We start from the raw sequence: 115,343 nt of genomic DNA, 5'->3' as shown, positions 1-115,343 counted from the left end.
ACCCGGTAACCCTCTTCGCGCAGCGCTTTACACGCCTGCGCACCGGAATAGTCGAACTCGCACGCCTGGCCGATAACAATGGGGCCTGCGCCGAGGATAAGAATACTTTTAAGGTCCGTACGTTTTGGCATCTGTATTAACCGGTCGTCGCTGTTTTCAGTTCAGGGCTTGTGGAGCGTTTTGCCTCAGGCACGGGCGCGCATCAGTTCGATAAAGCGATCGAACAGCGGTGCCACGTCATGAGGACCGGGGCTTGCTTCAGGGTGACCCTGGAAGCTGAACGCCGGGCAGTCAGTACGCTCGATCCCCTGCAGGGAACCATCGAACAGGGATTTATGGGTCGCACGCAGCGTGTCCGGCAGTGTTGTCTCGTCGACAGCAAAGCCGTGGTTCTGGCTGGTGATCATCACGTGAGTGCTGTCCAGATCCTGTACCGGGTGGTTAGCACCGTGGTGACCGAACTTCATCTTCGCGGTTTTTGCACCGGAAGCCAGCGCCAGCAGCTGATGACCCAGGCAGATACCGAAGACCGGCAGTTTGGTCGCCAGAATTTCCTGGATCGCTTCGATTGCGTAGTCACAGGGTTCTGGATCGCCAGGGCCGTTGGACAGGAAGACGCCATCCGGATTCAGCGCCAGCACGTCAGCAGCCGGAGTCTGTGCGGGAACGACAGTCAGGCGGCAGCCGCGCTCAACCAGCATACGCAGGATATTGCTCTTCACACCGAAGTCGTAAGCGACTACGTGGAAGTCCTGGTCAGCGCCAGCGATCTCTGCGTGGCCTTCACCCAGCTTCCAGGTGCTGGAGTTCCACTCGAAGCTCTCTTTAACGCTGACTTCGCGCGCAAGATCCATACCCTGCAGACCGGGGAAGGCGCGGGCAGCTTCCAGAGCTTTAGCTTCGTCGATCGCATCGCCGGCCATGATGCAGCCGTTCTGTGCACCTTTCTCACGCAGAATGCGGGTCAGGCGACGGGTATCGATATCGGCAATACCAAGAATGTTATTCTCGCGCAGGTATTCATCTAGCGCTTTTTCGCTACGGAAGTTGCTTGCCAGCAGCGGCAGGTCACGAATGACGAGCCCAGCAACCCAGAGGTCACGGGATTCTTCATCCTCGGCATTGACGCCGACGTTACCGATGTGCGGATAGGTGAGCGTGACGATCTGGCGGCAGTAGGAAGGATCTGTGAGGATCTCCTGGTAGCCGGTCATCGAGGTATTGAATACCACCTCACCACTGGACTCTCCATCGGCGCCAATCGCTACCCCCCGGAATACGCTGCCATCTTCAAGGGCCAGAATGGCTGGTCGCGTCAATTGAACCTCCCCGCGCGTGCGCTAAAAATTTTATGAACTGAAAGAGAGTGCCGCCTCAGGCGTGAAGCCCAAAAGCCTCTAAACACCGCCCCATACGTGCAAAAAAGCGAGGTCAGGCCCTGGGCCCACCTCGCTTTTACAAAAATTCTGCTGATTCGCCGCAGAGCTGCGGCTAAAACCGGCAATATTTTAGTGTATGCCGCCGTTCCTGTCCACGTAAGCTGACAGGATTCTGTGCACTCATTCACCGCCTGGTAAACGTTACCGATTCACAGCTGCCAATCAGCTTCCCCAGTAACGCACCCGGCCGGTATCAACATGGATAAAGTTGGACTCGCTGTAGAGCCCCACACCACCCACTTTCAGATCCACTGCCATCTTGTGCAACTGATGCAGGTCCATACCGGGCATACGAATATCCATCGCCTTGCCCTGCATATGCAGGCTTTTTTTCGCAACACCATTACTGTTGGATCGCAGCATGTTGTTGGTCTTGGGAGAGCGGTAGCCGGAGATAATATCGAAAGGCACTTTCCGCCCCGTTCTCAGCCTGAGTACGTGGAGCATGTCGATCAGTGCCGGATCCATCGGATGTACGTCACCAGTCCGAAAATCGCGCAACACATGATCGATTTCGGCCAGGCTTTCACTGAGGTAATTGCCTTTTTCCCAGTAGGTCAGCTTCACTTTCTCGCCGGTGTGCAGGTTATGCAGGGCGATGTGACGCTCGTGTTCATGGGGGATATTGGCAAAGGTTTTGGGGACATAAAGCCCTGCAGCGGTGGCTGCAAAGCCCTTGATAAAGCCGCGGCGGGAGAGAGGTGCGGCCAACCTCGTACTACGTTTGAACGGCACTCGTGTATTACCTCAGGGTGTCGATTCTTAATTTAATCCTTTGGCTATAAATCCCTTCAATAGTTCAAATACTAACCACTAAAGCAACAAATGTATATATTTTAATCACTTGTATGCCGCTACACGGGTATCCGGCAGCAGCCCGCCAGATTCAAGGCGCGCCTGGAGCTGACCGTCGAGACCATAGATATCGGGCCGAAACTGAGCCAAACCCTGGGGATCAACCCAGGCTGAAAGATAGACAAGATAGACCGGCACAGACTCCGGCAGAGTGCGGATTCTTTTCTCCCCCGCCGCCAGCGCCGATTCGTACCAACTCTGCATCGACGGTGAGCTGGCGATCAGCCGCTGCGCCAGCTGGTCGATCCCCTCGACACGCACGCAGCCAGAGCTAAACGGCCGCAGCGGCTTATCGAATAGATATTTAGACGGCGTATCGTGCAGGTAGATCGAATAGGGGTTATCCATACCGAACTTCAACTGCCCCAGCGCATTTCCCGCCCCCGGCGCCTGAATCAGACGGATATTCCCGGGCGCCTGCCAGTCGATCTCTTCTGGGTCAACGAACCCCCAGCGCCCCTCGCTGTACAACTGCACCCGCACCTGGTTTTCCGCCAGCCAGTTGATATCTTCGCGTATTTTAGGCAACAGGTCCTCACGCATGATCCGATAGGGTACGGTCCAATCGGGATTCACGGTGAGATAACTCAAATCAGACTGGAAGGAAGGGGTTGGCCGCCGTGGCCGCCCGGTGATGGTCTTGGCGTAGAGGCTTACCTGCCCCTTCTCTACCAACTCAAGAAAATAACCCGCAGGACTGACAAGAATATAGCGCTGCCCAAGCTCGCGAGGCATCCAGCGCCAACGCTCCAGGTTCGCCTCGATCTGTGTCAGCCGCTGCTCCAGGGTACGGTTCAGTTCGGCCAGGGTTTTCGGCCCAACGACGCCATCCTCAGCCAAGCCATGGCGCGACTGGAAATTTTTCACCGATTCAACAAGCAGCTGGTCGTAAAGATCCGGTGCGGTTTCCATGGCCAGAGGATCAGGCTGGGCATCACCCAACTGCACCAGCCGTTCTCGCAGCGCCGGCACCAGAGACGACTGATCTCCCGCTTCCAGCAGCCCATCCAGCTGCAGCACGCCAGGCTCTGCGGTTTTCGCCAGCGCACGATAGCGCCCGTAAAGATCGACCAGGGCACGATACTGAGGCGAAGCGGGCGCCAGCACCTCAGCCCTGTCACGCACTGAACGCTGCTGTAGCGCCAGCCAGGCCTGATCAACAGGATCTATCGACGGACGCGGCAGATACCAGAGGCGGTCCAGTTCAGCCTCATCCTGCCCGCGACCTACATCATTCAGCAGGCGTATCAGCGCGTCCGATAACAAAAGATCACGCACGCCAGGGTCGCTCTCATCGCTGAGGCGACGGTCGTGATAGCGTGAAGCTGGCAGGCCCTGGGCATAAGCAAAATCCACGGCCGTAAGCAGTGAATCGATCAACCCGGTATCAGGATTCTGTTCAGTATCGTGCCAGAGGTAGGGGGATGCGGAGCGTTCATAGAGGGCATGCAGACGGAGCCAGTCCGGTGCGACCTCCCCCTCGGTCTGGATGAACTGGCCCTTGACCGCCGGCAAAGCCGCGGCCGAGACGTTTAAAGTGCCGAATGCAGTCAGCAGCGATAGCAACAGCAACCAAGACAGGGGAAACAGACTAACGGACATGAGCACACCCCCAACATCGGGTTGTGAGCCAGCATCCGCTGCCAGCTCCATGCTCTAACTATAGACCCAGCGGCCGGTCAGATCACCTCTGCGAGGTTGCCTTTGCTCTCCAACCATTGTTTGCGGTCAGAAGAACGTTTCTTGGCCAGCAGCATATCCATAATTTCGAACGTATCGTCGCCATCGGTCAACGTTAGCTGCACCAAACGCCGGGTATCCGGCGCCATGGTGGTTTCGCGCAGCTGCATCGGGTTCATCTCGCCGAGACCCTTGAAGCGCTGCACATTGATCTTGGCGTTGCGCCGCTCCGCCTTGATCCGTTCGACGATGCCCTGCTTCTCCTCTTCATCCAGTGCGTAATAGACCTCCTTACCAGCATCTATGCGATAAAGCGGCGGCATCGCCACATAGACATGGCCGGCCGCTACCAGCGGGCGGAAGTGCTGCACGAACAAAGCACAGAGCAGCGTGGCGATATGCAGACCGTCCGAGTCCGCATCGGCAAGAATGCAGATACGGTTATAGCGCAAACCATCAAGCTTATCGGAGCCGGGATCGACACCGATCGCCACGGAGATATCGTGAATCTCCTGAGAGGCCAGTATCTCGCCGGACTCCACCTCCCAGGTGTTTAGAATTTTACCGCGCAGCGGCATGATCGCCTGGAATTCACGGGAGCGCGCCTGCTTGGCGGAACCACCTGCGGAGTCACCCTCCACCAGGAACAGCTCGGCCTGGGTCATATCCACACCAGAGCAGTCCGCCAGCTTGCCCGGCAGCGCCGGCCCCTGAGTAACCTTCTTGCGCACCACCTTCTTGTTGGAGCGCATACGGCGCTGGGCGTTGGCGATCACCAGCTCGGCGATCTTCTCCCCCTCCTCCACATGGCGGTTTAGCCAGAGGGAGAAAGCATCCTTCACGGTACCGGAGATAAACGCGGCGATCTGGCGTGAGGAGAGGCGCTCCTTGGTTTGCCCTGCAAACTGTGGATCACGCATCTTCGCGGAGAGGATGTAGCAGCAGCGTTCCCAGACATCCTCAGGGCTCAGCTTCACGCCGCGCGGCAGCAGATTGCGGATCTCGCAGAACTCACGCATCGCATCAAGCAAACCGGAACGCAGGCCGTTGACGTGGGTACCGCCCTGGGCGGTGGGAATCAGGTTCACATAGCTTTCGGCGGTCACTTCACCACCCTCGGAGAGCCACTGCACCGCCCATTCCACGGCATCTTCGGTGCCCTGGAGGTGCCCGGTAAACGGCTCGGCCGGCAGGGTTTCGTAAACCTGGGTATTGCCCTTGAGGTAAGCCACCAGGCCATCCTCGTAATACCACTCCTCTTTTTCCTTCTTGGCGCCGCTGGCATCGGTAAACACCACGCGCAGCCCCGGGCAGAGCACCGCCTTGGCGCGCAGGTTGTGCTTCAGGCGGGAGACGCTGAACTTGGGGCTGTCGAAGTACTTGGGATCGGGCAGGAAACGCAGCGTGGTACCGGTGTTGCGCTTGCCGCAGGTATCCACCACTTCAAGATCGGAGACCTTCTCGCCGTCGGCGAAGCCGATCTTGTAGACCTGACCATCGCGTTTGATCTCCAGGTTGAGCAGTTTGGACAGCGCATTAACCACGGAGACACCCACGCCGTGCAGACCGCCGGAGTAGGTGTAGTTATCATTGTTGAACTTACCGCCGGCGTGCAGCCGGGTCAGGATCAGCTCGACACCGCTGACGCCCTCTTCCGGGTGGATATCCACCGGCATGCCGCGGCCATCATCGCTGACCGACAGAGAGCCATCATCATGCAGGGTCACATCGATGCGACGGGCGTGACCGGCCAGCGCCTCATCCACGGAGTTGTCGATCACCTCCTGCGCCAGATGGTTGGGGCGGTCGGTCTCGGTGTACATACCCGGACGCCGTTTTACCGGGTCCAGTCCGCTCAGTACCTCGATCGCTTCGGCGTTATATTGCTTCGACATCCGTTTTTGTCCTGTAATCAATCTGCGCTTGCCGGCAGCGGCGTCGGCTCAGGGAGCTCGATGCGGCCGTCAGCAAAGGCGAAAATAGCGGGAATCAATTGTTCAAACCGGTCAAACCCATGGCTGCCACCGGGCTGCACGAACTGGGGTGAGCCCCGGTATTTATCCACAGCCTGGCGGTAATCCAGCGTCTCATCCGCCGTCTGAACCAGCAGCAGGTAGCGCGACGGATCAACCGGTGCCGAAGAATCCAGCGCCAGCAACTGGCGCAGATGCTCGTCGGTGAGCTCATACTCTTCGTTGGTATAAAGGTTACTGGTGCTACCCAGCCAGTCACGCAGCAGATCGTAGGGCCGCACCGCCGGGTTTATCAAAACCGCGCTCAGGGACTCACCCCGGGCCAGCGCTTTTTCCACCAGATAACTGCTGTAATAGCCACCCAGGGAACTGCCTACCAGCACAACCTGCTCTCCAGCGCACTGTTCCAGTTCCTGCCCGAGCTGTTCCATCGCCCGTTCCGGCCAATGAGACAGTGCCGGACAACGGAAGCGTTCAGCCAGCCCCAGGTTCTCCAGCGCCTGCTGAAAAACCTGTGCTTTCCAGGAAGCCGGTGAGCTGTTAAAGCCGTGCACATAGATATATACCGGATCGGCCATCAGCAACACCTGTTAAAGATCAGTTAGATGCCGGGAACGTTACCCAAGCTCCGAGCCTTGCGCAACCGGCCCCACACGCTCCAGCCCGGACTCGATACCACCATCGGCATCCAATCGGTACCAGCGATAGCCAGGCCGCGCGTCCGGTCCTTCGGTTTCCAGCAGAAAATCAGCCTGCGCCGGACGGAACTGCACGCTGGTTGAGGGTGAGCACCAAAACTGCGCCTGGCCGATACGCCGGCTCTGAGCCTGATGCAGATGACCACAGATCACCGCCTTCACCTGAGGTGCAGATTGCACCAGCTCGGTGAAGGCTGCAGTGTTAGCCAGCATAATCTGATCCTGCCAGTCACTCGCCGTGGAGAGAGGATTATGATGCAAAGCGATCAACACAGGTCGTTCAGGGGATTGAGCCAGACGCTGCTGCAGCCAACGCAGCTCTTCCTCACTCAAGGAGCCGCTACCGCGACCATCGGGATGGCTGGTGGAATCAAGCAACAACAGACGCCAATACCCCAGATCGACCTCTTCCTGCCCACAGGGCATGGAAGTCGCCGCACGCATAGCGTCGATCTCATCGTGGTTACCGGGGATCCAGTGTCGCTCCCCAGGTAGCGGCGCCAGGATGTCGAGCAGACGCAGGTACGCGTCAGCACCACCATGGTGAACAAGATCACCGGTCAGCAGCAGATGATCAATGGGCTGCCCGTTCGCCACCAGATGATCGACAACCTGGGCCAACTGCAGGTCCACATCGATATGGCGAAACAGCTGCCCCGGTTGCGGCATCAGGTGACAATCGGTGAGCTGCAGCAGGTAGATCGAATCGGAGCGAGCTTCAGCCAACGAACACCGGCTCCATCAGGTGGCCATGACTGAGGCACTGGCTCAGGCACTCACCAAGAAAGTCGTTCAACTGGGCTTTCTCGTCCGGCTGATGCATCTGCGGATTGGGATAGGGGTAACGTCCGGAGAGCTGACGACGCTGGCGGATGCAGATCACCTCGGCCATGCAGGCGTCATGATAGAGCCGCACCAGCAGCTGCGGTGCATCCAGCCAGCGGGAATCACTCTCCAGCTGCTGACTCACCATCACCGTGGTGGTGTAACGGAAACGCTCCTCGACCTGCAGACGCACGACCGCACTGCGCCCCTGCCAGCTGATCTGGTACTCACGCTGATCCTGAGCATCCAGATCCGGCAGCAGCTTCAGCAGCCGTGCATAATTTGCTTCGCAGACAGAACCCTGTCGCGACAGGTCGGGTACATACTTGCGTTTCATCGTTACTCTGCCAGTTCCTCGTTACGACTCGCTATTTCGAATAGTTTGGCGATTCAATTCAAGCCACTGTAGACCAATTATCGCCGGTCCACTATTGATGCGCCCGTTACGAACAAGTTCAAGGGCTTCATCCGTTGCCAAAACACGCACGCGAATATCCTCCCCCTCTTCCGCCAGGCCGTGCACGCCACCCGCCTCACGGGCATCGACACAGGCAAACGCCAGGTCGATCCACTCGTCGCAGGCGCCGGGGCTGGGCAGAAAGCGGGAAATTTTTTTCACGCCACTGAGTTTGATACCCGCTTCTTCATCACTTTCGCGGATCGCCACATCCTCAACACTTTCACCCTCTTCGACGATTCCGGCAACCAGCTCCAGCAGCCAGGGCCCTTCGGGGGCGTCCAACGCACCGATGCGAAATTGCTCGACCAGCACCACCGCATCCTGGCGCGGATCGTAGAGCAGCACGCAAACTGCACTGCCGCGACGGAAAATCTCGCGGGTGATGCGCACTTCGCCACCCTGATAACGTTGATGACTGAGTGTCAGGCGGTGCATCTTGAAGTAGCCGTCAAAGACGCGCTTATCTTCTTCGATACGATAGTCGTCCCTGCCAAAGTCGGCCTGCCAGGTTTTCTGCATTCGTCGCTCCCGGTTTGAGATCGACTTACTATAACGCGTTTAGCGGCGGCCTGGCGAAGCCAGAGGAAAATCGATGACTGCGCCGGAAGGGAAAAGGAAACTCAGGCGCTGCGGCGCCCGGTCGCGGAGAGCCGCGGGGCTCGTCTCGGGGAGATATAAAGCGCGTTGCCACCCATCGCCTTGGCTTCCTTCTTCGCCTCGGCGGCAAGCTCGGCTACTTCATGACAGCTGGAGCACTTGTAGGGGTCAGGATGTACTACACCGATCGCCAGGCTCAGCAGCGGAAAAAACGACTTTTCGCCATTCCGGTCCTGCGCCCAGATCCCACCCGCTTCAAGATCGGAGGCACGGCTGAGCGCCTGCACCCGCTCTTCAAAGGCGGAGAGAATCGACTCACAGGTTTTGCGCCAGTCGTGGTGACGGAACAGCACGACAAAATCATCGCCGCCCACGTGTCCCAGGTAGTTATCGTCGGCGGAAACAAAACGCACCAGCAGCTCGCCGAGCTCGCGGATCACCTCATCACCGCGGGTGTAGCCATAACAGTCGTTGAAAGGCTTGAAGTGATTGAGGTCGAAATAGGCCACATGAAAGTCACACGCCTGCTGCAGCAGCCGATCTACCTCAGAGTTGATCGGCACATTGCCGGGTAACATGGTCAGCGGATTGGCGTAGCGGGCGTTGCGGATTTTCAGCTCCGTCATCCGCTTCAGCAGATCGCGCACGTTAGCCATTCCGAGGTAACAGCCATCTTCAATAACCACCAGATCCTGCTGGATCAGCAGCGAGTCCTCCTGCTCGGTCACCATCAGCGACACCCGCTCCAGCGGCATATCGCTGGGCACGATCAGCGCATCCTTGCGCATCAGACGCGTGACCGGCTTCTGCTCGTACAGGGCGCGACCATACTGCGCCGAAAACAGCTCCAGCAGATCGGCGCGACGCACTACCCCCACCGGCTCCCCATCCACCAGTACCGGGACAGCGATAATCTGTGGGTCGTTGCGGAAGATCTCATTCACATCCTGCAGCAGATCTTCCGAGGACACTGCCGGAATCGTCCGCACCAGCACTCGGGCGGTATCCGCCTGGGCCAGCATTCGCATATCGCCCCGGTTCTGCAGGTAGCCGTGACGCACCACAAGAGGCTCCATCAACAGGTCCGGCTCCTGAGCCGGACGCCCGAGCAGAAATCCCTGACCATAGCGCACACCCATCTCCTGCAGGGTATGCAACTCTTCGAGGGTTTCTATACCCTCGGCGATAATCTTGCAGTCCAGGGTATGGCCGATATTGCAGATAGAGCGCACAAACTCGCGCTTGACCGAATCCTTGTCGATGCCGCGGACAAAATGCATATCGATCTTGACGTAATCGGGATGCAGCTCCGACCAGAGCTTAAGCCCTGAGTAGCCGCTGCCCAGATCATCGATGGCGATGTGAAAACCCATTTCACGGTAGTGCTCCACGGCGGAGCGGGTCAGGCCGTGGTGATCGAAGGGATGCTGCTCCGACAGCTCGACGACAATGTTTTCACGGGGAATCCCAAGCTCAGCCAGCAACTCGGCGGTAAAACCGTGCTGATGCTCAGGCGTGCTCAACAACGAGGCCGACACGTTCAGAAACAGCTTGCCCTGCATCCCCAGGGAGGAAAAACTTTCGATGGAGCAGCGCCGGCACAGCAGCTCGAGGCGATGCAGCAGATGATTGCGGATCGCCGCGTTGAACAGATGATAGGGAGAGTGCAGAGAAGTGCCCCTGGGGCCACGAATCAACGCCTCGTAACCAAGACACTCCCCCGTCGACAGGTCGACTATCGGCTGAAAAACCGGGTAGAGGCGCTGCTCACGAATAATATCCGCCAACAGCTCCGCCTCCGCCTGCCCAGTATCAACTTCTCCATCCTTAAAACCGCGCTGATCCATCTGCTACCACCTGCAAAACAACCGCTCAATGGTTCAGTTTATGGCGGTGCTGTGACAGCTCGGTGACAGGCGGGATGGGGCTCAGGCGACTTCCATCTCACCGATGGAGAAACGGCGCAGCTGCTGAATCTCCTCTGCCCATATATCGGGATCGATGGTCTCCAGCACCAGCGGGATCTCTTCAAAACGGGAATCCTGCATGATGTAGCGGAACACCGCCCAGCCGATCTCACCCTGCCCGAGGCTGTGGTGGCGATCGACACGACTGTCGAGCGCGGCCTTGGAGTCGTTGATATGCATGCCGCGCAGGTATTCAAAGCCCACCGTTTGCGCGAACTCCGCGAAGGTCGCCTCACAGGCTTCGGTGGTGCGCAGATCATAGCCCGATGCGAAGGTGTGACAGGTATCCAGACAGACACCAACGCGTGACTTGTCTTCCACCTGATCGATAATCTCGGCCAGCTGTTCGAAACGGCAGCCCAGGTTGGAGCCCTGCCCTGCGGTATTCTCGATCACCGCCGTAACCCCCGCCGTCTTATCCAGCGCCAGGTTGATCGACTCAGCAATCCGCGCCAGACAATCGCTCTCGCTGATCTTGCGCAGATGGCTGCCCGGGTGGAAGTTCAACAGCGTCAAACCCAGCTGTTCGCAGCGCTGCATCTCATCGATAAAGGCGTTACGCGACTTCTCCAGCGCCTCCGCTTCCGGATGCCCCAGATTGATCAGATAACTGTCGTGAGGCAGGATCTGATCAGCGCGAAAGCCGTGCTTTTCACAGTTGCGCTTAAAGGCGTCGATACTCTTGCTGGTCAGCGGTTTAGCATCCCAGCGACGCTGATTCTTGGTGAACAGCGCAAAGGCGTTGGCGCCGATTTCGGCAGCATTCAGCGGTGCGTTTTCCACACCGCCGGAGGCACTGACGTGAGCTCCTACGTAGTACATATCTCTCCCAAGCTAAATCGTAGCGAGCGGCTCGTGGGCAAGGCGCACGGCGCGCAGGAAGCGGAGTGTATAAGGTATACATGACGCTGCCGAGCACCGCGCAACGCAGCCCACGGGTCGCGCAGTAGATTTATTAAAGTTTGCAGGCACCGCCCAGGCAGTCGTCGAAGTCCATCGACTCCAGCTCTTCCTTCTCCGCATGCAGGGTGCGGATACGACCCAGCAGCTGGCCTTCGGTGCTGTCGTTGGCCTCAACGCCGGCGCGCTCAAATACGGCCAGCAGTGCGCTCAGTTCTTCCAGGTTCAGTTCGTGCATGATTTGCTCCCACTTGGGTTTAGGCAGGGTTATACAGGTTGCAGCTGCTCTACCATCAGCTGCAGATTCCGCTGACCGCGGAACTCATTTACATCCAGCCGGTAGACCACTTCAACTTCGGTCACCGACTGATCCGGCCACTGCCGGGTATCTATATTAAAGGCGATGGCATCCAGCGCCATGCCCGATTGCGGCTCCATCAGCACCAGCTTGAGGTGGCGCTGGCCGACGATACGCTGCTGTAGCAGGCGGAAACGACCATCGAAACGTGGCTCCGGGAACTGATGCCCCCAGGGGCCCGCCTCACGAATCAGCTCCGCCAATTCGATATTGAACTGTTCCGCGTGCAGCGCACCATCGGTCACGATCCTTCGGGTCAGTGCCGCTTCATCCAGCTGCCGCCGCACCTCCTGATCAAAGGCCTCGCGAAAAGTCGCCAGCGACTCCTCCGCCAGGGTCAGGCCGGCCGCCATGGCGTGGCCGCCGAACTTTTTGATCAAGCCGGGATGACGGGCATCAATGGCCGCCAGACCATCACGGACGTGGAAACCGTTGATGGAGCGTGCCGAGCCCTTGATCTCACCGTTATCCCCCGGCGCAAACGCGATCACCGGGCGGTGCACCCGCTCCTTGATGCGCGAGGCAAGGATGCCGATCACGCCCTGGTGCCAGCCGGGATCGAACAGCGACAGACCATAGGGCAAGGCATCGTCATCGAGCTGCAGCTGATCCAGCAACACCAGCGCCTGCTGCTGCATCTCCTGCTCGATGCCGCGGCGTTCCTTGTTGAGGTCATCCAGCGTACGCGCCAGATCCAGGGCGTAGTCCTGGTCATCGCTGAGCAGACACTCAATACCGATCGACATATCTTCCAGGCGGCCAGCGGCATTCAGCCGCGGCGCCAGGGCAAAGCCGAGGTCTGTGGCGGAGAGGATATCGCGACGTCGGCCAGACACCTCGATCAGCGCCAGAATACCGGGCCGCGCCTGACCGGCACGGATCCGCTGCAGCCCCTGATACACCAGAGTCCGGTTGTTGTGCTCCAGCGCTACCACATCGGCTACCGTACCCAGCGCCACCAGATCGAGAAAGCTGGCCAGGTTGGGCGGCTTGATCCCCCGCTCGGCAAACCAGTTCGCTTCCGTCAACGCGCGACGCAGAGCGATCATGACATAGAAGATCACACCGACACCGCAGGTGGACTTGGCCATGAAGTCACAGTCAGGCTGATTCGGGTTGACGATGGCGCAGGCCGCGGGCAGCTGCTCACCGGGCAGGTGGTGATCGGTCACCAGCACATCGATACCCAACTGACGAGCGCGCTCGACCCCCTCGATACTGGAGATACCGTTGTCCACGGTGATGATCAGCCCCGGCTCCTGAGTCGCCGCCACATCGACGATCTCCGGGCTCAGACCGTAACCGAACTCAAAGCGGTTAGGTACCAGGTACTCAACACTGGCGGCACCGAACTGGCGTAACGCCAGCACGGCCAGTGAAGTACTGGTCGCACCGTCACAGTCAAAGTCACCGACGATGAGGATCGCCTCGCGCCGCTGCAGCGCCTGCACCAGCCGTGTCACTGCCGCCTCCATGCCATGCATGGCGGAATCGGGCAGCAGCTCTTTCAGCTGACGGCCCAGCTCATCCGGTGTGTTGATACCACGGCTGGCATAAATGCGCGCCAGTACCGGATGCAAACCTGAAAGCGCGCTCGGCAGATGCTCGGGCGCAGGACGTCGTTCAATAAAAGATGAGGTCATGGTGTTACGGTTGCAGCGCTATCTGATGGCAAGGGAGCCGGAAATAGTTGACTGGTTTTGCCGCTCAGGTAATAGGCGACGAGCCCCACCCACTCCCGCAGGACGGTCTCGGTATCGCGCAGATTCTCCCACAGACTGGGGTCAAGCCGGGTTCCATTAGTGCTCAGGGCGCGGTAATCCACAGGGTAAGCGGTGATCCCCCAGCCTTGACGGCGAAAGACGCCTATTGAGCGTGGCATATGAAACGCAGAGGTCACCAGCAGCCAGTTACCCTCAGGCACGCCACCCAGCTCATCCAAGGTGTAAACGGCGTTTTCGTAGGTGTTACGCGAGTTGCGCTCGATAATCAGCCGGTCGGCCAGTCCCAGGCTCTGCAGGTAGCCTGCCGCCACATCGCCACCACGAAACTCCGGCCGCAGCACCGAGCCGCTTCCGCCGGTGAAGACGATCTTCGCATTTGGAAACTGGCGTGCCAGCATCGGTATCATCAACAGACGCTCACCGGCCTGGTTGACCTGAGGCTGCCCCCAAAACTCGCTCTCCTCCGCCAATTCACCGCCACCCAGCACCACGATCCCGGCAACGTTGTTGAGTTGCTGTGGCTGTGGAAAACGTTTTTCCAGCGGCATCAGCAGCGCATCACCCAGAGGCATCAGCATAAACAACAGGAACAGAATCAGGTCGCAACCCAGCAGCACGCCGCCGAAGCGCTTCCAGCCGACCCAGAGGCTGAACAGGCCAAGCAACAGCATCCAGACCAACAGATGATCGGGGCGGGCAAAAAACCAGAACAGCTTGGAGATACTGAAGAAACTATCCATGGCGCCCTCCCTGCTAAGGAGTCCGGAACGGGAGAAGGAGAAAAAGGCCCGGAGATCTCCGGGCCTTCAGCAGATCAGTCGCGATGAACTCGCGACGCGATAAACGACTGCACGGCAGCGATATCGTTATCGATCACATCCAGACGCTCTTCACGCTCAAACAGGTCTGACAGATGCTCCGGCAGTTCCGGACCTTCCAGACCCGCCTTGATCACCGGCTCAGGGAATTTAACCGGGTGGGCGGTAGCCAGAGTGATCATCGGCACCGACTTGTCACGCCAGCATTCACGCGCTGCCTTGACGCCGATGGCGGTGTGCGGATCGAGCAGGTAACCGGTTTCGGCATGCACGTCGGCGATGGTCTGGCAGGTGGTTTCGTCGTCGGCACAGGCGCTGTCGAACAGTTCGCGTACTTTTTCCCAACGCGCCGCATCGAGCTTGACCGGCTCTTTCTTGAAGCGGTCCATCAGCTCGCTGATGGCGGCGCCGTCACGGTCGTAAACGTCGAACAGAAGACGCTCGAAGTTGGAGCTGACCATGATATCCATGGACGGTGACAGCGTATGCACCAGATCGCCCTTGGACATATCGTTGCCGCTGATCACGCGGTGCAGGATATCGTTGCGGTTGGTGGCGACCACCAGCTGCTGGATCGGCAGACCCATCTGCTTGGCCAGGTAACCGGCGAAGATATCGCCGAAGTTACCGGTCGGCACAGAGAACGCCACCGGACGGTGCGGACCGCCCACAGCCAGAGAGGCGGAGAAGTAGTACACGATCTGGGCCATGATGCGGGCCCAGTTGATCGAGTTAACCGCACCCAGTTTCAGTCCTTTCAGAAAGGCCTGATCGGCGAAGCTGTCCTTGACCATCTGCTGGCAGTCATCGAAGTTGCCTTCCAGCGCGATGTTGTAGACGTTGTCGGCCAGAATGGTGGTCATCTGACGACGCTGAACTTCCGATACGCGGTTGTGCGGATGCAGGATGAAGATATCCAGGTGCTCGGAGTGGCGGCAGCCCTCGATAGCGGCGGAGCCGGTATCGCCGGAGGTGGCGCCCATGATCACCAGACGCTCGCCACGCTCGGCCAGCACATGATCCATCAGACGACCCAGCAGCTGCAGGGCGAAGTCCTTGAACGCCAGGGTCGGGCCGTGGAACAGCTCAAGCACCCACTCGTTGGTGCCCAGCTCTTTAAGCGGAGCAACAGCAGAGTGGTTGAAGCCGGCATAGGTCTCATCGACCATGCGCTTGAGGTCTTCATCCTTGATGCAGGTGTCGACGAACGGCTTGATCACCTTGAACGCCAGCTCGGCGTATGAGAGACCAGACCAGGAGGCGATCTCCTCCTGGGAGAAGGTCGGCAGCTCTTCCGGTACGTACAGACCGCCATCACTGGCAAGACCTGCAAGCAGCACATCGGCAAACTCAAGCTTCTCAGCCTTGCCGCGGGTAGAGATATATTTCATTGTTCTATTAACCTCAATCTGCCAGATGTTCGACGCGGATACGTACCACTTCGCCGAGGATATCCGGCAGCGCTTCGATCTCGCGGATCGCTTCATTCATGGTGCTTTCAGCCACACGCTGGGTCATCATAATCACCGGCACCTGCGCTTCGCGGGTCTGCTTCTGGATGATCGCTTCGATATTGATGCCCTTCTCACCCAGGATACGGGTAACGTGCGCCAGAACCCCCGGACGCTCCACCGCCTGCAGACGCAGGTAGTAACCGGTGACCACATCATCAACCGGCAGCATCGGCAGCTCGGACAGCTGACCCGGCTGGAACGCCAGGTGCGGTACGCGGTTATCACGGTCGGCGGTCAGGGTGCGAACCACATCGACAATATCGGCCACCACGGCGGAAGCGGTCGGTTCGGCACCGGCGCCGCTGCCGTAGTACAGGGTCTGGCCAACGGCATCGCCATCTACCAGGATCGCGTTCATTACACCGTTAACACTGGCCAGCAGTGTGGACTGCGGGATCAGGGTCGGGTGTACGCGCAGCTCGATGCCCTGCGGCGTGCGGCGGCTCAGACCCAGATGTTTGATACGGAAACCCAGTTCCTCGGCGTATTGCACATCTTCAGTGGTGATCTTGCTGATCCCCTCGGTGTACGCTTTTTCAAACTGCAGCGGCACGCCGTAGGCGATGGAGGCCAGGATGGTCAGCTTGTGCGCGGCATCGATACCCTCGACGTCGAAGGTCGGATCGGCTTCGGCATAGCCCAGCTCCTGGGCTTCAGCCAGCACGTCGTCGAAAGCGCGACCCTTCTCACGCATCTCGGACATGATGTAGTTGCCGGTACCGTTGATGATGCCGGCCAGCCAGTTGATCTGGTTCGCCGCGAGACCTTCACGGATCGCCTTGATGATTGGGATGCCGCCAGCAACCGAGGCTTCAAACGCCACCATGACGTTCTTCTCCTGAGCTGCCGCGAAGATCTCGTTACCGTGGACAGCGATCAGCGCCTTGTTCGCGGTAACTACATGCTTGCCATTTTCAATGGCCGTCAGGACCAGATCACGCGCGGTCTCGTAACCACCGATCAGCTCGACGACGATATCGATCTCGGGATTGGTAGCGACAGCAAAAATGTCGTTGGTAATCTGAATACCGGTGGTATCGCAAGCGGGGTTCTCACGCCGCGTGCCAATCTGCTCGACAATAATTTTACGTCCGGCACGACGCGCAATCTCTTCAGCGTTACGCATCAGTACATTGAAAGTACCGCCACCGACGGTGCCCAGACCACAGATACCTACTTTTACCGGTTTCAAACAACACCTCGCTTTGCTTGTCAAAACAACCCGTTAGCCCCGCCGCCAGGCAGAATCAGCAAATGTGAAACTGGAATGGTGACGGTTCGTGACTTCTCGCGGGCGAAAAATGGGCCTTAGTATAGCAAACCCCACTCCCCTGCATCCATTTACTCGGCGCTATAACTGCTCATAAAGGACACAAAAAAGGCGGGTGTGCCTAACACACCCGCCCTGAAAAACCTGCAGCGCTATCAGCCTGGGATCAGATCTCCAGGATCTGCTTCAGGCGTTCGGCCGGCACGTAGCCCGGCAGCATCTGGCCATTGTCGAGAATCAGCGCCGGCGTTCCATTCACGCCCAGCTGCTGACCCAGGTGAAACTGATCCAGCACCGGGTTCTCACAATTAACCGGCTCAAGCGCCTCACCGGCCTTGGCACGGTTCATCAGCTCACGACGCTCCTCACCCGACTCGGCACACCAGATGGCCGTCATTTTGCCTGCCGCTGCGGAACGCTCACCGCCACGAGGGAACGCCAGGTAATCCACTTCGATCCCCATCTCATTCAACTTCGCAACTTCGGAGTGCAGACGACGGCAGTAAACACAGTCCACATCGGTAAATACCTGGATACGTGCCTTACGCTCTCCCTTGGCCGGGAAAACCACACGCTGCTCTGCCGGAATCTTCGCCAGAGCATCAACCCGGACCTTCTGCATCCGCTGCTCGGTCAGATTCACCAGGCCACGCCCCTGCTCCAGATGAAACAGTTCGCCGGAGAGTACGTATTCGCCTTCGCTGTCGGTGTAGAGCACTTCGCCACTGCTAAGAACCACCTCGAACAGACCATCCATCGGCGTCGCCGTTACCGATTCAACGTTCAGCCGGCTATCAACACTCTTGATCCGCTCAGCGATCTTGTTGTTCGCATCATCCGCAGCCTGAGCGCCCTGCGCTACAACCAACATCAACATCGCAGCCACTAACGCCCGCATGCCACTCTCCTGAAAAATAAAGCCTGAAAATAGAGGCCTGAAAGATTTAGAAATCCGTTATTTACCAGTCTACCATCGACCACTCCCGGAAGCCCGCAATCAGCCCCGTGGATGATGCTCCCGGTGCAGCGCCTGCAATCGCGCCGTGGCGATATGAGTATATATCTGCGTGGTCGACAGGCTTGAATGCCCCAGCAGCATCTGCACCACACGCAGGTCTGCGCCATGATTGAGCAGATGGGTAGCAAAGGCATGGCGCAACACGTGTGGCGACAACGGCTTATCGATACCCGCTTCCACCGCATAGCGCTTAATGCGATGCCAGAACGTCTGCCGCGTCATCGCTTGCCCCCGCCTGCTCAGGAACAACTCTTCGATACGCGGATCGTCACCAAGTTCCGGACGGGCCTCACGCAGATAGCGCGTCAGCCAGCTCAACGCCTCATCCCCAACCGGCACCATGCGCTCCTTGTCACCCTTACCGACCACGCGCAAAACACCCATACGCCGGTTAAGCTCCTCAAGCCTAAGCCCAACCAGCTCGGATACGCGCAGGCCAGAGGCGTAAAGCAGTTCCAGCATCGAGCGGTCACGTAGCCCCAGCGCGGTAGCGGTATCCGGCGCCGCCAGCAGAGTTTCCACGTCGGCCTCGGTCAACGTTTTTGGCAGCGGCCGACCCCGTTTCGGGCTATCGATATTGAGCGTCGGGTCGGTAGCGATCAGCTGCTCTCGCAGCAGGTAGCGGTAGAACCCGCGCAGCGTCGAGAGCAAACGAGAGGTTGAGGTAGGGCGCAGTTGCTGCTCAATACGCCAGTGCAGGTGACGCTGCAGATCGGCGCGCACCACTTCAAGCAGAGCCAGCCCCCGCTCATTGAGCCAACAGGCAAAGTGACTCAGATCACGCTGGTAAGAGGAGCGGGTATTATCGCTCAGGCCACGCTCAAGCCAGAGGTGGTCGAGATACTGAGCAATAAGAGCCTGATCAGGTTCGGCGGGCTGCTTCGCCCGCCGACGTCGATCTGGTTTCAACGATAAACCTCAGCGGAGCGGATCTGCTGAAACTCCAAGGGATAGGTAATAATGCCGCGATCCAGACGCTGTTCAATCAGCAGTGTATCGCCGTTTTCAACTTCGACGATGCGCCCCTCAAGCCGGTTACCCAGATCGGTTTTGACCCGCACCGGCCGTCCCTGGAGAGCTGCAAGCTGTGATAATTCGGTAGGGCGATAGCGCTTGGGTTCGGGCTTAGGCGCCCTTTTCGGCATACCCGCGAAGAGATCGTTTTCTTCGACTATTTCCTCGAGCACTTCCTCAGCCTCGGACTCCACCGCCACTTCAGTTTCAGCAGCCGATGCCAACTCAACCGCCTCCTCCGGCTCTGCGACCTCTTCAACAGCCGCCACCGCTTCAGCAGCTGAGGTCGCTTCCTCTTCCGAGGGAAGCGGCACCGGATCCACCTGTATACGACCCCAGTCAATACTGTTGATCGCGACCGGCTGACCATTCAGGCGAAGCGCCAGATTAAGGCGCTCAATCATATCCGCCGGCGAGCCTAACGCCGCCATAATCTCTGGACCGAGCCCACCGGGCGGGCGCATGGTCAGCATCACATTGCCGCCGGGCTGGTTGATACCGCTGTAGACATCCCAGAGCAGCTCCGGCAGATCGACACCGGCGGCGAGCAGATTTCTCTCCATCAGGCGACGATGTTCCGCCAGGTAGGCGTCCACCTCAACACCGCTCTGTTCGGCACAGTAGCGGTTACGACGCGTGTTATATCCGCCATCCTGATAACTGACCTCAAGCTTGCGCAGACGCGGATTGGCGGCAAGCAGCTGGGCTGGCGCAAGATCATCGCTGGCAACAGAAAACTCGAGCTCAACAGTGGAGCTACCCAGGGTATTGGCGGAAAAATCGCTATTGAGCGTGATGCGGCGGTTATAGCGATCCACATCAAGAGCGAGCACCACATCCGATTTCAGGCGCGAATAACCCATCTCACGCATGGCAGACACGCCCAGCTGTTGCAGGTCTCCGCAAGCCAGCGCCTCGGGACTCACCGCCAACGGATTCATCTCCGCCGCCATTGCCGCCTGCTGCTCAACACTCTTGATCAGGCCGCTATCGAGACCCACCTCGGCCTGCTTGACCACCAGACTAAGACGCCCGGGCCAATCACCGGACTCTATGCGGCCCTGGGGATTAAAGAAGAAGAAGGGATCATCGGAGCGCACGCGAATCGATTCGACCGGGATACGTGTACCGAGCTGATTAAGGGTAACACTGAGACCATCCACCCCCACTTCACCGCGGGGATCAGCATAGATCGAATCGTATTCGATAGTCGCTTGACCACTGACCTGAACGGCCAGATCGTCCACGAAGGTCTTTACCTGATACCAGTAGAAGCCGTACATACCACCGAGCGCCAACGCCAGCAGCAGAACCAGTAAGAACAACCAGGTGGCGAGTTTGCGCATCGGCCACTCCTTTAGATTTTTTATCCCTGTTTTTTCGGATTCTATGTCCCGGCGACAAAAAAGGCGAGACGCTCTACCGGTTAATTAGCAGCCAGACATGAATACCATCATAACGGAAACCAGTATCGCTTACTGTAGGCATATATCAACAAAAAGGGCGACCCTTAGGCCGCCCTTCTCAGAAGCTGATGCGATTAAATCGCTTAACCCAGCTTTTCCTTGATACGTGCAGACTTACCGCTACGCTCACGCAGGTAGTACAGTTTAGCCTGACGCACGTCACCACGACGCTTAACTTCGATACCTTCTACAGTCGGGCTGTAGGTCTGGAAGGTACGCTCAACGCCCACACCGTGGGAGATTTTACGTACGGTGAAAGCAGAGTTCAGGCCGCGGTTACGCTTGCCGATTACAACGCCTTCAAACGCCTGCAGACGGCTACGGGTGCCCTCTACTACACGTACCTGGATAACAACGGTATCGCCCGGTGCAAACGCCGGTACTTCTTTACCAGTCTGTTCAGCTTCGATCTGCTGAATGATTGTGTTTTTGCTGCTCATCGCTCGCTCCTAATTTTCACCCGCTGGCTCTTTGGCCTCGCGGATATATTCGCTTAACAGCGTCTGCTGTTCCGGGTTCAGTTCGATCTGTTCAAGCAGGTCGGGGCGTCGCTCCGAGGTGCGCCCAAGCTGCTGCTTGAGCCGCCAGCGCCTTATCTGCTCATGATTACCGCTGAGCAGTACATCCGGCACCTGCATACCGTCGAGCGTTTCTGGCCGCGTGTAATGGGGACAGTCGAGTAACCCCTCATAGAAGGAATCCTCCACCGCAGAGTCGCTGTGACCGAGAACCCCCGGCACCAGACGCGCAACCGCATCCACCATCACCATCGCCGGCAACTCGCCGCCGCTGAGTACAAAGTCGCCGAGAGACCACTCTTCGTCGACTTCAGACTGAATCAGACGCTCGTCGATCCCTTCGTAGCGACCCGCTACCAGAATCAGCTTCTGCGCCTGTGCCAGCTCAGCGACACCGGACTGATCAAGCTTTCGCCCCTGGGGGGAAAGATAGATCACCCGGGCGTCGTCGCCCGCCGCAGCTTTCGCCGCCTGGATCGCATCGCGCAGCGGCTGAACCTTCATCAGCATCCCGGGGCCGCCGCCATAAGGGCGGTCATCCACGGTACGGTGCCGGTCATGCGTGAAATCACGCGGGTTCCAGCACTCGACACTGATCAGTTCATTACGCACTGCTCGTCCGGTAACGCCGTAGCGGGTGACCGCCTCGAACATCTCCGGGAACAGGGATACGATCCCGAACCACATGATTCAGAACTCCGGGTCCCAATCGACCCGCATGGTGCCTGAATCCAGATCAATCTCTTTTATCACCTGATCCGGCAACCAGGGCAGCAGACGCTCTTCGCGATCGATGCTGTCTTCGGTGCCTTTCACCACCAGCACATCATTCGCACCGGTTTCCATCAGATGATCAACCCGACCCAGCAACTCGCCGGATTCGGTATATACCAACAGGTTTTCCAGCTGGCTCCAGTAATACTCGCCCTGTTTCAGGTCTGGCAGCGCCGATTTAGGCACTGCGATGTCGAGGTTCGCGAAGAGCCTCGCCTGCTCAGGGGACTCGATACCGTCCAGCTTGGCAATCAGGCCCTTGCCGTGTTTCTTACCGCCAACCCGCTTGAGTTCGGTCCAAACACCGTTCTTGCGAATCAACCACGGCGAGTAGGTCAGAATATCCTCCATGGTATCGGTGTAGGAGAAGACCTTGATCCAACCCTGAACACCGTATGTAGAGGTAAAGCGTCCGAGGGTAACTACATCCTCTTCGCTGTATTTACTCATTCTAACCAAGCCTACCCGTCAACCTTACTCTGCTGCTTTACGTGCGTCTTTCAGCAGTGCAGCAACGCGCTCAGACGGCTGTGCGCCTTTGCCGAGCCAGTAGTCGACACGTTCCAGGTTAACGCGCAGTTTTTCTTCCTGACCGCGAGCGATCGGGTTGAAGAAACCGACCCGCTCAATAAAGCGGCTGTCACGCGCAAAACGCGAATCGGCAACAGTAATGTGATAGAACGGACGCTTTTTAGCGCCACCACGAGACAAACGAATAGTGACCATGCGGACCCCTTTATTTCGCGGGATGGGTTTTAAGATCGCCCATCGTGATTGTTACCTTTCATCTAACACCTAGCGTGCCAGAGGAAAGGGCCTTGCCTTGCAACCTGTCGCAAACGTGCAGCAGGCTGACAAAAATCAGGGCGGTGATTCTACGTGAATCCACCGCCCGATAAAAGCTGTTTCGTGCAGTTTTTAGCCAGTATCTTCAGCTTCTCGCAGATACTTCAAACAAGGGCTTTAGAAACGGGGAAAACCACCGCCGCCGCCCATACCGGGGGGCATCATACCCTTCATGCCGCGCGCCATCTTGGCCATGCCACCCTTGGAGCCAAACTTCTTCATCATTTTGGCCATCTGCTTGTGCTGTTTGAGCAGGCGGTTCACATCCTGAATCTGCGTGCCTGAACCCTGGGCGATACGACGCTTGCGGGAACCACTGATGATGTCCGGGTTACGGCGCTCTTTCGGCGTCATCGAGTTGATGATCACCTCAAACTGCTTCATCCCCTGCTCGGCCTGGGCGCTCTGCGCGGCCTGAGCCATCTGCCCCATGCCGGGCAGTTTTTCCAGCATCGACATCATGCCACCCATGCTGTTCATCTGCTGCAGCTGCTCGCGGAAGTCTTCGAGGTCGAAACCCTTGCCCTTGGTGACCTTCTTGGCAAATTTCTCCGCCTTGGTCTTGTCGATCTTGCGCTCCGCCTCCTCGATCAGCGAGAGCACGTCGCCCATACCAAGAATTCGGGAGGCGACTCGATCCGGGTGGAAGGGCTCCAGCGCATCGCTTTTCTCACCGATACCTAGGAACTTGATCGGCTTACCGGTGATATGACGCACAGACAGGGCAGCACCACCACGGGCGTCACCATCGGTCTTGGTGAGAATCACACCGGTGAGCGGCAATACTTCGTTGAACGCCTTGGCAGTGTTGGCAGCATCCTGACCGGTCATGGAATCGACCACGAACAGGGTTTCTACCGGTTTCACTGCGGCGTTCAGGCGCTTGATCTCGTCCATCATGTCGGTATCGACATGCAGACGGCCGGCGGTATCGAGGATCACCACATCGTGATGCTGAATACGGGCGTGGGCGATAGCGCCGTTGGCGATATCCACCGGATCCTGGTCAGCCGTTGACGGGAAGAACTCCACGCCCACTTCGCCAGCCAGAGTTTCCAGCTGACGGATCGCCGCCGGACGGTAGATGTCGGCAGAAACCACCAGCACCTTTTTCTTTTTGCGCTCTTTCAGGAAACGAGCAAGCTTTCCGACAGAAGTGGTTTTACCCGCCCCCTGAAGACCCGCCATCATCACGACCGCAGGCGGCGTGGCGGACAGGTTCAGCTCTTCGTTGGCCTCACCCATCACCTTGACGAGCTCTTCGTTGACGATCTTGACGAACACCTGGCCGGGACTCAGGCTTTTGCTAACCTCCTGACCAACAGCGCGCTCTTTGACGCTGTTGATGAACTCCTTGACCACCGGCAGGGATACATCCGCCTCCAGCAGCGCCATACGCACTTCGCGAAGCGTGCCCTTGATATTGTCTTCGGTCAGCTTGGCCTGACCGGTGACGCTGCGCAGCGTTTGCGTTAGCCGTTCTGTCAGATTATCGAACATGAAAAACCTCTGCCTTGGGCGGTCGATACAAGCGTCGCCTGCCCGGATATTCGAAATATAAAGTAGCTGATAGCCCTAAGGTGCCTGCTATTAAGTCCAGAGACCATATATGGGACCTGATACATGCCGCTGCAAGGCGCAGTGAGCAGCTTCCTTAGCGTCGTTATCTTTTGACGGCGCATTATACAGGAGCAGCCCCCCGCTACGCACCCGCCGCTTGCGCCCCGTCGTTTACAGGCAGTTATATGCGTTGGCGGCAATGTTCCCCTGCCCCAGCGTTTATGACAAACTACTGCGCTTAACCGGCCGTGTACTCTACTAATCACCTAATCAAGCTTTACCGGCACCGGTTCCTTAGGGAGGAGTTGAATGCTGTCCGCTGCCACATTGATCGCTATTACGGTCTATCTGGGCGCTGCCTGGTTGCAGTGGCAACGAATATCCACGCCTGCCGACAACAAAGGCCGTCTGATCCGCATCCTTGGCGCGACCGCATTTATCTTCCACGGCTATGCCGTCTACTCTGTACTGCATGTTCCCGACGGCATCGACCTGGGCACCTTCCGTGTCGGCTCACTGATCGCCTGGGTGGTAGTCGGCATCCTGCTCGCCAGCAGCATCCGCCAAAAGCTCGACAACCTGTTTATTGGCGCTTTCCCGATGGCGGCGATTACCGCTGCACTGGCCGCATTCGGCCCCGACACGGGCGACCACCGTCTTTATTCAGGCGGCCTGGTGATCCATATTCTGCTGTCACTGCTGGCTTACAGCATTTTCACTCTGTCGGCACTGCACGCACTGGTACTGTCGCGCCAGGAGAAGATGCTCAAGCAGCATCACACAAGGCGCCTGCTGAATTCACTACCGCCGCTGCAGGTGATGGAGCGGCTGCTGTTCGAAATGCTCTGGTGCGGCTTTGTCCTGCTCAGCGTCGCGCTGATCACCGGCTTCCTCTTCGTCGAGGACCTGTTTGCACAGCATATTGTCCATAAAACGGTACTGTCTCTTGTGGCCTGGTTGATCTACGCCATTCTGCTGGCAGGACGCGCGCTCCTCGGCTGGCGCAGCCAGACCGCCGTACGCTGGACCCTGGGCGGCTTCATCATCCTGATGCTGGCATTTTTCGGCTCCAAAATCGTGGTCGAAATCCTGCTGCGTTCCTAAACCCTCACGCCTTGACAGGGTACCCACCTGACCAGACAATGGCGTTTCCTTTTTTAGCCTGAGGTTTCACCACTTTGGAAGACGCGTCGATAAGCTCATTATTGATACTGCTGACCCTACTGATTTTCTGTTCTGCGTTCTTCTCCAGCTCCGAAACCGGCATGATGTCTCTGAACCGCTATCGGTTGAGACACCTGGTAAAGAATCACCACCGGGGTGCACGTCAGGCAAGCAGTCTACTGGAGCGTCCTGACCGGCTGATCGGCCTCATCCTGATCGGCAACAACTTCGTTAACATCCTCGCCTCCGCCATCGCCACTATCATCTGCGTACGCATCTGGGGCGACGCCGGTATCGCCATCGCGACCGCTGGCCTCACCATGATTATCCTGATCTTTGCCGAGGTTTCGCCAAAAACCGTGGCCGCGCTGCATCCGGAAAAGATCGCCTTCCCGGCAGCTTATCTGCTTAAACCGATGCTGCGTCTTTTCTACCCGCTGGTCTGGATCGTCAACAGCATAACCAACGGGTTTCTGCGGATCTTCGGCATCAACGTATCGGGTGCCAATAACGAACACCTGAGCACCGAAGAACTGCGCACCCTGGTAAACGAAGCCGGGGCGCTGATTCCGCAGCGTAACCAGTCAATGCTGCTGGGCGTCCTGGAACTCGGCGATGTCACCGTCAACGACATCATGATTCCGCGTAGCGAAGTGGAAGGGATCGATCTGGATCAGGACATGGACCAGATTCTTGAGCAGCTATCCACCACCAAGCACACCCGCCTGCCGGTTTACCAGGGCGATATCAACCATGTGATCGGGGTGCTGCATATGCGCAACCTGGCACAGCTGATCCAGCAGGGCCGCCTCAACAAGGCCGCCATCATGCAGGTGGTCCACGAGCCCTATTTCATTCCGGAAAGCACACCGCTGCAGACCCAGCTGCTGAACTTCCAGAAGCACAGCCGCCGCATCGGTATCGTTGTCGATGAGTATGGCGATATCGAGGGGATCGTGACGCTGGAGGATATTCTGGAGGAGATTGTTGGCGAGCTGTCTGCCGACAACGCCGAGATGAACCAGGAGATCCATCCGCAGGAGGACGGCAGCTACTTTATCGACGGTACCGCCTACATTCGCGAGATCAACAAGGCGCTGCAGTGGGAGCTGCCCACCGACGGACCGAAGACACTCAACGGCCTGATCACCGAAACCCTGGAATCACTGCCGGACGCCAACGTCTGCCTACGTCTGGGGCAGTACCATTTCGAAACCCTGCAGATCAGCGACAACCGGGTAAAAACGGTGCGCATTCACAAGACAACCGGCGCCAGCTGATACATCGCCGGGCGGGGCCGATCAGATGCCCCGCTCGCCCGCTTCACGACGCCGAATCAGCGCCCAAATTCTGCGTTTTTCATCATCGCTCATGGCTCCCCAGTCAGCGATCTCCAGACCACTGCGACGACAGGCCGTGCAGAGATCGTCATCATCCAGCATGCAGACACCGATACAGGGGCTGCGCACGCCGGCCGGGCGGCTCGGTTCACTCATTTAACTGCTTCACTCATGTTCTAGTTCAAGATGTTCAGGGCGTGGCCGCATCGGCAAACCGGCATCGAACCCGGTGTTCAGCAACTCTACCAGCACATAGGCGGTCAGCCCCCAGATCACGGCGCCCTCATATTCCCAGGCGGGAACATAGTGGGTCTTACCGCGGAACGGGATGGCATCGGTGCGCAACGCTCGCTCCTCGATAAAGAAGCGCAGCGGTACCCGAAAAATGCGCTCTATCTCGCCGGGGTTGGCCACCAGATGCACGTCGGGCCGAATAATACCGACCCAGGGCGTTACCGCAAGCCGGTGTTTGGACATCAACTGTCCGAGCGATCCGATAATACGGACCTGGCCCGATAGCAGCCCAACCTCTTCCTCAGCTTCACGCAGCGCGGTTGCCAGCACATCCACATCTTCGGGATCACGCTTGCCACCGGGGAAAGCCACCTCGCCGCGATGGGTCGAGAGATTTTTCGCGCGCAGCGTCAGGATTACCTCGGGATCATCGCTATCCGTCAGCGCCACCAGTACGCCCGCTTCAGGCCCGGGCGCACGGATACGCCAGGGTCGGTGCAGGGCAAGCCGTCTTGTTAACTGCTCAAGCATACTCGCCTCCGTCATATTCGCTTAATACTACCCCGCCCCGCAGCGAACTGCGACCGGATACGGTTGAGTGGATTGCACGCCGCGCCTAAAATGAGACCCAGCCAACCCGAGCAGGAGCCCCATGAATTACTGCAGCCAATGCGGTGAAAGTGTCGAGATCGGCATTCCACCGGGAGACAACCGCGAACGGCATATCTGTCCGGCCTGCGGCACCATTCACTATCACAACCCGCGCATTATCGCCGGATGCCTGCCGGTTTACGGCGACAAGGTACTGCTTTGCAAACGCGCCATAGAGCCACGCCTAGGCTACTGGACACTGCCTGCCGGGTTTATGGAAAACGGCGAGTCCACCGAGGACGCAGCCCGCCGAGAGACGCGCGAAGAGGCCTGCACTGAAGTACAGATGCAGTCACTCTATACGCTCACCTCCATTCTTCACGTCAATCAGGTACAGATGATCTACCTGGCACAGATGCCAGAACCGACCTTCGGACCGTCAGAAGAATCACTGGAGGTGGAGCTGTTCAGCGAAGAGGAGATCCCCTGGGATCAGCTGGCGTTCGAGACCATTCGCATGGTACTGAACCTCTATTTCGAAGACCGCAAGAAACAGCACTTTCCGCTGCGCCATGTAGAGATCGACAGCAACGGTTTCAATACGGCCCGGGTTCACGACTGAACCCGGGAACCGCAAACTCAGGCTTCGGTTTCGGTTTCGGTTTCGGCTTCGACTTTCTCCAGCAGAAGCCTTTGCACCTCATCCAGCACTGACGCCTCGCTCCAAGGCTTGTTCAGATAAGCCGATACACCCGCTGATTCAGCCTCTTCCCGGTGCTTGCGGGTCGAGCGCGAGGTGATCATGATCACCGGTATCTCGCCGAAGTCACGACTGCTGGTCAGCATCGTCGCCAGCTCCATACCGCTCATGCGCGGCATTTCCAGGTCGGTCAGAACCAGGTCTGGCGGATCACGGCGGATGCGATCAAGCGCATCGAAACCATCGATCGCCGTTGCCACCTCGTAACCGCTGTCGCTGAGCAACGTGGCCAGGGTACGCCGGGCACTGAGCGAGTCATCCACCACCAGGAGCTTCGGCAGACCTGAGGCCTGATCCGCATCGAACCTTTCCACCACGCTATCGACCAGAGAGTGGCAATGACGCACCCTGGCCTGCAGGTCGATGATTGGCGCCACCTCACCGTTGGCGAGGATGGTAACCCCGGGAATACCGGGGATATCGGGCAGATGCTCACCGAGGCGCTTGAATACCAGTTCCCTGTGTGCCAGCACCTCACGTACCAGCACCACTGCCTTCTCACCCTGATCCAGGTTAACCAGCAGCACAGGATGCGCCGACATGTCGGTATAATCCGGCACCCGCTCACCGGCGAGCTCCTCCAGCGTATAAGCCGGATAAGCGACATCATTGAGGACAAAGAGCAGCCCACCCGGGCCCTCTTTCAGTTCGCCATCCAGTGACAGCAAACTCTGTTCAATGGTGTGACCGGAGAGCGCATAAATTCTCTTGCCAGCACTTTTCACCAGCAGAGTGTGCACCAGCAGCGAAGAGGAGGGCATCGTCAGCTCAAACCGGGTGCCCTGCCCCAGTCGGGAGTGAATATTCAACGTACCCTGCATACGGGTAACCTGCTGATGCACCACATCCATACCGATTCCGCGACCCGAAAGCTGACTGATCTCTGCGCGGGTAGAAAAGCCCGGCACCAGAATCAGGCGCTGGGTTTCCGCTTCGCTGAGTTCGGTTTCGCTACCGATCAGCCCACGCTGCTCGGCGATCTCACGTACACGGCCCAGATCGATACCACTGCCGTCGTCCTCGCAGGTCACGTGCACCTGGCCTTCGGTTTTGGCAAAGCGAATCTTCAACACACCGGCTTCCGGCTTACCCGCTTCAAAACGCAGATGAGGCGTTTCCAGGCCATGATCCACCGCATTTCGGATCAGGTGCATCAGAGGATCAGCCAGCTGGTTAAGGATCTGGCTATCCACCATCACCTCTTCACCCTCGATCAGCAGCTGACCCTGCTTGTCTGCCGCACGGCAGGCCTGGCGCATGATACGCTGCATCCGCGACGATAGCGTTTTCGCCGCCACCAGACGGGTACCGAGTACGTTATCCAGCGATTCCTTCTGCAGATGGCTCTGCGCTACCTGAAGCTCGGAAAGCTGACGCAACTGGCGCTCGGAGGACTGATCCACCTCGCGCACGTCCGCCGCCGCTTCCTGCAGCTGCGACAGGGTGGTATGCATGGCGTGGTAACGGTCCATTTCCAGCGGGTCGAAGTCGTCCTCACCCTCCTGCAGAGCCGGTGTCAGGGTAAAGTGGTCCTGCAACTGCTGCTCGAGCTCAAAGATCACTCGCTGCAATACACGCTGACGGTCACGGTTAGAACGCGACAGTGTACGCAGCTCAGTCAGCGTCGCATCAAGCTGGGTACCCAGAGTGCTGGACTCACCCGCGATACGGAACAGGTTATCGAGAATGGAGACCGGAACACGGATCTGTGCCGCCTCTCTGTTTTCTGCGGGTACTGGAGCCTCGACCACCTCGGCAAGCGGAGCCTCCTCGGCCTCAGCGGCCTGGGATTTCGCCTGCTCACGGCGGCGCTCGCGCTCCTCATCACTGAGTGCCTGAGCCGCGCACTCCATTCCCTCGGTGCGTAAACGGTAATACCAGTTCAAAAGCTGCTGCAGCTGCGGCAGCGCACTTTCCGGCGTCAAACCGCCTTCCGTGACCGCCTCGCTCATCTGCGCCAGGCAATCGGCGGCATCGGCCAGATCCTGAGACAGCTGTTCTCCCGGGAGCGCCTGCCCATCGGTCAGCAGCTCCAGAATATCTTCAAGGTGGTGGGTCAGGTTAGCGACACCGCGGATACCTGCCATATTGGCAAGCCCCTTGATCGTGTGCGCGGCACGCTGCGCCGACAGCAAGGCCTCAGGCTCGCCCTTATCGATGACCTGCTGTAACTGCTGCTGAAACTCATCCACCAGCACCGGCAGCTCGGCATAGAGCATCTCCAGCAGCTGCTCATCGACACCCTCGCCGATGGTCAGATCGGTATCCTCAGGCTGCGCCGTCTGCAGCTCGATATCGTCCGCAGACTGAATACTCGCCAACGCCAGCAAGCCAGAGATGAATCCCGCCTGCTGAATGTCCGCCGGCACTGGCAGCGCATCATCGCTGAGACAATCCACCAGCGTTTCACGGGCAGCGCGATCGGTCAGGTCATTAAGGTGCGCGTGCAGAGCGCTGAGTGTTCGCGCCATATGCTGGCGACCATACTCCTGGAGCAGTTCGGGCCGGGCCGCCCAATGGCGCAGGTTCACCAACAGTCCATTGAGTAACAGCTCGACACCGCTGAGACGGACCGTCTGACAGGCGCGGGTTAACGGCGCGAGCGCATCGATAGCGTTCTCGACCAGTTCGGCGCAGCCTTCAGCCGGCACGTCACTCTGCCACTGCGCTTCAAGCATCTGCAGCGAACCGGCCAACATGGCCAGAATATCTTCATCGACGCTGGGCCCGGGCTGCTCAAGCAGCGCCAGATCCACGCGACAGAATACCGCCTCGGTATCTGCTGCAGGCTCTGTAACCGGAAACAGCGCCAGTTCAGGTTCAGATTTAGGCTCGGCTTCGGCTTCGGCTTCGGCTTCGGCTTCAACAGCAGCCTCAACGTTTTCCGCCTCGCCACCCCCTGCGTCCGCCGCAAATAGCGTTGTCAGCATGCCGCGCAGATCGTCCAGATCCTCAGCATCCGAAGGCTCATCCCAGCCTGGGTCGGCAAGTAGCTCGATCACAGCCAGAGCGGCATCCAAAGTGGGTGTATCCAGCTGATCAAGCGCCGCTACCAGCTGCGCCGCCGGCGCTTCATTGAGTGAACCAGCCGACTCCAGCTGCTCGGCACTCAGCGCCAGCAGGTCCGCCAGCGGTTGCTGATCGTTTTCGGCAACGCGTTCACTGCGCTCAAACAGTTCTGCTGCCAGAGTTTCTGCACTCGGAGCACCGTCTACCTCATCCAGCTCAGCACTGGAGACCTGCTCTTGCACAACTGTTTCTTGCGTAGCAAAAAATGCTTCCAGCATGCCACGCAGATCAGCCAGATCCTCGCTATCCGAGGGCTCGTCCCAGCGAGTATCCGCCAGCAAGGCAAGCACACCCAAGGCAGCCTCCAGGGATAGAGTCTCGTCCAGAGCACCCAGGGCCGCCACCAACTCACGGGCTACCGGCGTTTGCAGTGAACCGCCGCTTTCCAGCAGTTCCGCGCTCAGTGCCAGCAGATCCGCCAGCGGCTGCTGATCACTCTCTGCCAGCGCATCGCTACGCGCCAGCAGCGCCTCAGCCAGAGCTTCGGCTTCGGCTTCGGCTTCGGCTTCGGCTTCGGCTTCGGCTTCGGCTTCGGCTTCGGCTTCGGCTTCGGCTTCGGCTTCGGCTTCGGCTTCAACAGTGTCCAAGCCTGCCGCAACAGGATTCAAGCCAGCATCAGGTTCGATCTGCTTCCAATCCTCGAGCAGCAGCTCCGGCAGAAGTTCAAGATCCTCAGCTTCCAGCGGCGCCTGCCACTGCTCATGCTGCAAGCCCGCCAACAGCTGTTCGATCCGCACTGATGGCGCACGCGCACTGAGCATCACTTCGAGCATACTGCCCAGCACAGGTATCAGCTCCGCCGCCAGCTGCTCTGAGTCTTCCGCGACAACCAGTTCAGCGATCAGGCTCAGCGTCTCGCCCACTCCCTGCAGCTCGCCATCCAGCGCCAGCTCCGCGGCCTTTTCCAGCTCTGCACCCAGCTCAGCAACTTCGACACTGCCATCAGCCAGAGACAGACGCAGTCCATCAATGACCTCACCCAGCGGGGCCAGCCCCTGCACCTCGGTTTGATCCACCACTGTCATCCGCCCTTCAGACCGTTTCAGCTTCTTCAATCAACTCGGGTTCAGACTGATCTTCCAGAGCCTGGAGTTTGAACACACTGATTGAGCCCTGCAGCTCATCCGCCGCCCTTACCAGACGCTCGGACAGCTGCAGCTGTGCCTGCATCTCGGTGTTGGTCGCGCGGCTGAAGTCGTTGATGCTGCCGGCGCGCTCGCGCAGGCCCTGCGCCAGTTTCGCCTGGCTGGTCGCGCTGCGGGCGATGCGAACAACAGACTCAACCAGCGACTGGGTGGTATTTCGTGTTTCTTCCATACGCTCACCGGCCTCTTCCGCCTGACGGGTACCGGCGACAACGTCTTCGATTACGGTGTTGATAACGTGGATGGTATCGGCGGTTTCCATCTGGATGTTGCCGATCAGACTTTCGATTTCGGCGGTCGCCTCACGGGAGTTCTCCGCCAGGCGCTGTACCTCGTCAACCACCACCATCAGACCGCGACCGGCTTCACCGGCGGAGGCCGCGTGCATACTCGCGTTGAGTGAGAGGATGTGGGTACGCTCGGAGATGTTATTGATCAGGCCGATAATACCGCCGATCTCCTGGGAACGTTCGCCAAGGCGCTTGATACGTTTCTCTGCCTCGTGAATCGTCTGACGGATCTTGTTGATACTGTCGATAGTGGCCGATACCGAGCCCCTGGCGTTATCGGCGGTATTGATCGCGCGCTTGGAGGCACTGTTGGAAACAGCCGCAAGCTTGGCGATCAGCTGCATCGCCTGGATCGCGGAATCGAGACCCTGGAGCGTTTCTCCGATCTCTTCCTGTTCTTTGTCCGCGTGTTGAATGACTCGCCCAGACTGTGCACGTACCTCATTGGAGGTTTCGTTAACCTCACTGGAGACCGCGCTAACCTCACGCAGTACGTCCTCGATGGAGTCAGTCAGCTGGTTGATGGAGTCGGCAACCGCACCGGTAATATCCTCGGCCACCGGTACACGGATCGTCAGGTCACGCTGACTGATACGGAAGACGCTCTGGATCAAGGTGATGATAGAGTCGTTAAGCTTTTTGTTTTCCGCCGCCTGGCTGGCCAGTGCTGCTTCCTTCTCATCCAGCAGGCTGTCCAGTACCGTCGCCATCTGGCCCAGCTCGTCACGGCTCTCCATTCGGGTACGCGCCTCGGTATCACCACCACGCACCGCCTCCACGGTAGCCTGGATACGACGTACCGGGTTAAGTACACCGAACTTGGCGATCGCCAACGCCACCGCCAATGCGAAACCCAGAATAATCAATGACAGGAAGCTGAGCTGAATAAGGTCGGCCAGGGCCGCGTTCTCGGCCTGCAGATCCTGACGCTCGTAGTCACGCACCAGTCCACGCAGACGGAAGTTTCGCAGTTCAAGGTCGGTCAGCAGGGAACCTAACTCTTGGCGTGCCTCACGAATCTCGACCACCGGCAGACTGGTGCCCTCCAGGTTGAGACCCGCCAACTGATCCATGGTATCCCAGAAACCCAGCGTCTGCAGAGCGGCGGAAAAGCTCTGCCGATCCTCTTCGCTACGCAGCTGGCTCAGCGACGTACGCAGAGCATTACCGTAGGCCTGAGCCGCAGTGGAAAAGCTTTCCACTGCGGTGGTGTTGAAACGCATCTCGGTTTCGGTAATCGCCGATGCCATACTTTCCAGCAGTGCATCCAGACGGCCCACATCCTCGGCCAGCTCACGGGTCTGTTCCCTGTCCTGCTGGGCCTGCTCAACGATACGGATCGTCTGGTAATAAGCCGCCGAAATGGCCACTACGCCGATCACCATGAGCAGCCCCGCGATGGCGAATTTTACGCCCACCCGGATATGCTGGATTCCACCAAACAATGGCATTGTGCTCTACCTCACGACTGTTCGTTATTCTGGTTTTTCCGACGCGGCGGACAGCACGTCCCTGTCGCGGAAAATTGATTTAAGCTGCTGGATCAACGCTCGGTGATCCAGCTCCGCCCAACTTTGCTGATCAACCTGGTACTGACCACTGACACAGCCAGCCAGTGGCTCTGGCAGTTGCACTGCCGCCTCAGGCGAGCCCGGCTGAGGGTCATTGATCGCCGCCGGCAGCTGCCTCAGGATCACCCCGAAGGTCGCTGGCTGGCGATCCAGCAGCAGTATCCAGTACTGGCGCTTCAGATCCGTGGCGCCAGCACCGATAAGCATATTCAGGTCATAGACCGGCACCGTGTGACCACGGTGATTGATAAAGCCGGCGAACCAGGCTGGCGTATCCGGCAGTGCACAGATAGCCGCCTTGCCCGCCAGCTCCGCCAACGTACCGGCTGTAAGCAACAAGCGATAATCGCCGAGCATAAAGCCGTGACGTACATCACCCACACTGGGCTGATCCTCTGCACTGGATAGCGCCTGGGCTAATTCGTCCATTAGCTGCCTGCTCCGCTCAACATTTTGCTTTTAGTTCTGCACTCAACTGGAATTCCCAGCCGCGCTCTTAACTGTACTGGGCAACCTGATCGAGAATGTCCTGCTCGGTGTATGGCTTGGCCACCACCGCGCTAGCCCCCTGCAACTGAGCCCACACCTTGTCTGCCTCCTGGTGTTTGCTGGAGACGATGACCACCGGAATGCCCTTGGTCTTGGCACTGTTAGTGATCTGCCGGCAAGCAGAAAACCCGTCCACGCCGGGCATCACGATGTCCATGAAAATGAGGTCCGGAGATTCCTTCTCGGCCAGGGCTATCCCCTCTTCGCCGTTGGAACCGGCCACTACCTGGGCACCTGTAGTCTTGAGAATGTCGCGCAGATGCTGCTGCTGCGCCGGATCGTCTTCTACAACGAGAATCTTGTTTACGGCCATGTCGGTTTCCAATGTGTCGATATAACTTGCTTGCTTGAACATCGATTCGCTTAGAGCCAGACGGCCCCAAGCACTATGCTTTCTTGAATTCGCTGACCCAGCGGGTGACGCGTTTAATCACCTTGCTGAATTCATCAGTCTGGATCGGCTTGGTCAGGTAGGTTGAGGAGCCCGCCATAATCCCCTTGACCTCATCCAGCGGAGAGCTTTTCGAGGAGAGCATGATGATCGGGGTTTTCTTCAGCTCAGGTATCGCCCGCATCCGGGTGCAGGTTTCAAACCCGTCGATACCGGGCATCATGATATCGAGGAAGATGAAATCGTAGGTCTGACTGGAAACCTCGGCCAATGCAGCTTCGCCATCATCGGCAAAACTGATCTCGACCGGATATTCCAGCGCATGCAGCGCCTTCGCCAGCGCCTGCTGCATCGGCACGCTGTCATCCACAACCAGCACGCGGTAGGAACGTTCAGCCACCGCCTGATCGCTGCCCCGCTCGCGCAGTGCCTGGATCTGGGCATCGTACTTGCTGAAGCGGTTTTCCGACGCTTCCTCAGCACCAGGCTGCACAGCTTCGAGAGACTCTTCATGGAGCGGTTCGGCCAACACTTCCGCCTGCTCGTCGGCAACGACTTCCTGCTCAATGTCGAGCGGCTCGTTCAACGTCGGTAAGTAAGGCTCAAATCGTTCCAACGTGCGGATCACACGGGAGGAGATAAACGGCAGCTTGATATGGTGAAGATCTTCACGCGCCGGCGCTTTACGGCTGACCACCACTATGCGCTCGGCAAAGTCATCGGGTAGCTCGGCAAGCCCGTCTGCGTCCAGATTATCTTCGCCGAAAACCAGCATAAGATCCGGCAATGACACAGGATCAAATGAGCAGAGGGTGAAGGATTTCTGTTTCGATAGGGTGAGAATTTTCTCCAGCTTTTTCAGCTGATCTTCGGGGAATCCCAAGGTCCCTATATGCATACTGCATCCCTGTATAAACTGTTTTCTCGTCAGCATAAAGGCAGCTGACTCCAGCGATTTTTCTTATTGTTTTGGTCCGATGCCCGTCGGACGAACCGTTGTTTTAGACTAAAAAATACGCAAAAACAACAGTTACATTAAACCTCTCGCAAAACCCTGCCTTGACAGGCCAGTGCAAAGACCCTCTTTTTTGTCCGTCAAAAACCCTAAACACCTCATGTACTTAGGTACTAACAGTACTTTTTCAAAGGTCTACTGATCGCGCCCACTCTACGCTATCGGAAAGCGCCACACACCAGGAGATGCTCCGTTTAACCAAAACAGTTCGTCAAAAAGCAAAAGGCAGGCCAAAAACATATCCCAATTTAAAACCGAAGCAGATCCTATTTAACCTGACCTCAGCCATCGATAATGCTTCGCCGTAAAAAACCGTACCTGGTCCTTTTGCGGTAAGCAGACACCACACTGAAAACCTGCTCGAGGCCAGGCATTCTCTATCAACTACTTTACAGTCTCTTTGCAATGCCCTGTCAAGCAAAAGTGTCTCAATACAGGTCCAGTTCTTACTTTCCCTTGAGGAATAGTTCTGTATCGGTGGTGTTATGCGTCCTTTAAAACGATTTCTGTCGCGCTCCAGCTCAGCAACCTGCGACGCGGACCTTCAGCCTGACTGGCTCACCGCCCTGACCCAGGGCCAGGTGCAGACCACACTGAACGAAACGGACACCCCTCCAGCTCTGCGTGACGAGTTGGACCGACTGCAACAGCTGGCCGGGAGCGCCGCCATCGAACAGCCACTGCAACCCCTGGTGCGCCGTATCGGCGACCTTCAGGCGCATCTGCTTCAGGGCCTGGATACCCTGGAAACCACCCTGGGAGAGATCGGCAGCCGCACCGACGAACAGCGCGAGTTTGTCGGCCAAAGCCGCGGCGATCTGCAAGCCAGTAGCGATCAGGCAGGCGCACTGCGCACCGAAATCGCACAGAAGCTCGACCAGGTGCACAGTTTTTTCGCAACAGAACTGAAGAGCCTCTGCGAGCAGCTAGCTACCAAAGCAGGCAGCTCTCGCGACGTTATCAACAATATCGACGATATCGGCAAGACGGTTCACCTCCTCTCTCTTAACGCCACCATCGAGGCTGCCCATGCCGGTGAAGCGGGCAAAGGGTTTGCGGTGGTAGCCGATGAGGTAAGAACGCTGGCCATGCGCACCCGGCAGAGCGCACGCGAAGCTTTCGACAGGATTGAACTCTCCGATATCGAGTCCGCCATGCATGCACTGCTGGAACAATCTGAACAGGAACTAAAGGGCCTTAGCGACCGTGTTAGCCAGGCACTTTCGACACTGCACGACCTGCTTGGAGGCATGGATCACCATCTTGAGGAGATCGACGCCAACAACCACATTATCAACGCCACCCTGGAGCTAGGCGCCGGCAGCAGCCAACAGATCCGCCATCGCAGCCGCTGGAGTCAGCACCTGGCAACCCAGCTCGACCAGAGCCTGGCCGAGCCCACTGAGACTCCCGACAAGCTCGAACAACTGGTGCGCGCAGAAAAAATGGAGCTGGATCCGGGCTTCGACCGGCTTGAACGTATCCGCCAGCGCGGCCGAATCCGTATCGCTGTCGAACCCGAGTTTCGCGGCCTTTCGTTCAAGAACCCGCAAACACGCCGACTGGAAGGGTTCGATGCCGAGATCGCTGCGCGCTTTGCCCGCTGGCTGGGCGTGGAGTGCGAATTTGTCGAACACCCCTGGGACCTCTGCACCCAACTGCTGGATTGCGGCCCTGACCGGGGGGAACACGAAGCGGATCTGATGTGGAGCGCACTGCCACCGGACCCCTGCTACGACCGCTTGGCCTTCTCCAACCCTTATCTGTTTCTACCCTACGTACTGGCGCGGCGCGCCGGCGATAACAGCATCAGCGGTATCGAAAGTCTGGAGGGTAAGGTGCTTGGCTGCATCAATGACCCGGCCGCCTTCGCCACGCTTGAAGATGCGGGCATCCGCTGGCGCGCCAACCAGGACAAACCCGGAGGCAGGGTGATGCTCTCCAACCTGCTTGCCTACACCAACCAGAGCTGGATCCATGACTGCCTGGCCGATTGCACCGTCGATGCCTTCGCGGTGGATCTGCCGATCTATTACTGGACCTGTAAAAACAGCGCCAGCCCCTGGTACGGCAAGATCGAAATTCTGCCCGGCAACCTGGCCGGTGAGCTCTGGAGCTACTCCGTGGGCGTGAAGCGATCAGCTGCCTCTTTCCACCTGCTACAGGCGGTTAACCGCTTCATTGCTGAATTCAGGCAGAGTTCCGAGTACGATCAACTCTGCCGCCGCTGGCTTGGCAAAAACTGGGACGATCCCGCCTGGCGAGCGCCTGCTGGCATCGCCACCGAACGCGAGCTGAAGCAGAGCCATCAGCAGCTTTGCGAACAGGTCCATCGTTCCGAACCGGAGCCGCCAGTGCGCGCAGAAGCCGACATGGAACAGCCGCTTTAAACCTGACGCAGGCCTCAGTCACGGGTCTGCCGGTCGCAACGGAGATCCCTTTGACCACTTCAAGCCATACGCCCATCAGCACCAGCAAGGCGTCACTCGCCTTCCACCGCAAGCTCTACCTGTGCTGGCTGATCAGCCGCGAAGAGCACAACCTGAGCAGCCTGCAGAAAGCCACAGGCATGCCACGGCGCACCCTGCAGGACACGCTGAAGTCGGTGGATGATTTAGGTATTCAGTGCGATTTCGAACAGCAAGATGGCGCCCGCAACAACCAGGGCCACTATCGCGTGACAGACTGGGGGCCGATCCGGCCCGAGTGGATAACAGAGCGCGCCGACGAAATCGCCGACGCGCTGGGGATCGTTACAGCCGAAGCCTGAAGAACGACAACGACTAAGCCGCGGACCGCTTACCGCCGCGCAGCGCCTCGATCTCCTGCAGGTAGTGGCGGTAGTCGGGACTGTCCATGCGGCTGTAGTTGAGGTTTTTCATCAACCCGGTCAGGGTAACGAAATACTCACGCGCTGCCGCCTTATCCGCCAGCGGTGGCAGTTCGCGCAGGCATTTCAGCAACAGCGTCAGCAGCACCTGCTGCCGCGCCAGCGGTGTGGATACATCCACCGGATCGAAGGCGTCCTGCTGCAGATAGACCTGGTCCAGGCAGTTGGCTTTCTGCCAGGTCAGGTAATCATCCAGAGTCACCCCCTCCTCGCCGGTCACTTCCATCATCTGCTGTACCGACTCGCCCTGCTTGAGCAGTTTCAGCAAGCCATGCACTCGCTCGGTCCAGCCCGGCTCCAGCTCTTTTTCAAACCAGGGGCTGAGCTGATCCAGGTAGCGCGACCAGGATATCAACGGATCCACCGCCGGATAGGCACGTTTGTAGGCACGATCGGCGCTGAGACCGAGGAAGGTTTTCACGGTACGCAGCGTCGCCTGGGTCACCGGCTCCTCAAAGTTACCACCCGCCGGCGATACGGTGCCGATCAGCGTCAGACTGCCTTCGCGGCCATCATTGGTTTTCACCACACCGGCACGTTCATAAAGCGCTCGAATTGAGGACTCCAGGTAAGCGGGGAACGCCTCTTCACCCGGGATCTCCTCCAGCCGCCCGGAAGTCTCACGCATAGCCTGCGCCCAGCGCGAGGTGGAATCGGCGATCAGCAGCACGTTGTAGCCCATCTGGCGGTAGTACTCGCTGATGGTAATCCCGGTGTAGATCGACGCCTCACGGGCCGCCACCGGCATCGACGAGGTGTTACAGATGATCACCGTGCGATCCATCAGCGTGCCGCCCCGCGGGTCCGGCGTATTGGGGAATTCGGTAATCGTCTCAACCACCTCACCGGCACGTTCCCCACAGGCGACGATCACCACGATATCCACATCGGAGTAGCGCGAGATCAGGCTCTGCAGCACCGTTTTACCGGCGCCAAAAGGCCCCGGGATACAGGCGGTGCCGCCACGCGCCACCGGGAAGAAGGTGTCGATCAGACGGATGCTGGTCTGCAGCGGCTTATCCGGGAACAGCCGCTCGCTGTAACCTTCGCGCAGCAGGTCGCGGTTGACCGGAATACGCACCGGCCAGCTCTGCTGCATGGTCACCTCGCGCTCCCGGCCTGCCTCATCGCTGAGGCGCACCACCGGTGTGGTGACGGTAAAACTACCCTCCTGCACCCAGCTGACTTCCGCCTGCCCACGCAGGTTGAACGGCGCCAGGATGCGGTGCTCAAAGCGCCCCTCCTGCACGGTGCCGAGCAAGTCACCGGCACGCACGGTGGAGCCGATTTTCACCTTGGGCTGGAACGACCAGTGCTGCTGGGCATCGATACCATCCACGGCGTAACCGCGCGGCAGGAAGAAACCCTGCTGGCCGGCGATCAGCTCCAGCGGGTTCTGCAGGCCATCGTAAACCTGGCCCAGCAGACCAGGTCCCAGCGCCACCGAGAGCATCTCGCCGGTCTGCTCCACCGCATCGCCCACCGCCACGCCGCGGGTGTTCTCGAACACCTGTACGTCCGCCTCGCCGTAGCGCACACGCAGCACCTCGGCCTGAAGTTTCTCTTGAAACTCGCTATTGGTGCGCTGCGGGCAGACCAGCACCACCTCGTTCTTGATGATCGGGTAGAAGTTACCGTCCTCATCCTTCAGCAGCCGGATGGTCACTATGTCGTCGTGCACTGCACTGACGCGGGCACTTACCTGCACGGCATCGCTCATGCTTCACTCCCTGTGGAAATCGGATCGGGTTCGAAGCTGAACTGATCCAGTGCAGCCTCCGCCCAGCGATCGAAATAATCTACCGCCGCCGTCTGGTCCCAGCGCAGCCGGTACTCCGACAGCGCCCAGCGCAACCGGTAGGCGACGATGGCGGCAAAGCTGAAATGCTGGGTCTGTTCGGTACGCCAGAGCCGGGTCCAGAACCGCTCTAGCAGCAGATTTTCCAGCACCCGCCCCTCGTTGGCTTCCAGCGCCTCGCGGGCGCGGACCAGCCAGGGGAACTGATGCTCCAGCCCGAACAGCGGCTGCTGCCAGTTACGCTGGATCAGCCAGACCCGCGAACCAAACCCTTTGAAGTCAGCGCCACTGCTCTGCCCCGCCAGGCGATAGCGCAGCGCCGCCACCAGAGTGCGTGATTCGAGATAATCGGCGATCAGTTCGGTGACCAGCGGATCATCGATGGCGGCCAGCTCTTCCTGCCAGTGACTCACCTCATCGGTATCGGAATACTCTTCATCCCCAATCCTCTCGCGCTGACACAGGCGCAGCGCCCGGTCGAGCTGTTCCCTGTCCCGGTCATTGAGCATGGTCAGGCGCTGCTCCAGCTTCAGCGTGGAACAGGGCAGTTCCTGCAGCTTGTTCAGCGGCGCCAGCGCCGGCAACGACGGGATCAGCGTGTAGTAAGAGGACCTGGAGTAGGAGGAATGGGAGTATGAGGTCATCTAGCGGATCACTCCCTCCAGCAGCGCCCTGAAACGCGGCTGCAGATGGCGCAGCAGCAGCTCCGACAGCGCCCGGTCGCTCAGATCCATCTCGGCGTCTTCACCTTCGAACCTCAACACCAGGCCTCGTTGGTCGCCGATATCGAAGCTGACGCCCTCGCGCAGCTGCTCCGCCAGCAACTGCTGTACAAAGTTACTCAGCTTGCCTTCACGATAGGCGTTGGGATTGCGCCGCAGCTCGTCGATACCGACAAACTGGGCCGGCAGCAGCACCTCAACTGACTTGCTATCGAGCTCCGCGTTGTCACGCACGGCGCAGACCACCTCGCGCAGCAGCGATTGCATAAACTCGGCATCGTCCAGTTGCTCACTGACCAGGATACGCACCCGGTCGGCGAATACCCGGCCCAGGGCCTCGCGCAGCAGCAGCTGTACATCGCGGGCCGCAATCTTCAGCGCATCCTCACCGCCTTTGCGCAGGCGCTCGGCGTCAGCCATCGCCTTATCACGAATCTGCTTCGCCTCCTGCTCCGCCTGTTCGATCAGCCAGTCGGCGCGGTGCTGGGCCTCGGCGATCAGTTGCGCCGCTTCCTCCTGCCCCTTATCGACCCCCTGCTGTCGCAGCCGGTCGATCAGTGCCTCTACACCGGAGGCGGCATGGGATTTTTCCATCTCGCTCATAATGCCTCCGTCAGGCCGGAATGCCGGCGCTGATCACCAGGGCAAAGATAAAGGCGAATACCGCGAAACCTTCAACAATAGCGGCCGGCGCCACCGACATACCGAAGATCTCCGGCTTGATCTTGGAGACGTTGATCGCCGAAGCGCAGCACTGGCCCTGACGCACGGCACTGAACAGCAGCGCCATACCGGCCAGAATACCAACAGCAAACAGACCCGGCGCATTGTCGATATTGACCTCGCGGTTCAGCGAGAACATCACCACGATGCCGTAGATCGTCTGCGACGAGGGCATGGCGGCGATGCCGACATAACGCCCGTGTCCGGTTTCTGTTTCCAGCAGCGCCCCACAGGCCGCCTGCCCCGCCAACGCGCAGCCGATAATACTGCCGATAGCACCCAGGGCCATCGGCCCGTAAAGCCCCGCCCATCCCAGGGCAATAATCAGGTTATCCAAGGGTTAACCTCCCGCTTGGCAAAGGGTTGGAACAGATAGCCTTCATCGGAAAGGCTCCAGTTGTAGAACTCTATAAGGTTCAGACGCAGGCCGTGGATAACGCCACTGACCACCGCCAGAACAAAATTCAGCAGATGCCCGACAATCAGGATCAGCACCTCCAGCAGCACACCCATTCCGGGCAGCGCGGTGGCCACTTCACCTGCCAACTGGTTGAAGGTCAGCGCCAGGGAGGCACTGGCCAGACCTAGCGCGAACAGGCGCAGGTAGCTGAGCACATCACCGAACATGGATGAGAGCCCGGTCAGCGCCAGCAGCCCATCGAACACCCGCAGCAGCAGCGTTTTCGCATCGCGGCCGTAACGCTCGCTGGAGCAGCCAAACACCAGCAGCAGTCCCAGCGCACCCAGTGCGTAGATGATCGCCGAGCCTCCAAGCTGCCAGAGCAAAAGACCTGCGATGATCACCAGTATCCAGCCGCCACTGGCGATGGCTGGCAGGCGCCCGCGCAGACGCCAGGCGTTGATACCGTTGGCGATAATCAGGTGCGCCGCACCGACAAAGATCGACAGATTCATCATGCTGTCGAAGTCGTTCACATCCAGCACCTTCAGGCTTTCGAGCCAACCCCAGGGCGGCCCGGCGCCGAAGTAACTACCGACCAGCACGCCATAGACCAGCGAGAACACCGCCAGTGTGGCGCCAAGAATACGCAGCCGCTGGCCGGTATCGCTTGCGCCCATCCGCTTCCAGTAAAAACCAAGTACCAGCGCCAGCATCAGCGCGTAACCGGCATCGGACAGAATCAGCGCAAAGAAGGTAGCAAAGGAGAAAAACACCACCCGGGAAGGATCCCAGGCGCGGTAACCGGGCATCTGGTAGAAACGCACCACGTCCTCGCCACCGGAGAGGGCCTGGGGATTATCCAGCAGCGTCGGCGGCAGCTCATCATCGGCAGGCTGATGCAGCATCAGCGCCAGGCCATTGCGCTCGGCAAAAGCGGTCAACTCACTCTCTTTGCCGGTATCGACCCAGCCCTGGATCGCAAACACGCCATCACGATCCAGCGTCTGCTCAGCCACTTCGGCGCGTTCGGCGGCATCGGCATTACCAGCCAGGGAACGTTGCAGCAGGTAGAGCCAGCGGGTGTCCGCCTCGCGCTCGCCATCGAGCAGCTCCAGCTCGATCTCTATATCCTGCAGCTGATGCTCAAGCTGAACCAGCGGGATAGAGCCGGTATGAGTGCGCGGCACCGGCATCTGGTTGGTACGCGGTTCATCCTCGGCGATGACGGCCACATAGGTAAGACGGTTATCCCGGTGCACCACGCTCCAGACCAGGTCGGTCTTCTCCACCTCTTTCATGCGGTAGTTGGGCACCAGGTAAAACCAGAGCCGCTGGCCGTAAAGCCCCTGCTCACCCGGCAGCTCAAAGCTCCCCCAGGGCGTAAGATCACGGATACGTTTCACCAGCGCATCGCGCTGCTCTTCAAGCTTCAAACGCCTGCGGCGCTTTTCCAATACCTTGTGGACAACGTCGACCAGGTCGAAATGCCGCTCGGTCACCACCTGACGCCGCTTGCTCGGGCAGCTGGCCAGGTACTGCAGCGCCAGGCGCAGCTGCTCCGGGGTAACGCCAAGATCTTCCGGCGGTTTCTCCGGCGGTCGCGACGCCAACGGGACGATATGCACCAGCCCCAGGCTCTGCAGCGCATCCAGCGCCTGGGCCTTCTCTTCAAGCATGCCGATCAGGGTGACCTTGAACAGTGGACGGATACTCATGAGGCAGCCCTCACCCGTTTGTTCTTGGCCAGTTTCGCGCGCACCACGCCGGCCCGCTCGGCATCAGAGAGGGCGATACGGATTTTGCGGATATGGGTTTCGGTGCGGGGGATCAGCACCTTGTCGAACAGGTTAAGCCGCTGGGTGGTTTTGCGTAGCGCAGCTTCCAGGCATTCCAGGCGCTGCTGCTCCACCCGGCATTCCACTTCCAAACGCAGGCGCTGCTCGATCAGATCACAGGCGCTATCAACCCAGGCGGGCATGGCAAGACGGGAATGCTGCTGTCGCTGCACCTGAACCTGCTCGATCTGCGGCAGCTCGATACCGACCAGGTTTACCTGGCCGATCTGAACCTTTTCGAGGCGCACCAGCGCACGCAGGTCGAGCTTGCTCTGCGCCAGCATCGGCAGCTGTTCGCGCACCTGGCGCAGGATATCGTCCAGTTTACCGCGGGTTTCATTCAAGGCACGGCGGCTGGCCTGCCGCGCCGCCAGGATCTGCTTGCGCTTCAGGTCCAGCGCCGGCACAAACTGACGAAACGCTTTCAGCCGGCTGGTTTCCTTATGCAGTGAACTCTTGTTCAGCGCCAGCTTTGCCACGGCTCACTCCTGGGCCGTCCGTGCAGCCTTGAGCTGTCCGGATTGGGGGAAATATTTGCTGACCAGTGCGTCCTTCATCAGCAGCTCTTTCGGCTCGAAACACTCCGCCAGCGTCTGCCAGCAGAGGTCCAGCGCCTCTTCCAACGGCAGAGTAACGCGGATATCCATGAAGCGATCACGGAACAGACCGCCGAACTTGAGCAGGCGCTCATCGTATTCGGTCAGCTCAAACGACATCGCCTGTTTCTGCTCAGCATCCTGGGCGGCGGCGTAGAAACGCACCATGGTGTTCATGATCTGGCTGTGATCCTCGCGGGTCACCTTGCCGATCACATGCTGTTTCAGCCGCGACAGGGAACCGAAGGGGTCGATCACGCCATCGTGCAGGTAGAACTGCCCCTCGGTGATATAACCGGTGTTATCCGGCACCGGGTGGGTGACATCGTCACCGGGCATGGTGGTAACGGAAAGGATGGTGACGGAGCCCGCGCCTTTATAGTCGCAGGCTTTCTCGTAGCGCCGCGCCAGCTGTGAATAGAGGTCGCCGATGTAACCTCGGTTGGAGGGCACGTGTTCCATGGAGATACCCACCTCTTTCAGCGCATCAGCATAGGCAGTCATATCGGTGAGCAGCACCAAAACCTTTTTGCCCTCTTCCACGGCGAAGCGTTCCGCCACCGCCAGCGCCATATCCGGCACCAGCAGGCCTTCCACCACCGGATCCGAGCCCTGGTGCACGAACATCACCGTGCGCGCCAGTACACCGGCTTCCTCAAACGCCTGGCGGAAGAAGTGGTAGTCATCGAAGATCAGCCCCATACCGCCAAACACCACGATATCGGCGTCGGCGTTGGCGCCTATCTGCGCCAGCAGGCGGTTATACGGCTCGCCCGCCACGGAGAAGATCGGGATCTTCTGGCTCTCAACGAGGCAGTTGAATACGTCGATCATCGGCACGTTGGTGCGGATCATCCGCGAGGCAAGGATACGCCGCGCCGGGTTCACCGTGGGGCCGTCGATCTCGATGCGCGCCTCCTGGGATAGCTCTGGTCCGCCATCGATGGGCCGACCGGAACCGGAGAAGCTGCGACCGAGAATATTGGGCGAGAAGGTCACCTGCATCGGGTGACCGAGAAAACGGATACCCGCCTGGGTGGATAACCCCTTGGTGCCGGAGAACAGCTGCAGCGACACTTCGTCGCCATCGATGCGGATCACCTGCGCCATGAACGGCAGTTGCGAAGGGTCCTGGGTGTTTTCAATCAGGGCCAGGTCGCCGTAACCGATCTCGGAGACCTCACCGGCTTCCGGCTCGGGCACATGCACCTTGACGATATCGCCGATGATTTCGAGGATTCGCGAGTAACGTACCAGCAGTTGGGTCACAGCAGACTCCCTGTCCTTTGGGCTGTATCAGAGCTTGTCGGGATCGACGAGACGCCAGAGATCGTAAGCGACCTCTTCATAGGGGTGTGCGGTTCGAAGCGCCATCAGCGTGGATTGCACCAGATCATCATCCAGCACCATTTCCACCTTCCACTCCTCGACACGCTCCACCTGCCCGACCTGGCCCAGATGCGGATTGGCGCCGGCCAGCGGCCGAAACTGCCCCGTACCCAGGGTCTGCCAGCAGCAACTGTCGTAATCGCCGATGCGACCGGCACCCGCTGCAAACAGGGCGGACTTGACCGGCTCAAGGTGGGAATCCGGTACAAAGAAGCAGAGCTTGTACATTCAGCAAAACCTTCTGTCTGAAGATGGGCGTACACGCGCTTTTAATACCCATACATATAACGCTGGTGCTACTTATGTTGCAACAGCACAATGACAATTATGGGGTGCTTGCACTGCAGTTTGTTGACGCCCGTTAAGCCTGGGTTCCTTAGCCTTCCGGATAGCCAGCGCTTAAGGTAAGTCAGTATACTGAAACCAGTTTTTCCAAATGGATCCGCCGACCCATGAACGAACTCGACAGCGCCCTGCTCAAAATCCTGATCAAGGATGCACGCATCTCCTTTGCCGATATTGCCCGTCAGTTGAACGTATCGCGCGCCTATGCACGCGCCCGCGTGCAGGCACTGGTGGAGGAAGGGGTGATCGAGAAGTTCACCGCGGTGGTCAATCCGGAGAAACTGGGCAAAACCATCTCCATGTTCGTTGACCTCAAGGTCAGTCCGCAGGAGATCGAAAAGGTGGCCGAAGAGCTGGCTGCGCTGCCTGAAGTGGTCAGCCTCTATATCATGTCGGATCTGCGCAGCCTGCATATCCACACGCTTACCGACAGCCATGAGGGCTTCGACCGTTTCGCCAAGGATCATATCTTTGGTCGGCCGGAGATTATCTCCGTGGAGTGCAACAGCCTGTTAAAGCGGGTCAAGCATCGCCGCGGTGGCGCAAGGCTGTAACAAGAAGCCTGCCCTTTTCCAGACCTTCCGTGTATACAAGACACCCGTTTCTCAGCAACCCTTGTATACACAGACTTAAAATCAGATGAATTTCGCACATATTTGGTGCGAAAATACGTTTCTGGTGCAGTGAGTACATCTGTCGCCAAACCCTGAACCCCGCTGCCATTTGTGTTCCTGGAAACCCTCAGTTGCATTTTTTCCGTTTACAACTGCTAGAAGTTTCCCCTTGGCGCTGACTTTTGTATCCCTGCACCGTTTTGCACCCGCCTCTTTTTGATCCCGAAACTTTCTCAACCTGCTTAGAAAAAACTAACAACAAATCTTTTAATTTCATAAAGTTACGAATTATTTACATAACTGGCACGCCCCCTGCTCTAGCAAAAACAGCAATACAAGGATTCTTCCGCTTCGGGCCTCGGCCCATCCCTTTGTTAGACAGGAGCAACAGACATGACTATGAAACGACGTAAATTCATCGGTGCAGCTCTGGCTTCAACCGCTGTCGGCGCCACCATCGGCGCCCCGGCCATCGCGCGTGCCGCCGCGTCCCAGGAAACGTTCAACTTCAAGATGACCAACGCCTATCCGCCGGGCGCTCCTTTTTATGTGCAGGGCCCGGGTAGCCCGATGGACTTCTGCGAAAAGGTCAAAGTCATGTCTGGCGGCCGTATCAACATTCAGCACTTCGCCGCGGGCGAGCTGATCCCGGCGATGGAAGGCTTCAATGCCGTTGCTGCCGGCACCGTTGAGATGAATGCCGCCAACGCCTACTTCTGGGCCGGCCAGATCCCGGCCGCTCAGTACTTCACCACCGTACCCTTCGGCATGAGCACCCAGGGCATGAACGCCTGGCTGTACCACGGCGGCGGCCTGGAGCTGTGGCACGAAATCTACGCCGAGCACGGTCTGATCGCCTTCCCGATGGGTAACACCGGCGTGCAGATGACCGGCTGGTTCCGTGAACCGCTGGAAAGCGTGGATGACCTCAAAGGTCTGAAGATGCGTATCCCGGGTCTGGCAGGAAAGGTTTATTCAGAGCTCGGCGTTAACCCGGTACTGCTGCCGGGCGGCGAGATCTTCCCGGCGCTGGAGCGTGGTGTTATCGATGCTGCCGAGTTCGTCGGCCCCTACCAGGATCGCCGTCTGGGTCTGCACAAGGCTGCCAAGTACTACTACACCACCGGCTGGGGTGAGCCCACCAACGTCACCGAACTGCTGATCAACAAAAACGTGTGGGACTCTCTGCCGGCGGATCAGCAGGCGATCATCAAGGCAGCCGCAGCAGCCTGCGTCACCGAGAGCTTCTCCTGGTGTGAAGCGGTCAACGCCGATGCCATGACCGATCTGGTCGAAAACGAAGGCGTCATCGCCCAGCCACTGCCGGCCTCTATAGTCAGCCGCCTGCAGGAAGTCACCGCCGATACGTTGGAAACCATGGCCGCTGCCGATCCGCTGACCGGCAAGGTGCACAAGTCGTTCATGGAGTTCCGCAAGAAACATGCGTCCTGGGCAGCGCTCAGCGAAAAGCCTTTCCTGAACCTGTTTTGATGGTAATGCATGAAGACCGCGATTAACGCCATAGAGTGGTTGGTCGAAGCAATGGGCGGGCTGGCACGATTAGTCGTGCTGGCCCTGGTCCTGCTCGTCGCCACCGATGTCATTCTGCGCTACCTGTTCTCTATCGGCCCGGTGGCCATGCAGGAGCTGGAGTGGCACCTGATCTCGCCGATCGCCCTGATCGGTCTCTCCTACACCATGAAACACCGCGCCGATGTGCGCGTGGATTTTCTTTACGAGCGCTTTAACTGGCGTCTGAAAGCCTTCGTTGACCTGGTTGCTGCTCTGTTGACGCTGTCGGTGGCGGTGATTATCACCTACCTGTCGCTGGCTTATGTGCAGCAGTCGTTCCGGATGGGCGAAGGCTCCCCAGATCCCGGTGGTCTGCCTATGCGCTACCTGCTCAAAGCATTTATCCCGCTGGGCTTCGGCCTGCTATCCCTGCAGGGGCTGGCGGAAAGCCTGCGCTCACTGCTGGTACTGTGCGGCAAACTGCCGCCTGATACATCGAACGAAACGACTGATCAAACAAGTACTGCCGAGGAGGTTGCATGAGCGGTAACGAGTGGCTGATCATCGGCATGATCGGCGGTTTCCTCGGCATGATGATGATCGGTATTCCGGTAGCGATCTCCCTGGCCGTGTCCGGCTTTGTCGCCGGCTACCTCGGCTTCGGGCCGATGCTGTTCAACCTGATGCCTGCACGCCTTTACGGCGTTGTGACCAACTACACTCTGATGGCGGTGCCGCTGTTCGTATTTATGGGCGTGATGCTGGAGAAATCCAGGGTGGCCGAAAACATGCTGGAAACCATCGGCAAGGCGATGGGCGGCGTGAACGGCGGCATGGGCCTGGCGATCATCCTGGTTGGCGTACTGATGGGCGCCTCCACCGGTATCGTCGGCGCCACGGTGGTTACCGTGGGCCTGCTGACCCTGCCGTCGCTCCTGCGTCGCGGCTACGCACCCAGCGTTGCCTGTGGCACCATCTGCGCCTCGGGTACGCTCGGACAGATCATTCCACCGAGCCTGGTGCTTATCCTGCTTTCCGATATCGTCGGTGAGTCGGTGGGTACCCTGTTCGCGGCAGCTTTTATCCCGGGCCTGGTGCTGGCGGTGATCTACGTGGCTTATCTGCTGATTCTCGGCAAGATCAAGCCGGAATGGATGCCTGCGATCCCGGCGGAAGAGCGCGCCGAAGTCACCGGCAAGCAGCTCGCCAAGGATCTGTTGCGCGATGTCTGCCCGCCGCTGTTCCTGGTAGTTGCCGTACTCGGCTCCATTGTCGGCGGCGTTGCTGCACCGACGGAAGCCGCTTCCATGGGCGCACTGGGTGCGCTGGCAATCGCTCTCGCGTTCAAGCGCCTGAACTGGAAGCTGGTCAAGGAAGCGCTGCATGGCACCCTGACCATCTCTGCCATGGTGTTCTTTATCCTGCTCTGCGCTCAGCCTTTCTCGCTGGCGTTCCGCGGGCTGGGTGGCGACCAGATGGTGCACCACATGTTCGAGATGCTTCCGGGCGGCGAACTGGGTGCTCTACTGTTCCTGATGGCGCTGCTGTTTGTTCTCGGTTTCTTCCTGGAATGGATCGAGATCTCCTATATCGCACTGCCCATGTTCCTGCCGGTGTTTATGAACTACGGCACCGACATGGTGTGGCTGTCGATTCTGGTAGCGATGAACCTGCAGATGTCCTTCCTGACACCGCCCTTTGGCTGGGCGCTTTTCTTCCTGAAAGGCGTGGCGCCACCGGGGGTGACAACGCGGGATATCTACGTAGGCGCGTTACCGTTTGTATTGCTTCAATTCGCTGCCGTGGTGGTGCTGTTCCAGTTCCCCTCTCTGGTCACCTGGCTGCCTGAAGCGATCGGTTGGTAAAAACCTTATAACAAGCTAAGGACACGTTTATGGATATACTCTCGGATTATTCGACAACCTGGCTGATCGGCCTGGCTGTCGCTCTGGTCGTAACCGGTGTGATCGCAGGCCTGATGGCGGGGCTGCTCGGTGTGGGCGGCGGCATCGTGATCGTGCCGGTGCTCTACCACCTGTTTACCCTGCTCGGCATCGATGAAGCGGTGCGTATGCATGTGGCGGTGGGTACCTCGCTGGCGACCATCATCCCTACCTCGATCATGTCGTCGCGGGCGCACTTCAAGAAGGGCAGTCTTAATCCGGATCTGCTCAAGCAGCTGGTACCGGGCGTCATCATCGGTGTCATCATCGGCGCCGTGGCCAGCGGCTACTTCAGCGGCAAGGTACTGACCGCCATCTTTGCCACCATCGCCCTGCTGGTCGCGCTGAACATGGCGTTCAAGAAAGATGGCTTCAACATCGCTGACAAACTGCCCGGCGCCCTCGGCACCGGCGTGATCGGCAGCTTCATTGGCGGCATCTCCACCCTGATGGGTATTGGCGGCGGCACCCTCAGCGTGCCGATCCTGAGCGCGTTCAAAACCCCGATGCATACTGCTGTGGGCACGGGTGCGGCCCTGGGCCTGGTGATCAGCCTGCCCGGCGCCATCGGCTTTTTGATCAACGGTATCGGTGTCGAAGCGCGCCCGCCGCTGTCGATCGGCTACGTTAACCTGATCGGCCTGTTCCTGATCATCCCGGCTACCATGAAGATGGCTCCTGTCGGTGCGAAGATCGCCCATGCGATCAACGCCAAACTGCTGCGCCAGCTGTTCGCCCTGTTCCTGGGGATCACCTCGCTACGCATGTTTTACGGTCTCTTCAGCTAAAACAGCTTAAAAAGAGTTCAGCTAAGAAAGCGCTATGCACAGCCCCCGGTTCTGAAACGGAGCTGTGCATAACTTTCCAATAACGGAGAACAACAATGCTGAAAACGGTTTATTCCACCCGCGGAATGATGGTTGCCCCCCATCACCTGGCCGCTCAGGCGGGTCGCGACGTGCTGGCCGAAGGCGGTAACGCCGTCGAAGCGATGGTCGCTGCGGCATCCACCATCGCCGTGGTTTACCCGCACATGAACTCCATCGGCGGCGACGGCTTCTGGCTGATCCATGAGCCCGGCAAGGCCCCGGTGGCGATCGATGCCTGCGGCCGCGCGGCGAAAAAAGCGGACCGCAGCTTCTACGCCGGCCTGGATGCAATCCCCAGCCGCGGCGCCACCGCAGCCCTCACCAGCGCCGGCACCATCGGCGGCTGGGCCGAAGCACTCAAGGTCGCTGACGGCTGGGGCAAATCGCTGCCGCTGAGCCGCCTACTGGAAAGCGCGATCAATCACGCCCGCAACGGCATCGTCGTTACCGAAAGCCAGTCAGCGCTGACCGCTTCCAAGCTGGATCAGCTGCACGATGTGCCCGGTTTCACCGATACCTTTATGCTGAATGGCCAGGTGCCCGATGTGGGCGCCCTGATGACTCAGAGCAAGCTGGCCAATACGCTGGAGCAGCTGGCCCGTGCCGGTCTCGATGATTTCTATCGCGGCGAGCTGGGCCGTGCCATGGGTGAAGAGCTGGAACGCCTGGGCAGCCCGCTGACCGCGGACGATCTGGCGGGCTACAATGCCAGCCAGGTAAAACCGCTGGAGGTCGCCGTCAACGGCGCCAAGATCTATAACCTCCCCCCGCCTACCCAGGGCCTGGCATCACTGATGATCCTGGGGATTTTCGACAAGCTCGGTATCACCGAAGCGGAAGGCTTTGCCCATCTGCACGGCCTGATCGAATCCACCAAACGCGCCTTCCGCGTGCGTGACACCCACGTCACCGACCCGGACCGTCTGCCGGCGGATCCCCAGTCGTTCCTCGATCCTGCGGTTCTGCAGAAACTGGCCGACGAGATCGACCCGGAGAAAGCCCTGCCCTGGCCCGATCCTGCCAGCCCTGGCGATACCATCTGGATGGGCTGCATCGACGGCGAAGGTCGTGCGGTGAGCTTTATCCAGAGCATCTACTGGGAGTTCGGCTCCGGCGTCGTGCTCGACAGCACCGGCGTCAACTGGCAGAACCGCGGTATCAGCTTCTCGCTCGACCCCAAGGCGCTGCAGGCGCTGGAACCTGGCCGCAAGCCGTTCCACACCCTGAACCCGGCCCTGGCCCGTTTCGACGATGGCCGTGTGATGAGCTACGGCACCATGGGTGGCGAAGGTCAGCCACAAACCCAAGCTGCGGTATTCAGCCGCTACGCCATGCTCGGTCTGCCGCTGCAGCAAGCGGTGACCGCGCCGCGCTGGCTGCTGGGACGCACCTGGGGTGATACCAGCACCACGCTGAAGCTGGAGAGCCGTTTCGATCCGGCACTGATCAATCAGCTGCGTGATGCGGGCCATGAGGTAGAGATGCTGGACGAAGCGTTCAGCGACACCATGGGCCATGCCGGGGCACTGGTGAAACGCCCGGATGGCGTGCTGGAAGGCGCTGCCGATCCGCGCAGTGACGGCTGCGTCGCCGCTCTGTAAGCACTGAGATCCAGCCCCCTGGCCGATAAACGGGGGCTGGATTCTCTTTAACGTTTTCCACAATCCGCGCCCGCCGCCCGCCCTCTCAACACTCCCATCGACAGAACCAACACCACAACGAGCCTGCGCTGCTCATACCGGGCCTTAACGCCGGCTCTGAACTATGCTTGAAAGAATAATAAAACCGGGAGAACGGCCATGGGCACTCGGTATAACAACATTCTCGAAACGGTGGGCCATACGCCCGTTGTGCGCATCAATCACCTGGCTCCACCCGGAGTTAACCTCTACGCCAAACTCGAAGCCTTCAACCCCATGGGGTCGATCAAGGACCGACTCGCTCTGGGCGTTATCGAAGATGCCGAGCGCAGCGGCGCACTGAAACCAGGCCAAACGGTGATTGAAGCCACCAGCGGTAACACCGGCATAGGCCTGGCGATGGTCTGCGCCCAGAAGGGTTATCCACTGGTGGTCACCATGGCGGAGAATTTCAGCGTCGAGCGCCGTCGGATGATGCGTTTTCTCGGCGCCAAAGTGATTCTGACACCGGCCTCCGACAAGGGCAGCGGCATGCTGGCCAAGGCAGTGGAACTGGCTGAAAGCCACGGCTGGTTTCTCTGCCGTCAGTTCGAGAATGAGGCCAATGCGGATTTCCACTCCCGCACCACCGCCGTCGAGATTCTCGATGACTTCAGCGACACCCGGCTAGATTACTGGGTCACCGGTTTCGGCACCGGCGGGACGCTAAAAGGGGTCGCCCGGGTATTAAAAGAGAAGAGCCCCGAGACTCACATTATCGTCTGCGAACCGGACAACTCGCCGCTGCTCGGCAGCCACCAACCGCAACCCAGAAGCGCCAACGGCATGCCCAGCGCCAGCCATCCGAGTTTCCGCCCCCACCTGATGCAGGGCTGGACGCCGGACTTTATCTCCAAGCTGACGGAAGACGCCGCCAACGCCGAACTGATCGATGAGCTGCGCCCCATCGCCGGCAGCGACGCCCTGCAAACCTCACTGGACCTGGCACGCAGGGAGGGAATCTTCTGCGGCATCACCGCCGGAGCCACTATGGCCGGTGGCCTTCAGATCGCCCGCTCAGCGCCACCCGGAACCACGATTCTCTGCATGCTGCCCGATACCGGCGAGCGCTACCTGAGCACACCTCTGTTTGCCGAGATAGAGACGGAGATGACCACCGAGGAGATCGAGATCTCCCGCTCAACCCCCGGCTATCGCTTCGATAAACCCACGGCACCCGCGCCTGCACCGGCGGCCGCACCGACTCCTGCAACGATCAAGGCCACACCTCAAGCCGAACAGTTCCTGGCCGATGCCCTGCAGGACAAGAACAACCCGGTGGTGATGTTCGCGTTGGAGTGGTGTGAGTTCTGCTGGTCCCTGCGCAAGCTGTTCAAACAGTGCAACATCCCCTACCGCTCGGTGGATCTGGATAGCGCCCAGTATCAACAGGACAATCTGGGCGGCAGCATCCGCGCTGCGCTTAACGCACATACCGGCTGCGTCACCATCCCACAGATTTTTGTCGGCGGCGAGTTTGTCGGCGGCTGCACCGAGGTGTTCGACGAGTTCAAGAGCGGTCGTTTCCAGCAGCGGCTGGAAGACTCAAGCGTCAGTTTCGATCACGACGTTTCGGTAGATCCCTACAGCCTGCTGCCTACCTGGCTGCATCCACGCAAATAGCCGCCCTTCGCTAACTCCTTGCTGCTTTCGCTGTTTTAAAACGCTTTTTGATAGACTGAATCGCCCGGCTCAGGAAGGCCGGGCGTTACTCACAATATTAAGAAGACACAGGAGATCAGCATGAGCAGCACCCGAATCGGTTTTATCGGCATGGGCCTGATGGGCGTACCGATGAGCACGAGACTGCTGGAAGCAGGATTCGCCGTCACCGTCTGGAACCGCAACGCCGACAAGTGCCAACCGCTGGCCGAACGTGGCGCCCGGGTTGCCGGCAGCATCGCCGAGCTCTGCGCCAACGTGGATGTGATCATGACCTGCGTCTCCAACACCGAAGCTGTCAGCGAGATCCTGTTCGGCGAACAGGGTATCGCCGATTCAGCGCGGGAAGGACAGGTCTTGATCGATTTTTCCAGTATTGCCCCGGACGCCACCCGCGAGATGGCAAGCCGCTGCGATGAGGAGCTCGGCCTGAAATGGATCGACGCCCCGGTTTCCGGCGGTGTCGCCGGCGCTGAGCAGGGCACCCTGGCGATCATGGCCGGTGGCGATACTGAACTGGTTGAGCGGGTACGGCCATTACTGGAGCCGTTATCCCAGCGAGTCACTCATATGGGCCCTGTCGGTTCCGGCCAGGCCACCAAGATCTGCAACCAGATGCTGGTCTCCTGCAATGTGCTGGTGATGGCCGAGGTGATGGCTCTCGCCGAGCAGTCTGGCGTCGATGCCAGCCGCATTCCCGAGGCACTCAAAGGCGGCTTTGCTGATTCGATCCCGCTGCAACTGACCGGCCCGAAAATGGCCGCGCGCGATTTCGACGAGATCAAATGGCATGTCAAAACCCTGCTCAAGGACCTGGATATGGCCAACGCCCTGGCCAAGGCAAATGGCAGCGCAATTCCGATGGCCGGTCTCGGCGCGGAGCTGATGCGACTGCATGGCAGCAAAGGCTATCTGGAGCAGGATCCGGCAACGCTGGTGGAAGCCTATAGCCGCGCTACTCGTGATGTTTGAACCTGGCTCAACGGTGATTTTAAGCCACTGCGGGTGATCGCGACGGGGGCGTCGCTCCTACTCGAAACCTGCCCGGTGGGCAGAAAGCACGCAAGAAAAAGCCCGCAAACGCGGGCTCAAAAAGGGAACAACATACAACGGTGTAAGCCGCGCAATCAGCGCAGGCCAAGCACATCCTGCATGTCGTAAAGACCTTCAGGACGCGAATCGAGCCAACGGGCCGCACGTACTGCGCCCTTGGCAAAGGTCATCCGGCTGGATGCCTTGTGAGTAATCTCAATGCGCTCGCCTTCGGTGGCGAACAGCACGGTGTGATCGCCCACCACGTCACCGGCACGAATAGTCTCGAAACCGATTTCACGGGCGCTGCGCGGACCAACCTGACCTTCGCGGCCGTAAACGGCACACTCTTTCAGATCGCGGCCCAGTGCATCGGCAACCACTTCACCCATGCGCAGCGCGGTGCCGGACGGGGAATCGATCTTGTTGCGGTGGTGCGCTTCGATCACTTCGATATCGTAACCACTGTCTTCACCCAGCGCCTTGGCGGCCACTTCCAGCAGCTTGAAGCAGAGGTTCACGCCGACGCTCATGTTCGGTGCGAACACGATGGGGATCTCTTTCGCCGCTTCCTGAAGCTGAGCTTTCTGCTCATCGTCCAGACCGGTGGTACCGATCACCATCTTCTTGCCGTTGGCGCGGCAAAAAGCCAGGTTTTCCATGGTTACGCTGGGCATGGTGAAATCGATCAGCAGATCGAAGTCCTGTTTCACCACATCCAGGTCGGCGGCGATCTGTACGTTCAGGCTGCCGACACCGGCCAGTTCACCCGCATCAGCGCCGTTCAGGCTGCTGCCCGGCTCGACGATGGCGGCGGTCAGTTCAGCACCCTCGGTCAGGGTGATCGCCTCGATCAGGGTTTTACCCATACGACCGGCGGCGCCGATCACTGCAATTCTTGTCATGCCTGTTTCCTGTTACAGGGGGCTTTATCGGAGCTGGTATCGCCATCGCAATCCGGCTCCGAATTTTTAATCGTCTGATCCATGGAGAGTGACGGCGTATCGCAGCCGGCGCAACCCACCACAGTAGCCGGTACACCGACCACGGTGGTGTGGGCAGGCACTGCATTGAGCACCACACTGCCGGCACCGACACGGGCACACTCGCCCACTTCGATATTGCCGAGGATCTTGGATCCGGCACCGATCATCACACCCTTGCGGATCTTCGGATGACGATCGCCGCTTTCCTTGCCGGTACCACCAAGGGTGACCGACTGCAGGATAGAGACGTCGTTCTCGATCACGCAGGTCTCACCCACCACGATACCGGTGGCGTGATCGAACATCACACCGTAGCCGATGGTGGCGGCCGGGTGGATATCCACCTGGAAGATGGTGCTGACGCGGCTCTGGATGTAGAGCGCCAGCGAACGCCGGTCCTGCTGCCACATCCAGTGCGCCACACGATGGGCCTGAATCGCCTGAAACCCTTTGAGGTAAAGCAGTACGGTGGAGTATGCCTCCACCGCCGGGTCGCGGGTACACACCGCCTGGATGTCGGCACAGGCCGCTTCGATCAGACCCTCGTCGGCCTCGTAGGCCTGTTCGATGATCTCCCGCAGCGCCATGGCCGACACCACTTCATCCGCCAGTTTGCTGGACAGCAGGAAGGACATCGCCCCCCGCAGGTCCGAATGGCCGATGATGGTGGCATGGTAAAAGCTCGCCAGCAGCGGTTCGTATTCCACGAGCCCACGCGCTTCATCACGGATGCGGGCCCATAACTCATCAACGGAGAGCGGCATTTCGTACATGCTTACCCCCTCACGACGTAAACTGGCCATCGTGTCAGGTCATATCCTCAAAGAACTTCTTCACTGAATCGAAGAAACCGTGTTTTTTCGGGCTGTGCTTGCTCTTACCTTCGTCCATCTCGTCCTGGAACTCCTTGAGAAGCTCCTTCTGACGGCTGCTCAGGCTCACCGGTGTTTCGACCGTGACCTTGACCATCAGGTCGCCGGTGCTGCCGCCACGTACCGGGGCGATCCCCTTGCCACGCAGACGGAACAGTTTACCGGTCTGGGTTTCGGCCGGAATCTTCAGTTTAACGCGGCCATCCAGTGTCGGCACATCAAGTTCGCCCCCGAGTGCCGCATCAACAAAACTGATCGGCACTTCGCAGTATAGATGTTTGCCATCACGCTCAAAGATCGGATGCTGCAACACATTGACCTGAACATACAGGTCACCCGCAGGACCACCATGGGTACCCGCTTCGCCCTCGCCGGTCAGACGGATGCGGTCGCCGGTATCGACGCCGGCCGGAATCTTGACCTGCAGGGTTTTGGTTTCTTCGACACGGCCCTGGCCATGGCAGCTGTTACAGGGATCGGAGATCACCTTGCCTTCACCACGACAGGTCGGACAGGTCTGCTGTACAGAGAAGAAGCCCTGCTGCATGCGCACCTGACCGATACCACCACAGGTGCCGCAGGTCTTGGCGCTGGTGCCCGGCTTGGCGCCGGTACCGTCGCAGACTTCACAACCCACCAGGGTCGGTACTTTCAGGGTTTTCTCACAACCACGAACCGCCTCTTCCAGGTTCAGGTCCAGGTTGTAGCGAAGGTCGGCACCGCGTTGAACGCTGGAACGACGACGGCCACCGCCGCCTCCGCCACCGAAGATGTCACCGAAGACATCGCCGAAGATGTCGGAGAAATCACCGCCACCACCGAAACCACCGCCGCCGAAACCGCCGCCCTGGCCATCGACACCGGCGTGTCCGAACTGGTCATAAGCTGCACGTTTCTGAGCATCGGCGAGCACTTCGTAGGCTTCGCTGATCTCTTTGAATTTGTCCTCGGCCTCTTTGTTATCCGGGTTACGGTCCGGATGGTACTTCATCGCCAAACGGCGGTAGGCCTTTTTGATATCCCGGTCGGACGCATCGCGTGGCACGTCCAGTATTTCGTAATAGTCCTGTTTCGACATGATCCGAATCTGGTCTGGTCAGATGACTCCGCGGGAGCCGGACACGACAGCGCGGGTCACCAGGACCCGCGCTGCCACTCTTTGCTGTTCTCGGACCTGATCGCGCCCCATCAACCCCATAGGGTGTCGAAGCGCGAACCGGTCATAAGAGGTAGCGAACGCTTACTTCTTGTCGTCCTTAACCTCTTCGAACTCAGCGTCGACCACGTCGTCGGCAGAGTCCTTCGCAGTCTGCTCGCCCGCTTCAGCACCAGCACCCTGCTGCTCAGCTTCGGCGTACATCTTCTGCGCCAGGGAGGACAGCGCTTCGGTCAGCGCTTCAGTCTTGCTTTCGATCGCTTCTTTGTCAGAGCCTTTCAGCGCTTCTTCCAGTGCGGAAACCGCACCTTCGATCGCTTCTTTCTCTTCAGCGGTCGCTTTGTCGCCAGCGTCCTTCAGAGTCTTGTTAGCAGTGTGAACCATGGCATCGCCCTGGTTACGTGCTGCGGTCAGCTCTTCGAACTTTTTGTCTTCTTCGGCGTGCGCTTCGGCATCGTTAACCATCTGATCGATTTCGTCATCGGACAGACCGGAAGAGGCCTTGATCACGATGGACTGATGCTTACCGGTCGCCTTGTCTTTGGCAGACACGTTCAGGATACCGTTGGCATCGATGTCGAAGGTCACTTCGATCTGCGGAATACCGCGCTGTGCCGGCGGGATGTCGGCCAGGTCGAAACGACCCAGGGACTTGTTCTGTGCCGCCTGCTTACGCTCACCCTGAACCACGTGAATGGTTACAGCGGTCTGGTTGTCTTCAGCAGTAGAGAACACCTGCGACTTCTTGGTCGGGATGGTGGTGTTCTTCTCGATCAGCGGAGTCGCCACGCCACCCATGGTTTCGATACCCAGGGTCAGCGGGGTTACGTCCAGCAGCAGAACGTCTTTTACATCACCAGACAGTACCGCACCCTGGATGGAAGCACCAATCGCAACGGCTTCATCCGGGTTCACGTCTTTACGCGGCTCTTTGCCGAAGAACTCGGAAACCGCCTTCTGAACCATCGGCATACGGGTCTGACCACCGACCAGGATCACTTCGTCGATCTCAGAACCGGACAGGCCCGCGTCTTTCAGTGCAGTGCGGCAAGGCTCCAGGGAGCGCTGAACCAGCTCTTCAACCAGGGATTCCAGCTTGGCACGGCTAACCTTGACGTTCAGGTGCTTAGGACCGGTAGCGTCAGCGGTGATGTACGGCAGGTTAACGTCGGTAGACTGTGCAGAAGACAGTTCAACCTTGGCTTTCTCAGCCGCTTCTTTCAGACGCTGCAGCGCCAGCGGATCGTTGTGCAGGTCGATGCCGCTCTCTTTCTTGAACTCATCAGCCAGGTAATTGATCAGCTTAAGGTCGAAGTCTTCACCACCGAGGAAGGTATCACCGTTGGTAGCCAGTACTTCGAACTGGTGCTCACCGTCCACATCAGCGATTTCGATGATGGAGATATCGAAAGTACCACCACCCAGGTCGTATACGGCGATGGTCTTGTCACCCTTGGACTTGTCCATGCCGTAAGCCAGCGCAGCTGCGGTCGGCTCGTTGATGATACGTTTTACTTCAAGACCTGCGATCTTACCGGCATCTTTGGTGGCCTGACGCTGAGAGTCGTTGAAGTAAGCCGGAACGGTGATAACCGCTTCGGTAACCGCTTCACCGAGGTAATCCTCAGCGGTTTTCTTCATCTTCTTCAGCACTTCGGCAGAGATCTGCGGCGGAGCCATCTTCTGGTCTTTAACCTGGACCCAGGCATCGCCGTTGTCTGCTTCGATGATCTTGTAAGGCACCATCTTGATATCTTTCTGGACCACGTCGTCCTTGAAACGACGACCGATCAGACGCTTGATGGCGAACAGGGTGTTATCCGGGTTGGTAACCGCCTGACGCTTGGCCGGCTGACCGACCAGAGTTTCGCCATCACCGGTGTAAGCGATGATGGACGGGGTGGTGCGATCGCCTTCAGCGTTTTCGATTACTTTGGTCTTTTCACCTTCAAGGATAGCCACACAGGAGTTGGTGGTTCCGAGGTCGATACCGATGATCTTGCCCATGTTTGACTCCACTATATTCTTTGCTTCACCCGCCGCGGCGGGGATAACTGTCGTGATTCGATGAAACTCTATATGGGTCTGGCATTTTCTATTTCAAGCCAGACTGTATGGCTTTTTCGCCAGTTTCAGCCTTTGGCTACCATAACCATCGCCGGACGGATCAAACGACCGTTCAGCAGGTAACCTTTCTGCATCACCGCAACAACGGTATTCGGCTCAGCGCTCGGGTCTTCCACCATGGACATCGCCTGGTGGTGCTCCGGATTAAACGCTTCACCTTTCGGATCTACCGTTTCAACGTTGAACTTGCCCATGCCGTCCAGGAACAGCTTGTGGGTCATCTCAACGCCTTCTTTCAGGCCCTTGGTCGCCTCATCATCGGCCTGACAGGCTTCGATGGCGCGTTCCAGAGAATCCACTACTGGCAGCAGTTCACCGGCGAATTTTTCCAGCGCGAACTTGCGCGCTTTTTCCACGTCCTGCTCGGCGCGACGGCGCACGTTCGCCATTTCGGCCTGGGCCCGCGGCTGAAGCTCAGCGAGCTGCTTTTGCAGGTCAGCGATTTCCGCTTCGGCCTGGGCCAGCTGCTCTTTCAGCGTCTCAGCGTCTACAGCCTCTTCGCCCTGGATTTCGACGTCGTCTGCCGCCGGCTCCAGAATCTGCTCCGGCTGCGCCTCTTCGGGGGTTTCAGTCTGCTTCTGCTGTTCGTCTGACATCGCGTTGTCTCTCCACAGATGTGTTGTAACGGGTACTGGCCTCCTATATGGGGCTATCCGAAAATGATTCAAGGGTATTTTTTGAGGGAATTTTGTACAGCAGGATTGCAGGGCGAGAACAAATGGCTTATACATAAAACACTGTATAAATAACCATGACTTTTTAATCATGAGCAGGCCGTTATGCTTACCCTTCTGAGCATTCGCAACTACGCCATCGTTGACCAACTGGACCTGGAACTGAAGCACGGCATGACCGTGGTCAGCGGTGAAACCGGGGCCGGTAAATCCATCATGCTGGACGCCCTGGGCCTGGCCCTGGGAGATCGCGCACAAAGCGATTGCGTCCGCGAAGGCGGCGAACGCGCCGAGATCAGTGCCTGCTTCGATGTCAGCGCTCTGGCCGAAGCGCGCGCCTGGCTGAGCGAGCATGATCTCGAAGCAGACGGTGAATGCCAGCTACGCCGGGTAGTGACTACTGAAGGCCGCTCCCGCAGCTTTATCAACGGTCGGCCAACGCCGCTGACACAGGTGCGCGAACTGGGTGAACTGCTGGTAGATATTCACGGCCAGCACGAACATCAGCGCCTGCTTAAGAAAGAACATCACCGCACCCTGCTGGATGAGTTCGCCGCCCAAACCGACCTCGCCGAGCAGGTGCGCCGCACCTTCCACCGCTGGCGTCGCCTCGATACCGAGCTGACCCAGCTGACCGAACAGAGCGAAGAGCAGACCGCACGCGTGCAGCTGCTTTCCTACCAGGTCGAGGAACTCGATCAGTTGGGCCTTGAGATCGGCGAGTTGAGCGAGCTTGAAGAGGAGCAGCGCGTTCTCGCCAACGCCGGCGAGATCCTCACCACCGGCCAGCAGCTGATTAACCTGACCTCCGACAGCGATGGCGACAGCGAAAACTGCCTCAGCCTGCTCAACCACTGTCAGCATCTGCTGGATAGCCTCGGTTCTCAGGCGCCGGCGCTGCAGCAGGCCGCAGAGATGATCGCCAGCGCCCAAATTCAGGTAGACGAAGCCAGCCGTGAAATCCGCGGCTATATGGACTCTGTAGAGATCAACCCTGAGCGTCAGCAGGAGGTCGAGGACCGCCTCAGCAGCATCTATGACATCGCCCGTAAACACCGTATCAACCCGGAAGATATTCCCGAATTCCACGAGAAACAGCGTGAAGAGTTGGGTAGCCTGCACCGCAGCGACGACGAGCTGGAAGCACTTGAGCAAGCAGTAAAAGAGGCACAGCAGGAATACCTTTCAGCCGCGGGACAACTCAGCCTGGCACGTCAGCAGGCGGCAGAACAGCTCAGCAAATCAGTAGACGAACAACTTCATGGGCTGGGCATGGCGATGGCCAGCTTTGTCGCCTGCCTGACACCCCTGGACCCGAGCCGCTATAACGCCAGCGGCCTGGAAGAGGTGGAGTTCCTGATCAGCGCCAACAAGGGGCAGCCTGCCCGTTCACTGGCCAAAGTTGCCTCCGGTGGTGAGCTTTCCCGTATCAGCCTGGCGATCCAGGTAGTGACCGCCCAGACCTCGAGTACGCCGACGTTGATCTTCGATGAGGTGGACGTGGGTATCGGCGGCGCCATCGCAGAAGTAGTCGGCCGTATGCTGCGGGAGCTGGGCGAGCGGGCGCAGATCCTCTGTGTTACTCACCAGCCACAGGTGGCATCTCAGGGCCATCAGCACTTGTTTGTCAGCAAGGATTCGCAAGGCGAGCTGACCCGCACCCGCATCGATATGCTGTCGCGGGATCGCCGGGTGGAAGAGGTCGCGCGCATGCTTGGCGGTATCGATATCACCAACACCTCACGCAAACACGCCAAAGAGATGCTGAAGTCAGCCTAACCCAGATCTCGCTCCCCTTTGTAGGAGATGCGCATCCAAAGGGCATAAAACCCTCGTACCGATTGAACCCGCCACGGCGGTGATTCAAAGCCGCAGCAGCAAACGACAGGCAATAAAAAACCGATCGCATTGGATCGGTTTTTTTATCGCTATGCGAAGCAATTAATGCTCTTCGCAGCCATCCTTGCAGACGCCGTACAGATAAAGCGTACGGTCGGTCACTGAGAAGCCGAGGTCATCGGCGATGGCGTTGAAACGATCGGTCAATTCCGGATCGACAAACTCGCGGACGCGGCCGCATTTTACGCAAACCACATGGTCGTGATGCTCATCACGCGCGAGCTCGAATACCGAGTGACCACCCTCAAAGTGGTGACGCGATACCAGGCCGGCCGCTTCAAACTGAGTCAACACGCGGTAGACAGTGGCCAGGCCAACGTCTTCACCGGTTTCCATCAACATCTTGTAGATGTCTTCAGCTGAGAAATGCTGTCCTTCGCCTGCACGTTCCAGGATCTGGTAGATCTTCACCCGCGGCAGTGTGACTTTAAGTCCAGCTTTACGCAGCTCCTGATTTTCGAGGGCCATATTCTTATCTCTAATCGCTATGCGGTTCACAAAATGCAATGTTAGACTTCATTATCTTTTTTTATGGGCGAAAACGGAAGTCATTTACAGATGCGAAAGGTTTTGATGAGTGTAGCACTGGCCACCCTGGTCAGCGCCTGTTCTGAATTCCCCGGCGTTTACAAGATCGATATCCCTCAGGGAAACGTTGTAACACAGGAGATGATTGATCAGCTTCGCCCCGGTATGACCCAGAGCCAGGTACGCTACATCATGGGTACACCACTGATCACTGATACATTCAGCCCCGACCGCTGGGACTATCTATACAGCTTCAAGCCCGGCGGCGGCGATCGCGTTCAGGAACGCGTTTCACTGAACTTTACCGATGGCAAACTGAGCGGCCTTTCCGGCGACTTCCGCCCCGGCGCCGGCGACCAGTAAGCCTCTACAGCAGGCCGGTTATTCGCCGCCGGCCTGCGGTTCTTCCTTATCCTTCTGCGCTTTCAACTTCGCGGCACGCTTTGCCCGAGCCTCTTTCGGATCGGCAATCAGCGGACGATAGATCTCCACCCGATCACCAGCATTCAGCACCTGCGAACGCGGATCCCGAATCGCCTTGCCGAACACACCCATCGGATCACTGTCCGGATCGATCTGGGTAAACTGCTCCGCGATACGTGATTTGATCACCGCATCATAGGCTGTCGCGCCCTCTTCCACCTGCACGGCCACAATTTTCTGCTCATGCGGCAGCGCGTAAGCCACTTCAACCGTAATCATCCCGCCTACCTCAACCGTAAACCTGATCGGCGCGGGAGACGAAGGCATCCACCAGCGTCGTCGCCACCGAATTGAACACCTTGCCCATCGCGATACCGGTCAGCTTGCCGGAAAACTCGAAGTGCATATTCAGCTCTACCTTGCTGGCCTCGTCACTGAGCGGTGTGAAGGTCCAGATGCCGGTGAGGGACTTGAACGGTCCCTCCACCAGCGTGATCTCCATCCGCTTCGGACGCTGTAGATAGTTGCGGGTGGTGAAATGATATTTCAAACCACCCTTGGCCAGGTAAAGCGTCGCCTCCAGCGTATCCTCGGATTCAAACACCACCTCGGTGGAAGAACACCAGGGCAGGAACTCCGGATAACGACGCACATCGTTGACCAGTTCAAACATCTCCTCCGCAGTGTGCAACACCAGTGCACTGCGGTTTACCTGAGCCATAGCCGCTCCTATCTACCTACTTAACCAGCGAGCTTCTGATATAGATTCAACGCGAACACCACCGCAACCGCCGCTGGCGATATATAGCGGAGCACGAAGCGCCAGATCAAATAAATCCCAGAAGAACGCAATGCCAATTCATCTTCCGTCATCTCTCGCGGCAGATACCAGCCGACAAAGATCGCCACCAAGAGTCCGCCCAAGGGCAGCATGATATTAGCCGTGAGGAAATCAAGGAAGTCGAACGCCGTCATGCCAAACAGTAACAGATCGGAGGTCAGGTTAAACGACCCCAGGGCGAGTAGGCCCAGAGCCCAGACCAAAAAGCCGAGAATGCTTGCCGCCGTGATTCGCTTAACGCCCAGCTTTTCCACCAGCCAGGCCGCCCCCGGCTCCATCAGCGAGATCGCTGAGGTCCAGGCGGCAAAGCCAACCATCAGAAAGAACAGGAAGCCAAACACCTGGCCACCCGCCATCTGACTAAATGCCACTGGCAGCGTGATAAACATCAGGCCAGGACCCGCACCAGGATCCAACTGGTTGCCGAACACGATCGGGAAGATAGCCAAACCCGCGACCAATGCCACCAGGGTATCCAGACCGGCGATCATCAACACCGTACCGCCGATGGAATCCTTTTTACCCATGTAGGAACCGTAGGCCATGATACAGCCCATCCCCAAGGACAGGGTGAAGAAGGCGTGCCCCATCGCCACCAGCACCGCCTCCCAAGTAAGCGCTTCAGGCTTGAAATGGAAGAGAAAATCCCAGCCCTGGGAGAAGTAGCCACTATTAATGGAATAGCCGAGCAGAACGAACAGCAGCACGAACAGCAGAGGCATCAGCACGCGGGTTGCGCGCTCCAACCCCTTATTAACGCCACCAGCGATCACCATCATCACCAACACCACGAACACCGTGTGCCAGATCAGCAGGGTTTTAGGGTCTTCCAGCAAAGCGGCAAACACCTGGCCCGCCTGATCACTGCCCAGGCCGATAAACTTGCCACTCCCCATGCCGGCGATGTAATACAGCACCCATCCCGCAACAACGGAATAGAAGGAAAAGATTAAGAACCCGGCCAGAACACCCAACCAGCCAACCCCAGCCCAACGACCGTGATGTCCGGCTTCATAGGCCGCTTCTCGCATGGAGTTGATCGGGCTCTGTCGCCCGCGCCGCCCCACTAACACCTCTGCCATCATGATCGGCACACCGACCAATAAAATGCAGACAAGGTAAACCAGTACGAAGGCTCCGCCTCCGTTCTCACCGGCGATATAAGGGAACTTCCAGATATTCCCCAGACCGACAGCGGACCCTGTAGCCGCCAGGATAAACATCCAGCGGTTAGCCCAGGCCCCGTGAATAGACTGCTTGTTTTGCATTACTCTCACTCTGGTTTTACTTCAGGCGCGCAATTGTTCATGTTTCAGTCAACGGTAGCAACCTCAGAGACCAAAATGCGCCATATTTCCTGACCAGTCGGGCAAACTTCTTCCCGCTTTCCTTGTACCGGGCCCGGCCGTATAATCGCGCCCCATGGCAAAAAAGAAAAAGGCTCCAGGCGGAAACACCATCTGCCTCAATAAACGTGCGAAGCACGAATACATCATCGAGCAGAAGTTCGAGGCCGGCGTGTCCCTGACGGGATGGGAGGTCAAGAGCCTGCGCGAGGGTCGTGCACAGCTGGTCGACTCCTACGTGGTCTTCAAGGACAACGAAGCTTGGCTCGTCGGCGCGCACTTCACACCGCTACTAACCGCATCGACTCACGTCGTGGCCGATCCGCGCCGTGACCGCAAGCTGCTGCTGCACGCCAAAGAGATCGATCGTCTCGTGGTTGCCGTAGAGGCCAAGGGTCACACCTGTGTGGCACTGGCGCTGTACTGGAAGAACGGCCGCGTTAAGTGCGAAATCGCTCTCGTGAAAGGTAAGAAACTTCACGACAAGCGTGCGTCAGAAAAAGAGAAAGATGCGAACCGCGAAAAGCAGCGGGCCATGGCAGTGCATAAGGCGTAAGAACTTATTGCCCTTTCATGTTGTCTACTGATCGCGTAAACTTCGCGCTCTTATCCGGGGGTGACTTGGCTTCGACGCCGATTACGAACCCTTGGGTGCATGCCGAGAACGTGATGATTCTCGTAAATCCCTCATCACACTAGTTATAGTTGCAAACGACGATAACTACGCTCTAGCAGCTTAAGTCTGCTAGCGCCGCACTCTAAGGTGTCTGTAACTCAGAGGTTAGCGGTGTCATTCGAGACAGAATCGCCTGGATGCTTCGCCCTAAGCTGAACGGTTAAAACTAAAAGGGCTCGCCCACAACGCCCTGGCTCTCGGGTCGTGACGGGTTAACCTAATAGAGCAGCCTAAGCATGTAGATCTCGAGGCAGAGGATTGGCGGACGCGGGTTCGAAACCCGCCACCTCCACCAAATTGCTAAAGTTAAAAGCCTGTCTTTGACAGGCTTTTTTCGTTTCTGGCACCTGCCAACCTTCCTAAGTGTCGAAAAAGTGTCGAAAACCTAATTAAGGTAAGGATAAGATCATCGATCTTAGTTCTTCCGCTGACCCTCGCTAAACGTCAGCTCGACAGGATCGCTTGAGAATGGAATCCCTTGTAACTGCAATATCAGATCCCGGTATCATTCACGACGTAGCAATTGCAGTAGTTGCTAGCTTAATAGTCGCGCTTCTCATGAAGCTTGGCACCCCTTTAAAAACAGGGGTCGATGGAAGCTCAAAATTTCTCCGCAAGATAAAGAGAAATAACAAAGCAAAGTACCTGAGGAAAATAAAACGTCGAAGACGAGATCCAGCTGAGATCACGCTACAAGCGATAAAGACCTACACCTACCTCTCATTATTCATCCTTTCTTTCGGCATTTACGTGCTGCTTGTATTCGTGCTGGTTGCAAATGGTGGAAGTGCAGAAGCGAGAGAGTTAAGGCCTTACATCGCATTACCTATCTATATTTTCGAAATACTTTGGTTGTTTGCCCACCCAGATCTATTTGAGCTTGTGAAGAGAAGGCGCCGCCTTTTCAAATAGGGTTAGCCAAAGGCGAGAAGCGAAAGGCGAGAAGCGAATCGCATCCCGAAGATGATCGATATTTTCCGTCAAACGCTTCTCATCCTGCTCCTCCCTCAGATTTCAAGCAGATTCAGCGACAAGTCCAGTCTGCTGCGATACTCTTGAGCCAGCTCCTCGGAGGCATCAAAACACAGCTGCGCCAAGCTTTGAGACCAGGCTAGATAACCCTCAACCTTCGCCTCAGGCCAGCTACCCGGTATCGCTGCGATGTTGCTGCAATGATCAGCCAGTTTGAGCAGTTTCACGTCCCTGGACGCGGTTTTAAGGTGACTTATCTGTTCAGCCCGGCGCTCTTCCAGTGTCAGCGTTTTGTCATCAGTCACAGCAAGAATCAATGACAGGGTCCGATCAGAAAACTCTGTTTTGAGTTCCTCTTTACTGGTATCGGTGTCTTCCAGAATGTCGTGCAAAACCGCTGCCTGCAGTAACCCCTGATCGCTAACACCCGCCACTTCCGAGAGAAGGTAAGCCACCTCGATCAGGTGGTTTATATAGGGAGAGCCATCGTACTTGCGGGTCTGGCTTCGGTGTTTCCGCGCGGCCAATTCCAGTGCTTTCAGCAGATCTCGGTTAACTTCGCTTCGCATCTTATTATTCCCCACCTTGGCCTCCCATCCCTTTCAGCTGCGCTTGGATTACCGCCGTTAAGCATCCTTGGCCAGCGTTTCTCTCAAGCGTTGTCGCATCCTGTCTATCGTCTCAGGTATCAGATCCTGCAACGCCACGAAATACCCTTCAGCGCCAGTCAGTTCACCCTCAGCCGCCAGCTTTTCCAACGATCTCAGTCGCTCGGATACGGCCAGGGCACCAAGCGCATCAGCCTCACCCGCCAGACGGTGGGCGAGCTCGCCGGTTTCGTAGCTGTCGTGATCCTGAATACTCTGGCGCAGCTGCGCCTCACTCTGTTTATAACTTGCCGCAAAGGTATCGACCAAACCGCTCAGACGGTGATCGCCCAGTGCGGTCAAATGGGCATCGAACAGACCTATATCCAGCAGTTCCTCGGTTAACTCTCTCTGCGGCGCATCTGCTTCCGCACACTCGGGCTGCGGGCTAAGGCCCTGGCCGATGGTTTGGTAGAGCCTGGCCATTTTCAGCGGTTTGGCCACAACGCCGACCATGCCAGCGTCCAGGTATTGCTGTATATCCTGTGGCTGAACGCTGGCGGTCAGTGCGATTACCGGGGTGTTCCGGTTGGGGCCTTCTAATTGCTTCAGACGCTGACAGACTTCCACACCGCTAAGGCCCGGCAGATGCACATCGAGCAGGATCAGATCATAGGGCTGGGCCATCGCCTGCTTAAGCCCGTCCCGCCCGTTTGCGGCGAGACTAACCTTGTGGCCATCGCCCTGGAGCAACTCTATCGCTACCTGCTGGTTTACCGGCATATCCTCAACCAGCAGGATGTGCAGCGGTGCCACGGGGTGGTTAGGGCCGCCATCGGCCGCCTGCAGATCTGCGGTACTCTGAGAACTCGCCTGCTTGATCACCGGTATTTCAAACCAGAAGCAGCTGCCCTCACCTTCGACGCTGGTAACGCCTATCTGACCGCCCATGGCATCAACCAGCTTGCGGCTGATCGCTAATCCAAGGCCAGTACCACCAAAACGACGCGTAATACTGGGGTCGGCCTGGCTGAAGCGTTCGAAAATATGCACCCGATACGCTTCGGGGATGCCTATGCCTGTGTCTTTGATCTCAAACCTGATCCAGCACTGATAGTTTAAACCGGCAGAGTCTCGGTCCTCAGCGGCGCTAACGCACACATCGACACTGCCCTGTTCGGTAAATTTGATGGCGTTGGAGACCAGGTTGGAGAGGATCTGCCGTAAGCCGCCGACGCTGGCCTGGCAGTTATCGATCACGCCAGGATCAATATGGGTGTTCAGATCTACACCCTGCTCCTGCGCCTGGGCGGAAAACAGCAGGCAGGTGGAGTTGACCACGCTGCGCAACGAGAACGCGGTCACCTCCGGCGTGAAGGCGCCCTCTTCAAGTCTGGCGTAATCGAGCAGACCATTGAGGATCTCCAGCAGCGCTTCCCCGGAGCTATACACGGTATTGAGCTTCTGGCGCTGCTCCAACTCCTGGGTATTGCGCAGCAGCAGCTCCACCATGCCCAGGATACCGTTCAGCGGGGTACGGATCTCATGGCTCATGGTGGCCAAAAACTGGCTTTTCGCCTGGTTCGCCGCCTCCGCTGCTTCCTTGGCGGTCTGCAAACTGGCGGTACGCCGGTTCACCTGCTCCTGCAGCTGATCACGGTTAAACAGCAGCTCTCGCTCCGCTTCATCCCTGCGGCGATTATCCTCAAGTACTGCCAGGCGCATCTCATTGATGGCGTTCACCACCTCGTCGATCTCATCGGAGGGCGTATCGCTGCGTTTCTGTGTCAGCACCAGCGGTTCATTGCCTGCGCCCGCCTGGCCAAGACGCCGGGTATAACTGGCCATACGCTCCAGGTAACGGGTCACCTTTAGGTGCACGATGATCAACAGAACGATGGCATTGAACAGGATTAACAGCGACTGGTAAGCAAAGATCTCCAGCGCCGAGTGCGCCAGCCGCTGACTGATCGCGGGCATATTGTGGAACACGGTCAGGCTGCCAAGATCACGGGGCGGTTCGCCATTGGCCGAGATATAGGTCAGCGGGAACCGGTCTCGGCGGGCCTCGCTATTGTCGAGACTGCTCAGGTCGCCGAGCACGATATCCTCGGGCCAGTCGGTGGAGCTCAGGCTCACCGTGTTCACATCAGGGAAGTTAAGAATGCCCTGCAGCAACAGTTCCACCTGGTCCCGGTCCAGGTTCCAGAGGCTCTTTTCCAACCCCTGCACGTTGGATGAGGCGATAAACTCCAGCCGCTCCTCGATCTTGGCCTTCTCTTCGGCGTAGTCAAAATAGAACTGGGCCGCTGTGGATAAAAGCGCCAGGGTGACACTGAACAGCAGAAAGTATTTAAGTATCCGAAAGGCCAGCGGATGCTCGCCCTGATAACTGAACGTTTTAGAGGTGCGTGAGACGCGTTTAATCATCGGGAAACACCGGACAAACAGAGGTTAACGGCAAGCACAAACCAACTACTCCGCATCGATCGCCTGCATATAACGTCGACTGAATTCGCCCATCAGCCGGTCGACCTCACCGCTGTCCTGCATCTGTTTGAGCGCTGCGTTCACCTGCGGCATATGTTTGATCAGCGGCGATTTACGCGAGATACCGATATACCAGTGTTCAATGGTCAGGGGCTTTTCGATGTAGCCCAACTGAGGCTCATACCCCAGCTTTTTCGCCTGTAACGGGCCACCGTAAATCCCCAGCGGCATCAGGTCGATACGTCCACTGACCAGCTTAGCGAAGTTCTGCTCACCGCTGGAGACATGCTCGACCCGCATGTAGCGCGCCATCAGTGCATCTTCATCGGCACCAAAGGTATCCCCAAACAGCATGCCCACCGCCTTGCCACGCAGATCTTCCCAGCTGTTCCAGCTGACCGGGTTATGCAGGCTGTAGAAGAAAACCACCGGCTCGGCAACGACAGGATCGGCAGAATAAAGGATGTAGCTTTCGCGTTGCTTCAGTTTGTACAGCGCGGCGATCACATCGATATTGCCCTTCTCTGCCTCTTTCAGACAACGCTTCCAACTCTCTTCCTGGTGCAGACTGACGCCGTAGCCCAGTCCTTCAAAAATACGTTGCACCACGGTGGCTGATACACCATGGATCTCACCGTTTTCAACCCAGGAGATCGGCGGATAAATAGGATGGCTGCACACGGACACCTGGGGCCTGGCGCGAGGATCAGCCTGAGCCTGGTCCAACGTTAGAAAGAGCGTGGAAAGCAGCATGGACGCCGCCAGCAAACGCCTAGACAGCATCCCCCTGATCAAAGCTTAGCGCCCGCTCGCTGGCGAAAGCAGGTAACCCACACCGTGGACAGTGACGATCTGCTGAGTATGACTGGCATCCTCACGCAGCTTTTTACGCAGGCGTGCTACCAACACATCGATACTGCGGTCGGTGGCGTCCCAGGCACGGTGCTTAAGTCTGTCCATGAGCTGATCACGAGACATGGTCTTGCCGATGTTCTGCAGCAGTACCTGCAGCAACTGATACTCGCCTTCGGTCAGCTGTACCGTCTCGCCATCATCCCCGAGTAGCAAGCGTCGGTGCGCATCCAGGTTCCAGCCGCCCACCCGGATCGATTCGGTCTCTGCATCCCGGGTTTCCAGGCTGCGTAGCCGCTGAACCCGGCGCACCAGATTTTTCACCCGGGCGAGTATTTCCCGTGGATTGAAAGGCTTGGCGACATATTCATCGGCACCGCACTCCAGCCCGATAATACGGTCCAGCTCATCCTGCCGACCGGTCACCAGAATGATGCCGATTTCGGAGCCGGTGCGCAGTTCGCGGGTCAGTGTCAGACCATCCTTACCCGGCAGGCGGATATCCAGCAACACCACGTCGAACGGCTCCCGCGCCAGCAGCTCTTCCGCCTGTTCGGCGTTGGCGGCGCTGAACACCGCATAACCCTCTTCTTCGAAATAACTGACCAGTGTCTGACGGATCACATCCGAGTCATCGACGACGAGAATTTTTGCATCGGATGTCAGCATCGCGCTCTTTAAACCTTTCCATTTCACCACCACGACCGCGGATCCGACCATGGCTGTTACAAACCAGTTACAAATTATTCGCCAGCTTTCGCGCTTTGCAACGCTCTTTCAGCGATCTGTGAGCAGGCATATCAGTACCTACGCCGCAGGATTCAGACCGATTCACGCCACGTTCTGGGCTTATCTGCGGCTATTTTACCGCCTTCACCCAGCGTTACATATCTATCACAACCTGTTACCGACCGTTTGATACTGAGCGACATCAAGCTGATACAACTAGCCACACTGAAAGAAAATATTTTTCTCCGGGGTTTTAGGCCACTGGCCAAAGATCAAAAAGACTCCAGAAAGGAGCAGCGGAGAAAACTGCCTCGAACAGGCTGTTGAAAATCTATCTGCGTTGCCGGATACGTCGTTAAAAACAGGCTAAAAATGCTCATTTAGTTCACTAAACTGCGCTTTTTCTCCTGTCTTTGCCTAGTCCCGGCTGCCTCGATAACGTTTTTCAACACCCTGTTAAGTCGATTCTCAGCCGGACTGAACTCCGGCCGAAAAGCGCCCCTCGTGTAGCGATACCCATCAACATCCGAGAGAGAGACACCTATGGCTAACAAACAGGTGGTTAAGGAACAGGAATCCAGGCTACCGAGCCTGCCTCTGGCGCTGATCCCGATCGTCACCACGCTGCTCATTCTGGGCATTCAGATCTTCCACTTCGGTGATTTCACACCGCACGTCCCGCTGGCTATCGGCATCGCCGTAACCGCGCTGGTCGGTATCAAGCAGGGTATGGGCTGGAACAAGATTGAGGAGGGGATCTTCCATGTTGTTCACGTTTCCATGCAGTCGATCGCGATTCTGATCTGCGTCGGCATGATCGTGGGTATCTGGATCGCCAGCGGTACCGTGCCCACACTGATTTACTACGGCCTGAACTTCGTATCCCCGCAGCTGTTCCTGGCTACCGCCATGGTGCTCTGCTCAGTGGTATCCGTGGCTCTGGGCACCTCCTGGGGTACCGTGGGTACCGTGGGCCTGGCGCTGATGGGCATCGGCGCCGGCTTCGATATCCCGATGTACTGGACCGCCGGCGCTGTGGTTTCCGGCGCGTTCTTCGGTGACAAGGTGTCACCGCTGTCCGATACCACCAACCTGGCTCCGGCCGTCACCGGTACCGATCTGTTTGCCCATATCCGCAACATGATGCCGACCACTATTCCGGCCATGCTGATCGCCTTCGCGATCTACCTGATTGCCGGCTTCGTGCTGTTCAGCCCGGAAGATTCTTCCCTGGAGCGCATTCAGCTGATCACCGAAGGGCTGCAGGCCAACTTCACCATTTCTCCCTGGCTGATCCTGCCTGCGTTGCTGGTTATTCTGCTGGCCGTTAAGCGCATGCCGCCGGTACCTTCACTCTTTGCCGGTGCACTGGCCGGTGCGGCTACCGCTGCTATCGCCCAGGGCGCAGGTCTGCATGATATCTTCACCTACGGCAACAGCGGCTACTCCATCGAAAGCGGCGTCCGCGAGATCGACAGCCTGCTGAACCGTGGCGGCATCCAGTCCATGATGTGGACCATCTCCCTGGTGCTGATCGCCCTGGGCTTTGGTGGCGCACTGGAAAAAACCCGCTGCTTGGAAGCAATCGTGACCGCGATTATCCGCCGTGTGCGCGGTTTTGCCGGCGTCCAGCTGTCTGCTTCCTGCACCTCCATGGCGACCAACCTGGTGGCAGGCGACCCGTACCTCTCCATCGCCCTGCCGGGCCGCATGTACGCGCCGGTTTATCGCGGCATGAAGTACTCGCCGCTGAACCTGTCCCGTGCGCTTGAAGAGGGCGGCACCCTGATCTCTCCGCTGATTCCGTGGAACGCCGGTGGCGCCTTCGTGATCACCGGTCTGGGTCTTGGCATTGCCGACGGCAACATGGAGAACCTGCTCTACATCCCGCTGGCCTTCGCCTGCTGGATCTCTCCGCTGATCGGTATCATATACGCCTACTCGGGACTGTTCTCTCCGCGCGCCAGCCAGGAAGAGATCGATGAGTGGGAAGAGAAAGGCGAACTGGTTGCCGATATGGATAACCTGGGCAACCTGGGCAACAGAACCGCTTCACCCTCAGGCGCCGCCACCAGCACCAGCTGATAGCCGCCAGCGTTGAAGCCAAACAGAAAAGGAGCCGAAATGGGCTCCTTTTTCTTATGCGCTACAGGGAAAACGATCACTGTACCGATTTTTTATTGGCGTCTTCCCGTGAGCGGGAACGCCAGCCGACCAGCCCGCAAACCACACTCAGCACCAGCGCACTGCCGGAGACAAATTTCAGGGTCGTCCGGTCATTTTCCAGCTGCTGCACCAGTGCCGGCTCAGCCTGGCTGATATCCGCATCGCTGGGGATCTTGGAGAAGCTCCAGATCGACATCATCAGCAGGCACAGGCCCATCGCGTACATGAACTCTTTCATCTCAATCTCGCCGAGGTTGCAGTTAGGCGCCCAAGATAACACTCACTGGCGGCAAGCGCCCATAATCTGGCGCAAGGCTTTACCGGTCTTGGCTGAGGATCTCTGTATCAGCCTCGTTCTCTGCGTGGCAGCCACTCTTTGTAGAAACCGCTAGCTGTTTTCACGCAGAAAACCGCCCACCGCTTCAACGACCGGCACACCGGGTGTGAATACCTTGATGCGACCTTCCCGGCCGCGGATCAGGGTTTCCGCCACCAGACGCACTGTGCCCGGTTCAGCCCCCTTGGCGGTCGATTCATCGATCAGAATCCGCGTGCCGTACACCTTGTTGACCTGCTCAAGGCGGGCCGCCAGGTTCACCGTGTCGCCATGCACGGTGTAGTTAGCCCTGTCGCTGGCACCAACCACACCGGCGATCATCGGCCCGGTACAGATACCTATACGGCACTGTAGCTTGCGCCCGGCATAAGTGTTCTGGTCGATCCGTTCGATGATTTTATTGGCGGCTCTGATCGCGCGTCGCTCATGCTGTTCCAGTGGCAGCGGCACATTGAAGATAGCCAGCACCGCATCTCCCTGGAACTGGGTAATCACTCCGCCCTCCTCTTCGAGGCACTCGGCGACCATGGTGAAATAGCTGTTCAACACATCGACAATTTCAGCCGGCCTTATCTGCTGGGCCAGTTGGGTGAACCCCTGCAGATCACAGAACAGTACCGTTGCCTCCACCTCCTGAGGCTCCAGCACGCCGCGGCCCCTTAGCAGACGCTTCGCCACGGTATCCGGCACGTAGCGCACAAACATGCTTTTCACGAACTGGAAATCTTTCAGCGAGCTGACCATCAGGTTAAATGCCGAAGCAACCCGATCCAGCTCCGCTATTGAGCTACCCTCAAGCTTGGGTACTTCGGACAGATCAGAATGGGCAAAGGTATCGAACGCCTGCACGATGCGGTTCACGGCGTTGCTGATCTTTTTACTCAGCCAGATCGCACCCAGCAGCATCAGTAACAAGAGTAGCGTGCTGGCTGCCAGCAGAATGTAAAACCGCGAAGAGCGCTCGGATACGATCTCCCAGCTGTAGTAGGTGCCGATGGTCCAGCTTGGCAACGCACCTTCACTCAGGGTCTGGGTCAGCAGCACATAACGCGCTCCATCCAGGGTGACACGTTCGCTGTTCATGTTGGGGGAGTCGATCAGATCGAACGCTTCCTGCTCTCCGGCACCATAGGCCGCCAGTACCGGGTCATCCAGCTCTGCCAGCAACGGCAGCGGCCGTTCAGGACCGGAGGGCAGCTCGTAATGCTGCTCCAGTCTGGGGTAAGCCAGCGCTGTCTTGGCGTTATAGAGCACAAAAGGTACACCATCGAACTCGGACTGCAGCTCGACCAGGAACGCCGACAGATCCTCAATCGCGATCACGGCGATGATCAACCCGAGGAAACGTTCGCCATCCTTCACCGGCATCAGTGCCGGCATGATGCTGCGGCCCAGGGTTTCGCTCCACTGCGGGTCCAGCCAGACCAGCTGGCCGGGCTCATGGGAGAGGAAACGTTTAATCTGCGGCATGGAGCGTTGGCGCCAGTCGCCGATCATCACCGAACGGCTGTCCCGGTTCACATAGGTCATATCACCCTTGATGCCGATAAACCCCAGCCCCAGCACCTGGGGTGTGGCCGCCAGAGCGCCATCCAGGGTCTGCCCCAACCGCTTGTAGTCAGCTTCGGCGATGACATCGACGGTGCCGCCGGAAGAGAGGTAGCGCAGCTGCTCCTGCACCGGTGTCAGGCGCTCGACCAGCCGTTCAGAAATCGACGCCATGGTACTTTCAGCAAAGGTGGTCAGCTGCTCCATCAGCGTATTTCGCGATTCTTCGATAGCGATGTAGGCAAGCGCGCAGAAGCCCAGCGTGATCAGCAAACCGAACACGCTGACCAGCAGGTGTGCGACGGAAACTCGAATCTGCTTCATTCAGCGTCCTTACTGAGACACGCGAACGAGCTGTGCAGAGATCTCAAGCTTGGGCAGATTGTCTTTCTGACGGGTAAAATCCAGCCAGAGCCCTTCATCATTAAGGGTGCGCTTGTATACCTGCAGATCGTAGCCGCCGTCCTCTGTAATGATCAGCGCATACACCACGTGGGTATCGCCCTTGATCCGTGCCCAGACCAGCGGATCCCCCTCGAGCGGGTCCAACGGGCGGGATTTGCCAAACACATCCTTCGCCATGGCCGATGCATGGATGCCATCACGATCCGAATCCTGGAAACGGATGTTGTAGGTGACACGCTTGGTGCGGGTCTTGGATTTGTGGATAACGGTGGACCATTCAACGAAGTAGTCGCTGCTACCCGGGATCTCTCCGATGGTGACGCTCATATCACGCCCCATACCATCCTCGCTGTCGGCATGGCCAATATAGTGACCCATAAAGTCTTCGATCGGCCGGTCGATCTCAGCAGCGTTCACGCGGGCAACCGCCAGTAACAATAGAAAACAAAACATGAGATATTTGAACACTGGCATCGCGCTGTCCTTTCCAACCTGTGGTGCTCTAAATCACGGGTGCTGAACAACGTTGAGCGGATCACCGCCGAACGACACCTGCGTTGCCAAGAAGATTATGCCCGGCCCAGCATAAAAGCCATAAATACAACTATATCTCCCAGTAATAATTGTTATTTGTGCTTACAAAATAAGTGTATTACTGCATAAACTCTTTTCAGGAACACCTCCGTCACAGCATTGAGGAGTGCAAGTTATCAAACCCTTGCTTGCGATCAGGGACCTGGCCGTTGAATTCAACCTGCACGGGACTCCCGTACCCGCGGTAAAAGGCATCTCGCTGACACTTTGGCCTGGGCGTACGCTCGCCTTGGTGGGAGAGTCCGGTTCGGGTAAGACGGTCACCTCCCAGGCCATACTCGGAATCCTGCCCGCCAACGCGTCTATTACGCAGGGTGAGATCCTGTTCACGCCGCCAGAGGGCGAAACGGTGGATATCGCCCAGTTATCGCCAAACAGCCCGGCGATGCGAGAGATCCGCGGCGACAAGATCTCGATTATTTTCCAGGAACCGATGGTCTCTCTGTCACCGATGCACACCATTGGTAACCAGATTACCGAAGCGATTCGCCTGCACCGCGATATTCCCAAGGCGGAAGAGAAACAGCTCACCATCGAAATGCTCACGCTGGCTGGTTTTCCCAAGCCTGAGCAGGCATTTAACGCCTACCCCTTTGAGCTTTCCGGCGGATTACGGCAGCGTGCCATGATCGCCATGGCGCTGATCTGCCATCCGGCCCTGCTGATCGCCGATGAGCCCACCACCGCGCTGGATGTCACCGTTCAGGCGCAGATCCTTCATCTGATTAAATCACTGCAGCAAAAGCTGGGTATGGCGGTGCTGCTGATCACCCACGATCTGGGTGTGGTCGCCAATATGGCCGATGATCTGGTGGTGATGTACCACGGCGAAGTGATGGAGAGCGGCCCTTCTGAAGCGCTGTTCCGCAACCCTCAGCACCCTTACCTGCAGGCACTTTTTGCTGCCGTCCCCCACTTCGATATGAAGCCTGGCGAAAGGCTGAGACCGATTCGGGAGATAGCTCACGAGACCAGCGCGTTCAAACATGGTCTGGGCGCAAAAACAGAGGCGCAGCGCCAGGCAGCTCCCCACCTGAGCATCACCAACCTGGATAAAAGCTTTGGCTCACGTAAGGGCAGCCTGCTGGGCGGTGAACAGAGTACCACCCGCGCCGTATTCGACCTGAGCCTGGATATAGCCGTGGGTGAGTCGTTCGGACTGGTAGGGGAAAGCGGCTGCGGCAAAACCACCCTGAGCAAACTCCTGATGGGCGCGCTGAAACCGGACGCCGGCTCCATCCTGTACAACGCCCACGGTGAGCAGATAGATCTGGGTAGCCTTCAGGGCGAGGAGCTGCGCCAGTTCCGCCGCCGCATCGGCCTGGTATTCCAGGACCCTCACGGCGCACTGAACCCGCGCATGACCATCATGAACATCCTGCGTGAGCCTCTGGTTATCCACAAATTCGGTAACGAGCAGAGTCAGCGCCAGAGAGCCAAGGATCTGCTGGCACTGGTCGGCCTGAGTCCGCGCTTTCTGAACCGTTACCCGCACAGCCTCTCCGGTGGGCAGCGTCAGCGCGTCAGCATCGCCCGCGCCCTGGCACTGGAGCCTGAGCTGTTGATCTTGGACGAGCCGGTCTCCGCACTGGATGTATCGGTACAGGCCCAGGTGTTGAACCTGCTGAAAGATCTGCAGCAGGAACTGGGTATGACCTATCTGTTTGTCTCCCACAACATCGCGGTGGTCGACTACATCGCTGACCGTATCGGCGTGATGTGCCGCGGCCGGCTGGTCGAGGTCGGCAGACGCGAACAGATCCTGCGCAACCCGACTCACCCCTATACCCGCGCCCTGATGGCTGCCATCCCCTATCCGGATCTGGATCGCCCGCTAGATTTCCAGCGCATTATCGGTAGCAACTACAGCGACCCCGCATCCTGGGACAGCCCTTACGCGCATGGGCCAGAACAGCATACCGAATGGCAGCAGGTGGCGGAAAACCACCTGGTCCGTATCGCGGCAGGGCCAGCATTGTCTAATGAGACTGGAGAGATGGGAGAGAAAAACGCACCGGAGGCCAGACTATGAAACCGGTTCTATCTTGGCTTGGCCTGTTAATCCTGAGTGCCTTCAGCACCCTGTCCGCGGTCGCCAGCGATGCCATATCACTGCAGGAACCGCCGTTTCTGCTTGAGCAGGTCGAAACCGGCACCCTGCCGCCGGTAGATAAACGTGTTCCGTCCGAACCCTTTGTCGATCAGCTGCTCAGCCGTTCAGACAGCCTGGAGCCCGGTCGCTACGGCGGTTCGATCCGCCTGTTGATGGGCAAGGCGAAGGATATACGTCAGCTCGTGGTGTATGGCTATGCGCGACTGATCGGCTTCAACGAAAACGTCGAACTGGAAGCGGACCTGCTGGAGTCGTTCGAGGTGAAACAGCAGCGCGAATTCACCTTCCATCTGCGTCCCGGTCATCGCTGGTCCGATGGCGAGCCGTTTACCGCCGAGGATTTCCGTTACTTCTGGGAAGAGATGGCGATGAACGAGGAGCTCTATCCCTTCGGGCCACCCGCCGCCATGCTGGTAGATGGAAAGCCGCCCAGATTCGAGGTGCTTGATCCTCTCACCGTACGCTACACCTGGGACAACCCGAACCCTGAGTTTCTACTGGCGCTGGCAGGCCCCAGCCCGCTGTTTATCTACCGCCCGTCACACTACATGAAACAGTTCCACGTCGACTACGCCGAGCCTTACAAGCTGGCGGAGCTGGTCGCCAGCGCCAATATCAAGAAGAAAAACTGGACCGGGCTGCATCAGCGCATGGATCACCAGTACCGCTTCGATAATCCCGAGCTGCCCACACTTCAGCCCTGGATACCAACCACCGAAATGCCCTCCGAGCACTTCATCTTCAAGCGCAACCCCTACTATCACCGCGTTGACGCCAACGGCCATCAGCTGCCCTACCTGGATGAGATCGTCATCGATATCGCCAGCAGCAAACTGATTCCGGCCAAGACCGGCGCCGGCGAATCGGACCTGCAGGGGCGCTACCTGGAGATGAGCAACTACACCTTCCTGCGCGAGGGCGCCAGCCGTAACCCCTACGACGTAAGGCTCTGGAGCACCTCACGTGGATCAAGGGTCTCGCTCTACCCGAACCTGAACACCAACGACGATACCTGGCGCCCGCTGATCCGCGATGTACGTTTCCGCCGCGCACTGTCTTTGGCGGTCAACCGTCATGAGATCAACCAGGTAATCTATTTCGGCCTGGCACTGGAAGGCGCCGATACGCTGATCCCGGAATCTCCGCTGTTTAAGGAGGAGTACCGCAACGCCTGGGCCGGCTTCGACCTCAAGCAGGCTAATGCGCTGCTCGATGAGCTTGGCCTGACCGAACGTGACGACCGCGGCATTCGCCTGCTGCCCGATGGCCGCCCCATGGAGATCATCATCCAGAGCGCCGGCGAAAGCACCGAAGAAACCGATATCCTCGAACTGATCCACGATAGCTGGATGGATATCGGTATAAAGCTGCACGTGAAACCCACCGAGCGTGAGATCTTCCGCAACCGGGTGTTTGCCGGCGATGCGCTGATGTCGGTCTGGCCTGGCATCGAAAACGGTCTGGCCACTGCCGATATGAGCCCGGCGGAATTTGCCCCCACCTCCCAGCAGCAGCTGTGCTGGCCCAAGTGGGGCAAGCACTATGAAACCGAACAGGAAAGTCCGCCGGATATGGAAGAACCCAAGCGCCTGCTCGCGCTGTACAAGGAGTGGCGCCACGCCGACAGCATCGAACAGAAGCGGCAAGCCTGGCAGGAGATTCTCGAGATCCGCGCCGATCAGGTCTACTCCATCGGCACGGTGACCCAGGTGAAGCAGCCGATTGTGGTCAACAAGGCGCTGCGCAATGTGCCGGAAACCGCCCTGTGGAACTGGGAGCCCAACGCCTTCTTTGGCCGCTTCCGGCCAGAGCGCTTCTGGCTGGATGTGGATAACTCGCTGACATCGGCGGAGGTTCAGTAATGCTGCCCTATATTGCCCGCCGCATGCTGATGATGATCCCGACCCTGATCGTTATCAGCTTCATTATCTTCGTGATTATCCAGCTGCCTCCGGGCGACTACCTGGAGAGCTATATCTCTGAGCTGGAGAGCCAGGGGGAATCGATCGATCCTGCACAGATCGCTGCCCTGCGCTCGCAGTACGGGCTCGATGAGCCGTTCCTGGTGCAGTATTTCACCTGGGCCACGGGGATGCTGCACGGTGATTTCGGCTACTCCTTCGAGTATGGACTGCCGGTGAGCGAGGTGGTCGGCGACCGCCTGTTCCTGACCGTTGTCATCTCGGTGTTTACCATCATTTTTACCTGGATGATCGCCTTCCCGATCGGCATGTACACCGCCACCCACCAGTACAGCTGGGGCGATTACGGCCTGACACTGGTAGGTTTTCTGGGCCTGGCGACGCCCAACTTCCTGCTGGCGCTGGTGATGCTCTACTTCGCCAACGTCACCTTCGGCATCTCCATCGGCGGCCTGATGGACCCGGAATACCTGGATGCCGACTGGAGCTGGGACAAGTTCGTCTCGATCCTGCAGCACCTGTGGATACCGGTGATCGTCATCGGTACTTCCGGCACCGCGGCGATGATCCGGCGCCTGAGGGCCAACCTGCTCGATGAGCTACATAAACCCTACGTGGTCACCGGGCGCGCCAAGGGCGTGCCGCCGTTCAAACTACTGGTTAAATACCCGCTGCGGGTGTCACTTAACTTCTTTGTCGCCGATATCGGTAGCATGCTGCCCAGTATTATCTCCGGTGCCGAGATCGTCGCCGTGGTGCTGTCACTGCCGACCACGGGCCCGATCCTGATCGCTGCACTGCAGAGTCAGGATATGTACCTGGCGGGTTCTTTCCTGATGTTCCTGGCGCTGCTGACCGTGATAGGCGTGCTGGTCTCCGATATCGCCCTGGCCCTGCTCGACCCCCGAATCCGACTGGAAGGAGGGCGTGCGGCATGAGCAACGAAAACGTGATTGAGCACTATGTTTCCGACAAGCCGTTCGATCCGCAGAGCATCGAGCAGCTGACACCGGCGCAGGAGAAGCTCTACTACGCCTCCCAGTGGCAACTGATGTGGTGGGGCTTCAAACGGCACAAACTGGCGCTGTTCTGCGGCGTGCTGCTGGTGGCGATGTATCTGTCGATTCTGGTCGCCGAGGTGCTAGCGCCCTATGCGCTGAAAACCCGTCACACCGACTACATCTACTCGCCGCCCCAGCCGGTGCATCTGTTCCATGACGGCGAATTTGTCGGCCCCTTCGTCTATGGCTGGGAGCAGACCCTGAACATGGACAAGCTGATCCGGGAATACTCGGAGAACACCAGCGAAGTCTATCCACTGAGCTTTTTCTGCCGCAGCGACCCCTACGAGTTCTGGAGCCTGTGGGAGACCGATATCCACCTGTTCTGTGCCCCTGAAGGTGCCACTATCTTCCTGCTGGGCACCGACCGCCTCGGCCGGGATATGCTGTCACGCACCATCTACGGTGCGCGTATCTCGCTGACCATCGGTCTGATCGGTATCTTTATCAGTTTCGTGCTGGGGATCACCCTGGGCGGTCTGGCCGGCTATTACGGCGGCTGGGTGGACTCATCGGTGCAGCGCGTTACCGAGGTGATCCGCTCCTTCCCTGAACTACCGCTCTGGATGGCCCTGTCGGCGATTCTTCCGGTGACCTGGAGCCCGCTCTGGGTGTTCTTCGGTATCACACTGATACTGGCGCTGCTGGACTGGACGGGGCTCGCCCGTGCGGTGCGCTCTAAGCTGATGGCGTTGCGTGAAGAGGACTACTGCATGGCAGCGGAGCTGATGGGCGCCAAGCCTGGCCGTGTGATCCGTCGCCACCTGCTGCCGGGGATTCTCAGCCACCTGATCGCCTCGGCGACCCTGTCGATCCCGGCCATGATTCTGGGTGAGACGGCGCTCAGTTTCCTGGGATTAGGCTTGCGGCCGCCCATCACCAGTTGGGGCGTGTTGCTGAACGAGGCGCAGAATATCAACGTGGTGGCGATCTACCCCTGGCTGATTCTGCCGGTGGTGCCGGTCATCGTTGTGATTCTGGCTTTCAACTTCTTCGGTGATGGCTTAAGGGATGCCGCCGATCCTTATAAACACTGATCGGCCGGCACCTTTCCAACCTCAGTTATTAGAGTCACTCATTGAGCAGCTGCTGGAACGTCTCACAGCGTTCCTCCAACTCAGAGTAACTGCCCTGATCCACCAGACGGCCCTGCTCCACCACCAGCACATCATCGGTAAACTGCGCCAGCCTGGGTCGGCTGGTGATCAGCACCATACCGCGCCCGGCGAGCATCTGCCGCAGATTCGACATGATGTTTAACTCGGTGGAGCTATCCAGGTTAGCGGTGGCATCATTGATCACCACCACATCAGGCTTGCAGACAAGCGTTCTGGCAAAGGCCAGCTTCTGCCGCTGGGCGCTGGAGAGGCGCCGGCCACCGGTACCCACATCGAAATCCAGCCCGGTATTGCGGATCGCCCGCACCAGACCCAAACGGCCTATCTCTTCCTGGATCAGCTCGGAAATTTTCTCCTGCCCACGCACCACACCGTAACCGGTGCGACCGAAGAGGATATTTTCCTGCAGCGTCAGGCCGGTGTTGTAGGACTCGCTGTCGAAATACTCGATATCCAGTGAGCGCTGGCCTTCACCCTTGCCCCAAATCTCGGCGAACGCCTTACGGGCATTAAGAATGCGCTGTTTCATGCTGGCATCGATCAGACCCAAACGGTGCCGGGCCGGACACAGCTGATTGGTCAGGTAGAGCAGCTTCTGCACCTTGGCCATATCCTCGGTGTCGATCTGCTTGGGATCGGTAGTTTTCAGCAGCTCCCGGTATTCGGGCAGATCCTCGGCACGGATAAAGCTGAACCGCTCGAACAGATCGCTGCCCTCCTCCACATCGGAGAACAGCTCGACCATGGTCTCCGCCAGGCGCCGACCTATGATCAAAAAGTCATGCAGCAGCCCCTGTTCGCGCAGGAACCGGATCGCCACCGGGTTTCTCGATGCCTCATCGCTGTTGAGGTTGGACGACTTGGACCCGAACAGCATGTTCTCGTGAACGGTGAGGTTTTCGTTGTAGCGGTCCCAGTCAAACGGCTCCACCAACCCGGCGTAGTCGTCCTCCTGCAAACGGCTGTGAATCGAGGCCCGGGCCGCCAGCACCCCCTCTTTCAATGCGTCGCCGGGCTGTTCAACGATGGTGTTGAGACCGAACTGGAACAGCTCTTCCGACAGTTCCATCGCCTCGATCACCTGATGTACATGGTGCTCCAGCCCAGCCCTGTCGGACACGCCAAGGCGCTGCATATCGATCCACTCACCATCCGGGTCATCACTGCTATTGCCGGCACTGAGCGCCAGGTGGATCTCGCGTTCGCGCTCGGATTCGTCCTCCGGCGGCAGATAACGCCGCCGCAGCGGATAGATCAGGTTATTCCGAATGGTGCCGCTAAACAGGTGCACATCGCTGCTGACATAGCCCAGGTGCTGGCCGATGGCTGACTCCGGCAGGGTCTGCATATCTGCACCGGCAAACTGCAGCGTGCCCGAAGTGGGCAGATCCAGGCGCGCCAGCAGCAGACCGATCTCATGAATACCGCTGCCACCGGAACCGACAATGGCGGTATGGCCATGTACCGGCAGGGTGAAGTTGAGCTGCTCCAGCTTGCTGCGACCTATGCCCCGGTCATAACCGACCCAACGACCGTCCCAGGCGCCCTGTTCCAGCTCAAGTTCAAGCACCGGGCCCGACTGCAGCGCTGGATCAAGCATATCGGGCAGATCAAACTGCTCGACGATCTGCTCGTACTTGATCCGTGCATCCTCCTTGGTCTGGTAGTAGCGCAGCAGCTCTTTCCAGGGTGCATCCAGATCTTTATAAGCCGCCAGGACAGCGACCAGCGCACCCAGTGACAGCTCGCCCTGGAGGACAAAGTAACCGCCTATCAGGTAGAAGAAAAACGGCGTCACCTGGGACAGGAAGTTGTTCAGAAACTTGATGAAGAACTTCTTTTTGTACAGTTCGAATCGGATATCGAAGATCGCACCGAGACGCTTGCTGATCACCGCTTTTTCGTACTGCGAGGTATCACTGACATGAACCTCGTTGACCCCGGAGATGGTGTCGCTGATACGCTCACCCAGCTTACGCGCGGCCAATACCCGCGCCTTGCCGAGCAGGTTCACCTTGCGCTGCAGTTTAGGGATCACGTACATCTGCAGCGGATAGAGCGCTATCGCCGCGGTACCGAGCATCAGGTCCTGGTTGAAGATAAAGAACAGGTAGGTCAGTAGCAGGCCGCCCTGAAACGCAGGCAGTGCGTAGGCTTCACCGACAAAGCCGCCCAGCGGCTCGGTTTCGGCGACCACGATGGGAATAATCTCGCCCTGGGAAACCTTGTCAAAACGGCTGGAGGGAAAGCGCAGCAGGCGCTCGAACAGCTCATAGCGCAGGCGCCTCAGCGTGCGCTCACCCACCACCCCGCGATAGACATTGAGCACATACTTGATCGCGCCGTTGAGCAGCACCAGGCCAAGGAAAACGAAGCAGAGAACAATCAGGTAATCGAGCTGGTCGATCTGATGACCGAAAAGTTCCCGCGGCGGGTTTGCGCCACCTATCGCATCGTTGACGATGCGTTTGGGCACCTCAAGCGTTGCATAGACAAACGGGAAGGAGACCAGCGTCAACAGCAGGATCAGGATCTGATCCTTCATCGTATGTCGACGGATAAACTTAAATATGGATGAATCCATTCCACCCTATCTCAGCAGGCAACAAATAACGTGTCGAGCAACACCAGACCTCGATCAACTATACCATCAGCATAGTGAGTAAACTGATAAGATATACAACTTTTCTGATTTATAACCCGGAGCACTTACAGGGTTCCCCGTAAGAGCATCCAGAGCCATCGCGGCCGCGCTCCCCTGGGAGCCAAACCGGAGAGAGTTACCTTGATCGCGCTAGTCCTGAAAGGATATCCAAGACTGTCAGAAACCTTCATCGCACAGGAGATACTTGCGCTGGAGCGACGCGGGCTCAAGATGACGATTGTTTCGCTGCGCCACCCCACCGACAAGGCGATACATCCGATCCACAAAGAGATTCAGTCACCGGTGCTCTATCTGCCTGAATACCTGCACCAGGAGCCATGGCGTGTATTCAAAGGGCTGGTGTCTGCGCTCGCGAAACCCGGCTTTGGCAAGACCTTGGGCGCCTGGATCAAGGATCTGCGCCGCGACTTCACCCGCAACCGCGCCCGCCGTTTTGGCCAAGCGCTGGTGCTGGCCCGCGAGATGCCCGAGAGCACCAGCGGCATCTACACCCATTTTATCCACACGCCAGGTTCCGTGGGCCGTTACGCCAGCCTGCTGACGCAACGTTCCTGGTTCGCTTCCGCCCACGCCAAGGATATCTGGACTCAGCCAGAGTGGGAGATTCGGGAAAAACTGGTCGACCTGGAATGGCTGGTGACCTGCACCGCGGCTAACAAAGACTATCTGGCGGGGCTGTCACCGGATCCTGCCAAGGTCGAGCTGGTGTATCACGGCATCGATTTTTCCCGCTTTCCCAATCTCGAAAACCGCAGCGCCAGAACTCACGATGGCCGCGACGGACGGGTCGAGCTGATATCCGTAGGGCGCGCCGTAGAGAAAAAAGGCTATGACCTGCTGCTGTCAGCACTGGCCGCGCTACCGCCGGAGCTGAACTGGCACTTTACCCACATTGGTGGCGGCGCACTGGCCGATAAACTGCGCAACCAGGCCAACGAGCTGGGGCTTTCGGAGCGCATCACCTGGCTCGGCGCCCAGCCGCAGACCGAGGTGCTGGCACGCTACCGCGAGGCGGACCTGTTCGTGTTGCCAAGTCGCATCACCGCCGATGGCGACCGCGACGGTCTGCCCAACGTGTTGATGGAAGCGCAGAGCCAGGGGCTTAGCTGCCTGGCCACCAATATCTCAGGCATCCCGGAGCTGATCATCAACGGCGAGACCGGCACGCTGGTGGAGCAGAACGATCTGCCCGCCCTGACGGCGGCGCTTGAGCATCTGATCACGCACCCGGATGAGCGCAACGCGCTGGCGGAAGCGGGCCTGCACCGGGTACACCGGCTGTTCTCCTTCGAGCGCGGCATCGACCACCTGATGGCCAAGTTCGACGAGCACCAGCAGCCAGTCTCAGCACAAGCCTGTGAGTCGTCATGACCCCGGCGCCGCGCCTGGCTTTTTACGCGCCGCTGAAACCGCCCAATCACGGTAACCCTTCCGGCGACCGCCTGATCGCACAGCGGCTGATGCATACGCTCGGTCTGGCGGGGTTTGAGGTGATACTGGCCAGTCAATTCCGCAGCTATGATCGCACTGGCGATGCCCGGCGTCAGGCCCGCATCCGTCAGCTTGGCGAGCAGCTGGCACAGCGGCTGATCAGACGTTATCTGCAACTCCCAGCCAGCCAGCGTCCACAGATCTGGTTCACCTACCACCTCTATCACAAAGCGCCGGACTGGATCGGTCCGATCGTCGCCGATGCGCTGTCGATCCCCTATATAATTGCCGAGGCTTCCTATGCCGGCAAGCAGGCCGGCGGCCGCTGGGATCTTGGTTTTAATGCTTCGCGAGAGGCGATCCAGCGTGCCGATCTGATCGTCAGCCTGAATCCCTGTGACGAGGGTGGCATACATGACGCCCGGGAAGAGGCGCCGCTCGCTTACCTGCCGCCCTACCTGGACACTTCTCTGGAAAGCGCGCCCCTTGCGGAGAGAGAGCCCACCCGCCTGCAGCTGTCTCAGCAGTTCAACCTGGACCCCGATCTGCCCTGGCTGATCGCCGTGGGGATGATGCGACCCGGCGACAAGGAAACCTCCTACAAGCTGCTGGCCCAGAGCCTGCAGCTATGCCAGCAGCAAAACCGGCAGGTGATTCTGGTCGGCGATGGCCGGGCCGAAGCGGCGATAAGGCAGGCTTTTGCAGAGATACCTGGGGTCTGCATGACCGGTCGCCTCGCATCCGATACCCTGATACCCCTACTACAGGCGTCGGATCTGATGGTCTGGCCAGCCGTGAATGAAGCCTTCGGCATGGCGCTGCTGGAAGCCCAGGCCGCAGGTATCTGGGTGGTCGCTGGTAATGAAGGTGGCGTCAGTAGCGTCGTCTCTGAGAGCAACAGTGGCACCCTGGTGCCTCCGCGCGATCCCGGCGCCCTGGCCAGGGCCATTGATCAACTGCTGGAGCGTCCAGAGCAATTGGCAATTCTGGGCGAGAAAGCCAGAAACTGGTGCCAGGCACACCACAGTGAAAACCAGGCTGAAGCCAACCTCAGGGACCTGCTTCTCCCCTTGGTGAAGCCCTCACTGCAAACGGACTGAATTTTTTGGATGCAGCCATGACAACCCAAGCATTGGAACTGCTGGTAATACGACACGGCAAAACTGCCTGGAACCAGGAGAAACGACTGCAGGGACGGCGGGATATTCCGCTCAGCGCCGAAGGGCTCGAACAGCTGGCCGGCAAACGCCCACCCCAGGCCCTGGCCCCGTCCCGCTGGTATGTCAGTCCGCTGCTTCGCGCTCAGCAGACCGCAGAGGCGCTTGGCATCGACGACTTTGAAACAGCCCCGGCACTGATCGAGATGAACTGGGGTGACTGGGAGGGTGAACGTCTGCCCGAGCTGCGCCAGCGTCTGGGCCCGACGATGCAGGAGCAGGAGAACAAAGGGCTGGATCTGCAGCCACCCAGCGGCGAATCACCGCGGCAGGTGCGTACGCGCATCCTGGAGTGGCTGCAAACCACAGAGTTCGATACCGAAAGCCTGGGTTTAGTGACGCACAAGGGCGTGATTCGCGCCCTGCTCAGTGAAGCACTGAGCTGGGAGATGTTGGAGGACTGCCCAGTCAAGATACGCTGGGACCGGGCGCTCGTGTTTCGCTATTCAGCAGAAGGGATAGAACTGCGGGACTACAATATCCCGCTGGATTCCAGCCTTTAAACGCCCCCCCTCCTCTAGCTGAAGATCTCTTTCGCCGCACACCAGCGCGCGCCGGCCTTTCGCGTCAGATCGAAGAGCTTGGGCAGGAACGCCCAGACACCCTCATCATGCACCAGATGATGGGTCATCACCCCTGTGGGCTCACGGCTATCCACTTCGCCGAGGCGGCGCTGCTGCAGATGAGTAATGATCTGTCCCAGCGCCCGCGCTTCACCGGCGAAGCAGCGCCCCGCCTTCCAGTTGATAAGATCGGCGTGCACATTCACTTCGGTGAGAATACCCTGCTCAAGACTGCGCGGCCCCAGCGTGGAGAGACCGATAAACCCAAGCTCCGGCAGCGACTCGATCACCTGCTGGCTTAAACGGTTCCAGGGCGGAACCAGCACCGGCAGGAACAGATCGCCGAACAGCCCGGCGAGTTTTATCTGGCCCTGATTCAGCTCTGCCGTAATATCCGACAGCGGACGGTTATCACCCAGTTCACATTTACGCTCACTGGCAGGGGCATGGCTGATATGAGAAAAACCGTGCTGCAGAACGCTGACAGCGTTCGCCTGCTGAACTCTCAGCGCCAGCTCGGGTTCTGCTCCAGCCGGGATGGTCGCCAGCGCCAGCGGTACCTGAAAGCGGTCACTGAGTGCGATCAACTGCTCCAGCGCGGCGCTGGGTCTTTCCGCATCATCGTCACGCCACCAGAGCGTCGCCTGCTTGCCGGACTCACTCCATAACGCCAATTCCGTTTCCAGCGCTTTCCAATCAGCCACCCAGGGTCTCCAACTTGCTCTCTGACTTGCCCTCTGACTTTAGCGTTTGCCGGCCTGCCAACGCCTCACTCAACAGCCGCGCACAGTGCGCAGCACCCTGCAGATCGATATCCACCTGCTCCGGGTGCAGAGCGACAGCACGGTCCACTGCCTGCGCCATGGTTTCTGGCGTCAGATCTCGCTCCCGGACCATGGCGCACAAGCCAAACTGGGCCAGTTTCGAGGTGCGCTCAAGCTGCTCGGTTTCGCCCTCCCCCTCGAACGGCACAATAACCGCCGGTGACCGGGCAACCAGCAGGTCCATCACCGTGTTGTAACCGCCCTGGGAGATCGACAAACCGCAGCGGGTCAGCAACGCCGGAAAATCCGGGCGAGACGGCTCAACGATCACACCAGGTTTAACTCCCTGCTCCAGCTCCGCGCGCTCCATGGCGGGCAGATTCGGCCCCATCAGAAAACGCCAGGTGTTGTGGGCCAGCAGGGTCTGGCTGCGACCATCCATTGCCGCCCGCATCAGGCCAAAGCCAACGGCACCGCCACCACTGGAGACCAGTACCTCACCTTCGCCCTCCACTGCCTCATCCACCGCATCAGACGAGGCGATAGCGTCGGTGACATAACCGGTATAGCGGATTTTGTCAGCGATCTCGGCAGCCGCGGGAAAACTGCTTTCAAAGGGGACAAAACGGCCGTCGCCGTGCACCAGCACCAGGTCAAAATAGCGTTCGATCAGGGAAACCGTTTCAGCCACCCGCTCCGGCTTGCGTGCCTGCACGATATCGCGCACCGAACAGGCGATCAGTGGCCGTTTCTCGGCGCTCGAAGCCATCTCCAGCAGCGGTTTGAGCTCCCAGCGCAGCTGACGTCTGCCGAAGGGATAGTTTTCGATCACCAGGAGATCGGGCTGAACCGCGGAGAAGGTATCAAGCAGCTGGTTGCGCCGACGCTCTCGAAACGCCTCATCCAGAGGCTCTCCATCCTCGGTGACCAGAGCACTGAACGCCGCATCAGCCGTTTTCACCGGCGGCAGTTGTACCAGCTCAGCGCCATCGAAATTGAACAGCGGCACAGGTTCACCGCCGCTCACAACGCAGACGTTGAAGCCGGCGTCGAGCCAGCCCTTAACCAGTAGCGAGGCACGCTTGATATGACCCACGCCCAGCAGGTGCTGGACATAAAACATCAGTGTCGGAGCCGTTTTATCCACAGACTACTTCATCCTCTACATCCATCAGTTCCTGCAGATCGAAACAGATTTTCTCCAGGCCACTCATAAAACCGGGCGGCATCTTGCCCGAGGGCGCCTGCTTCAGGTGCAGCTCGCTCAGCGCGCTCTGCAGCTCCTGCTCCAGGTCGGGGCTGTCGGGGTCGAGACAGCAGGCGAGCCCCAGGGCTTCGGCCTTTTTGGCTCTCAGCCACTGCTCCTGCCGCGGCACCTTACGAGGCAAGAGCACGGATTGCTTATCAAACGAGAGAATCTCGCAGAAGGTGTTATAGCCACCCATAGCGATCACGCCACTGGCGTCCTGAAGCAGTGCTTCCATGCAGTTATCAAAGGTAATAATCCCGACCTGATCGAGCTGCGCAGCGCGGTGCTGAAACGCCTCCTGAGTCTCACTGGGCATAAAGGGCCCCATCACGATCAGCAGGTTCAGCGGCATCTCTGCGCCGGATTCATAGGCCTTAAGCACCCGGTCCACCATTTCGATGCCGTCGCCACCACCGCCCGGAGTCACCAGGATATAGGGGCGCTTCACCTGTTCCAGGTTCAACGATGTATAGGTGCTGGGCAAAGAACGCCTCAGATACCCGGTATAGAGCATTTTCGACTCAATACGCTCAAGGCCGGGAACCGTATCCAGCGGGTTACCCATGGACTTGTCGCCATAGACCCAGATCCTGCTGTAATAGCGCTCAATCGCCGCTATGGCGTTTTTCTGCTCCCATTCCGGCACCAGCAGATCAGGCGTATCGAGCACATCGCGCAGGCCCAGAACCGCGGGCACACCTTTGGCCGTCAACATCTCCAGCGTCGGCTCGATCTCACCCTTAAGACCCAGCGGTTCCTTGTCGACGATAAACAGCTCGGGATCGAACACCTCTGCGGTATGGCGGATGATAGACTCCCGCAGCGCCAGGGTGTTACTGAGGTCCTGCAGCAGGCTCAGTGAGGTGTAATCCCCGTTGTGCAGCTTGATGACACCGGGAATACGCACGAAATCAACACGGGCCTTGAAACTGAAACTGCCGATAATCGGGGAACCGGTCAAAATCAGTACGGTAGCGGACTTGTAGCGATCAACGATGGCGTGAGCGATGGCACGGCAGCGGCGCAGATGTCCAAGCCCAAAGGTATCGTGGCTGTACATGAGAATGCGGCGGGGTGTGCGAGATTCCGGCTGTGTCATACTAAAACCCTGTATTAACTCACCCATGAAAACACCATGGGCTCTTTCCCTCTTTGCCGGCTATGGAGAGGCCTGGCACACGGATAAACAACTTTTGGCTCGGCCTGACGCCAATAACGGCCAAGCGACGAACAGCACGGGAATGCCTCAGTATAAAGGCTCTGCGCATATTCGCGATTACTCTGATAGAGCCTTTTTCGCATAATCTTATAAACCCTCGGGGCTGGCCCGGGATAACGCTGATGCGGCCCGGCGCAAACAGACGTTTGATCTCGCCAGGGGCTGCTAGTGTATTTTCTGCATCCCTTTATGCAACACCCGATAACGACGGAGCATTGCCACCAGGGATAGAACGCCAAAGCCCAGGCAGGAGCAGCCCGCGTAGGTTTACCAAGCCTGTAAGGGCAGCGTCATGATCGGGCTCAAGTGTTGCGCCCAGATGACTGCAATTTCGATTCCGAAGCGCTCATTTCCACCCGAATCGGTTGAGGTTTAAACAACGGTATCTCCAGCGCGGCTGCGTAGACAGGCTATCGATGAAAAAGCAAAAAGTGATGGAATAACAAAGATGCGGGAAACAGCGAGCACTGGGCAGTGTGTTTCCGGTAGCGCGGGCCTACCGGTCAGCTGCTTGCTAGTGTTTGTCGGGAAGAATTAACCCTGACCTACTGCAACCCGGTGACTGAGGCGCACGCGGCGTTTCTGCAGCAGTTCGATCATACGCTGCATGTTGGTGCGGGCGTCCTGCTCATGGCGCTGCTTGAACGCTTCGCTGTAGTAGAAGCTCGGACGGGCCAGCATTTTCTCGAGAAATCCGATCTGTCCCTCGCAGAACTCCAGATCGTTAAGCCAGTGGCGCTCAAGGCGGCAATGAACGGTGTCGATCAGGTACTGATGCCAGGGGCGGGCAAAACTCGCCATGTCGATATCCACCATCAACGCCTCTTCAGCGCCCTGCGGTGGCGTAGTGTGGGTGGTATAGCCGATCATGCGGGCGATTTTGTCGCGTCGCTCTGCCGCCATGCCGTTACCGACCATGCGAATAAATAGCTGAGCACTGCGCTCTTCATGCCCCACAGGAGTGGGCAGATAGCAGACATCGTGGAACCAGATCGCCAATTCCACTGCATCGGGATCGGCCACTGTATCCGCGTAAAGATCCAGCCACTTCAGGCACTCTTCTATATGGCTGCAGTCGTGATAGTGCCGCCCCGGGTGACGATACTGTTTTTCCAGATAGGCACAGACCCACTGCGCATCGCCACTGCTACCCGAAGCAGTCACATTGCGTGTCCATAGCTGCTTGAAACGTTCAGCATTCATGGCCGGTCTCACTGCACTTCTCGTTCTTTAGCTCGGCAAGGCGCGCCTGCAGGCTCTCGTTGGTCTGAATCGCCTGTGCCAGCTTGTCGCTGAGCTGACGCATCACATCCAGCGCCACATCGGAGTTCTTGGTCATCATATCGATAAAGGCATCTGCCTCTATCCGCAGGACCTTGGCTTCGGTTACCGCCCTGACGCTGGCTGTGCGGCGGGTTTTGGAGATCACCGCAATCTCGCCGATCAAATCACCGCGCTGGCGGATAATGGACTGTTCACGCCCACAGGTGGTTTTGGAGAGAATCTCCAGCTCACCATCCATCACCAAATACACACAATCTGAAGGGTCATTCACCTTGATCAGCACTTCACCGGGTTTACAGGTCAGCAGTTGACTCGTAAACGCCAGCAATTTCAGTTTCGATATGTCTACTTTAGCAAACATCGAAATCTGACGAAGTCGTTCAACTTCCTGATTGATATCCAAGGTAACACCCAGCGTTATAAAAAATCGGACAAGTCTTCAAGATATGCACTGCAGCCCGGGCTGGTCAAGTGAGATGCGGAGGATGCGAACACCTGATGCGGGTTGCGGATGGGCAACAACGTTGAAAGCAAAACCAACATACCTATTTATTGTTACAACCATCTTTATTACAGATTAGAGAAGGAAAGCAATAGCCGTTCCAATTAATCCGGATCAAATAAAGATTAATCTGAAAACAGTTACCAGCTCAACAATACTTTGGTCCCAGCAAATCCTGCAAACAATACATTAACTATCAACAATTTAAGAAAGATCCTCACACGTTGTTTCTGACCACCAGCTGCTAGATACCTGCCCACACAGCGTCTGGCTGAACCGAAACCTTGCATCCACTGCTCTCTGACCGCGCGGTCAGCAACTTTCGGAACACTCTTATGCAGTTTAACGCTCAAACCGTAAAGCCGGATCAGTGCCCGTCCCCGTTTCCCTGAACAGATCTCTTGCATCCGGCACCCGTTTTGCACCGAACAGAGCTTTTGCAGTCCCTGCTTTTGACATAAGTTTGAATGAGAGAACCCAGGCTGTTGTATTAGCCCTGGGTGGCATTCTCTGCCAAATTGCCCGAAGCAAATCGTCTATGGAGCCGCGCATGCCTCAGAGCCAGCAAAGGATCGAGGAGTTTTTTCTAGCCTCCAAACGATCAGAAATCGCATCGTTGAAGCAGCTAATGGCCAGTTGTACCCAGGTCACGCAGGTCAGCAATCTGATCCATGAGCTGCAGCGGGAACGCGGTCTATCCAATGTGTACCTGGCATCCGGCGGCACTCGCCTCTGCGACCAGCGCCTGGCTCAGCTGGACAGCTCCCGTCAGGCGGAAACCGAATTTCGTGCCGGGCTGGATCAACTCGACCTGGAAGCGGGCCCCCTCGCCGGTCGCGCACGCCTGTTCAACAATCTTGCTCACGTCCTGCATGGCTTAGACGCACTGCCTGGCCTGCGCCAGGCGGTGGATAAACGTGCCCTGAGCGCCCAGGAGAGCACCCAGGCTTATAGCCGGCTGATGGAGTCACTGCTGGGGGTGATTTTCGAGGCGGCCGATATCTCCGATGATCCAGAGATCACGCGTCAGCTAGTGGCGATGTTCAACCTGATGCAGGGCAAGGAGTACGCCGGCCAAGAGCGCGCCTGGACCGTCAGCGGCATCGCCACCGGCGAGTTCAAGGCCGAGCATCTGGAGCGCCTGACCAACCTGGTGGAGGCTCAGGAGCACTGCTTCAGCACATTCCGGGAGTTCGCCCTGGAACCTCAGCTGGAAGCCTGGAAGGCACTGCAGGAACGACCGGAAACCCATGAATTCATGCGTCTGCGCCAGGTGATCGCCCGCCTGGAACCCGGTGCCGGCGTGCCACCGGATTTCAGCGAGGTCTGGTATGACCTGGCAACCCGGCGTATCGATGCCATGCAGACACTTGAGCAGGAGCTGGCTGAACTGCTGCAGAGGTTGAGTGATGAGCGCGTACAGCAGGCCAGCAATGAGCTGAAAAACCAGCGCGAGACCCTGGCATCCCTGGAAAAATCGCTGGAAACCCCGTCGTCCTCTCCTCTGACCATGCTACTGGATGTGAACTCGCCCCTTCCTGCCAGCGGATCCAGCGGCAGCGCAGACTGGGTACGCTCGCTCTACGGCCTGGTGCAGCAGCAGGCGGAAAGCCTCAAACAGATGAGCAGTGAGCTGGGCGCCGCGCGTCAGGCGTTGTCTGAACGTAAGCTGCTGGAGCGCGCCAAGGGTCTTTTGATGCAGTACCAGGGGCTGGATGAGGAGCAGGCGTTCCGCACCCTGCAACAGAGCGCCATGTCACAGAAAAAACGCCTGATCGATGTGGCCGAAAAAGTGATCGCCGATGTCGAGCGGGTTAAAGCCGGCGCTAAAGGAGCCACCAGGGCTCCAAACAGGCGCAAAAATTAGCTGCACTGCACCAAAGACAAACACGACCAGCCGTCAAGCGATGCCCCACCGCCGCAGCGGCTGCTGAATTAACAGCTCTTGCAGCGTTTTCTAACATTGGCACACAGGTTGCTTTGCTCTACCTATCAGAGTCAGAGTTGGCTCCGACTAACAAGCTGAGAGTTTCCGGACAACGGCGTCCACCTCCCGTCCTCTTTTACAGAAGGCGGGAGGTGGGCGTTTTTTTTTTGCAAGCTCCAGCACAACCGATTCCGTGTGTGATGACTTAACTGCTTAAACAGAGGCAATTAACCATGGCTTACCTGATCCCTTCCGAGTTTGTGACCAAGATGGTCGATGCAGGCGAATCCAAGATCCACATGTCCACCCGTGACACCCTGATCCGCGCCTACATGGCCGGTGCAATTCTGGCACTGGCCGCCGTTTTCGCCGTCACCGTAGCGGTGCAGACCGGCGTTTTCCTCATCGGTGCGATTCTGTTCCCGGTGGGTTTCTGCATGCTTTACCTGATGGGCTTCGACCTGCTCACCGGCGTCTTTATGCTGACTCCGCTGGCCTGGCTAGACAAACGTCCCGGCGTAACCCCGTCACAGATCCTGCGCAACTGGGGCCTGGTCTTTGTAGGTAACTTCGCCGGTGCTTTCACCGTGGCAGTGATGATGTCCTACATCTTCACCATGGGCTACAACACCGATGGCGGCGCCATCGCCGAGAAAGTGGCCGGTATCGGTGAATCCCGTACCGTCGGTTACGCCGCCTACGGCGCCGATGGCTGGATCACTATTTTTATCCGCGGCATGCTGTGTAACTGGATGGTTTCCATGGGCGTTGTCGGCGCGATGATCTCTACCCATGTCAGCGGCAAGGTACTGGCGATGTGGATGCCGATCATGCTGTTCTTCTTCATGGGTTTCGAACACTCCGTAGTCAACATGTTCCTGTTCCCGTTCGCCATGATTATGGGCGGTGACTTCTCCGTGGCCGACTACCTGATCTGGAACGAGATCCCCACAGCGCTGGGTAACCTGGTCGGCGGTCTCGCCTTCACCGGCCTGACCTTGTATACCACCCACGTCCGCACCGGCGCCAAGCGCAAAGTTGCAGCCCAGCAAGCTACCGCTAAGCCCAGTTCAGCTTCTGCCTGATCCTGCTGCCAGTACTAGCCGCCCGGCCCGGACCTCCGACGCCGGGCTTTGCGGGTAAAACTCTCCGGTAACGGCGCATGAGCAACCAACTGACACTCAGCATCGGCCAATACTCCGACAAGGGTCGGAAGGCACAGAACCAGGACTTCCACGGCGTAATGGTGCCTGAGGAGCCTCAGCTAACGCTCAAAGGGGCTGCACTGGCCATCGCCGATGGCATCAGTTCCAGCGATGTCAGCCAGATCGCCAGCGCTGCCGCGGTGAAATCCTTTCTCGATGACTACTTCTGCACCTCCGATGCCTGGACGGTAAAAACCGCTGCCGAAAGAGTGATTCAGGCCACCAACTCCTGGCTTTATTCCCAGACGCGGCGCAGCGAATACCGCTACGACAAGGATCGTGGCTATGTCTGCACGCTCAGCGCCCTGGTGCTGAAAAGCACCACCGCCCACCTGTTTCACGCCGGCGACAGCCGTATCTACCGTGCCCGGGAAAACGGTCTGGAGCAGCTGACCAAGGACCATCGTCTGTGGATATCTCAGGAGGAGAGCTATCTGAGCCGTGCTCTCGGTATCGACGACTATCTAGAGCTTGATTACGAGGCGCTGCCGCTGGCCATCGGCGATACCTTTCTGCTCGCCACCGACGGTGTTTACGAGCATGTGGACGCCACCTTTATCCTCTACGCCATCAACGAACATCGGGAAAACCTGGACCGGGCCGCTGAGGCGATAGTGCAGCAAGCGTTCGCTCATGGCAGCCCCGATAACCTGAGCCTGCAGATCGTCCGCGTGGATGACCTGCCTCGGCCAGAACAGGCCCCGCTGGCGCTGCAGGTCGACAGCCTGCCGCTGCCTCCGGTCCTGGAAGCGGGTGAAGAGTTCGACGGTTTCCAGATCATCAGAGAGATTCACGCCACCAGCCGCAGCCATGTTTATCTCGCGGTGGATAACGCCAGCAGTGAGAAGGTGATTCTGAAAACACCGTCCATCGACCTGAGCGAAGACCAGGCCTATCTCGAGCGCTTCATGATGGAGGAGTGGATCGCCAGGCGCCTGAACAGCCCCCATGTGCTGAAAGCAGTGCAGAGCTCAGGCGCCAAACACTACCTCTACACCCTGACCGAGTACATCGAAGGCCAGACCCTGGCCCAGTGGCTGATCGACAACCCGGCACCAGAGCTGGAAAAGGTGCGCGATATTATTGAGCAGATCGCCCGTGGCCTGCGTGCCTTCCATCGTCTGGAGATGGTCCACCAGGATCTGAAACCCGATAACCTGATGATCGACAACAGCGGCACGGTAAAGATTATCGATTTCGGCGCCACCCGGGTGGCCGGTATCGATGAAACCCTGATCGGCCAGGAGCAGCCCAATATTCTCGGCACCGCGCTCTACACCGCCCCCGAGTATTTCCTCGGAGAACAGGGTACGCCCGCATCCGATCTCTACTCCCTGGGTGTGATCGCCTACCAGATGCTGTCGGGACGTTTCCCCTACGGCGCACAGGTGGCTCGTGCCCGCACTCGAGCGTCACAACGGCGTTTACAGTACGACTCGGTCCTCGATGACGAACGGGAGATCCCGGCCTGGATCGATGAAACCCTGAAAAAAGCACTCAATCCCGATCCAGCCAAACGCTATGACGAGATTTCAGAGTTTATCCACGACCTGCGTAAACCCGGTCAGGCGTTTCTCAACCGCACCCGTCCACCGCTGATCGAGCGCAACCCGGTGCAGTTCTGGCAGGGCGTCAGCGCACTGCTGGCGGCGGTGATCGTCTACCTGCTTACCTGTCTCAATTAAGCGGCTCATCCAAGCGGCTCAATTAGCCGTTCTCAGATGGTGGACTCCAACGAGGCCTGATCACTCCCGCTGCCCAACACCAACTGTCGATCCGAACGAACCAGCACCTGGGCAAAGTTATGGATCTGCCACACCAGTCGCTCAAACAGCGTGGTAGCGGTAAACAGGGCACGCCTGCTTTCCATGCTCAGTGACGCCTCGCTATCCAGCAGATCGCTGCGAAACTGCTCCATCAGGCCCGAGCGGTCGCTGCTCATCAGCAGCAGGATTTCACAGTCATCCTCGGGATCGTTAAGGCTGTCCTCCAGCGTCAGTAACAGTGCATGCAGCCCTTCGATGATGCTGTTCCGCATCCGCTGTGCCATTGGCTCACCGAAGGGGTGATCAAGACTGGCATACAACTGCTGGCATCCCTCCAGCATATGCACCAGCGTTTCGTTGCGGGACTGCATGCCTGCGATGCGTTCCAGCGAAGGCGCTGAGCGGGTGCGCACGGTCAGCTCGGAGATAAACCGCCGGCAATGCCCGGCCAGACTTAAGCTGGCGCTGTGCAGCTGCGGCACTGGCAGACCTCCGGGCTGGGCTTCACTGCGCAGTGAATCCAGATAATGTGGCAAGTACGCCACCAGCCGGGCCTGTTCCCTGCCTAACAGATCCATAGCTGACTCAGGATCGTCCAACGCCTGATCAAACAGATACTTGGGCCGGCCCATGGTTTCCGCCCGCCCCTCTGGCGCCACGTTCTCTGCGATATCCATCAAGCTATCCCCCAGGTAACTCAACATCAACGCACCAACCAGCTGAATAATCAGGGAGACCAGTGTCAGCTGAAGACCGGCATCCTCGGTCAGCATCGCGGCCAGCGTTTCCAGCCCAGGATAATCGCTGTTGAGTTCGAAGATCAGCACTGGCAGCAGCACCATCACAGAGAGCGCCTTCGACCAGACCTGCATCAGCACCAGTTGCATGCCGACACCGGTCATGCCCCGCCCCAGAAGATAAACACAGATCGCCGACCCCAGGTTGGCGCCAAACAGCACCACCAGCGCCTGATCCATATTGAACAGCCCCGCCAGAATCAGGGTCACGGATATAGCCGCGGCGGTAGCCGATGACTGGGCAATAGTGCCGAAGAGCACCGCTGCCGCAAACAGCAGTACCAGCGAAGGCGGCGAGGTGGAGAGCATCTCATTGACCCAGGCCACCTCGTTGAGATGGGAAGCGCCGCTTTTCAGCGTTGCCAGCCCGAGCAACAGCAGCGCCAGCCCCAACAGTGCCCCCAGTGGAAAGCGAAAGCGCTCATTGTCATAGAGTTTCAGGTAATAGCCGACACCAACGATGCCGAGCATCAGGTAGATCATCAGATAGATATCGAAGGCCGCCAGCAGCACCAGCCCGGTGGTGCCGACATTGGCCCAGCCGATCAGCGGCACGGCGCGACGCACGTTGATCGCACCGGCAGCACCCAGCGAAATAATCATGAAGGCAACGGCGACACCGCTCTGGGTAATCGCCCCGGCAAAGGTGCCGATCAGCACAGTGAGCTCGCGACGCTTCCCCGCCAGTTTAACCAGGCTATGAAACAGGCGGCTGTTACTGCTTTTGAAACTGCTGGCAAAGCTCCGCAATCCGATAAAGAACAGCCCGAGTCCCGCGAAAAACATGGCGAAAATATCCATATGCGCATCATCCATTCAGGCTGCGAAGGTTTGTTCACTCAGATCCAGCCGCTTTGCGAGTCGATAAAGGTAGTAACGCGAACGGCGTTTTTATCTGGCCTGTTTAGTCGCGATCAGTAAACAGCTCCCTGACAGTATGAAGGGAATTAACAGGTTGGGAGTAAAAATTTTGGCAAACAACCGTGCTACGGTGAATGAGTGCTGCATTGAGCGGTACACCAGAAAAGCGGTGATTCCTTTTCGGCCGCCAACGTGCATGAACCTGACCGATACCAAAGTACCCGCCATACAACGCCAAAATCCTATTCCGCATAAAAAGAGTCCCCACTAGGCTTAAGCTGTCCGACGCCAAGTTACAATCCGTTAAATCTAGCCTGGTTTTAACATGCTCGATTCTCTTCTCCATCCAAAACCTGCCGCAGGGTGCACACCCCATCCCGCACCAAGGCTGATATCAAGCCGAGTATTTGCGTGGGCGACATTGCTGGTTTTGACAGCGGTAAGCACAGGCATTTACGCCCACGGCGTGGATGAGAGCTCCAAAGCCTTTCTCAGCGATCAGACGGGCCAAGCGATCCTGCCATTTATCTATATCGGCGCCAAACATATGATCACCGGGTACGATCACCTTCTGTTCCTGACCGGCGTGATCTTCTTTCTGTTCCGCCCCCGCGAGATTCTGCTTTACGTCAGTCTGTTTACCCTTGGCCACAGCCTCACGCTGATCTATGGGACCCTGTATGAGATCAACCTGAATCCCTGGCTGATCGATGCCATCATCGGCCTTTCAGTGGTCTATAAGGGCTTTGATAACCTCGGCGGTTTCAAACGCCTGCTCGGCAATCAGCCGGATACCCGTATCGCCGTGCTGATCTTCGGCCTGTTCCACGGTTTCGGCCTGGCCACCAAACTGCAGCAACTGATCAACCGCGACGAAGGTACGCTGGCTAACCTGATGGCGTTTAACCTGGGCGTCGAACTGGGCCAGCTGGCTGCGCTTTTCCTGATCCTGACGCTGGTGACGCAATGGCGGCGACTGCCCGGTTTTCCCCGCTTTGCCCTGACCGCCAATACCGCGCTGATCAGCCTGGGGCTGATGCTCACCGGCTACCAGCTCACCGGTTACTACCTTTCCTGAGGTATCTATGTCTGATCTCTCTTCCTCAACGCCACACACCCGCTCAGCCACATCGCTGACCAAGCTTTGTGGCCTCGCCAGTAGCGTGGCCGCGCTGGTCTATACCTGTGTCATTCTGCCGGCGGAGTTCGGTATCGACCCGACCGGTTTTGGCCAGTTCAGCGGTCTTATCGCGTTGTCTCAGCCCGGGACAGCTGACGCAGGAACAGCGCCGGAAGAGCCAGGTAGCCGAGCGAATACGGGCAGCTATTCCCGTCACGAGATTCAGCTCTCTCTGCCCGCGGGAGAGGATCTGGAGTACAAGTTTCAGCTAGGCCAGGGCGACAAGTTCGCCTACCAGTGGAGCAGCAGCGAACATGTCGTACATGTGGACTTTCACGGTGAGCCGGCGGGCGACACCACGGGTTACTTTGAGAGTTACTCCCTGGGCGAGGTTACCGGGCTTGAAGGTACCCTGACCGCACCCTTCGATGGGTCTCACGGCTGGTACTGGCGTAATGACAGCGATCGCGCCATCACCATCAACCTCCAGGTACAGGGGCGCTTCGAGGTACTTGGCATCCGCTGATGCAGCTTCGGTTTTCGACAGATAGACAGCGACCCACTACCTTTCAGGGTACGGGAGAACCTCAAAGCCGGTCAGACCGGAGGGAGGTGTGCTGTGAACCATCATCAGTTCTTCCAGCATTTATGGCGCGATTATGTCGATATCGCGCCCCAGGCCGAAGCGATTCAGCAGCTGTTTATCGAGCGTGGCGAAACCATCGTCAACGACCACGTGGCGTTTCGCACCTTTGCCCGCAGCCCGATTGAGCTGGAACGGCTGGAGCCCCTGCTCGAGCAGCTCGGTTACCACGCTTTCGGCCAGTACAAGTTCGATACCAAGAAACTGCGCGCCCGCGCCTATCGTCACGAAATGGACGAGCTGGCGCCGAAGATATTCCTCAGCGAGCTGGAGTTTGAACATCTCTCCGAGCGCGCCCAGGCGATTATCCACACCCTGATCGCCCAGATACCGAAAGATGCGGTGGAGGATCCAGACCTGTTCTGGCATGGCCGCCTCTGGGCGATGCCGAGCTACGATGCCTACTCTGCACTCAGGGATGAAAGCGAATATGCCGCCTGGCTATCGGTGCTGGGCCTGAGGGCAAACCACTTCACCGTCAGCATCAATCACCTGGAGACGATGCAGACGCTGGAGGCGGTCAACCACCTGCTGAAAGCCAAGGGCTATGGGCTGAACGATGTGGGCGGGGAGATCAAAGGCTCAGCCGCGGTGCTGCTGGAACAATCATCGACCCTCGCCGATAGGATCGCCGTGACTTTCCCCGGCGGCGATACCCACCGGGTGCCGAGCTGTTTTTATGAGTTCGCCCGGCGCTACGAGGAGTCACCGGGCAAGCTCTTCCAGGGCTTTATCGAGGGTAATGCGGATAAGATTTTCGAGTCCACGCACGCTTGATGAGTTAATCCTAAAGCCTAACGGCCTGGATCAGGTGTCGAGCAGCTCGATCCAGTGCTGTACCGGCACCGGGGATCGGGTCTCGATATGCAGCTGACAGCCGATATTGGCGGTGACGATCTTCTCCGGCCCATCGCCGGTGAGCGCGCGGATCTTGTTGTCCAGCAGACGCTTGCTCATCTTCGGCTGTAACACCGAATAGGTGCCGGCAGAACCACAACAGAGGTGTTTCTCCTCGGTTTGCGCCAGCGTAAAGCCCACCGCCTGCAGCACCTTATCCACACTGCCGCCCTGCTTCATCGCATGTTGCAGGGTACAGGGGCAGTGCACGGCCACCTTGCCGTCGCCCCGCTGCGCCTTCAGCACGCTCAGATCCTCACCAAGCAGCACTTCTGACAGGTCTTTGGTCAGCTCGCTCACCCGCTTCGCTTTCTCCGCATAATCGGGATCGTTGCGCAGCAGATGACCATACTCCTGCACCATGGCACCGCAGCCCGACGCAGTCATCACGATCGCCTCGCAGCCGGCTTCAATCGCCGGCCACCAGGCATCGATATTACGGCGCATAAAATCCAGCCCCTCATCATGGGCAGACAGATGGTAACTGACGGCACCACAGCAACTCGCCTTCGGCGCTTCCACCAGGGTAATCCCCAATCGGTTTAGCACCCGCGCCGCAGCAGCATTGGTGTTGGGCGCCGCCGAAGACTGGGCACAGCCCGCCAGCGCCAGCATCACCCGCTCATGACGTTGCGCCGGCCAGGGCGAGGCACTGCGTTTCGGCGGCACCTTGGTTTTCAGCTGCGCCGGCAACAGCGGGCGCGCCAGCTGGCCCAGCTTCATCAAGGGGCCAAAGCGTCCCGGATAGGGCAGCACCTTGCGCAGCCCCCAGCGCATAAGTTTCTCTTTGGTGGGCCGCTCCAGCTTCTCCTCCACCAGGCCACGGCCGATATCCACCAGGCGACCATACTTCACACCGGAGGGGCAGGTGGTTTCACAGCTGCGACAGGTCAAACAGCGATCCAGATGAGTACGGGTCTTTTCACTGACCTGGCCGGTCTCCAGCAACTGTTTGATCAGATAGATACGGCCACGCGGGCCGTCGCGTTCGTCATTCAGCTCCTGATAGGTGGGGCAGGTGGCGGTGCAGAAGCCGCAGTGCACGCAGCTGCGCAGAATCTCTTCCGCCTCCGGACCTTCGGGGCTGGCCTGATAGATTTGCAGAATCTGGGTTTTCATATCGACCTACATCCAGCTATAGAGCCGGCCGGGGTTGAACAGCCCGTCCGGATCGAATGCCTGTTTCAACCGCTGTTGCAGCACCTGCACGGCAGGAGAAGGACTGTGCATCACTTCGCCACTGCGATCGCCGCCGCGGAACAGGCTGACCTGTCCGCCCGCCGCTTTTGCGATCTGCTCCATCTCGGCAAAGTCGGCTGCGCCGCTATACCAGCGCTGGGCACCGCCCCAATCCACCAGCCATCCGCCAGAGAGCTGTGGCATCCTCGCGGTGGGATTGACGGAGAAACGCCAGAGCGGCTGCTCGGTGCTGAAGAAATCCAGCTGCTGATCGCGCAGCTGCTGCCAGAAAGCATCGGCGTCTTCGAGCTCCTCACCGCCCCACTGAGCGGCGGTAGCATCCACCGCTGAGTGAGCTCCGGATAAACGGATGTAGAGCCTGTTGTCGAGCCAGCAGGCCGCGGTAATCGGCTTGGGCTGTGCCGCTCTCTGGTTCATGATCGAGACCGCCTCACCCAGCTCGCAATCGCTGACCAGGGTGCGGGTAGAGCCAGGTTTAGGCAGTACCTTAAGGCTCACTTCGGTAATCGCGCCCAGGGTACCCAGGGCACCCGCCTGCAGCCGCGACACATCGTATCCGGCCACGTTTTTCATCACCTGACCGCCAAAACGCAGATGCTCGCCATAGCCATTGATCAGGCGGATACCAAGCACCTGGTCGCGCACCGAGCTCCACCAGGGGCGACCCGGGCCGGACATGTTTGTAGCAAGAGTGCCGCCCAGCGTGGAGCCTTCGCCAAACCGTGGAGGTTCAAACGACAGCATCTGGTTGTGCTCCGCCAGCGCCGCTTCAAGTTCAATCAACGGCGTGCCGGCGCGGGCGGTGAGCACCAGCTCCACCGGGTGGTAACTGACGATGCCGCTGTGCTCTGCCAGGCTCAGCTCGGACAGAGACATATCCACAGCCCGGCCCATAAAGTTCTTGCTGCCACCGCCGACGATTCGCAAAGGCTGCTTCTGTTCGCGGGCGGCGAGCACCTGCTCGACCAATAGATTTGCCATATCAGCCATGGTGATGCCCTCCCTGTCCGTGATCATGAAGCTGAGCGGCTGCACCCGCGTTGGGCTCTATATCCTTATCCAGCGAACGGTACTCCTGGCACTGCCTCAGGGTGGGTATTCCCTTGCCAGGGTTTAGCGTGCCCGCCGGATCGAAGGCGGCCTTGATACGGTGGAACTGCTCGATCTCAGAGTCATTGAACTGGGCCGGCATCTGGCGGATCTTCTCCACACCGACGCCGTGTTCGCCGGTAATACAGCCGCCCACTTCGACGCAGAGTTCCAGAATCCAGGCGCCGAAGGCCTCGGTCTTTTCCAGCTCACCGGGTACGTTGGCATCGAACAGGATCAGCGGATGCAGGTTGCCATCACCGGCGTGGAATACGTTGGCCACACGCAGGCCGCACTCCTGGGATTTGCGGTCCATCTCGGTGAGTACATGCGCCAGCTGCCCGCGGGGAATAGTGCCATCCATGCAATAGTAGTCCGGTGAGATACGCCCCACCGCCGGGAACGCCGACTTGCGCCCCTGCCAGAGCCGCGCACGCTCCTCCTCGTTGTGGGATGTACGTACCGAGGTGGCACCAAGACGTTTGAACAGGCTCTCCACCGCATCGATATGCTCATGAACCTCTTCTGAAGTGCCATCCACTTCACACAGCAGCAGCGCCTGGGCTTCGGTGGGATAACCTGCCTTGGCAAAGGCCTCGGCGGCCACGATGGCGTGACCATCCATCATCTCCAGGCCGCCGGGGATAATCCCCTCGGCGATGATCGCTCCCACCGCATCGCCGGCGGTCTGTACCGAATCGAACCCGGCCATCACCACCTGCGCCACTTCAGGCTTGGGCAGCAGTTTGACGCGCACCTCGGTGACGATGCCAAGCAGCCCTTCGGAGCCGGTCATCAGCGCCATCAGGTCCATGCCGTAACAGTCCAGCCCCTCGCTGCCCAGGGTGAGGCGTTCGCCCTCCACGGTGAGCAGGTCGACGCTGAGCAGGTTATGCACGGTTAGGCCATATTTCAGACAGTGCACGCCGCCGGAGTTTTCCGCCACGTTGCCGCCAATGGTGCAGGCGATCTGCGACGAGGGATCGGGGCCGTAGTAAAGGCCGTTCTTACCGGCCACTTCGCTGATCGCCAGGTTCCGTACGCCGGGCTGCACCCGCGCCGCCCGGGCCAGGGTATCGATCTCCAGAATCCGGTCGAACTTGGCCATCGATAGCACCACTCCCTCGGGGTGTGGCATGGCGCCAGCGCAGAGCCCGGTGCCGGCGCCCCGGGCCACCACCGGAACGCCCTCCTGGTGGCAGATGCGCAGCACCTGCTGCGCCTGCTCTACGGTTTCCGGCAGCACCACCAGCATCGGCTGCTCGCAGTAGACCGAGAGACCGTCGCACTCATAGGGCTTGAGCGTCTCGTCATCGCTGATCACATATTCCGGGTCGATAAACTGGCGAAACCGCTGCGCCAGCACCTCGCGATCGACCCGTTTTCCCGCGTTACTCATCGGCTTTCACCTCACTTACCTCAGGCTTTCTGCCAACTCTCTGCTCAGACCCCGGCTCGGGTTCTAAGAAAGTGATCGATACCGGCCTGGGCGCACTCCATATCCTGCTGCGGTGTGCCGGAGCTCAGGCCGATCCCACCCACCACCTGATCATCCACGGTGACCGGCAGACCACCGCCAACCACGCACAGGCGCCCGCCCATGGAGGTGTGGATACCGAATACCAGGCTGCCCGGCACGCACTTCTCGTTATATTCGTGGGTCGCTTTTTTCGCGGCTGCAGCCGTATAGGCCTTGTCCTGGGCGATGGTGACGCTGGTGATCTTGCCGCCGTTCATGCGCTCAAACGCCACCAGGTTGCCGGATTCATCGACCACGGCGATGCACATGGGCACACCGATCTCCCGCGCCTTGGCGCAGGCGCCCTCCATGAGCAGCCGCGCATCCTGCAGGTCCAGTCTTTTTATTGTCAGCATGTTGATACCTGTTTCCCGATTAGTGTTTGGCTTTCTGCGCCCGACGATGGGCGTGCAGCAGCGGTTCGGTATAGCCGTTGGGCTGGTCGCAGCCCTTGAAGATCAGATCGCAGGCGGCCTGGAACGGAATGCTGTTCTCCAGGTCCGCCGCCATCGGCTGGTAGGCCGGATCACCGGAATTCTGCTTATCCACAACCTGGGCCATTCGTTTCAGCGTGTCGCTGACCTGGTCGTCGGTGCAGATGCCATGCAGCAGCCAGTTGGCCAGATGCTGGCTGGAGATCCTCAGGGTGGCCCGGTCCTCCATCAGCCCCACGTTGTGGATATCCGGCACCTTGGAGCAACCGATCCCCTGGCCGACCCAGCGCACCACGTAGCCAAGAATCCCCTGCACGTTGTTATCCAGCTCGTTCTGGATCTGCTCCGGCGTGAGTTGTGTATCGCCCAGCAACGGCGGTGTCAGCAGCTGTTCTATGGGGGCTTCCTGCCGGCCACTCAGCTCATGCTGACGCTGGTGCACATCGATCTGGTGATAGTGAGTGGCGTGCAGCGTGGCGGCCGTGGGTGAAGGCACCCAGGCACAGTTGGCACCGGCCTGGGGATGCGCCAGCTTGGCGCCCATCATCCGCGCCATCTCGTCCGGCATCGCCCACATCCCCTTGCCGATCTGGGCCACTCCCTCCAGGCCGCAGGCCAGGCCCGCATCCACGTTGCGGTCCTCATAGGCGAGAATCCAGGGCTCGGACTTGATCGCATCCTTGGGCAGCACCGGGCCGCCCTCCATGCAGGTGTGGATCTCATCGCCGGTGCGATCGAGGAAGCCGGTGTTGATAAAGAAGAGCCGCTCGCTGACGGCGCGCATGGTCTCTTTCAGATTGGCGGAGGTGCGGCGCTCCTCGTCCATGACGCCCACCTTCAGCGTATTGGCGGGCAGCGACAGCGCCTGCTCGACGCGGCCGAACAGCTCGTTGGTCAGCGCCGCCTCTTCCGGGCCATGCATCTTCGGTTTAACGATGTAGATGCTGCCGCGACGGCTGTTGCGGTAACGCCCCTGCCCTTTCAGGTCATGGATGGCACAGAGGCTGGTGACCATGGCATCGAGGAAGCCCTCGGGCACCTCATTGCCATCAGCGTCGAGCACCGCGTCGTTGGTCATCAGGTGGCCCACGTTACGCACCAGCAGCAGGCTGCGGCCGTGCAGCGTCAGCGCACCGCCATCCGGGGCCGAATAGGTGCGGTCCGCGTGCAGACGGCGTGTCATCTGCTTGCCGCCCTTTTCAAAGGTATCCTCAAGCGTGCCCATCATCAGGCCCAGCCAGTTGCGGTAGACCGCCACCTTGTCTTCCGCATCCACCGCCGCCACCGAGTCTTCGCAGTCGATGATGGTGCTCATGGCGGACTCCATCAGGATATCCTTCACCGAGGCGGGCGAGAGCTGGCCGATGGGGTGGCTGGGGTCGATCTGCAGCTCGACGTGCAGGCCGTTATGGCGCAGCAGCACACCGAAGGAAGCACCCTCCTCGTGGTAACCGGCAAAGCGGGTGGGATCCGACAGGCCTGTGACCTCGCCGTTATCCAGCACCATCGACAGCACCATGCGGCCCTTTTCGGTGTGCAGGCGGTATTCGACCACGCGTGTATGGGAGCCCTCGTTCAGCGGCGCCACGTTATCGAGGAAACGCGCCGCCCATTCGATCACCTTCTTGCCACGCTCGGGATTGAAGCCAGAGCCCTTCTCACAGCCATCGCTTTCATCGATCACATCGGTGCCGTAGAGCGCGTCATACAAGCTGCCCCAGCGCGCATTGGCGGCGTTGAGCGCGAAGCGGGCGTTACTGCAGGGAACCACCAGCTGCGGGCCGGCCACCTGGGCGATCTCCACATCCACGTGGGTGGTGGTGACGTTGAACGGCTCGCCCTCGGGGACCAGGTAGCCGATTTCACTCAGGAAGCCCATGTAGCTGTTAACATCGAACGGCTCATGCTTGTGAGCACGATGCCATTGGTCGATCTGCGCCTGCAGATCATCACGTTTTTTCAGCAAGGCGCGATTTACCGGACCCAGATCCTTCACGATCCCCTCAAACGCCTGCCAGAACGCTATCGGGTCCACGCCGGTACCGGGCGCGATTTCATCTTCAATCAGCTTATAAAGGGCGGCATCAACCCGCAGGCTACCTGCCTGAATTCGATTACTCATAACCAGATCTCGCTTTTACGATAACCAGAATCGGATTGTGACGGGGCTTGCGTCAGCCCCGTCGTCAAAGTCCCCGGCCTCAGCCGTAAACCATGCTGGGCAGCCAGGTGATCAGCGCCGGGAACAGGATGCAGAGCACCAGTCCGGTAGCCTGCAGGGCGAGGAACACCAGCGAGGAGCGGAAGATCGTGCCCATGGAGATCTCCGGCGGGCAGACACCGCGGATGTAGAACAGGGCATAACCAAACGGCGGGCTGAGGAAGGACATCTGCATGTTCACCAGATAAAGCACCCCGAACCAGAGCACCACATCCTCACCGGCCACCGGCGGCAGACCGAAGAGTCCTTCGAATTCCAGCGCCTGCACGATGGGGATAAAGATCGGCACCGCCAGCAGCAGGATGCCGACCCAATCCAGGAACATACCCAGGATCACCAGCAGCACCATCAGCAGGAACAGGATGCCGTAGGCCGACAGCCCGGTACCAAGAATGGTTTCGGTAATAAAGCTCTGACCACCCTGGAGGATGTAGAAGCCCACGAAGACCGAGGCACCAAACATTATCCACAGCACCATGGCCGAGGCCTTGGCCGTAGTAATGGAGGCTTCACGCAGGGTCTGTACCGAGAAGGCACCATGCTTCCAGGCCACCAGGATGGCGCCGAAAGAACCTATACCCGCCGCTTCTACCGGCGTCGCGACGCCACCGAACAGCAGACCGAGCACCAGCATCACCAGGATGATCGGCGCCACCAGATCTTTCAGCAGCATCAGTTTTTCGCCGAAGGAGATACGCTCCTCCATCGGTACCGGCGGCCCCAGTTTCGGATTCAACATGGTGCGGATCAGCACATACGCGATATACATACCGGAAAGCAGCAGCCCCGGAATAACCGCACCCAGGTAGAGCTCACCCACCGACTGCTGGGCCACCACCGCGTAGAGGATCGCCAGGATCGACGGCGGAATAAGGATACCGAGCGTACCGCCCGCCATGATCGAGCCGAGCGCGATCTGGTGGTCGTAGTTACGCTTCAACATCGCCGGCAGCGCGATAATCCCCATGGTCACCACCGCGGCGCCGATAACACCCACCATCGCCGCCAGAATGGTCGAGGCGATAATCGTTGCCGTAGCCAGGCCACCACTGAGGCCACCCATCCACTTGTAGACCACGTTGAACATCTCTTCGATCAGGCCAGCTCGTTCCAGCATCGAAGCCATGAAGATGAACAGCGGAATCGCCGCCAGGTCGGAGTTGGTCATCATCGGGAAGATACGGCCCGGAATGATGTTGAGCATCAGGCCATCACCCACCAGGTAGATGAACATCACCCCCAGACCACCGGTAACGAACGCCAGCGGCAGACCCATCATCAGCGCCACCAGCAGCGAGCCGAACATCAGGTAGGTCAGCGGCCCTATGGATACGCTGGAGAGCGAGCCCGCAAGTCTGAACAGAAAGTAGTCATCGCCGTAGGGATCGTAAAACACGGTATTGATCGTTTCGACCAGAATGACAAAGCCGAGGCCCACCGTGGCGATAATCATCAGCCAGGTGCCCAGCTTGCCCACCAGCGATCCCTGGCTGTGCGCCATCGGCGCATTCGTTGTTTGAGTGCTCATTGCGCGCCCTCCCGTCCCATACGCACGAACAGCGCGATATCCTTGATCAACTTGGACAGACCCGCGAGCAGGATCAGCACCGCACCCAGCAGCATCATGCCTTTCACCGGCCAATACTGAATGCCCCAGGTTTCCACCGTGGTTTCACCCATGTTGTAAGCGTCGATGAAGAAGGTCCAGGAGGTGCCGGCCAGCGCCAGCGTGAAGATAAAGAAAAACATGGAGGTGAAGATATCCATGCCCACCCGGCCGCGTTCCGGCAGCAGGTTATAGAGCACATCCACACGCACATGAGCACCGTGCAGCATGGCGTAAGCACCCGCCAACAGGTACTGCATACCCAGCAGCAGGAAGCTGGATTCATGCACCCAGATGGTGGGCATGTTGAAGAAGTAGCGCATGATCACTTCATAGAAGTAGAAGCAGACCGCGTTAACGGTCCAGAAGGCGACAAACACCCCGGACTTTTCGCTGATCCAGTCGATCACACGAGTGAAGGCGTTACCTTCGAAATGCTGGTGGATGATCGGATCCTCATCCGCCTGAACCTCACCCATGATCGGGTGCGACTCTTCCACCTCGGCCTTTTTGCTCAGCGCTCGCCGGTTCAGCGCCATCATGATCAGTGGCATTACCGCCAGCCAGCCCCAGTAGAGCCAGTGCGGCAGCACAAAGCCAAAGCCTTCAAGATCAGACATTATCGATTACCTCGTAAAGAGACAGGTCACAACTGCGGAGGGAGACAAAGCTCCCCCCTGTGGATAAACATCCAGGGCGCTATTCCATCCCTTCGATGTCCTCTTCCGAGATGTAACCGACGGTGTCGTTCATCATGTATTCCAGCTGCATGTCGAAGATGGCTCGGGCATCTTCATCTTTGTTGGCCCACTTGTACCAGATCGGGATCGCCGCCTTACGGAAGCGCATCAGGTCATCCTGACTGAGGCGTGACACCGTATCGCCGGCTTCCTTGAACTTCTCCATCGCCTCCACGTTGCGCTTCTGGATCGTCAGGTAGTGCCGCTGGGAGTAGTTACGCACCTGCTCCTCGACGATTTTCTGCAGTTTCGGGTCCAGGTTGTTCCAGGCGCGCATGTTGACGGTCAGGTCCATCAGATCCACCGGCTGGTAGATCGACATCACCCCTGGCGGCCCAAACAGGATGTAGTCGGTCACCTGGGAGAAGCCCAGTTCCCAGTTCACCGCGGGGCCTACATAGTCCGCCGCGTCGATGGTGCCCTTCTCCAGTGCCGGGAAGATATCGGAACCGGGCAGGCTGACGGTGGACACACCGAACTGCTGGAACACCTCCGCCACCATGCCACCCGGTACACGGATCTTCATCCCCTCGAGATCATCAAGGCTGTTCACCGGTTTCTTGGAGTGGATGATATTGGCGTCATGCTGAATCGGGCCGACGTAGAACAGGCCAAACTTCTTGTAGATCTCGCGGGTTTTTTCCAGCATCCCCATGGAGTAGAACATGGTGTCCCACTGGTGTGGCTGGTCGGGGCCCGCTGGGTAGGATGAGAGGAAAACCGAGGCCGGAATCTTGCCGGACCAGTACAGCGTGAAGGGGTTCATGCCCTGGAGTACGCCGTTGCGCACCGCATCGAACAGGGCGTTGTTATCAGCGGCCACCGATTTGGCCGGGAAGGGCTTGAAGATCAACTCGCCGTTGGTCTTCTCCTCCATTTCGTTACACCACTCCTCGAACAGGCGATAGCCCACGGTGCCCGCATCCCAGACCGACTGGATTTTCCAGGTCTGGGCAGCCTGAGCCGGTGTAGCTGCCATCATTGAGGTCCCTGCCACTGCCGCACCCGCCAGGGCGACAGACTTCAGAAATGCGCGCCGTGGCCGCTTTCCGGCTGTCGGGCTGTAGAGGTCATCGTTGCTCATATTCACTCTCCGTAATTTTTATTTTTCTGGATCTGAACGGGAACGCTGTGAGACACACTCCGCCGGGTTTCGCGCTCTCAAGCACAGAGAGTCCGGCGGAATGCGCAGGAAGAGTTGTCGACAAAAGAGATGCGGTCCAGCGAAAGGCCAACTGGTTGGACCAGTTTTTCAGCCAGCGCTGTGGACGCCTGGTCGGGAATCATCGATATTTATTAAGACGGCGCTAATAAGCTACGCTTAGTCATCGACAATAAGAACAACTGGTACAACCAGTGGATAAAATGACAAAACAGCAAAGTATCTCTACAGCTCAATCGATCGCTGCACATCTTGAGCAGATGATCCTGGACGGCACACTTACCCCGGAACGGAAGATCCCCTCGGAACGCCAGCTCGCCACCCGGCTGGGTGTTTCACGCACCATCGTGCGTGAGGCTCTGCATGAACTGCACGGGCGCGGCATGATCGAGACCCGCCACGGCAAGGGCTCGTTTGTCTCCTGCGCCGTACCTG

The 115,343-nt window shown here is 58.6% G+C and carries 102 protein-coding genes and 1 other RNA gene (2 of these 103 running past the window's edge); 33 read left to right on the top strand and 70 right to left on the bottom strand.

Features of this window, described 5'->3' with window-relative positions:
* The 24 genes from carB to ffh form a co-directional block, all read right to left on the bottom strand.
* A protein-coding gene (carB, locus tag CLV83_RS16850) for a carbamoyl-phosphate synthase large subunit (RefSeq protein ID WP_132295111.1) crosses the window boundary here: on the bottom strand, positions 1-131 show its beginning. 3,094 nt of this gene lie to the left of the window's left edge; 131 of the gene's 3,225 nt are visible here — the first part of the coding sequence; it begins with the start codon at positions 129-131; its stop codon lies beyond the left edge, outside the window.
* Positions 132-185: 54 nt separating this feature from the next.
* Positions 186-1,319, bottom strand: coding sequence for a glutamine-hydrolyzing carbamoyl-phosphate synthase small subunit (gene carA, locus CLV83_RS16845; RefSeq protein WP_132295108.1), 1,134 nt, complete (start codon positions 1,317-1,319; stop codon positions 186-188).
* A 282-nt stretch (positions 1,320-1,601) separates the two neighbouring features.
* Positions 1,602-2,174 (bottom strand): peptidoglycan L,D-endopeptidase MepK, encoded by a 573-nt coding sequence (mepK, locus tag CLV83_RS16840; protein ID WP_132295105.1) that lies wholly within the window; start codon positions 2,172-2,174, stop codon positions 1,602-1,604.
* A gap of 105 nt (positions 2,175-2,279) precedes the next feature.
* Entirely contained in the window at positions 2,280-3,896 is a 1,617-nt protein-coding gene (locus CLV83_RS16835; RefSeq protein ID WP_165900334.1) for a L,D-transpeptidase family protein, read from the bottom strand.
* 77 nt (positions 3,897-3,973) lie between these two features.
* Positions 3,974-5,869, bottom strand: a complete 1,896-nt coding sequence (parE, locus tag CLV83_RS16830; protein WP_132295099.1) for a DNA topoisomerase IV subunit B — start codon at positions 5,867-5,869, stop codon at positions 3,974-3,976.
* A 17-nt stretch (positions 5,870-5,886) separates the two neighbouring features.
* Positions 5,887-6,525, bottom strand: a complete 639-nt coding sequence (locus tag CLV83_RS16825) for a YqiA/YcfP family alpha/beta fold hydrolase (protein WP_132295096.1) — start codon at positions 6,523-6,525, stop codon at positions 5,887-5,889.
* Between the two features lie 39 nt (positions 6,526-6,564).
* Positions 6,565-7,371 carry a phosphodiesterase gene (locus tag CLV83_RS16820; protein ID WP_132295093.1) on the bottom strand — a complete coding sequence of 269 codons (807 nt, stop codon included), beginning with the start codon at positions 7,369-7,371 and terminating at the stop codon, positions 6,565-6,567.
* The gene (locus CLV83_RS16815) at positions 7,364-7,807 is read right to left on the bottom strand and encodes a DUF1249 domain-containing protein (RefSeq protein ID WP_132295090.1); all 444 of its coding nucleotides are present in this window, start codon (positions 7,805-7,807) and stop codon (positions 7,364-7,366) included. Before CLV83_RS16815 ends, CLV83_RS16820 begins: the two co-directional genes overlap by 8 nt.
* A gap of 21 nt (positions 7,808-7,828) precedes the next feature.
* The gene (locus tag CLV83_RS16810) at positions 7,829-8,449 is read right to left on the bottom strand and encodes an NUDIX domain-containing protein (protein WP_132295087.1); all 621 of its coding nucleotides are present in this window, start codon (positions 8,447-8,449) and stop codon (positions 7,829-7,831) included.
* A gap of 101 nt (positions 8,450-8,550) precedes the next feature.
* Positions 8,551-10,374 (bottom strand): GGDEF domain-containing protein, encoded by a 1,824-nt coding sequence (locus CLV83_RS16805; protein WP_132295084.1) that lies wholly within the window; start codon positions 10,372-10,374, stop codon positions 8,551-8,553.
* Positions 10,375-10,455: 81 nt separating this feature from the next.
* Entirely contained in the window at positions 10,456-11,316 is an 861-nt protein-coding gene (nfo, locus tag CLV83_RS16800; protein ID WP_132295081.1) for a deoxyribonuclease IV, read from the bottom strand.
* Positions 11,317-11,449: 133 nt separating this feature from the next.
* On the bottom strand, positions 11,450-11,632 hold the full coding sequence (locus CLV83_RS16795) for a hypothetical protein (protein WP_104004896.1): 183 nt from the start codon (positions 11,630-11,632) through the stop codon (positions 11,450-11,452).
* A gap of 29 nt (positions 11,633-11,661) precedes the next feature.
* Positions 11,662-13,395 (bottom strand): single-stranded-DNA-specific exonuclease RecJ, encoded by a 1,734-nt coding sequence (recJ, locus tag CLV83_RS16790; protein ID WP_132295078.1) that lies wholly within the window; start codon positions 13,393-13,395, stop codon positions 11,662-11,664.
* Positions 13,392-14,216 (bottom strand): YdcF family protein, encoded by an 825-nt coding sequence (locus CLV83_RS16785; protein ID WP_132295075.1) that lies wholly within the window; start codon positions 14,214-14,216, stop codon positions 13,392-13,394. The genes recJ and CLV83_RS16785 overlap by 4 nt, the downstream gene beginning before the upstream one ends.
* Before the next feature lie 74 nt (positions 14,217-14,290).
* On the bottom strand, positions 14,291-15,685 hold the full coding sequence (thrC, locus tag CLV83_RS16780; RefSeq protein WP_132295072.1) for a threonine synthase: 1,395 nt from the start codon (positions 15,683-15,685) through the stop codon (positions 14,291-14,293).
* A gap of 13 nt (positions 15,686-15,698) precedes the next feature.
* On the bottom strand, positions 15,699-17,000 hold the full coding sequence (locus CLV83_RS16775) for a homoserine dehydrogenase (protein WP_132295069.1): 1,302 nt from the start codon (positions 16,998-17,000) through the stop codon (positions 15,699-15,701).
* Between the two features lie 244 nt (positions 17,001-17,244).
* On the bottom strand, positions 17,245-17,976 hold the full coding sequence (locus CLV83_RS16770; protein ID WP_132295066.1) for a DsbC family protein: 732 nt from the start codon (positions 17,974-17,976) through the stop codon (positions 17,245-17,247).
* 99 nt (positions 17,977-18,075) lie between these two features.
* Complete coding sequence (gene xerD, locus CLV83_RS16765; protein WP_132295063.1) at positions 18,076-19,005, bottom strand: site-specific tyrosine recombinase XerD; 930 nt, start codon at positions 19,003-19,005, stop codon at positions 18,076-18,078.
* Entirely contained in the window at positions 19,002-20,456 is a 1,455-nt protein-coding gene (locus CLV83_RS16760; RefSeq protein WP_132295060.1) for a hypothetical protein, read from the bottom strand. The genes xerD and CLV83_RS16760 overlap by 4 nt, the downstream gene beginning before the upstream one ends.
* A gap of 203 nt (positions 20,457-20,659) precedes the next feature.
* Positions 20,660-21,016, bottom strand: coding sequence for a 50S ribosomal protein L19 (gene rplS / locus CLV83_RS16755; RefSeq protein WP_104004904.1), 357 nt, complete (start codon positions 21,014-21,016; stop codon positions 20,660-20,662).
* A gap of 9 nt (positions 21,017-21,025) precedes the next feature.
* Entirely contained in the window at positions 21,026-21,781 is a 756-nt protein-coding gene (gene trmD, locus CLV83_RS16750; RefSeq protein ID WP_132295057.1) for a tRNA (guanosine(37)-N1)-methyltransferase TrmD, read from the bottom strand.
* A gap of 3 nt (positions 21,782-21,784) precedes the next feature.
* Positions 21,785-22,318 carry a ribosome maturation factor RimM gene (gene rimM / locus CLV83_RS16745; protein ID WP_132295054.1) on the bottom strand — a complete coding sequence of 178 codons (534 nt, stop codon included), beginning with the start codon at positions 22,316-22,318 and terminating at the stop codon, positions 21,785-21,787.
* Positions 22,319-22,342: 24 nt separating this feature from the next.
* Positions 22,343-22,594, bottom strand: coding sequence for a 30S ribosomal protein S16 (gene rpsP, locus CLV83_RS16740; protein ID WP_132295051.1), 252 nt, complete (start codon positions 22,592-22,594; stop codon positions 22,343-22,345).
* A gap of 237 nt (positions 22,595-22,831) precedes the next feature.
* Positions 22,832-24,214 carry a signal recognition particle protein gene (gene ffh / locus CLV83_RS16735; RefSeq protein WP_132295048.1) on the bottom strand — a complete coding sequence of 461 codons (1,383 nt, stop codon included), beginning with the start codon at positions 24,212-24,214 and terminating at the stop codon, positions 22,832-22,834.
* A gap of 369 nt (positions 24,215-24,583) precedes the next feature.
* Here ffh and CLV83_RS16730 point away from each other — a divergent pair, with 369 nt between their 5' ends.
* Both CLV83_RS16730 and CLV83_RS16725 read left to right on the top strand, forming a co-directional pair.
* Entirely contained in the window at positions 24,584-25,378 is a 795-nt protein-coding gene (locus tag CLV83_RS16730) for a cytochrome C assembly family protein (protein ID WP_132295045.1), read from the top strand.
* Between the two features lie 74 nt (positions 25,379-25,452).
* Positions 25,453-26,718: an HlyC/CorC family transporter gene (locus tag CLV83_RS16725; RefSeq protein WP_132295042.1), complete on the top strand. Its 1,266-nt coding sequence runs from the start codon at positions 25,453-25,455 to the stop codon at positions 26,716-26,718.
* Between the two features lie 21 nt (positions 26,719-26,739).
* Here CLV83_RS16725 and CLV83_RS16720 read toward each other — a convergent pair whose 3' ends face one another.
* Entirely contained in the window at positions 26,740-26,934 is a 195-nt protein-coding gene (locus CLV83_RS16720; protein WP_132295039.1) for a DUF1289 domain-containing protein, read from the bottom strand.
* A gap of 9 nt (positions 26,935-26,943) precedes the next feature.
* Positions 26,944-27,543 carry an NUDIX hydrolase gene (locus tag CLV83_RS16715; RefSeq protein WP_132295036.1) on the bottom strand — a complete coding sequence of 200 codons (600 nt, stop codon included), beginning with the start codon at positions 27,541-27,543 and terminating at the stop codon, positions 26,944-26,946.
* Positions 27,544-27,664: 121 nt separating this feature from the next.
* Between CLV83_RS16715 and CLV83_RS16710 the strand changes: the two genes are divergently transcribed.
* Positions 27,665-28,225 carry an NUDIX hydrolase gene (locus CLV83_RS16710; protein WP_132295033.1) on the top strand — a complete coding sequence of 187 codons (561 nt, stop codon included), beginning with the start codon at positions 27,665-27,667 and terminating at the stop codon, positions 28,223-28,225.
* 17 nt (positions 28,226-28,242) lie between these two features.
* Here the strand turns inward: CLV83_RS16710 and CLV83_RS16705 are convergent, their stop codons facing one another.
* The 5 genes from CLV83_RS16705 to CLV83_RS16685 form a co-directional block, all read right to left on the bottom strand.
* Complete coding sequence (locus tag CLV83_RS16705; RefSeq protein WP_243642419.1) at positions 28,243-32,448, bottom strand: hybrid sensor histidine kinase/response regulator; 4,206 nt, start codon at positions 32,446-32,448, stop codon at positions 28,243-28,245.
* 16 nt (positions 32,449-32,464) lie between these two features.
* Entirely contained in the window at positions 32,465-34,318 is a 1,854-nt protein-coding gene (locus tag CLV83_RS16700; RefSeq protein WP_132295030.1) for a methyl-accepting chemotaxis protein, read from the bottom strand.
* 24 nt (positions 34,319-34,342) lie between these two features.
* Entirely contained in the window at positions 34,343-34,867 is a 525-nt protein-coding gene (locus CLV83_RS16695; RefSeq protein ID WP_132295027.1) for a chemotaxis protein CheW, read from the bottom strand.
* Between the two features lie 67 nt (positions 34,868-34,934).
* On the bottom strand, positions 34,935-35,300 hold the full coding sequence (locus CLV83_RS16690; protein WP_132295024.1) for a response regulator: 366 nt from the start codon (positions 35,298-35,300) through the stop codon (positions 34,935-34,937).
* A 73-nt stretch (positions 35,301-35,373) separates the two neighbouring features.
* Positions 35,374-36,276, bottom strand: a complete 903-nt coding sequence (locus tag CLV83_RS16685; protein WP_132295021.1) for a response regulator — start codon at positions 36,274-36,276, stop codon at positions 35,374-35,376.
* A 602-nt stretch (positions 36,277-36,878) separates the two neighbouring features.
* Between CLV83_RS16685 and CLV83_RS22875 the strand changes: the two genes are divergently transcribed.
* Positions 36,879-38,783: a methyl-accepting chemotaxis protein gene (locus CLV83_RS22875; RefSeq protein ID WP_132295018.1), complete on the top strand. Its 1,905-nt coding sequence runs from the start codon at positions 36,879-36,881 to the stop codon at positions 38,781-38,783.
* 50 nt (positions 38,784-38,833) lie between these two features.
* Positions 38,834-39,163 carry a winged helix-turn-helix domain-containing protein gene (locus CLV83_RS16675; RefSeq protein WP_132295015.1) on the top strand — a complete coding sequence of 110 codons (330 nt, stop codon included), beginning with the start codon at positions 38,834-38,836 and terminating at the stop codon, positions 39,161-39,163.
* 13 nt (positions 39,164-39,176) lie between these two features.
* Here the strand turns inward: CLV83_RS16675 and CLV83_RS16670 are convergent, their stop codons facing one another.
* The 8 genes from CLV83_RS16670 to CLV83_RS16635 are packed head-to-tail and all read right to left on the bottom strand — an operon-like array spanning position 39,177 to position 46,977.
* Positions 39,177-41,003: a V-type ATP synthase subunit A gene (locus CLV83_RS16670; protein ID WP_132295012.1), complete on the bottom strand. Its 1,827-nt coding sequence runs from the start codon at positions 41,001-41,003 to the stop codon at positions 39,177-39,179.
* On the bottom strand, positions 41,000-41,725 hold the full coding sequence (locus CLV83_RS16665; protein WP_132295009.1) for a hypothetical protein: 726 nt from the start codon (positions 41,723-41,725) through the stop codon (positions 41,000-41,002). The genes CLV83_RS16670 and CLV83_RS16665 overlap by 4 nt, the downstream gene beginning before the upstream one ends.
* Positions 41,726-42,406, bottom strand: coding sequence for an ATPase (locus CLV83_RS16660; RefSeq protein ID WP_132295006.1), 681 nt, complete (start codon positions 42,404-42,406; stop codon positions 41,726-41,728).
* A 10-nt stretch (positions 42,407-42,416) separates the two neighbouring features.
* Positions 42,417-42,863, bottom strand: coding sequence for an ATP synthase subunit C (locus tag CLV83_RS16655; protein WP_104004920.1), 447 nt, complete (start codon positions 42,861-42,863; stop codon positions 42,417-42,419).
* Positions 42,851-44,644 (bottom strand): V-type ATP synthase subunit I, encoded by a 1,794-nt coding sequence (locus tag CLV83_RS16650; RefSeq protein ID WP_132295003.1) that lies wholly within the window; start codon positions 44,642-44,644, stop codon positions 42,851-42,853. Before CLV83_RS16650 ends, CLV83_RS16655 begins: the two co-directional genes overlap by 13 nt.
* Positions 44,641-45,243, bottom strand: coding sequence for a V-type ATP synthase subunit D (locus CLV83_RS16645; RefSeq protein ID WP_132295000.1), 603 nt, complete (start codon positions 45,241-45,243; stop codon positions 44,641-44,643). The genes CLV83_RS16650 and CLV83_RS16645 overlap by 4 nt, the downstream gene beginning before the upstream one ends.
* A 3-nt stretch (positions 45,244-45,246) precedes the next feature.
* Positions 45,247-46,629 carry a V-type ATP synthase subunit B gene (locus CLV83_RS16640; protein ID WP_132294997.1) on the bottom strand — a complete coding sequence of 461 codons (1,383 nt, stop codon included), beginning with the start codon at positions 46,627-46,629 and terminating at the stop codon, positions 45,247-45,249.
* Positions 46,630-46,656: 27 nt separating this feature from the next.
* Entirely contained in the window at positions 46,657-46,977 is a 321-nt protein-coding gene (locus tag CLV83_RS16635; RefSeq protein WP_132294994.1) for a YqfO family protein, read from the bottom strand.
* 224 nt (positions 46,978-47,201) lie between these two features.
* Here CLV83_RS16635 and CLV83_RS16630 point away from each other — a divergent pair, with 224 nt between their 5' ends.
* The 8 genes from CLV83_RS16630 to CLV83_RS16595 all read left to right on the top strand — a co-directional run bounded on the left by CLV83_RS16630 (position 47,202) and on the right by CLV83_RS16595 (position 56,345).
* On the top strand, positions 47,202-47,648 hold the full coding sequence (locus CLV83_RS16630; RefSeq protein WP_104004925.1) for an Lrp/AsnC family transcriptional regulator: 447 nt from the start codon (positions 47,202-47,204) through the stop codon (positions 47,646-47,648).
* Positions 47,649-48,101: 453 nt separating this feature from the next.
* Entirely contained in the window at positions 48,102-49,199 is a 1,098-nt protein-coding gene (locus tag CLV83_RS16625; protein WP_132294991.1) for a TRAP transporter substrate-binding protein, read from the top strand.
* Positions 49,200-49,208: 9 nt separating this feature from the next.
* On the top strand, positions 49,209-49,763 hold the full coding sequence (locus tag CLV83_RS16620; RefSeq protein ID WP_132294988.1) for a TRAP transporter small permease subunit: 555 nt from the start codon (positions 49,209-49,211) through the stop codon (positions 49,761-49,763).
* The gene (locus CLV83_RS16615; RefSeq protein WP_132294985.1) at positions 49,760-51,085 is read left to right on the top strand and encodes a TRAP transporter large permease; all 1,326 of its coding nucleotides are present in this window, start codon (positions 49,760-49,762) and stop codon (positions 51,083-51,085) included. Before CLV83_RS16620 ends, CLV83_RS16615 begins: the two co-directional genes overlap by 4 nt.
* Before the next feature lie 29 nt (positions 51,086-51,114).
* Complete coding sequence (locus CLV83_RS16610; protein ID WP_132294982.1) at positions 51,115-51,951, top strand: sulfite exporter TauE/SafE family protein; 837 nt, start codon at positions 51,115-51,117, stop codon at positions 51,949-51,951.
* 95 nt (positions 51,952-52,046) lie between these two features.
* A complete protein-coding gene (locus tag CLV83_RS16605; RefSeq protein ID WP_132294979.1) occupies positions 52,047-53,633 on the top strand; it encodes a gamma-glutamyltransferase family protein in 1,587 nt (528 codons plus the stop codon).
* A 198-nt stretch (positions 53,634-53,831) separates the two neighbouring features.
* Positions 53,832-55,334, top strand: a complete 1,503-nt coding sequence (locus CLV83_RS16600; RefSeq protein WP_132294976.1) for a pyridoxal-phosphate dependent enzyme — start codon at positions 53,832-53,834, stop codon at positions 55,332-55,334.
* Positions 55,335-55,454: 120 nt separating this feature from the next.
* Positions 55,455-56,345 (top strand): NAD(P)-dependent oxidoreductase, encoded by an 891-nt coding sequence (locus tag CLV83_RS16595; RefSeq protein ID WP_132294973.1) that lies wholly within the window; start codon positions 55,455-55,457, stop codon positions 56,343-56,345.
* Positions 56,346-56,500: 155 nt separating this feature from the next.
* Here CLV83_RS16595 and dapB read toward each other — a convergent pair whose 3' ends face one another.
* The 5 genes from dapB to grpE form a co-directional block, all read right to left on the bottom strand.
* Entirely contained in the window at positions 56,501-57,310 is an 810-nt protein-coding gene (dapB, locus tag CLV83_RS16590) for a 4-hydroxy-tetrahydrodipicolinate reductase (protein WP_132294970.1), read from the bottom strand.
* Entirely contained in the window at positions 57,307-58,194 is an 888-nt protein-coding gene (cysE, locus tag CLV83_RS16585; protein WP_481318841.1) for a serine O-acetyltransferase, read from the bottom strand. The genes dapB and cysE overlap by 4 nt, the downstream gene beginning before the upstream one ends.
* A gap of 4 nt (positions 58,195-58,198) precedes the next feature.
* Positions 58,199-59,341 carry a molecular chaperone DnaJ gene (gene dnaJ / locus CLV83_RS16580; protein ID WP_132294967.1) on the bottom strand — a complete coding sequence of 381 codons (1,143 nt, stop codon included), beginning with the start codon at positions 59,339-59,341 and terminating at the stop codon, positions 58,199-58,201.
* Positions 59,342-59,503: 162 nt separating this feature from the next.
* Positions 59,504-61,426, bottom strand: a complete 1,923-nt coding sequence (dnaK, locus tag CLV83_RS16575) for a molecular chaperone DnaK (protein ID WP_132294964.1) — start codon at positions 61,424-61,426, stop codon at positions 59,504-59,506.
* A gap of 125 nt (positions 61,427-61,551) precedes the next feature.
* Positions 61,552-62,142, bottom strand: a complete 591-nt coding sequence (gene grpE, locus CLV83_RS16570) for a nucleotide exchange factor GrpE (protein WP_132294961.1) — start codon at positions 62,140-62,142, stop codon at positions 61,552-61,554.
* A gap of 183 nt (positions 62,143-62,325) precedes the next feature.
* Here grpE and recN point away from each other — a divergent pair, with 183 nt between their 5' ends.
* Positions 62,326-63,999: a DNA repair protein RecN gene (gene recN, locus CLV83_RS16565; protein WP_132294958.1), complete on the top strand. Its 1,674-nt coding sequence runs from the start codon at positions 62,326-62,328 to the stop codon at positions 63,997-63,999.
* 162 nt (positions 64,000-64,161) lie between these two features.
* On the opposite strand, the gene fur is transcribed toward recN, so the two are convergent.
* Positions 64,162-64,587, bottom strand: a complete 426-nt coding sequence (gene fur, locus CLV83_RS16560) for a ferric iron uptake transcriptional regulator (protein ID WP_132294955.1) — start codon at positions 64,585-64,587, stop codon at positions 64,162-64,164.
* Positions 64,588-64,692: 105 nt separating this feature from the next.
* Here fur and CLV83_RS16555 point away from each other — a divergent pair, with 105 nt between their 5' ends.
* Positions 64,693-65,010: an outer membrane protein assembly factor BamE gene (locus CLV83_RS16555; protein WP_243642418.1), complete on the top strand. Its 318-nt coding sequence runs from the start codon at positions 64,693-64,695 to the stop codon at positions 65,008-65,010.
* An 18-nt stretch (positions 65,011-65,028) separates the two neighbouring features.
* Here the strand turns inward: CLV83_RS16555 and CLV83_RS16550 are convergent, their stop codons facing one another.
* Genes CLV83_RS16550 through CLV83_RS16540 form a run of 3 tightly spaced genes read right to left on the bottom strand, consistent with a single transcriptional unit; the run spans position 65,029 to position 67,179 of the window.
* Complete coding sequence (locus CLV83_RS16550) at positions 65,029-65,349, bottom strand: RnfH family protein (RefSeq protein ID WP_132294949.1); 321 nt, start codon at positions 65,347-65,349, stop codon at positions 65,029-65,031.
* Between the two features lie 10 nt (positions 65,350-65,359).
* Complete coding sequence (locus CLV83_RS16545; protein WP_132294946.1) at positions 65,360-65,791, bottom strand: type II toxin-antitoxin system RatA family toxin; 432 nt, start codon at positions 65,789-65,791, stop codon at positions 65,360-65,362.
* Between the two features lie 20 nt (positions 65,792-65,811).
* Positions 65,812-67,179 (bottom strand): sodium-dependent transporter, encoded by a 1,368-nt coding sequence (locus tag CLV83_RS16540; RefSeq protein ID WP_132294943.1) that lies wholly within the window; start codon positions 67,177-67,179, stop codon positions 65,812-65,814.
* 154 nt (positions 67,180-67,333) lie between these two features.
* On the opposite strand from CLV83_RS16540, the gene smpB reads away from it, so the two are divergent.
* The 3 genes from smpB to CLV83_RS16525 all read left to right on the top strand — a co-directional run bounded on the left by smpB (position 67,334) and on the right by CLV83_RS16525 (position 68,845).
* Positions 67,334-67,813: an SsrA-binding protein SmpB gene (gene smpB / locus CLV83_RS16535; protein WP_132294940.1), complete on the top strand. Its 480-nt coding sequence runs from the start codon at positions 67,334-67,336 to the stop codon at positions 67,811-67,813.
* 56 nt (positions 67,814-67,869) lie between these two features.
* Positions 67,870-68,228: a transfer-messenger RNA gene (gene ssrA / locus CLV83_RS16530) on the top strand.
* 173 nt (positions 68,229-68,401) lie between these two features.
* On the top strand, positions 68,402-68,845 hold the full coding sequence (locus CLV83_RS16525; protein ID WP_132294937.1) for a hypothetical protein: 444 nt from the start codon (positions 68,402-68,404) through the stop codon (positions 68,843-68,845).
* Positions 68,846-68,940: 95 nt separating this feature from the next.
* Here the strand turns inward: CLV83_RS16525 and CLV83_RS16520 are convergent, their stop codons facing one another.
* Genes CLV83_RS16520 through CLV83_RS16505 form a run of 4 tightly spaced genes read right to left on the bottom strand, consistent with a single transcriptional unit; the run spans position 68,941 to position 73,503 of the window.
* Positions 68,941-69,474: an HD domain-containing protein gene (locus CLV83_RS16520; protein WP_132294934.1), complete on the bottom strand. Its 534-nt coding sequence runs from the start codon at positions 69,472-69,474 to the stop codon at positions 68,941-68,943.
* Between the two features lie 57 nt (positions 69,475-69,531).
* Positions 69,532-71,922, bottom strand: a complete 2,391-nt coding sequence (locus CLV83_RS16515) for an ATP-binding protein (RefSeq protein WP_132294932.1) — start codon at positions 71,920-71,922, stop codon at positions 69,532-69,534.
* A 45-nt stretch (positions 71,923-71,967) separates the two neighbouring features.
* On the bottom strand, positions 71,968-72,765 hold the full coding sequence (locus CLV83_RS16510) for a substrate-binding periplasmic protein (RefSeq protein ID WP_132294929.1): 798 nt from the start codon (positions 72,763-72,765) through the stop codon (positions 71,968-71,970).
* 15 nt (positions 72,766-72,780) lie between these two features.
* The gene (locus CLV83_RS16505; RefSeq protein ID WP_132294926.1) at positions 72,781-73,503 is read right to left on the bottom strand and encodes a response regulator; all 723 of its coding nucleotides are present in this window, start codon (positions 73,501-73,503) and stop codon (positions 72,781-72,783) included.
* 603 nt (positions 73,504-74,106) lie between these two features.
* Here CLV83_RS16505 and nhaC point away from each other — a divergent pair.
* Positions 74,107-75,648 (top strand): Na+/H+ antiporter NhaC, encoded by a 1,542-nt coding sequence (nhaC, locus tag CLV83_RS16500; RefSeq protein WP_132294923.1) that lies wholly within the window; start codon positions 74,107-74,109, stop codon positions 75,646-75,648.
* 76 nt (positions 75,649-75,724) lie between these two features.
* Here the strand turns inward: nhaC and CLV83_RS16495 are convergent, their stop codons facing one another.
* From CLV83_RS16495 to CLV83_RS16485, 3 genes are all read right to left on the bottom strand, one after another.
* Positions 75,725-75,967, bottom strand: a complete 243-nt coding sequence (locus tag CLV83_RS16495) for a hypothetical protein (RefSeq protein WP_132294920.1) — start codon at positions 75,965-75,967, stop codon at positions 75,725-75,727.
* Between the two features lie 150 nt (positions 75,968-76,117).
* Entirely contained in the window at positions 76,118-77,938 is a 1,821-nt protein-coding gene (locus tag CLV83_RS16490; RefSeq protein ID WP_132294917.1) for an adenylate/guanylate cyclase domain-containing protein, read from the bottom strand.
* Positions 77,939-77,947: 9 nt separating this feature from the next.
* Entirely contained in the window at positions 77,948-78,493 is a 546-nt protein-coding gene (locus CLV83_RS16485) for a hypothetical protein (protein WP_132294914.1), read from the bottom strand.
* 226 nt (positions 78,494-78,719) lie between these two features.
* Here CLV83_RS16485 and CLV83_RS16480 point away from each other — a divergent pair, with 226 nt between their 5' ends.
* From CLV83_RS16480 to CLV83_RS16465, 4 genes are read left to right on the top strand one after another with little or no spacing between them, the layout of a single operon-like run.
* A complete protein-coding gene (locus CLV83_RS16480) occupies positions 78,720-80,645 on the top strand; it encodes an ABC transporter ATP-binding protein (protein ID WP_132294911.1) in 1,926 nt (641 codons plus the stop codon).
* Positions 80,642-82,588 (top strand): ABC transporter substrate-binding protein, encoded by a 1,947-nt coding sequence (locus tag CLV83_RS16475; RefSeq protein WP_132294908.1) that lies wholly within the window; start codon positions 80,642-80,644, stop codon positions 82,586-82,588. Before CLV83_RS16480 ends, CLV83_RS16475 begins: the two co-directional genes overlap by 4 nt.
* Positions 82,588-83,586, top strand: coding sequence for an ABC transporter permease (locus tag CLV83_RS16470; RefSeq protein ID WP_132294904.1), 999 nt, complete (start codon positions 82,588-82,590; stop codon positions 83,584-83,586). Before CLV83_RS16475 ends, CLV83_RS16470 begins: the two co-directional genes overlap by 1 nt.
* Positions 83,583-84,746, top strand: a complete 1,164-nt coding sequence (locus CLV83_RS16465; RefSeq protein WP_132294901.1) for an ABC transporter permease — start codon at positions 83,583-83,585, stop codon at positions 84,744-84,746. Before CLV83_RS16470 ends, CLV83_RS16465 begins: the two co-directional genes overlap by 4 nt.
* Positions 84,747-84,780: 34 nt before the next feature.
* Here the strand turns inward: CLV83_RS16465 and CLV83_RS16460 are convergent, their stop codons facing one another.
* Positions 84,781-87,372 carry an ABC transporter ATP-binding protein gene (locus CLV83_RS16460; RefSeq protein ID WP_165900333.1) on the bottom strand — a complete coding sequence of 864 codons (2,592 nt, stop codon included), beginning with the start codon at positions 87,370-87,372 and terminating at the stop codon, positions 84,781-84,783.
* 240 nt (positions 87,373-87,612) lie between these two features.
* Here CLV83_RS16460 and CLV83_RS16455 point away from each other — a divergent pair, with 240 nt between their 5' ends.
* The 3 genes from CLV83_RS16455 to CLV83_RS16445 are packed head-to-tail and all read left to right on the top strand — an operon-like array spanning position 87,613 to position 90,643.
* The gene (locus CLV83_RS16455; protein ID WP_243642417.1) at positions 87,613-88,863 is read left to right on the top strand and encodes a glycosyltransferase family 4 protein; all 1,251 of its coding nucleotides are present in this window, start codon (positions 87,613-87,615) and stop codon (positions 88,861-88,863) included.
* Complete coding sequence (locus CLV83_RS16450) at positions 88,860-90,023, top strand: glycosyltransferase family 4 protein (protein WP_132294893.1); 1,164 nt, start codon at positions 88,860-88,862, stop codon at positions 90,021-90,023. Before CLV83_RS16455 ends, CLV83_RS16450 begins: the two co-directional genes overlap by 4 nt.
* Before the next feature lie 17 nt (positions 90,024-90,040).
* Positions 90,041-90,643 carry a histidine phosphatase family protein gene (locus CLV83_RS16445; protein ID WP_132294890.1) on the top strand — a complete coding sequence of 201 codons (603 nt, stop codon included), beginning with the start codon at positions 90,041-90,043 and terminating at the stop codon, positions 90,641-90,643.
* Positions 90,644-90,657: 14 nt separating this feature from the next.
* Here CLV83_RS16445 and CLV83_RS16440 read toward each other — a convergent pair whose 3' ends face one another.
* From CLV83_RS16440 to CLV83_RS16420, 5 genes are all read right to left on the bottom strand, one after another.
* Positions 90,658-91,407 carry a polysaccharide deacetylase family protein gene (locus CLV83_RS16440; RefSeq protein WP_132294887.1) on the bottom strand — a complete coding sequence of 250 codons (750 nt, stop codon included), beginning with the start codon at positions 91,405-91,407 and terminating at the stop codon, positions 90,658-90,660.
* Positions 91,400-92,614 (bottom strand): glycosyltransferase family protein, encoded by a 1,215-nt coding sequence (locus tag CLV83_RS16435; protein WP_132294884.1) that lies wholly within the window; start codon positions 92,612-92,614, stop codon positions 91,400-91,402. Before CLV83_RS16435 ends, CLV83_RS16440 begins: the two co-directional genes overlap by 8 nt.
* Positions 92,607-93,815: a glycosyltransferase family protein gene (locus CLV83_RS16430; RefSeq protein WP_132294881.1), complete on the bottom strand. Its 1,209-nt coding sequence runs from the start codon at positions 93,813-93,815 to the stop codon at positions 92,607-92,609. Before CLV83_RS16430 ends, CLV83_RS16435 begins: the two co-directional genes overlap by 8 nt.
* A gap of 654 nt (positions 93,816-94,469) precedes the next feature.
* Positions 94,470-95,138 carry an HD domain-containing protein gene (locus tag CLV83_RS16425; RefSeq protein WP_132294878.1) on the bottom strand — a complete coding sequence of 223 codons (669 nt, stop codon included), beginning with the start codon at positions 95,136-95,138 and terminating at the stop codon, positions 94,470-94,472.
* Entirely contained in the window at positions 95,128-95,580 is a 453-nt protein-coding gene (locus tag CLV83_RS16420) for a cyclic nucleotide-binding domain-containing protein (RefSeq protein ID WP_132294875.1), read from the bottom strand. The genes CLV83_RS16425 and CLV83_RS16420 overlap by 11 nt, the downstream gene beginning before the upstream one ends.
* A 691-nt stretch (positions 95,581-96,271) precedes the next feature.
* On the opposite strand from CLV83_RS16420, the gene CLV83_RS16415 reads away from it, so the two are divergent.
* From CLV83_RS16415 to CLV83_RS16405, 3 genes are all read left to right on the top strand, one after another.
* On the top strand, positions 96,272-97,588 hold the full coding sequence (locus tag CLV83_RS16415) for a nitrate regulatory protein (RefSeq protein WP_165900332.1): 1,317 nt from the start codon (positions 96,272-96,274) through the stop codon (positions 97,586-97,588).
* A gap of 293 nt (positions 97,589-97,881) precedes the next feature.
* The gene (locus tag CLV83_RS16410; RefSeq protein WP_132294869.1) at positions 97,882-98,733 is read left to right on the top strand and encodes a formate/nitrite transporter family protein; all 852 of its coding nucleotides are present in this window, start codon (positions 97,882-97,884) and stop codon (positions 98,731-98,733) included.
* 77 nt (positions 98,734-98,810) lie between these two features.
* Positions 98,811-100,538 (top strand): bifunctional protein-serine/threonine kinase/phosphatase, encoded by a 1,728-nt coding sequence (locus tag CLV83_RS16405; protein WP_132294866.1) that lies wholly within the window; start codon positions 98,811-98,813, stop codon positions 100,536-100,538.
* Positions 100,539-100,570: 32 nt separating this feature from the next.
* Here CLV83_RS16405 and CLV83_RS16400 read toward each other — a convergent pair whose 3' ends face one another.
* Positions 100,571-102,232: a Na/Pi symporter gene (locus tag CLV83_RS16400; RefSeq protein ID WP_132294863.1), complete on the bottom strand. Its 1,662-nt coding sequence runs from the start codon at positions 102,230-102,232 to the stop codon at positions 100,571-100,573.
* Between the two features lie 475 nt (positions 102,233-102,707).
* On the opposite strand from CLV83_RS16400, the gene CLV83_RS16395 reads away from it, so the two are divergent.
* From CLV83_RS16395 to CLV83_RS16385, 3 genes are all read left to right on the top strand, one after another.
* On the top strand, positions 102,708-103,355 hold the full coding sequence (locus CLV83_RS16395) for a HupE/UreJ family protein (protein WP_243642416.1): 648 nt from the start codon (positions 102,708-102,710) through the stop codon (positions 103,353-103,355).
* A 7-nt stretch (positions 103,356-103,362) separates the two neighbouring features.
* A complete protein-coding gene (locus CLV83_RS16390; protein ID WP_132294857.1) occupies positions 103,363-103,923 on the top strand; it encodes a hypothetical protein in 561 nt (186 codons plus the stop codon).
* Between the two features lie 93 nt (positions 103,924-104,016).
* Positions 104,017-104,817 carry a DUF1338 domain-containing protein gene (locus CLV83_RS16385; protein ID WP_132294854.1) on the top strand — a complete coding sequence of 267 codons (801 nt, stop codon included), beginning with the start codon at positions 104,017-104,019 and terminating at the stop codon, positions 104,815-104,817.
* A gap of 30 nt (positions 104,818-104,847) precedes the next feature.
* Here the strand turns inward: CLV83_RS16385 and glcF are convergent, their stop codons facing one another.
* The 8 genes from glcF to dctP form a co-directional block, all read right to left on the bottom strand.
* Positions 104,848-106,056 carry a glycolate oxidase subunit GlcF gene (gene glcF / locus CLV83_RS16380; protein ID WP_132294852.1) on the bottom strand — a complete coding sequence of 403 codons (1,209 nt, stop codon included), beginning with the start codon at positions 106,054-106,056 and terminating at the stop codon, positions 104,848-104,850.
* A gap of 6 nt (positions 106,057-106,062) precedes the next feature.
* On the bottom strand, positions 106,063-107,127 hold the full coding sequence (gene glcE, locus CLV83_RS16375; RefSeq protein WP_132294849.1) for a glycolate oxidase subunit GlcE: 1,065 nt from the start codon (positions 107,125-107,127) through the stop codon (positions 106,063-106,065).
* Entirely contained in the window at positions 107,120-108,625 is a 1,506-nt protein-coding gene (locus CLV83_RS16370; protein ID WP_132294846.1) for an FAD-linked oxidase C-terminal domain-containing protein, read from the bottom strand. Before CLV83_RS16370 ends, glcE begins: the two co-directional genes overlap by 8 nt.
* Positions 108,626-108,669: 44 nt before the next feature.
* Complete coding sequence (locus CLV83_RS16365) at positions 108,670-109,101, bottom strand: GlcG/HbpS family heme-binding protein (protein WP_104004987.1); 432 nt, start codon at positions 109,099-109,101, stop codon at positions 108,670-108,672.
* Positions 109,102-109,120: 19 nt separating this feature from the next.
* Positions 109,121-111,301 (bottom strand): malate synthase G, encoded by a 2,181-nt coding sequence (locus CLV83_RS16360; protein ID WP_132294843.1) that lies wholly within the window; start codon positions 111,299-111,301, stop codon positions 109,121-109,123.
* Positions 111,302-111,380: 79 nt separating this feature from the next.
* Positions 111,381-112,928 carry a TRAP transporter large permease gene (locus CLV83_RS16355; protein WP_132294840.1) on the bottom strand — a complete coding sequence of 516 codons (1,548 nt, stop codon included), beginning with the start codon at positions 112,926-112,928 and terminating at the stop codon, positions 111,381-111,383.
* Positions 112,925-113,626 (bottom strand): TRAP transporter small permease subunit, encoded by a 702-nt coding sequence (locus CLV83_RS16350; RefSeq protein ID WP_132294837.1) that lies wholly within the window; start codon positions 113,624-113,626, stop codon positions 112,925-112,927. The genes CLV83_RS16355 and CLV83_RS16350 overlap by 4 nt, the downstream gene beginning before the upstream one ends.
* A 79-nt stretch (positions 113,627-113,705) precedes the next feature.
* A complete protein-coding gene (dctP, locus tag CLV83_RS16345) occupies positions 113,706-114,830 on the bottom strand; it encodes a TRAP transporter substrate-binding protein DctP (RefSeq protein WP_132294834.1) in 1,125 nt (374 codons plus the stop codon).
* 281 nt (positions 114,831-115,111) lie between these two features.
* On the opposite strand from dctP, the gene CLV83_RS16340 reads away from it, so the two are divergent.
* Positions 115,112-115,343, top strand: partial view of an FCD domain-containing protein gene (locus CLV83_RS16340; protein ID WP_207894926.1) — the start only. 551 nt of this gene lie beyond the right edge of the window; only the first 232 of its 783 coding nucleotides appear in the window; it begins with the start codon at positions 115,112-115,114; the stop codon falls past the right edge of the window.

The organism is Marinobacterium mangrovicola, assembly GCF_004339595.1.
Classification (GTDB): domain Bacteria; phylum Pseudomonadota; class Gammaproteobacteria; order Pseudomonadales; family Balneatricaceae; genus Marinobacterium_D; species Marinobacterium_D mangrovicola.
Note: the sequence above shows the minus strand (reverse complement) of the source record. Positions and strands in the feature narration are given on the sequence as shown.

Bases quoted from the DNA above. Each gene is read 5' to 3' on its own strand.
- CLV83_RS16835 (WP_165900334.1), bottom strand. From the start codon at position 3,896: ATGTCCGTTAGTCTGTTTCCCCTGTCTTGGTTGCTGTTGCTATCGCTG.
- parE (WP_132295099.1), bottom strand. From the start codon at position 5,869: ATGTCGAAGCAATATAACGCCGAAGCGATCGAGGTACTGAGCGGACTG.
- CLV83_RS16825 (WP_132295096.1), bottom strand. From the start codon at position 6,525: ATGGCCGATCCGGTATATATCTATGTGCACGGCTTTAACAGCTCACCG.
- CLV83_RS16815 (WP_132295090.1), bottom strand. From the start codon at position 7,807: ATGAAACGCAAGTATGTACCCGACCTGTCGCGACAGGGTTCTGTCTGC.
- CLV83_RS16810 (WP_132295087.1), bottom strand. From the start codon at position 8,449: ATGCAGAAAACCTGGCAGGCCGACTTTGGCAGGGACGACTATCGTATC.
- CLV83_RS16805 (WP_132295084.1), bottom strand. From the start codon at position 10,374: ATGGATCAGCGCGGTTTTAAGGATGGAGAAGTTGATACTGGGCAGGCG.
- nfo (WP_132295081.1), bottom strand. From the start codon at position 11,316: ATGTACTACGTAGGAGCTCACGTCAGTGCCTCCGGCGGTGTGGAAAAC.
- CLV83_RS16795 (WP_104004896.1), bottom strand. From the start codon at position 11,632: ATGCACGAACTGAACCTGGAAGAACTGAGCGCACTGCTGGCCGTATTT.
- recJ (WP_132295078.1), bottom strand. From the start codon at position 13,395: ATGACCTCATCTTTTATTGAACGACGTCCTGCGCCCGAGCATCTGCCG.
- CLV83_RS16785 (WP_132295075.1), bottom strand. From the start codon at position 14,216: ATGGATAGTTTCTTCAGTATCTCCAAGCTGTTCTGGTTTTTTGCCCGC.
- thrC (WP_132295072.1), bottom strand. From the start codon at position 15,685: ATGAAATATATCTCTACCCGCGGCAAGGCTGAGAAGCTTGAGTTTGCC.
- CLV83_RS16770 (WP_132295066.1), bottom strand. From the start codon at position 17,976: ATGCGGGCGTTAGTGGCTGCGATGTTGATGTTGGTTGTAGCGCAGGGC.
- CLV83_RS16760 (WP_132295060.1), bottom strand. From the start codon at position 20,456: ATGCGCAAACTCGCCACCTGGTTGTTCTTACTGGTTCTGCTGCTGGCG.
- rplS (WP_104004904.1), bottom strand. From the start codon at position 21,016: ATGAGCAGCAAAAACACAATCATTCAGCAGATCGAAGCTGAACAGACT.
- trmD (WP_132295057.1), bottom strand. From the start codon at position 21,781: ATGTGGTTCGGGATCGTATCCCTGTTCCCGGAGATGTTCGAGGCGGTC.
- rimM (WP_132295054.1), bottom strand. From the start codon at position 22,318: ATGAGTAAATACAGCGAAGAGGATGTAGTTACCCTCGGACGCTTTACC.
- rpsP (WP_132295051.1), bottom strand. From the start codon at position 22,594: ATGGTCACTATTCGTTTGTCTCGTGGTGGCGCTAAAAAGCGTCCGTTC.
- ffh (WP_132295048.1), bottom strand. From the start codon at position 24,214: ATGTTCGATAATCTGACAGAACGGCTAACGCAAACGCTGCGCAGCGTC.
- CLV83_RS16730 (WP_132295045.1), top strand. From the start codon at position 24,584: ATGCTGTCCGCTGCCACATTGATCGCTATTACGGTCTATCTGGGCGCT.
- CLV83_RS16720 (WP_132295039.1), bottom strand. From the start codon at position 26,934: ATGAGTGAACCGAGCCGCCCGGCCGGCGTGCGCAGCCCCTGTATCGGT.
- CLV83_RS16715 (WP_132295036.1), bottom strand. From the start codon at position 27,543: ATGCTTGAGCAGTTAACAAGACGGCTTGCCCTGCACCGACCCTGGCGT.
- CLV83_RS16710 (WP_132295033.1), top strand. From the start codon at position 27,665: ATGAATTACTGCAGCCAATGCGGTGAAAGTGTCGAGATCGGCATTCCA.
- CLV83_RS16700 (WP_132295030.1), bottom strand. From the start codon at position 34,318: ATGCCATTGTTTGGTGGAATCCAGCATATCCGGGTGGGCGTAAAATTC.
- CLV83_RS16695 (WP_132295027.1), bottom strand. From the start codon at position 34,867: ATGGACGAATTAGCCCAGGCGCTATCCAGTGCAGAGGATCAGCCCAGT.
- CLV83_RS16690 (WP_132295024.1), bottom strand. From the start codon at position 35,300: ATGGCCGTAAACAAGATTCTCGTTGTAGAAGACGATCCGGCGCAGCAG.
- CLV83_RS16685 (WP_132295021.1), bottom strand. From the start codon at position 36,276: ATGCATATAGGGACCTTGGGATTCCCCGAAGATCAGCTGAAAAAGCTG.
- CLV83_RS22875 (WP_132295018.1), top strand. From the start codon at position 36,879: ATGCGTCCTTTAAAACGATTTCTGTCGCGCTCCAGCTCAGCAACCTGC.
- CLV83_RS16670 (WP_132295012.1), bottom strand. From the start codon at position 41,003: ATGAGCGATGCCGTGCAGGTAAGTGCCCGCGTCAGTGCAGTGCACGAC.
- CLV83_RS16665 (WP_132295009.1), bottom strand. From the start codon at position 41,725: ATGACCTCATACTCCCATTCCTCCTACTCCAGGTCCTCTTACTACACG.
- CLV83_RS16660 (WP_132295006.1), bottom strand. From the start codon at position 42,406: ATGAGCGAGATGGAAAAATCCCATGCCGCCTCCGGTGTAGAGGCACTG.
- CLV83_RS16650 (WP_132295003.1), bottom strand. From the start codon at position 44,644: ATGAGTATCCGTCCACTGTTCAAGGTCACCCTGATCGGCATGCTTGAA.
- CLV83_RS16635 (WP_132294994.1), bottom strand. From the start codon at position 46,977: ATGTACAAGCTCTGCTTCTTTGTACCGGATTCCCACCTTGAGCCGGTC.
- CLV83_RS16630 (WP_104004925.1), top strand. From the start codon at position 47,202: ATGAACGAACTCGACAGCGCCCTGCTCAAAATCCTGATCAAGGATGCA.
- CLV83_RS16625 (WP_132294991.1), top strand. From the start codon at position 48,102: ATGACTATGAAACGACGTAAATTCATCGGTGCAGCTCTGGCTTCAACC.
- CLV83_RS16620 (WP_132294988.1), top strand. From the start codon at position 49,209: ATGAAGACCGCGATTAACGCCATAGAGTGGTTGGTCGAAGCAATGGGC.
- CLV83_RS16615 (WP_132294985.1), top strand. From the start codon at position 49,760: ATGAGCGGTAACGAGTGGCTGATCATCGGCATGATCGGCGGTTTCCTC.
- CLV83_RS16610 (WP_132294982.1), top strand. From the start codon at position 51,115: ATGGATATACTCTCGGATTATTCGACAACCTGGCTGATCGGCCTGGCT.
- CLV83_RS16605 (WP_132294979.1), top strand. From the start codon at position 52,047: ATGCTGAAAACGGTTTATTCCACCCGCGGAATGATGGTTGCCCCCCAT.
- CLV83_RS16600 (WP_132294976.1), top strand. From the start codon at position 53,832: ATGGGCACTCGGTATAACAACATTCTCGAAACGGTGGGCCATACGCCC.
- CLV83_RS16595 (WP_132294973.1), top strand. From the start codon at position 55,455: ATGAGCAGCACCCGAATCGGTTTTATCGGCATGGGCCTGATGGGCGTA.
- dapB (WP_132294970.1), bottom strand. From the start codon at position 57,310: ATGACAAGAATTGCAGTGATCGGCGCCGCCGGTCGTATGGGTAAAACC.
- cysE (WP_481318841.1), bottom strand. From the start codon at position 58,194: ATGGCCAGTTTACGTCGTGAGGGGGTAAGCATGTACGAAATGCCGCTC.
- dnaJ (WP_132294967.1), bottom strand. From the start codon at position 59,341: ATGTCGAAACAGGACTATTACGAAATACTGGACGTGCCACGCGATGCG.
- dnaK (WP_132294964.1), bottom strand. From the start codon at position 61,426: ATGGGCAAGATCATCGGTATCGACCTCGGAACCACCAACTCCTGTGTG.
- grpE (WP_132294961.1), bottom strand. From the start codon at position 62,142: ATGTCAGACGAACAGCAGAAGCAGACTGAAACCCCCGAAGAGGCGCAG.
- recN (WP_132294958.1), top strand. From the start codon at position 62,326: ATGCTTACCCTTCTGAGCATTCGCAACTACGCCATCGTTGACCAACTG.
- fur (WP_132294955.1), bottom strand. From the start codon at position 64,587: ATGGCCCTCGAAAATCAGGAGCTGCGTAAAGCTGGACTTAAAGTCACA.
- CLV83_RS16555 (WP_243642418.1), top strand. From the start codon at position 64,693: ATGAGTGTAGCACTGGCCACCCTGGTCAGCGCCTGTTCTGAATTCCCC.
- CLV83_RS16550 (WP_132294949.1), bottom strand. From the start codon at position 65,349: ATGATTACGGTTGAAGTGGCTTACGCGCTGCCGCATGAGCAGAAAATT.
- CLV83_RS16545 (WP_132294946.1), bottom strand. From the start codon at position 65,791: ATGGCTCAGGTAAACCGCAGTGCACTGGTGTTGCACACTGCGGAGGAG.
- CLV83_RS16540 (WP_132294943.1), bottom strand. From the start codon at position 67,179: ATGCAAAACAAGCAGTCTATTCACGGGGCCTGGGCTAACCGCTGGATG.
- smpB (WP_132294940.1), top strand. From the start codon at position 67,334: ATGGCAAAAAAGAAAAAGGCTCCAGGCGGAAACACCATCTGCCTCAAT.
- CLV83_RS16525 (WP_132294937.1), top strand. From the start codon at position 68,402: ATGGAATCCCTTGTAACTGCAATATCAGATCCCGGTATCATTCACGAC.
- CLV83_RS16520 (WP_132294934.1), bottom strand. From the start codon at position 69,474: ATGCGAAGCGAAGTTAACCGAGATCTGCTGAAAGCACTGGAATTGGCC.
- CLV83_RS16515 (WP_132294932.1), bottom strand. From the start codon at position 71,922: ATGATTAAACGCGTCTCACGCACCTCTAAAACGTTCAGTTATCAGGGC.
- CLV83_RS16510 (WP_132294929.1), bottom strand. From the start codon at position 72,765: ATGCTGTCTAGGCGTTTGCTGGCGGCGTCCATGCTGCTTTCCACGCTC.
- CLV83_RS16505 (WP_132294926.1), bottom strand. From the start codon at position 73,503: ATGCTGACATCCGATGCAAAAATTCTCGTCGTCGATGACTCGGATGTG.
- nhaC (WP_132294923.1), top strand. From the start codon at position 74,107: ATGGCTAACAAACAGGTGGTTAAGGAACAGGAATCCAGGCTACCGAGC.
- CLV83_RS16495 (WP_132294920.1), bottom strand. From the start codon at position 75,967: ATGAAAGAGTTCATGTACGCGATGGGCCTGTGCCTGCTGATGATGTCG.
- CLV83_RS16490 (WP_132294917.1), bottom strand. From the start codon at position 77,938: ATGAAGCAGATTCGAGTTTCCGTCGCACACCTGCTGGTCAGCGTGTTC.
- CLV83_RS16485 (WP_132294914.1), bottom strand. From the start codon at position 78,493: ATGCCAGTGTTCAAATATCTCATGTTTTGTTTTCTATTGTTACTGGCG.
- CLV83_RS16475 (WP_132294908.1), top strand. From the start codon at position 80,642: ATGAAACCGGTTCTATCTTGGCTTGGCCTGTTAATCCTGAGTGCCTTC.
- CLV83_RS16470 (WP_132294904.1), top strand. From the start codon at position 82,588: ATGCTGCCCTATATTGCCCGCCGCATGCTGATGATGATCCCGACCCTG.
- CLV83_RS16465 (WP_132294901.1), top strand. From the start codon at position 83,583: ATGAGCAACGAAAACGTGATTGAGCACTATGTTTCCGACAAGCCGTTC.
- CLV83_RS16460 (WP_165900333.1), bottom strand. From the start codon at position 87,372: ATGAAGGATCAGATCCTGATCCTGCTGTTGACGCTGGTCTCCTTCCCG.
- CLV83_RS16450 (WP_132294893.1), top strand. From the start codon at position 88,860: ATGACCCCGGCGCCGCGCCTGGCTTTTTACGCGCCGCTGAAACCGCCC.
- CLV83_RS16445 (WP_132294890.1), top strand. From the start codon at position 90,041: ATGACAACCCAAGCATTGGAACTGCTGGTAATACGACACGGCAAAACT.
- CLV83_RS16430 (WP_132294881.1), bottom strand. From the start codon at position 93,815: ATGACACAGCCGGAATCTCGCACACCCCGCCGCATTCTCATGTACAGC.
- CLV83_RS16425 (WP_132294878.1), bottom strand. From the start codon at position 95,138: ATGAATGCTGAACGTTTCAAGCAGCTATGGACACGCAATGTGACTGCT.
- CLV83_RS16420 (WP_132294875.1), bottom strand. From the start codon at position 95,580: ATGTTTGCTAAAGTAGACATATCGAAACTGAAATTGCTGGCGTTTACG.
- CLV83_RS16415 (WP_165900332.1), top strand. From the start codon at position 96,272: ATGCCTCAGAGCCAGCAAAGGATCGAGGAGTTTTTTCTAGCCTCCAAA.
- CLV83_RS16410 (WP_132294869.1), top strand. From the start codon at position 97,882: ATGGCTTACCTGATCCCTTCCGAGTTTGTGACCAAGATGGTCGATGCA.
- CLV83_RS16405 (WP_132294866.1), top strand. From the start codon at position 98,811: ATGAGCAACCAACTGACACTCAGCATCGGCCAATACTCCGACAAGGGT.
- CLV83_RS16400 (WP_132294863.1), bottom strand. From the start codon at position 102,232: ATGGATGATGCGCATATGGATATTTTCGCCATGTTTTTCGCGGGACTC.
- CLV83_RS16390 (WP_132294857.1), top strand. From the start codon at position 103,363: ATGTCTGATCTCTCTTCCTCAACGCCACACACCCGCTCAGCCACATCG.
- glcF (WP_132294852.1), bottom strand. From the start codon at position 106,056: ATGAAAACCCAGATTCTGCAAATCTATCAGGCCAGCCCCGAAGGTCCG.
- glcE (WP_132294849.1), bottom strand. From the start codon at position 107,127: ATGGCTGATATGGCAAATCTATTGGTCGAGCAGGTGCTCGCCGCCCGC.
- CLV83_RS16370 (WP_132294846.1), bottom strand. From the start codon at position 108,625: ATGAGTAACGCGGGAAAACGGGTCGATCGCGAGGTGCTGGCGCAGCGG.
- CLV83_RS16365 (WP_104004987.1), bottom strand. From the start codon at position 109,101: ATGCTGACAATAAAAAGACTGGACCTGCAGGATGCGCGGCTGCTCATG.
- CLV83_RS16360 (WP_132294843.1), bottom strand. From the start codon at position 111,301: ATGAGTAATCGAATTCAGGCAGGTAGCCTGCGGGTTGATGCCGCCCTT.
- CLV83_RS16355 (WP_132294840.1), bottom strand. From the start codon at position 112,928: ATGAGCACTCAAACAACGAATGCGCCGATGGCGCACAGCCAGGGATCG.
- CLV83_RS16350 (WP_132294837.1), bottom strand. From the start codon at position 113,626: ATGTCTGATCTTGAAGGCTTTGGCTTTGTGCTGCCGCACTGGCTCTAC.
- dctP (WP_132294834.1), bottom strand. From the start codon at position 114,830: ATGAGCAACGATGACCTCTACAGCCCGACAGCCGGAAAGCGGCCACGG.